Annotated in this window: 90 protein-coding genes, 2 tRNA genes and 2 pseudogenes (1 of these 94 only partly in view); 63 read left to right on the plus strand and 31 right to left on the minus strand. The window is 41.2% G+C overall.

Annotated elements, in window-relative coordinates:
- The 4 genes from D2U88_RS17235 to D2U88_RS17255 form a co-directional block, all read right to left on the minus strand.
- On the minus strand, positions 1 to 1951 hold the 5' portion of the coding sequence (locus tag D2U88_RS17235; RefSeq protein WP_182859209.1) for a T9SS type A sorting domain-containing protein. Its footprint begins 1076 nt before the window's first position; the window shows 1951 of its 3027 coding nt (coding positions 1-1951); its start codon is at positions 1949 to 1951; the stop codon falls past the left edge of the window.
- A gap of 164 nt (positions 1952 to 2115) precedes the next feature.
- Positions 2116 to 4272, minus strand: a complete 2157-nt coding sequence (locus D2U88_RS17240; protein ID WP_119641749.1) for a fibronectin type III domain-containing protein — start codon at positions 4270 to 4272, stop codon at positions 2116 to 2118.
- The gene (locus tag D2U88_RS17245; protein ID WP_119641750.1) at positions 4272 to 8777 is read right to left on the minus strand and encodes a hypothetical protein; all 4506 of its coding nucleotides are present in this window, start codon (positions 8775 to 8777) and stop codon (positions 4272 to 4274) included. The genes D2U88_RS17240 and D2U88_RS17245 overlap by 1 nt, the downstream gene beginning before the upstream one ends.
- Before the next feature lie 407 nt (positions 8778 to 9184).
- Positions 9185 to 9260 (minus strand) — tRNA-His (locus D2U88_RS17255).
- A gap of 267 nt (positions 9261 to 9527) precedes the next feature.
- Here D2U88_RS17255 and D2U88_RS17260 point away from each other — a divergent pair.
- Positions 9528 to 11615, plus strand: coding sequence for a tetratricopeptide repeat-containing sensor histidine kinase (locus tag D2U88_RS17260; protein WP_235855816.1), 2088 nt, complete (start codon positions 9528 to 9530; stop codon positions 11613 to 11615).
- On the opposite strand, the gene bshB1 is transcribed toward D2U88_RS17260, so the two are convergent.
- The 4 genes from bshB1 to D2U88_RS17280 all read right to left on the minus strand — a co-directional run bounded on the left by bshB1 (position 11616) and on the right by D2U88_RS17280 (position 18300).
- Entirely contained in the window at positions 11616 to 12338 is a 723-nt protein-coding gene (gene bshB1, locus D2U88_RS17265) for a bacillithiol biosynthesis deacetylase BshB1 (RefSeq protein WP_119641752.1), read from the minus strand.
- A gap of 7 nt (positions 12339 to 12345) precedes the next feature.
- Entirely contained in the window at positions 12346 to 13512 is a 1167-nt protein-coding gene (locus D2U88_RS17270; RefSeq protein ID WP_119641753.1) for a trans-sulfuration enzyme family protein, read from the minus strand.
- 35 nt (positions 13513 to 13547) lie between these two features.
- Positions 13548 to 14957 carry an MATE family efflux transporter gene (locus tag D2U88_RS17275; RefSeq protein ID WP_119641754.1) on the minus strand — a complete coding sequence of 470 codons (1410 nt, stop codon included), beginning with the start codon at positions 14955 to 14957 and terminating at the stop codon, positions 13548 to 13550.
- Positions 14958 to 15129: 172 nt separating this feature from the next.
- Positions 15130 to 18300 carry a cytochrome c biogenesis protein gene (locus tag D2U88_RS17280; RefSeq protein WP_119641755.1) on the minus strand — a complete coding sequence of 1057 codons (3171 nt, stop codon included), beginning with the start codon at positions 18298 to 18300 and terminating at the stop codon, positions 15130 to 15132.
- A 133-nt stretch (positions 18301 to 18433) separates the two neighbouring features.
- Between D2U88_RS17280 and D2U88_RS17285 the strand changes: the two genes are divergently transcribed.
- The 3 genes from D2U88_RS17285 to D2U88_RS17295 are packed head-to-tail and all read left to right on the plus strand — an operon-like array spanning position 18434 to position 20292.
- On the plus strand, positions 18434 to 19195 hold the full coding sequence (locus tag D2U88_RS17285) for a Rossmann-like and DUF2520 domain-containing protein (protein WP_119641756.1): 762 nt from the start codon (positions 18434 to 18436) through the stop codon (positions 19193 to 19195).
- Positions 19179 to 19706, plus strand: coding sequence for a KdsC family phosphatase (locus D2U88_RS17290; RefSeq protein ID WP_119641757.1), 528 nt, complete (start codon positions 19179 to 19181; stop codon positions 19704 to 19706). The genes D2U88_RS17285 and D2U88_RS17290 overlap by 17 nt, the downstream gene beginning before the upstream one ends.
- Positions 19707 to 19728: 22 nt before the next feature.
- Positions 19729 to 20292, plus strand: a complete 564-nt coding sequence (locus tag D2U88_RS17295) for a Maf family nucleotide pyrophosphatase (protein ID WP_235855817.1) — start codon at positions 19729 to 19731, stop codon at positions 20290 to 20292.
- On the opposite strand, the gene D2U88_RS17300 is transcribed toward D2U88_RS17295, so the two are convergent.
- Entirely contained in the window at positions 20293 to 20523 is a 231-nt protein-coding gene (locus D2U88_RS17300; RefSeq protein WP_119641759.1) for a ferredoxin, read from the minus strand.
- Complete coding sequence (locus D2U88_RS17305; protein ID WP_119641883.1) at positions 20523 to 21767, minus strand: peptidase U32 family protein; 1245 nt, start codon at positions 21765 to 21767, stop codon at positions 20523 to 20525. Before D2U88_RS17305 ends, D2U88_RS17300 begins: the two co-directional genes overlap by 1 nt.
- Before the next feature lie 247 nt (positions 21768 to 22014).
- Here D2U88_RS17305 and D2U88_RS17310 point away from each other — a divergent pair, with 247 nt between their 5' ends.
- Both D2U88_RS17310 and D2U88_RS17315 read left to right on the plus strand, forming a co-directional pair.
- Entirely contained in the window at positions 22015 to 24546 is a 2532-nt protein-coding gene (locus D2U88_RS17310; RefSeq protein ID WP_119641760.1) for a PIG-L family deacetylase, read from the plus strand.
- A gap of 111 nt (positions 24547 to 24657) precedes the next feature.
- Positions 24658 to 26370, plus strand: a complete 1713-nt coding sequence (locus tag D2U88_RS17315; protein ID WP_119641761.1) for a sodium:solute symporter family protein — start codon at positions 24658 to 24660, stop codon at positions 26368 to 26370.
- A 47-nt stretch (positions 26371 to 26417) separates the two neighbouring features.
- Here D2U88_RS17315 and D2U88_RS17320 read toward each other — a convergent pair whose 3' ends face one another.
- On the minus strand, positions 26418 to 27272 hold the full coding sequence (locus tag D2U88_RS17320) for a DUF2911 domain-containing protein (RefSeq protein WP_119641762.1): 855 nt from the start codon (positions 27270 to 27272) through the stop codon (positions 26418 to 26420).
- 182 nt (positions 27273 to 27454) lie between these two features.
- Between D2U88_RS17320 and D2U88_RS17325 the strand changes: the two genes are divergently transcribed.
- The 10 genes from D2U88_RS17325 to D2U88_RS17370 all read left to right on the plus strand — a co-directional run bounded on the left by D2U88_RS17325 (position 27455) and on the right by D2U88_RS17370 (position 35289).
- Positions 27455 to 27955 carry an SRPBCC family protein gene (locus D2U88_RS17325; RefSeq protein WP_119641763.1) on the plus strand — a complete coding sequence of 167 codons (501 nt, stop codon included), beginning with the start codon at positions 27455 to 27457 and terminating at the stop codon, positions 27953 to 27955.
- Positions 27952 to 28647, plus strand: a complete 696-nt coding sequence (locus D2U88_RS17330; RefSeq protein ID WP_119641764.1) for an SDR family NAD(P)-dependent oxidoreductase — start codon at positions 27952 to 27954, stop codon at positions 28645 to 28647. Before D2U88_RS17325 ends, D2U88_RS17330 begins: the two co-directional genes overlap by 4 nt.
- Complete coding sequence (locus D2U88_RS17335) at positions 28644 to 29957, plus strand: cryptochrome/photolyase family protein (protein ID WP_119641765.1); 1314 nt, start codon at positions 28644 to 28646, stop codon at positions 29955 to 29957. The genes D2U88_RS17330 and D2U88_RS17335 overlap by 4 nt, the downstream gene beginning before the upstream one ends.
- A gap of 95 nt (positions 29958 to 30052) precedes the next feature.
- The gene (locus tag D2U88_RS17340) at positions 30053 to 31480 is read left to right on the plus strand and encodes an amidohydrolase (protein ID WP_119641766.1); all 1428 of its coding nucleotides are present in this window, start codon (positions 30053 to 30055) and stop codon (positions 31478 to 31480) included.
- Positions 31481 to 31552: 72 nt separating this feature from the next.
- Entirely contained in the window at positions 31553 to 32554 is a 1002-nt protein-coding gene (locus D2U88_RS17345) for a pirin family protein (RefSeq protein WP_119641767.1), read from the plus strand.
- 6 nt (positions 32555 to 32560) lie between these two features.
- Positions 32561 to 33496, plus strand: a complete 936-nt coding sequence (locus D2U88_RS17350; protein WP_119641768.1) for an alpha/beta hydrolase — start codon at positions 32561 to 32563, stop codon at positions 33494 to 33496.
- A gap of 104 nt (positions 33497 to 33600) precedes the next feature.
- Positions 33601 to 33945: a metalloregulator ArsR/SmtB family transcription factor gene (locus D2U88_RS17355; protein WP_119641884.1), complete on the plus strand. Its 345-nt coding sequence runs from the start codon at positions 33601 to 33603 to the stop codon at positions 33943 to 33945.
- On the plus strand, positions 33926 to 34378 hold the full coding sequence (locus D2U88_RS17360; RefSeq protein ID WP_119641769.1) for an SRPBCC family protein: 453 nt from the start codon (positions 33926 to 33928) through the stop codon (positions 34376 to 34378). Before D2U88_RS17355 ends, D2U88_RS17360 begins: the two co-directional genes overlap by 20 nt.
- On the plus strand, positions 34375 to 34869 hold the full coding sequence (locus D2U88_RS17365) for an SRPBCC family protein (protein ID WP_119641770.1): 495 nt from the start codon (positions 34375 to 34377) through the stop codon (positions 34867 to 34869). The genes D2U88_RS17360 and D2U88_RS17365 overlap by 4 nt, the downstream gene beginning before the upstream one ends.
- A gap of 9 nt (positions 34870 to 34878) precedes the next feature.
- On the plus strand, positions 34879 to 35289 hold the full coding sequence (locus D2U88_RS17370; RefSeq protein WP_119641771.1) for an SRPBCC family protein: 411 nt from the start codon (positions 34879 to 34881) through the stop codon (positions 35287 to 35289).
- Here the strand turns inward: D2U88_RS17370 and murA are convergent, their stop codons facing one another.
- From murA to D2U88_RS17385, 3 genes are all read right to left on the minus strand, one after another.
- Positions 35290 to 36597, minus strand: coding sequence for a UDP-N-acetylglucosamine 1-carboxyvinyltransferase (gene murA / locus D2U88_RS17375; protein ID WP_119641772.1), 1308 nt, complete (start codon positions 36595 to 36597; stop codon positions 35290 to 35292).
- A gap of 15 nt (positions 36598 to 36612) precedes the next feature.
- Positions 36613 to 37260 (minus strand): DUF4290 domain-containing protein, encoded by a 648-nt coding sequence (locus D2U88_RS17380; protein ID WP_119641773.1) that lies wholly within the window; start codon positions 37258 to 37260, stop codon positions 36613 to 36615.
- Positions 37261 to 37345: 85 nt separating this feature from the next.
- Positions 37346 to 37633 (minus strand): DUF493 family protein, encoded by a 288-nt coding sequence (locus D2U88_RS17385; protein WP_119641774.1) that lies wholly within the window; start codon positions 37631 to 37633, stop codon positions 37346 to 37348.
- 88 nt (positions 37634 to 37721) lie between these two features.
- Between D2U88_RS17385 and D2U88_RS17390 the strand changes: the two genes are divergently transcribed.
- The 5 genes from D2U88_RS17390 to D2U88_RS17410 all read left to right on the plus strand — a co-directional run bounded on the left by D2U88_RS17390 (position 37722) and on the right by D2U88_RS17410 (position 42252).
- Complete coding sequence (locus tag D2U88_RS17390; RefSeq protein WP_119641885.1) at positions 37722 to 38285, plus strand: AAA family ATPase; 564 nt, start codon at positions 37722 to 37724, stop codon at positions 38283 to 38285.
- Positions 38285 to 40177, plus strand: a complete 1893-nt coding sequence (locus tag D2U88_RS17395; protein WP_119641775.1) for a RecQ family ATP-dependent DNA helicase — start codon at positions 38285 to 38287, stop codon at positions 40175 to 40177. Before D2U88_RS17390 ends, D2U88_RS17395 begins: the two co-directional genes overlap by 1 nt.
- Complete coding sequence (gene fmt, locus D2U88_RS17400; RefSeq protein ID WP_119641776.1) at positions 40158 to 41120, plus strand: methionyl-tRNA formyltransferase; 963 nt, start codon at positions 40158 to 40160, stop codon at positions 41118 to 41120. The genes D2U88_RS17395 and fmt overlap by 20 nt, the downstream gene beginning before the upstream one ends.
- A 177-nt stretch (positions 41121 to 41297) precedes the next feature.
- On the plus strand, positions 41298 to 41570 hold the full coding sequence (locus tag D2U88_RS17405) for an HU family DNA-binding protein (protein WP_072879184.1): 273 nt from the start codon (positions 41298 to 41300) through the stop codon (positions 41568 to 41570).
- Between the two features lie 121 nt (positions 41571 to 41691).
- On the plus strand, positions 41692 to 42252 hold the full coding sequence (locus D2U88_RS17410) for a YqgE/AlgH family protein (RefSeq protein ID WP_119641886.1): 561 nt from the start codon (positions 41692 to 41694) through the stop codon (positions 42250 to 42252).
- On the opposite strand, the gene D2U88_RS17415 is transcribed toward D2U88_RS17410, so the two are convergent.
- Together D2U88_RS17415 and D2U88_RS17420 are read right to left on the minus strand one after the other, a co-directional pair.
- Positions 42245 to 43099 carry an aminotransferase class IV gene (locus D2U88_RS17415; protein WP_119641777.1) on the minus strand — a complete coding sequence of 285 codons (855 nt, stop codon included), beginning with the start codon at positions 43097 to 43099 and terminating at the stop codon, positions 42245 to 42247. The genes D2U88_RS17410 and D2U88_RS17415 overlap by 8 nt on opposite strands.
- A gap of 53 nt (positions 43100 to 43152) precedes the next feature.
- The gene (locus D2U88_RS17420) at positions 43153 to 43536 is read right to left on the minus strand and encodes an START-like domain-containing protein (protein ID WP_119641887.1); all 384 of its coding nucleotides are present in this window, start codon (positions 43534 to 43536) and stop codon (positions 43153 to 43155) included.
- Positions 43537 to 43745: 209 nt separating this feature from the next.
- On the opposite strand from D2U88_RS17420, the gene D2U88_RS17425 reads away from it, so the two are divergent.
- A tRNA-Met gene (locus D2U88_RS17425) sits at positions 43746 to 43819 on the plus strand.
- A gap of 420 nt (positions 43820 to 44239) precedes the next feature.
- On the opposite strand, the gene D2U88_RS17430 is transcribed toward D2U88_RS17425, so the two are convergent.
- Positions 44240 to 45934 carry a hypothetical protein gene (locus tag D2U88_RS17430; protein ID WP_119641778.1) on the minus strand — a complete coding sequence of 565 codons (1695 nt, stop codon included), beginning with the start codon at positions 45932 to 45934 and terminating at the stop codon, positions 44240 to 44242.
- Entirely contained in the window at positions 45931 to 47523 is a 1593-nt protein-coding gene (locus D2U88_RS17435; protein WP_119641779.1) for a hypothetical protein, read from the minus strand. Before D2U88_RS17435 ends, D2U88_RS17430 begins: the two co-directional genes overlap by 4 nt.
- Positions 47524 to 47934: 411 nt before the next feature.
- On the opposite strand from D2U88_RS17435, the gene D2U88_RS17440 reads away from it, so the two are divergent.
- From D2U88_RS17440 to D2U88_RS17475, 8 genes are all read left to right on the plus strand, one after another.
- On the plus strand, positions 47935 to 48750 hold the full coding sequence (locus D2U88_RS17440; RefSeq protein WP_119641780.1) for a serine protease: 816 nt from the start codon (positions 47935 to 47937) through the stop codon (positions 48748 to 48750).
- Between the two features lie 17 nt (positions 48751 to 48767).
- Positions 48768 to 49532, plus strand: coding sequence for a hypothetical protein (locus D2U88_RS17445; RefSeq protein ID WP_119641781.1), 765 nt, complete (start codon positions 48768 to 48770; stop codon positions 49530 to 49532).
- Between the two features lie 12 nt (positions 49533 to 49544).
- Positions 49545 to 49961, plus strand: coding sequence for a hypothetical protein (locus tag D2U88_RS17450; protein ID WP_119641782.1), 417 nt, complete (start codon positions 49545 to 49547; stop codon positions 49959 to 49961).
- A gap of 230 nt (positions 49962 to 50191) precedes the next feature.
- Positions 50192 to 50398, plus strand: coding sequence for a helix-turn-helix domain-containing protein (locus tag D2U88_RS17455; RefSeq protein ID WP_094998890.1), 207 nt, complete (start codon positions 50192 to 50194; stop codon positions 50396 to 50398).
- Positions 50399 to 50407: 9 nt separating this feature from the next.
- Positions 50408 to 50740: a HipA N-terminal domain-containing protein gene (locus D2U88_RS17460; protein WP_119641783.1), complete on the plus strand. Its 333-nt coding sequence runs from the start codon at positions 50408 to 50410 to the stop codon at positions 50738 to 50740.
- Positions 50737 to 51723 carry a type II toxin-antitoxin system HipA family toxin gene (locus tag D2U88_RS17465; protein WP_094998892.1) on the plus strand — a complete coding sequence of 329 codons (987 nt, stop codon included), beginning with the start codon at positions 50737 to 50739 and terminating at the stop codon, positions 51721 to 51723. Before D2U88_RS17460 ends, D2U88_RS17465 begins: the two co-directional genes overlap by 4 nt.
- 32 nt (positions 51724 to 51755) lie before the next feature.
- Positions 51756 to 52010, plus strand: coding sequence for a hypothetical protein (locus D2U88_RS17470; protein WP_147378607.1), 255 nt, complete (start codon positions 51756 to 51758; stop codon positions 52008 to 52010).
- Positions 52003 to 52320 (plus strand): hypothetical protein, encoded by a 318-nt coding sequence (locus D2U88_RS17475; protein WP_147378608.1) that lies wholly within the window; start codon positions 52003 to 52005, stop codon positions 52318 to 52320. Before D2U88_RS17470 ends, D2U88_RS17475 begins: the two co-directional genes overlap by 8 nt.
- A 32-nt stretch (positions 52321 to 52352) precedes the next feature.
- Here the strand turns inward: D2U88_RS17475 and D2U88_RS17480 are convergent, their stop codons facing one another.
- Together D2U88_RS17480 and D2U88_RS17485 are read right to left on the minus strand one after the other, a co-directional pair.
- A complete protein-coding gene (locus D2U88_RS17480) occupies positions 52353 to 52556 on the minus strand; it encodes a ubiquitin-activating E1 family protein (protein WP_119641786.1) in 204 nt (67 codons plus the stop codon).
- Between the two features lie 155 nt (positions 52557 to 52711).
- Entirely contained in the window at positions 52712 to 53161 is a 450-nt protein-coding gene (locus D2U88_RS17485; protein ID WP_119641787.1) for a JAB domain-containing protein, read from the minus strand.
- A 409-nt stretch (positions 53162 to 53570) separates the two neighbouring features.
- Here D2U88_RS17485 and D2U88_RS17490 point away from each other — a divergent pair, with 409 nt between their 5' ends.
- On the plus strand, positions 53571 to 54590 hold the full coding sequence (locus tag D2U88_RS17490; RefSeq protein WP_119641788.1) for a nucleoid-associated protein: 1020 nt from the start codon (positions 53571 to 53573) through the stop codon (positions 54588 to 54590).
- Complete coding sequence (locus D2U88_RS17495; RefSeq protein WP_119641789.1) at positions 54587 to 55984, plus strand: hypothetical protein; 1398 nt, start codon at positions 54587 to 54589, stop codon at positions 55982 to 55984. The genes D2U88_RS17490 and D2U88_RS17495 overlap by 4 nt, the downstream gene beginning before the upstream one ends.
- 182 nt (positions 55985 to 56166) lie before the next feature.
- Here the strand turns inward: D2U88_RS17495 and D2U88_RS17500 are convergent, their stop codons facing one another.
- The 4 genes from D2U88_RS17500 to D2U88_RS17515 all read right to left on the minus strand — a co-directional run bounded on the left by D2U88_RS17500 (position 56167) and on the right by D2U88_RS17515 (position 63552).
- The gene (locus D2U88_RS17500) at positions 56167 to 61038 is read right to left on the minus strand and encodes an Eco57I restriction-modification methylase domain-containing protein (protein WP_119641790.1); all 4872 of its coding nucleotides are present in this window, start codon (positions 61036 to 61038) and stop codon (positions 56167 to 56169) included.
- Between the two features lie 37 nt (positions 61039 to 61075).
- Entirely contained in the window at positions 61076 to 61525 is a 450-nt protein-coding gene (locus tag D2U88_RS17505) for a hypothetical protein (protein WP_119641791.1), read from the minus strand.
- 1 nt (position 61526) lies between these two features.
- Positions 61527 to 62717: a hypothetical protein gene (locus D2U88_RS17510; RefSeq protein WP_147378609.1), complete on the minus strand. Its 1191-nt coding sequence runs from the start codon at positions 62715 to 62717 to the stop codon at positions 61527 to 61529.
- A gap of 70 nt (positions 62718 to 62787) precedes the next feature.
- Complete coding sequence (locus tag D2U88_RS17515) at positions 62788 to 63552, minus strand: M23 family metallopeptidase (protein WP_182859210.1); 765 nt, start codon at positions 63550 to 63552, stop codon at positions 62788 to 62790.
- A gap of 121 nt (positions 63553 to 63673) precedes the next feature.
- Here D2U88_RS17515 and D2U88_RS17520 point away from each other — a divergent pair, with 121 nt between their 5' ends.
- The 8 genes from D2U88_RS17520 (at position 63674) to D2U88_RS17555 (ending at position 71816) form a co-directional block, all read left to right on the plus strand.
- A complete protein-coding gene (locus tag D2U88_RS17520; RefSeq protein WP_119641794.1) occupies positions 63674 to 64900 on the plus strand; it encodes a hypothetical protein in 1227 nt (408 codons plus the stop codon).
- 126 nt (positions 64901 to 65026) lie between these two features.
- Positions 65027 to 65887, plus strand: a complete 861-nt coding sequence (locus D2U88_RS17525; protein WP_119641795.1) for a hypothetical protein — start codon at positions 65027 to 65029, stop codon at positions 65885 to 65887.
- Between the two features lie 69 nt (positions 65888 to 65956).
- Complete coding sequence (locus D2U88_RS17530; RefSeq protein ID WP_119641796.1) at positions 65957 to 67522, plus strand: toprim domain-containing protein; 1566 nt, start codon at positions 65957 to 65959, stop codon at positions 67520 to 67522.
- Positions 67519 to 67776 carry a hypothetical protein gene (locus D2U88_RS17535; RefSeq protein ID WP_119641797.1) on the plus strand — a complete coding sequence of 86 codons (258 nt, stop codon included), beginning with the start codon at positions 67519 to 67521 and terminating at the stop codon, positions 67774 to 67776. The genes D2U88_RS17530 and D2U88_RS17535 overlap by 4 nt, the downstream gene beginning before the upstream one ends.
- A 36-nt stretch (positions 67777 to 67812) precedes the next feature.
- Entirely contained in the window at positions 67813 to 70356 is a 2544-nt protein-coding gene (locus D2U88_RS17540) for a type IV secretory system conjugative DNA transfer family protein (RefSeq protein WP_094998912.1), read from the plus strand.
- Between the two features lie 9 nt (positions 70357 to 70365).
- Positions 70366 to 70764 carry a hypothetical protein gene (locus D2U88_RS17545; protein WP_094998913.1) on the plus strand — a complete coding sequence of 133 codons (399 nt, stop codon included), beginning with the start codon at positions 70366 to 70368 and terminating at the stop codon, positions 70762 to 70764.
- 135 nt (positions 70765 to 70899) lie between these two features.
- The gene (locus D2U88_RS17550) at positions 70900 to 71409 is read left to right on the plus strand and encodes an ORF6N domain-containing protein (protein ID WP_119641799.1); all 510 of its coding nucleotides are present in this window, start codon (positions 70900 to 70902) and stop codon (positions 71407 to 71409) included.
- A 35-nt stretch (positions 71410 to 71444) separates the two neighbouring features.
- Positions 71445 to 71816 carry a hypothetical protein gene (locus tag D2U88_RS17555; protein ID WP_094998915.1) on the plus strand — a complete coding sequence of 124 codons (372 nt, stop codon included), beginning with the start codon at positions 71445 to 71447 and terminating at the stop codon, positions 71814 to 71816.
- 14 nt (positions 71817 to 71830) lie between these two features.
- Here the strand turns inward: D2U88_RS17555 and D2U88_RS17560 are convergent, their stop codons facing one another.
- Together D2U88_RS17560 and D2U88_RS17565 are read right to left on the minus strand one after the other, a co-directional pair.
- Complete coding sequence (locus tag D2U88_RS17560) at positions 71831 to 74125, minus strand: relaxase/mobilization nuclease domain-containing protein (RefSeq protein ID WP_094998916.1); 2295 nt, start codon at positions 74123 to 74125, stop codon at positions 71831 to 71833.
- Positions 74122 to 74508 carry a hypothetical protein gene (locus D2U88_RS17565; RefSeq protein ID WP_094998917.1) on the minus strand — a complete coding sequence of 129 codons (387 nt, stop codon included), beginning with the start codon at positions 74506 to 74508 and terminating at the stop codon, positions 74122 to 74124. Before D2U88_RS17565 ends, D2U88_RS17560 begins: the two co-directional genes overlap by 4 nt.
- Positions 74509 to 75398: 890 nt before the next feature.
- Here D2U88_RS17565 and D2U88_RS17570 point away from each other — a divergent pair.
- The 13 genes from D2U88_RS17570 to D2U88_RS17630 all read left to right on the plus strand — a co-directional run bounded on the left by D2U88_RS17570 (position 75399) and on the right by D2U88_RS17630 (position 87828).
- Positions 75399 to 76079 carry a ParA family protein gene (locus tag D2U88_RS17570; protein ID WP_094998918.1) on the plus strand — a complete coding sequence of 227 codons (681 nt, stop codon included), beginning with the start codon at positions 75399 to 75401 and terminating at the stop codon, positions 76077 to 76079.
- 10 nt (positions 76080 to 76089) lie between these two features.
- Positions 76090 to 76554 carry a hypothetical protein gene (locus D2U88_RS17575; protein ID WP_094998919.1) on the plus strand — a complete coding sequence of 155 codons (465 nt, stop codon included), beginning with the start codon at positions 76090 to 76092 and terminating at the stop codon, positions 76552 to 76554.
- Between the two features lie 9 nt (positions 76555 to 76563).
- Entirely contained in the window at positions 76564 to 76914 is a 351-nt protein-coding gene (locus D2U88_RS17580) for a hypothetical protein (RefSeq protein ID WP_094998920.1), read from the plus strand.
- Entirely contained in the window at positions 76847 to 77206 is a 360-nt protein-coding gene (locus tag D2U88_RS19425) for a hypothetical protein (protein ID WP_147378610.1), read from the plus strand. Before D2U88_RS17580 ends, D2U88_RS19425 begins: the two co-directional genes overlap by 68 nt.
- A 12-nt stretch (positions 77207 to 77218) precedes the next feature.
- A complete protein-coding gene (locus D2U88_RS17590; RefSeq protein WP_094998922.1) occupies positions 77219 to 77542 on the plus strand; it encodes a DUF4133 domain-containing protein in 324 nt (107 codons plus the stop codon).
- Positions 77527 to 80076 carry a TraG family conjugative transposon ATPase gene (locus D2U88_RS17595; RefSeq protein ID WP_094998923.1) on the plus strand — a complete coding sequence of 850 codons (2550 nt, stop codon included), beginning with the start codon at positions 77527 to 77529 and terminating at the stop codon, positions 80074 to 80076. Before D2U88_RS17590 ends, D2U88_RS17595 begins: the two co-directional genes overlap by 16 nt.
- Positions 80073 to 80690 (plus strand): hypothetical protein, encoded by a 618-nt coding sequence (locus D2U88_RS17600; protein ID WP_147378611.1) that lies wholly within the window; start codon positions 80073 to 80075, stop codon positions 80688 to 80690. Before D2U88_RS17595 ends, D2U88_RS17600 begins: the two co-directional genes overlap by 4 nt.
- Before the next feature lie 10 nt (positions 80691 to 80700).
- A complete protein-coding gene (locus D2U88_RS17605; protein WP_094998925.1) occupies positions 80701 to 81612 on the plus strand; it encodes a TraJ family protein in 912 nt (303 codons plus the stop codon).
- A 202-nt stretch (positions 81613 to 81814) separates the two neighbouring features.
- The gene (locus tag D2U88_RS17610; protein ID WP_147378612.1) at positions 81815 to 82279 is read left to right on the plus strand and encodes a hypothetical protein; all 465 of its coding nucleotides are present in this window, start codon (positions 81815 to 81817) and stop codon (positions 82277 to 82279) included.
- Positions 82276 to 83271 carry a conjugative transposon protein TraM gene (traM, locus tag D2U88_RS17615; protein WP_094998927.1) on the plus strand — a complete coding sequence of 332 codons (996 nt, stop codon included), beginning with the start codon at positions 82276 to 82278 and terminating at the stop codon, positions 83269 to 83271. The genes D2U88_RS17610 and traM overlap by 4 nt, the downstream gene beginning before the upstream one ends.
- Positions 83272 to 83274: 3 nt before the next feature.
- Positions 83275 to 84237 carry a DUF4138 domain-containing protein gene (locus D2U88_RS17620; protein ID WP_094998928.1) on the plus strand — a complete coding sequence of 321 codons (963 nt, stop codon included), beginning with the start codon at positions 83275 to 83277 and terminating at the stop codon, positions 84235 to 84237.
- A 1-nt stretch (position 84238) separates the two neighbouring features.
- Positions 84239 to 84778 carry a conjugal transfer protein TraO gene (locus D2U88_RS17625; protein WP_158657215.1) on the plus strand — a complete coding sequence of 180 codons (540 nt, stop codon included), beginning with the start codon at positions 84239 to 84241 and terminating at the stop codon, positions 84776 to 84778.
- Positions 84779 to 84789: 11 nt separating this feature from the next.
- Positions 84790 to 87828 (plus strand): TraQ conjugal transfer family protein, encoded by a 3039-nt coding sequence (locus D2U88_RS17630; RefSeq protein WP_119641800.1) that lies wholly within the window; start codon positions 84790 to 84792, stop codon positions 87826 to 87828.
- A gap of 6 nt (positions 87829 to 87834) precedes the next feature.
- Here the strand turns inward: D2U88_RS17630 and D2U88_RS17635 are convergent, their stop codons facing one another.
- The gene (locus tag D2U88_RS17635) at positions 87835 to 88320 is read right to left on the minus strand and encodes a hypothetical protein (protein WP_147378613.1); all 486 of its coding nucleotides are present in this window, start codon (positions 88318 to 88320) and stop codon (positions 87835 to 87837) included.
- A gap of 425 nt (positions 88321 to 88745) precedes the next feature.
- Between D2U88_RS17635 and D2U88_RS17640 the strand changes: the two are divergent.
- The 6 genes and pseudogenes from D2U88_RS17640 to D2U88_RS17665 all read left to right on the plus strand — a co-directional run.
- A pseudogene (locus D2U88_RS17640) lies at positions 88746 to 88931 on the plus strand (IS1595 family transposase); the annotation flags it as partial.
- 87 nt (positions 88932 to 89018) lie between these two features.
- Positions 89019 to 89849 (plus strand): annotated as a pseudogene (locus D2U88_RS17645) (transposase).
- A gap of 100 nt (positions 89850 to 89949) precedes the next feature.
- Positions 89950 to 92325, plus strand: coding sequence for a TolC family protein (locus tag D2U88_RS17650; protein WP_119641802.1), 2376 nt, complete (start codon positions 89950 to 89952; stop codon positions 92323 to 92325).
- 23 nt (positions 92326 to 92348) lie between these two features.
- The gene (locus D2U88_RS17655; RefSeq protein WP_119641803.1) at positions 92349 to 93422 is read left to right on the plus strand and encodes an efflux RND transporter periplasmic adaptor subunit; all 1074 of its coding nucleotides are present in this window, start codon (positions 92349 to 92351) and stop codon (positions 93420 to 93422) included.
- A 21-nt stretch (positions 93423 to 93443) separates the two neighbouring features.
- The gene (locus tag D2U88_RS17660; protein ID WP_119641804.1) at positions 93444 to 96557 is read left to right on the plus strand and encodes an efflux RND transporter permease subunit; all 3114 of its coding nucleotides are present in this window, start codon (positions 93444 to 93446) and stop codon (positions 96555 to 96557) included.
- A gap of 24 nt (positions 96558 to 96581) precedes the next feature.
- A complete protein-coding gene (locus D2U88_RS17665; protein WP_119641805.1) occupies positions 96582 to 97256 on the plus strand; it encodes an ion channel in 675 nt (224 codons plus the stop codon).
- 46 nt (positions 97257 to 97302) lie between these two features.
- On the opposite strand, the gene D2U88_RS17670 is transcribed toward D2U88_RS17665, so the two are convergent.
- Positions 97303 to 97611, minus strand: a complete 309-nt coding sequence (locus tag D2U88_RS17670; protein WP_147378614.1) for a hypothetical protein — start codon at positions 97609 to 97611, stop codon at positions 97303 to 97305.
- Between the two features lie 45 nt (positions 97612 to 97656).
- A complete protein-coding gene (locus tag D2U88_RS17675) occupies positions 97657 to 97905 on the minus strand; it encodes a hypothetical protein (protein WP_147378615.1) in 249 nt (82 codons plus the stop codon).
- A gap of 450 nt (positions 97906 to 98355) precedes the next feature.
- Between D2U88_RS17675 and D2U88_RS17680 the strand changes: the two genes are divergently transcribed.
- The 4 genes from D2U88_RS17680 to D2U88_RS17700 all read left to right on the plus strand — a co-directional run bounded on the left by D2U88_RS17680 (position 98356) and on the right by D2U88_RS17700 (position 102134).
- Positions 98356 to 100020: a SulP family inorganic anion transporter gene (locus tag D2U88_RS17680; RefSeq protein WP_119641808.1), complete on the plus strand. Its 1665-nt coding sequence runs from the start codon at positions 98356 to 98358 to the stop codon at positions 100018 to 100020.
- A gap of 427 nt (positions 100021 to 100447) precedes the next feature.
- Positions 100448 to 100732: a helix-turn-helix domain-containing protein gene (locus tag D2U88_RS17690; RefSeq protein WP_119641810.1), complete on the plus strand. Its 285-nt coding sequence runs from the start codon at positions 100448 to 100450 to the stop codon at positions 100730 to 100732.
- 87 nt (positions 100733 to 100819) lie between these two features.
- Entirely contained in the window at positions 100820 to 101488 is a 669-nt protein-coding gene (locus D2U88_RS17695; RefSeq protein WP_417935315.1) for a hypothetical protein, read from the plus strand.
- Entirely contained in the window at positions 101472 to 102134 is a 663-nt protein-coding gene (locus D2U88_RS17700; protein ID WP_119641811.1) for a P-loop NTPase family protein, read from the plus strand. Before D2U88_RS17695 ends, D2U88_RS17700 begins: the two co-directional genes overlap by 17 nt.
- Before the next feature lie 237 nt (positions 102135 to 102371).
- Here the strand turns inward: D2U88_RS17700 and istB are convergent, their stop codons facing one another.
- Both istB and istA read right to left on the minus strand, forming a co-directional pair.
- Positions 102372 to 103109, minus strand: coding sequence for an IS21-like element helper ATPase IstB (istB, locus tag D2U88_RS17705; protein WP_116186018.1), 738 nt, complete (start codon positions 103107 to 103109; stop codon positions 102372 to 102374).
- Between the two features lie 24 nt (positions 103110 to 103133).
- Entirely contained in the window at positions 103134 to 104678 is a 1545-nt protein-coding gene (istA, locus tag D2U88_RS17710) for an IS21 family transposase (RefSeq protein ID WP_119638271.1), read from the minus strand.
- Between the last annotated feature and the right edge of the window lie 154 nt (positions 104679 to 104832).

The following is a 104832-nucleotide window of genomic DNA, read 5'->3' on the forward strand; positions in this document are numbered from 1 at the left end:
TCAAGTTTTCCACACTCTCGGTAAAGGCTCCCATAGACCAAAAAACCTCATAAGGGGCAGTCCCTCCCGAAATAAGGGCAATGGCCGTACCATCATTTCCATTGAAACAGCTTACATCGGTTTTTTCGATCTGGACTTGCAACAAATCTGGCTCCGCCACAGGAACGATAAGGTCTTCTGCCTGTTCCAACACATTTTCCACATAAGTTCCGATGGTAATTCCGTTAGCGTCCTCAATATTCACGGCGTATTCCCCTGCCTCTACATTGTTCAATACATTTCCATGTTCATTGGGTAATACTTGCCAGTTGTTCTGTGCATCCTTCTTTTTCCAAATAAACTTATATGCGTAGAGCCCATCGATCAATGGATCAAATGGAACCCCTCCAGAGGTGGTTGCGGTCAGTTGACCATCGTTGGATGGGTTATTGAAGGTATTGGCACTATTACAGGAAACGAACATGGTCTGTTCCACATTCAACGCCAAGGGTGGGGGCTCGGCCAACTCGTGGACAAGTAGCTGGGTACAACCTTCGGTTTGAGTGGCCAATCCATACTTGGAATCTTTCACGGTAACCGTATAAATCCCTGCCGGAATATTTTCTACTGTAATTTGATAACCTTCTTGGACATCTACCGCAGTGGTGGTATTGATAATCGTATTGTTCCCATCTTTCCACTCAAACGTGTATCCTTTGGTGCCGCCCGTCACCAAGACTGTAATACTTCCATTGGTAAAGCCATAGGCCGTGGGTGTTTGAAATGCTGTCAGTTCTACCTCAACGGGGTCATCGGGTTCAGTAATGACCATTTGGGTTTCACCATTGGGTATTCCCATACAACCACTGGCATGTTGCACCTCAATTTCGTAGTCACCGGGAGACAATCCTACAAGGGTATGGCTATTTTGTTGGGCAAAATTTTTCCAGTCACCCCCATTGATACGATATTGATAGTTGTTTACATTTCCCCCTTGGGCTGTGATTTTGATACGACCATCACTTCCACCATAGCAATACACATCGTTGAGTTTTTGGAGGGAGAAGGTTATGGGGTCTGGATCTTCTACTTTAAAAACATCGGATGGAATTAAACTATTCCATGAATCATTGTCAGGTTCCTGCTCATCATCGAATCGTGTTTGGTATTTTATGTAGTAAGTTCCCTGCGCTAAGTTTTTAGGCCAAACATAGCCAAAGGTTTCATTTTGATTGTCGACTAATGATGCGATGTTCCCTATTTGCTTTACCAAGGCATCATTGGCATCATCATATAGAGAAACATATAATTTTTCATTTTCATAAAGGTTCCTATCCAAATTGATAGTGAAATTGCCGTCGTTTTTTCCGGGACAAGAAGTTTTATGTGTAATGATTTCATCCAACCCTGGGGAACAACCAATGATGGAGAATGTAAAGTACTGATCCGATGCCAAAACAACATCTGTGAATGGTGCGGTAACAGTATAAGTGAGTTGCAGGTTTCCTTCGAAGAAAGTTTTATAATTCTCCCCAAAAATTTCTTCTACACTGACATTTAATGGATACCTATGCCTAAATTGAGGTATATCAACCCACTCATTGTTTTTGTTGATGTATTGCCAAGTTAGGTTTATCACATTGTGGTTCTGTCCATCTTCATATTGTTCAAAAAGTGGTTGATTGAGACATCTATCCGTATCTCCTGGATCTAGGTTAGGCAACAGGATTGAGAAATAATCTAATGGCAAGCAATTAACCGTGCCACATTCCAATATATCAGGACCATCATATTCAATTTGAAGGATTTCAAAGGGATGTAATGTTTTTTCTTTTAAATCACTTGGCGCATCACAATACCAACCAAATTGACCACAAGGCCCATTACAATTATTCTCTGGGTCATCATTATACCCTTCTAGATAATCAACGCTTACCAATACTTGGTCTTCGGGAATAGAAAAAACTCCCATATCATGGGAAATAGTATATTTATATTCATAATCACCTATTTGACACCAATTTGCCGGAGTAATGTTTTCTGGCTTTTTAGAAAAAACATAAAGAGTAGATTGTGAAAATCCAACTTGGACTATTAAACCAAAAAGTAGAAGTAGAGTAATTTTTTTCATAACCATTAATATTTTACATCCAAAGTTGAAATCCCACTTACTCCCCCATCTTGAAACACCATTCTGAACAAGTAGGTATATTCATTGTTGACCTTTACTTTACGATCTATGATGCCTGTTGCATCCGCAGGGATTTCTTTTAAGAGGTTCATGGAACCCGCTTTAAGACCTTTATAAATGACAATCTTGGATGCGTTTTCGAGTTTGTATGACTTCCAGTGAAGTTCTATGGCATTATGCTCCCTATCAGCAAGTCCATAAACCCCTTCCAATGGAGGGTATAAAGTGGCCTTGGGGAGTACCACGGTCAAAGGGGGTGAAGGATCGGATTCCAAACCACTATCATCCACAGCAATTAGGGTATAACTGTATTGGCGGTTTTCCTCAACTTCACTATCTGCCCAGCTTGCAATCGATGGCCCCGAGCTCTCCTCTAGGGTATGAACCAACCTCCAACCAACACTGTCCTTTTCTTTCCTATAGAGTTGATGCTGTACTACATCTTCACTTGAACTCTTGGCCCATGTGAGGTGTACCTTGCCTTCTTTGATATGGTATGACTTGAATACAGGCTGGTTGGGTCTTACAAAATCCGGCTTTTTGATTTCCAAAATCTCAGAGGGTTCGGACATATTGAACCGTTGGTCTACCGCAATGAGCTGATAGTACACCTTATTATTCAAGCTTTTTACCGAGACACTATCATAATAGGTAGTCCCCTGATGTGGAGAAACCGTTATTTGGGAATACTCCTCGTTTTTATTATTACCCTTAAAAATGCGATAGCCAAGGATATCCTTTTCGGTGTTTGGGTCCCAATTCAACGTTACCACTCCCAAACTATCTATGCTGCCTTTAAACCCTTTGGGTTTATTTGGGGGGACAGAATCCACAGGTTGAACCAAAGCCGGAAATGAGGTGCGGCTTCCCCCATTTTTACCTATTGCCGTTATGGTCATATAATTTGTGGGATCCAGGCCATCATACTGCACCTTTCTTGCCTCAGGGGGAATATTTTTCACTACTGTTTTGTAGGTGCCATCTGCCCTGTTACTTTTATTGAGTTCAAAACCTGTAATGTGCCCGTTGCCCTCTTCCAAAAATTCCCATTCCAACAGCACACTTCGTTCATCCAAATAATGTTTGTTGGTAATGTGGGGGACGTATTCCAGTAGCTTCTCGCCTTTTCCTGAAACCACCTCTGAAAATGGGCTGAATTCCCCAAACGGCGTTTTTGCTTTAATACGATAATGATAAGTTTTTCCATTGGTGATGGAATCCGTATAAAACATGCGCTGGGGATCCGTCCGTTCACTGTGGTTGAGACTGGTCAATGGCAAATCATTCAAACTTTTAAAGTTGATGCCATCTTCCGAACGTTCCACGTAGTAACTGTTGTAGAGTTGATGGTGTGTGGCATAATTCCAGCTCAAAAGAGTCTTCCCATCCATAAAGACCACGGCCAAATCCAATGGCTTGGGCAGTTCCTCATAGTCTTTAAGACCTATAAAAACTCCTCCTTCCTGAATCGAAAGCACATTATCGGGAGCCGCTGGAGAAACTTTGTACACATATTTCTCATTGGCGTACACTTCATTGTCCACATAGCCCAGCCCTGCCATTTGCGCGACTTCAAAATCTTGGTCTGCGGCATACAGTCCCCATGTAAACCGTTGTTCTTGTTCTTGGGCCAGATTTATGATACTGGACAACTCGTTCATTCCCTCCACATCAAAACTTTCACCATAAATGGATTGGGCCAAAACGGCAGCGTTGTCATTTGTTTCGATTTGGGGCATCCACTCTTCCAATGGCTGGGGTTTAAAAAAACCTAAGGATTTTTCAATAGGCCGGGGTAACGTGGTCTGGTTTTGCGTTACGGTATATCTTTTCACCTCATAACCATCCTGATTGAGTTTTCTCCACGCCAGAGCCGTGGTGACAGCCCAGCGTAGCATGATGGAGCCATTCTGCTGCGGCCGGGCCATCACTACGATTTGAGGAGTCTCCAATTCCAAGGAATCTTGTTGTGCATGGCTTTTTGAAACTAAAAAAAGGCTTATCGCCAATAACCAAAAACAAGCTACCGAATGTAATGGAGCAAAGTGCCTGTTCAAAAGTTTCTTGCCAAATAGGATGTCTTTTAATGCTTTGACCATCATCAATAAGGGTTATTGTATTTGAAAATTTCGGAGGTTCCTTTAATATTACCCGGCAGGATATATTGGAACATGACCTTATAATCCCCTTTTTGTATAGCAGGGAAAATGCCATTGATGATGTAATCGTATTGCTGGATCTTGTAGGCGTTTGCAGAGGGATTGTTCAAATAGGCATTCACCACTTTATACTGGATATCCAAAAAGTCTTGCTTATAGTAAAAAGGAAGGTTGTAGCGATAGGGCAACCTAATATCCAAAAGGGAATAGGACGGGCTTGATTCCAGATATGTGCAATACCAACTCAAAACCTCAATACCCTTTTTAGGCGGCAATCCCAAAAGAGAAACATCCCTATTTACCGTAAACGCTGGTTCCAACGGATAAGCTTCATAAATCAAGGGATCGATCTTCTGATGATAGTAGGAATCATTCAAAATAGCTTGAGCCATGATCATAGGATTGTCCCCGGTATATGTACTTCCCAACAATTCTTCCTTGCTAAACCGTTCCGAAGGGGCCACATCCACTTGGAGCGCATGCACATTGGAATAGATGGGGTCCAAATAATAATCGGTCGCATTTTTGGCTCTTAGTTTTTCTGAAAAAGTATCAAAAGCACTTGTGGTAAACTCATAGACAAGTATTTCTGTCTCTGCTTCCTTTTGGGCCGTGGTCTCCATCTTACGATTACGAACCTCTATACTGGTACCTTCATCTCCCATATCTTGGGCCACATAATTTTCACCAACACTTCCGGAGCTGGCCTGTTCGGGGGATTGACTAAGTATTTGGAAGGAATAGGTCTTTTGGTTTCCCAAGGTTGGAAAATCAAAATGGGCCATTTTATCATTTTGGTCGTAAAAAATATTGTTCACTCGAAACTCTTCACTTTCCGATGTAAACCTCGCAAACTGGATCCAATCCGTTTCTGGTTCAAAAAGATAGGGTTGTCCCCTTTCTAATTTAATGTATCCGGATTTTCTCTCTTTCTGATAAAAATACTTTTGATCGATTACGGGGTAGCAATACACAATATTCGTAAGTGGAATATAGTCCGGGGCATCTCCCGTGGTGAAATGACGTTCTTCACTTTCCTTGGCAGGCTTTCCGTCTTGAGAAAGGGTAACCCAACCATTGTTTCTCCACTCTTGGAAACTGACCGTAACCTTGGTTTGAAGGGAAGCGTTCGGGGGCAAAATATCGTGGGATATAAAGTTTACCGCATCGTTGTTTTCATTCCATTCAAAATTTCCTTGGATGGTATTTCCATCCTTGGTGACCCTGAATTCATCCAACAGGATGCGATAGGTTTTAATGCCTTCGTCATCCTCAAGCTCAAAAGGGGCATTAATCTTCATGTTGAAGACGGCTTGTGGCACGGTAAAAACATCCACTCCATCGGTTCCTTCCTGCGGATTGACTTCGGATATCACTTTCAAACCTCCCAATGGAGACCCACCAACAATCTCACATTCCTCTCCCAATTCAACCTTAAATCTAAACCTGCCCTTGACCAATCCTCCCAAAAGATTGAAATATCCTCCCAAATAACCCCTGAACCATGCTGGATTGGGTAGTTTCGCCTGTAAAAGAACCGCAGCCCCAGCTTTGATAATGGGAATCTTTTTGTGAACGAACAATAACTTAATCTTGATGCCAAGTTCTCCCTGTAAATAGGCATATGCCTGACCATTGGCATACCACCCATCAATTCCGATCTGCCCACTTCCTTTGCAAGCGGTTTCCCCATAATCTCGCATCATGATATCAAACCCAAGACCTGCCTGAAATCTTGCATAAAAAATCAGAAAGGTCATGTCCCCAGTATCCACACTGAAATCGGAACCAAAAGCTAGCCCCCTACCTTCCCCTAGGGCATTCAAGTCCCGCATATAATCCAATTGGGCCACATCCACCCCCAATATTTCAGCAACAATGGCGGGCGGTGGCGGGCTCCCTGCCAAGTGATCACCGATCATGAGATAAGATGTACTTTTTATATTGAAACTACCCAGTCCCAACTGTAGGCCAATGCGGTCTTCAGGGGTTCCCACATGGAGATACCATTCCCCTGGGCCAGAGTGAAACACTGCCCAACCAGCCCTTCCCTTAGGTCCTACTCCTTTAAAAAAACCTCCGGGTGTATTGACATAGATTTCTAATTCAGCATGAAAAGTCTTGTTCCTGAAATCCATCTCCATTGCAAAATTGGCATCAATACCCACATCAAAAGTGAGTCCGTCTTGAGGAAAGCTTACTTTACCGTAATCGACCAGATTGGTCTCCTTTAACTGTTGCATGGTCGCGTTGTTCTCGCCGTATGAGTTTATTTTTTGCTCCATGCCAGCCAACTTCTGTTTGAACTTATCCCCGAACTTATAATCAAGGGCTTTTACAATGTGTCCCTCTCCAAAGAACAGCACACGGTTTAACCCAAGGTGGTTGTTAAAATCCATTTCAAAACCGACCTTGCCGTTAAATGCATTTTCGTTGGCAAGTGCAAATCCTATGAGTGCCCTAAAACCTAACCCTGTGCTAGCACTAGGGACATAAGATTGGCCTGAAGGTGCCATGGCCGAATAGGTTCCAGTTTGTTTGGACATCTTGTAGTAGGCACCTCCGCCAAATCCATTTACTTGCGCCGGGCCTATGTAGACCTTCGTAGGTGATTTGGAAAGGTCTGCATAGGCATCTACGAACCAATATCGAAACTCTTTTTTTCCAAACCATGCCGAAGCATCAACACTGATTCCATTGAAAGTGGCTCCCAGCTCCCCATAAAATCCGTTTCCATAGATAGGGTCATTATTCTTAATGTCCAGCATACCATGCATTTGTATGCTTCCCAAGTCCGCTTCAATAGCTATTCTGCCAATGTCAATACCTTTAAATCGCCAGCGATGTAACGCTTCATTCTCGTTGAACCCACCTACAATAGAAAGTTTTGTACTACCCGAAAAACCACTTTCCATCAAATTGACATTGACTCCAAAGGTTAAAGAGGCTTCCGAATTGTTTGTGGTAATGCATATTTCGGATATAGTCACGGGGAAATCAGCAAACTTGACCTCGCCATTGTATCCAAGATAGTCCACTTGAAAATAGGGGATCTCGGTCTGCAATTGAAGGTTCTGGAACGTAATTCCCTTAAAATCCATGATTGGATTACCATCTTTCGATTCAGAATTGTTCCCTTTTATTTCCAAGCTTCCATGGAGGACTGCCTTTGGTCTGAACTTGTTTTCGGATACCCTTAATTCCACATAGGAGTTCGGTGTCAATGTGGCTTTTGCCTTAAAAACATCAAACGAAAGCTCGCTATCAGCTGTAGCTGAGAGTAAATATTCTTCATTGACCGGGTCTATTATAGCTTCATACGAAAGTACTTTTCCTTTTGTGCCATTTTGTTCGTTATCTTGAGAATTTACGGCCACTTCTTTTGTTAAAGGCAACACTATCAATCCATTAAATCCCGCACTTACTAAGTTGTTCGTCAGTAAACTGGCTTCAATATGATCTACTGAGAATTGCCACTTTGAAGCTTCTCCTTCTTGGATCGGTAAAATATGATCTACCGAGAATTTCCCAGATACACCCATACCATCCATCAATAGATGGGAGGCCCGAAATTTTATCCGTTCCTCACTGCCTCTTTTTTTGAACTGTTTTGGGAGTACCACATTGAATTCCTTGAGGTACACTCCACGCCATAATTGTTCATTTCCAGAAATCAAATATTGTTGGTATCCATCTGGAAAATACATGTTGGAAGAATTCCTGATATCACTAAAATCGAAAACAGCATCTTTGACCTCAAACACCAATCCTGCTTTTCCAATACCATCCGAGTTCCCTAATTTTGTAAGTTGAAAGGGTGGAAGGTCCACTTCCACCAATATATCGTTCCAATCGCTCACAATGGTTTGGAAATGTCCCTGCACTTTGACATCGGCATTTGAAATAACCGAGTAATTGGCATCAACGGGTTCCAATAGATTTCGTGAGAATAATATGTCCGCCGAAATACCGAGTTCCTTAAATCCACCACAGTCAATTGTAACATAAGTTGACTTTTCAACGTTTCCCGTCTTCATATCGAAACCTCCCTTGAGGGCTACCAAAGCATTGCCCCCATTGATGGGAATAGGGATATCTCCCAATAAAATCAAATTGGCATCACCATAAATTCCACCTTGATGGGAAATCCTTATATTATCTGAACCAAAAAAGAGATTTATGGAAGTCCCATTTACATCGGATTGGGGTATACCTATATGGACAAAAGCAGTTACCTCTGTATACTCTGGGAAAATCTTGGCTTTGCTTATGGCCAAAGTATAGGTCATGTTTCCTATTTCCTTTTTTACACCGATTGGCAAAACAGCAATATCTTTGGAATTGACAAGATCCACATAATTTTGGGTCGATTCCAATCTTTCAAATACCGTTTTTGCAGTGGAAATTTGTTCATTGACGACTGAATCCAAAGCAAAATTCTTACCCATATATGTTTCATTGAACTCGCTTATCGGCCTAGGGAAAGAAGATGGCACTTTTGCATGATCAAGATCTAACCCTTTAAAATATCTTATCGATGTCTTGCCAGACAAAGGGGATTTTTCTAATAATGAGTCCTTTTTCTCTGGATGTATTGCTGCTACTGACTTTAACACGTAAATACATATGAAACAGAACTTTACAACATTTTTGGCCATGAATAGGTTGCCTTATCTTTATTGGTGAGAGAAAAAACTTTACTAGTTGCGAGGGAAAATAGCCTAAATCAATAGGCTTCATGACTAGAATTGATGGATGTCCATTTTCAATTGACGAATGGAGAAATAAAGGCATATCAATAAACCAGGGCAAATAAAAAACCCAAGCTGTACAGCTTGGGTTTTTGTCTACTTAAGGGTGGAAGACCGGGCTCGAACCGGCGACCTCTGGAACCACAATCCAGCGCTCTAACCAACTGAGCTACAACCACCATTTAAAGCGGATGCAAAAATACTTTTTTGTATTGATTCAACCAAAATATTTTAAGACTTCCGTACATTAAAATTTTCATTCAGTATTTGACCTTCATATCCTCATTCGTAACCTGCTCAAAATCATGTTGTGCCATGTATGGTATAAATCATCGATGAAATACACTTTTTTCAAGACCAAACACACTATTTTTGACGTTTCACAACAATTTATTCCCGCAAGGGCAACCGAAAGTTATTTTTACATCAAATTATTTCAACCCTTTGTTGTCGGAAAAAAACTTCATATCCAAGTATAAAAGCTTACTCGTTTCGATAGTGGTGTACAGCTGTGCCCTACTCGTTTCCGCACCCCTTACCGCACAATCTAACAAAAGGGACAGTTTGTCCTTTAAGTTGCAACGGTTGGAATCCACTGAAAGGTTCAATCCCAAGGATACTACACACATCAATCTCTTGATCAAGCTTGCCAAATCATATCGATATTTGGACAGTGACAGTATCTATTCCATTGCAAGCAGGGTACTAAAATACAGTGAGGCCATCGATTACGATTATGGCAAAGTGAAGGGACTGGATGCATTGGCAGATTACTATTACAACAAGGGAAACCGTAAAAAGGCCATGCCCCTGTTCCAAGAGGCCCTTCAATTGGCCAAGGATATGGATGATATCGAATGTGAGGTTTCCATCATCAATACCCTCGCGCAAAACTATAGCTTTGAAGGGAACTATGCGGAGGCATTAAACCTTAACCTTAAAGGAATTGATCTGGCACGCCAAATTAACCAGCAACAAATGTTATCGGTCCTCAACGAGAACATTGCCAGTCTTTATGCGGAACAGAAGGATTTTAAGAATGCCTTGATGTTCTATGACACAGTACAAAAAATAAACCGTAGACTGGGTGATGAAGTCGTGGATGCGGAAACCCAAAGCAACATGGCCTCTTTGTACAAGGACGCAAAGGATTTTAAAAATGCCATGTTCAATATCAACCGTAGCATCAACACCTTTGAAAAGCATAAAATAATCGACTGGCTTGCCTATGCCTATGAAGTGAAAGGTGACATATATCTGGAGCAGCAAAAATACCAATGGGCCCTCTATTGGTACGATCAGAGCAACATGCTTTTCAAGCATCAGATAGAAGATGATAGGATCAAGATCCAATTGATGAACGGTATGGCCAAAGTGTACCTAGGACTCGGAAAAGATAGCCTCTCCTTAGTGTACGCACAGGAAGGTCTTGGACTCTCCACCAAGATAAAATCCTTACAGGGACAGATCGATTGTTCGGAGACCTTATATAAATTGAGTAAAAAGAACGGAGATGATACCAATGCCCTATCCTATTTAGAGGCCTTTAAAAAACTTTCCGATTCCCTGTCCAGGGACAAGAACAAACAAAGTCTGTCCTTATTGGAGACCAAGTTGCATTACGAACAGGAAAAAAAGGAACTGATAGAAGCCAATGACGAAGCTCTTGCCAAACAGCGAAATTATATTTATTTTACTGTTATTATCCTGCTCATCCTCAGTATCATCACTTTTGTGATCAGGCGTAGCGAGGGCATTCAGAAGAAACTGAACAAAGAACTTAAAGAAAAGTCGCAGGCGGTCACCGAAAGGGAAACCGAATTGCATGAGATAAACAAGACCAAGACCAAACTGTTTTCCATCATTGGTCATGATCTTAGGGGGCCTATCGGTGCCCTTCAGGGTCTGTTGAAATTATTTACCGATGGTGAGATCACCAAAGATGAATTTTTGTCCTTTATACCAAAACTGAAGGCCGATGTGGAAAACATTTCCTTCACCCTGAACAACTTATTATCCTGGGGGCAAAACCAATTGAATGGTGTGGTTACCAAGCCTAAACGGGTTTCTTTGGACAAAATCGTGACCAACAACATCCAATTGTTGTCCGAACTGGCCAAGAGTAAATCCATCAAACTCATCAATCAACTCCCAGAAAATCCATTGATTTGGGCCGATCAAAACCAAATGGACATTGTAGTGAGGAATTTACTGAGCAATGCCATTAAGTTTACTCCTGATAATGGTCTGATCACCATAGAGGCAGAAGAAAAGAAGGATATGTGGCAAGTTTCCGTTAGGGACACCGGTATTGGCATGAACGAGGAAATCCAGAAAAAAATCTTTAAAGATTCCACCAACGTTACCACCTATGGTACCAACAACGAGAAAGGCACCGGGCTCGGGCTTTCATTGTGCAAGGAAATGGTACTGAAAAATAAGGGTAAAATATGGGTGGAAAGTATTCCGCGTAAGGGGACCACATTCTTCTTTACCGTTCCCATGGCCGAAAAAAGATATCAAAAGGCAAGTTGATCAGATCAAATCGCCTAAACTGTCCACGGCGGCAAAACGCTCCACGGTAAAACCCTCGGCATATTCCACACCAACGATCCTGCCCAAATCCCTAGCTCGGTAAATGACGCTATCGATAAAATTCTTGCTACTGATAGGGGTTTCCGGTTCGTCACTATTGGGGTCGTAAAATTGTGACCCATATGCTTTTATCGCTGCAATCTTGGTATCGATAAATCCAGTTACATCCATCACGAAATCAGGTTCCAAGTTTTTCCATTGGATGTAATGATAAACCACTTTGGGTCGCCAGGGTTCCTGCCACTCATCGTCACCGTCCATTTTTGTGTCTATCTTGACGAGACCACTCAAAAAACAGGCATCGCTTACCAGTTTACTCCCCTTCCCATGGTCAATATGGCGATCATCCACGGCATTGCACAATACAATTTCAGGTCTGTACAGCCTTATCATTTTGATAAGCTCAAGTTGATGTTCTTTGTCGTTTACAAAAAAACCATCGGCGAATTCCATGTTTTCCCGTACAGAAATCCCTAAGATTTTAGCAGAAGCTGTCGCTTCCCTGTCCCTGATTTCTGCCGATCCCCGGGTTCCCAATTCCCCGCGGGTCAAATCCACAATTCCTACTTTTTTTCCTTTGGAAACTTCTTTGGCGATTGTCGCACCAGCTCCAAGTTCTGCGTCATCGGGGTGTGCCCCGAATACTAAAATGTCTAATTTCATAAGCTACTTATGCGGTAACCGTTAGGGCCTTTACCTTGGCAATGGCCTGTTCAATATCCGCTATGATGTCTTCAGTTTCTTCTATTCCCAATGAAAAACGTATCAGGGAATCCTTTATTCCTTGTTTTTCCCTATCCTCAGGACTCATCAACGCGTGTGATGTGGTCACAGGAGAAGTCATGGTACTCTCCACCCCTGCCAAACTCATGACAGGTTTGACCAATTTTAGATGCTTGTAAAAAAGTGCATGGTCCACATTTGGCAATTCAAAGGACAGCATGCCTCCGAATCCTTGCATTTGGGATTTGGCCAGTTCGTGATCGGGATGGGTTTCCAAGCCTGGATAGTATACAGCTGCCACATCTTCATTCTGACTCAAGTATGTAGCCATTTTCATGGCATTTTCATTTTGGGCCCTTACCCGTAATGCCATGGTCTTCACACTGCGTTCCAACAGCCAAACGGTATAATCGCTCAAGCTGCCACCAAAGCAAATCCCGGTCTGGAACACTTTCTCCATATTTTCCTTTGATGAAACGACCACCCCAGCGCAAATATCCGAATGTCCTCCCATATACTTTGTGGCACTGTGCAGCACCACATCCACCCCGAGGTCTATCGGGGTCTGGTTGATGGGACTTGCAAACGTATTGTCGATCATGGTAACAATCCCCTTACGTTTTGCCAATTCACAAACTCCTTTTATATCAGTAATGGTCAGAAGTGGGTTGGAAGGCGTTTCCATATAGATCAGTTTGGTATTGGGATTGATTTCCTTTTCAAAATCTTTAGGTTCCCAACCATCGGTGAAAGAATATGAAATCCCGAACTTTTGGAATTGGGTCACCGCAAAATGATATGTCCCTCCATAAATGGTCTGTTGCAGTACAATGTGGTCACCAGCTTGCAAGAACGCCAACAAAGCGGTACTGATAGCGGCCATACCACTACCAAGAATCAGGGCGGCCTCGGCATGTTCCAAGGCCGCCAATTTTTTACAGAGTGCCTCTTGGTTCGGTGTATTGAAATATCTAGGATATCTCTTTATATCAACATCATCAAATTCATAGGATGTGCTCATGTACAGGGGCGATATGGCTCCTTTGTACAATTTGTCCTCCAATTCACCTTCATGGGTGCAAATGGTATTGATGCCTTTTTTATCAGTATTCATGATGGAAAATCTTTAGGATAAAGATACGAAACCCATCATACTTGCACCTGCTTCCAGTTTCCTTTTTTAAACCATACCATGGCAATAATGGCCAATACCACTTCTGCCAAAGTAATCGCGACAAAAACACCCATGGCACCCCATTCCAACACCAATGCGGCCACATAGGCCAAAGGGAGTTGGAACATCCAGAACGAAATCAGATTGATCTTGGTCGGAGTCTTTGTGTCACCAGCTCCATTAAAGGCTTGGCTCACTACCATACCGTAAGCATAGAAAATATAGCCGGCCGCTATGACCTGCAGACAGAGTGACCCATTTTTGACCACATCGGGCGTAGTGTTGAACCATGAGATAATTTCCTTGGCAAAGATGAGATAGACCAATGAAACCGTTCCCATAAAAATGGCATTGTACTTGCCCGTTTTCCAAACGGATACCTCTGCTCTATCGGGTTGTTTGGCACCTAAATTCTGTCCTACCAAAGTAGCTGCTGCGTTGCTCATACCCCAGGATGGCATCAAGGTGAACATCATCACCCTGATAGCAATGGTATAGCCTGCCAAAACTTCGCTACCAAATTCTGACATGATCCGCATCAAAAAAATCCAACTCGATGTACCAATCAAGAACTGTGCAATACCTCCCAATGAAACCTTGATCAGGTTCACCATCACCTTGAAATTTAGGACCAAGTCAGACAAAACCAGTTTGATCTTGCCCCATCCGAAGAACAATATCCCTAATTGGAAAAGGACTGCTGACCCCCGACCGATATTGGTAGCTATGGCCGCTCCCATAACACCGTATTCGGGAATGGGACCAAACCCAAAGATAAACATGGGGTCCAAAATAATGTTGAGTCCATTGGACAATACCAAGGCCCACATGGCAATGGAAGCATTACCAGCCCCACGGAAAATAGCGTTGATCAAAAAGAGGAGCACCACAGTGATGTTGCCTCCGATCATAAATTTGGTATAGCCAAAACCTTCCTCTATCAGATCGGGTTCCCCTCCCATCAAGGCCAAAATTTCCTTGGCGAACACAATGCCTATTATTCCCAAGATTACCGAAATCAACACTCCAAGACTAATGGCCTGGACTGCTGCAACTCTGGCCCCTTGAACGTCTTTCTCGCCAATTCTTCGGGCTACAACTGCTGTAGCCGCCATACTCAACCCGATGGCCAAGGCATATACTAAAGTAATCACGGATTCCGTAAGCCCAATTGTGGCCACAGCATTTACACTCACTTTGGAAACGTAAGCAATGTCTACCAAAGCAAAAATGGATTCCATGAGCATTTCCAAGATCATGGGAATGGAGAGCATAAATATCGCCCTACGGATGCTTCCGGTGGTAAATTCAGTTTCTTTTCCGGATACGGCAATCCAGAAATATTGAATCAATTTTTTGAATGAAAATGTATTTTGATGTGTCATTTTAAAAGAATTATGTGTGAGAAATGTGTGGAAATGTCAACCGTACCGAAAAGTGTTTCGGTTACTTTTTTGGCGTAAAGCCAAATGTGACATCTATAGCGTACATAATTCTTATAACTTCATGATGAAGCAAAGATGCAACTTTTTTTTAAAGGGAAAAGAAAAATCTTAATTATTTGGCGTAGTGCACTTTATATCTCCAATAACTGATGCCTCCCAAAATAAATACCCCTAATACCGTGAACCAAACAAAACTTGGCGTAATTACTTGTTCTCCACTGGCATAACTATGGAGTCCCACCAAATAGAAGTTCACCCCAAAATACGTCATCATGATACTGGAAAAAGCCAAGACACTGGCAAAATTGTAAATCCATTTGCCCCTAAGACCCGGCACAAGCCGCATGTGGAGCACAAAGGCATAGACCATGATGGAGATAAGTGCCCAAGTCTCCTTGGGATCCCAGCCCCAGTAACGTCCCCAACTTTCGTTGGCCCATTGTCCTCCCAAAAAGTTACCTATGGTCAGCATAACCAAACCTGCGGTCAGGGCCAATTCGTTGATCACGGTAAGTTCCTTGATATTGAGATCCATCCGCTTTTTGTTCTTATCGGTTGTCAAAATCATCAGCAATAAAGAAACTACGCCAAGGATCATGCCCACAGTGAACGGACCATAGCTACCCACAATAACGGCCACGTGGATCATCAACCAATAACTATCCAGAACAGGTTGCAGATTGGCAATTGCAGGATCTACCCAACTCTGATGGGCGATCCAAAGCAACATGGAAGTGACAAAAGCACTCGCTGCAATGGTCAGCTCACTTTTTCTACCCAGAGCCAGTCCAATGCCCATGGTAGCCCAAGAGACATACAGAATGCTTTCATAGGCATCGCTCCAAGGCGCGTGACCCGAAATATACCAACGCAACACCAAACCAATGGTGTGCCAGATAAAGAACAGGATAATGGTCCCTTTGAGAAGATAGGCGAAGGCTTTTAAAATTTTCCGCTCCTTGAAAATTTGGATCATGAGCACCAAGAACAGGATTACCCCCACCATTGCATAGTATTTGTACAATCGGTTGAAGAGATCTAGTTTGTTGTAGATGATCTCGATCTTGACCTTATTGTCGGATGGTAAGACTTCCTCCCCATGATTCTTTTGGTTCTGTTTGAAGGCTTCCAACATACGGTCCGGTTGGGAGTAATCTCCAGTAACGATAGACTGTTGCAAGGAATTCAGGTAAAATGGAATGGCATTCCGAATAAAGTTGGAATACAACGAGTCTTGAACTTGGTAATTACCACTCCGATATTCCACCGCGGATACCCATTTGTTGTTCTCATCGTTCAACAGAGGGAATATTTTTACCATATTTCCACTAAGGGCCATATCCAACAAGCTTAACCTTTCACCCACCTTTTTGATGTCCTTTTCAAAATTGGAAGGATTAGTGGTAGAGGTGGCTTGCTCTAGATAAGAACGAAGTTTGTAAGCTCCTTTTTCATCAAAAAAGTCGGTGGCTTTTACATATTTAGTACCTGACGGAACGCCAATGACCTTGCGGATGCTATCGTTTTGCCATTTACCCACTTCAATCAAATCCACGGTATACCACACCCCAGGATTCAGCATCATGGAGAGGAAAACCTGATCGGCAGACATATCCTTGTACTTGTCCTTTCCACTTAACTTTCTTAACAATTCAGAAGAAAACGTGTGTATAGGCTTCATTCTTCCGGCACCATCTTGGATAACCAAAGCCCCGAATTTTTCAGCATGCTCCTTGGCAACGGTTGTGGCCTTAAGTACGGAATCAATCTGTGCTTGGGTCGGCATTGTGGAGTGTCCATGTTCATCCGTGGTTTCTTGTGCATGTGCTCCGGTTAAAGCTAGCAACAAAAAAGCTATGGCCAAAGCTGCTTTCTTAGCCTTGATTTTCTCCAACATCTGTTGTAGGTCTTTAAAGCGCGTATCCCCAAAGAACATGATGCCCATCAATCCTATGTAAAGCAGAAAATACCCAATATAGGTAATCCATGTACCCCAAGCGTCATGGTTTACAGAAAGAACGGTTCCTTTTTCATCTGGGTCAAAACTGGACTGAAAAAACCGATATCCATGATGGTCCAACACATGGTTCATATAAATGTCATAATCGAAAGGTCGCTCATCATGAACCGTAATACGGCTCATAAACGAAGCATAACCGGCCTCGGTCCCAGGATATTTCTCCGCAATAAAATCGTTGAGTTCAATGGAAAAAGGCAATTCATAAACCTTGGAACCATAACTCAAGGAGAAATCCAATCCGCCTACATTGATCTTGTCCGAAAAGTTGGTAGTTCCTTGTCCTCCCAATAATTTTACTTCTTTGGATTCACCGTTGGCGGAAATGGAAACGATCAAAGCATCTTGTGTTACCTTGGTAATTTCTTCATCGGGTACCTTAACAATACCATAAGTTCCCTTCACCAAGGGTTCCGGAATCACAAATTGCATTCCGGCCATATTATAGAGCGAACGCAGTTGTAGGGTTTGAAGGCTGTCCTGAACCACCTCTCCCTGAAACTGATCCGCCATTCTCATAAAATTGCCTTCAAAAGGGGGTTTGATCTGGTATCCTCCTTCTTCCGAATAAAAAATGTTTACCGCCCCATCGGTTTCGTTGTTCAAGGCAAAAAGCACATTATGGATGCTGGCAATCTTGCCGTTCTCCAAATAATGTTCATGGCGTTGCCCATTTCCGGCTTCCACAATTTGTAGGTATTCGGTGCCATTTTCATCGGGAATCAGACCTTTTTCTGCTCCATGGATAAAATCCACATAGGAAATAGTAAAGGGTTGTCCGTTAAAATCGGATTTCCATGGTAAACTAGAACGTTTTCCTTCGGGGGTCACTAAAATATCATCTTCCAAAATGCGACGCTTGGTCTCTCCATTGATCTCCCCATCCACGTAAGCGGTCAAAAACGTCTTATCGGAATAAAACCTATTTTCCGTGGCCCCTTCCCGAATGGGCATCATACCTTCAAAACTGATATAACGGGTAACAAAAGCGCCCAAAATAATTAAGATCCAAGACAGGTGCAGGACCAGTATCGCCCATTTTTTCCAATTCAACAATTGGTACCTGTAGATGTTTCCTATAAAATTGATTACAAAAAAGACCATGATGGCCTCGAACCAAGTGGTATTGTAGATATAGATTCGGGCAGTTTCAGTGCTGTACGAGCTTTCCACAAAGGTACCGATGGCCATTGCTGCTGCAAAAACCAAAAATAGAACGGCCATAAGTCTTGTGGAAAAAAGGGTCTTTTTGAGAAAATCGATCATGGAAATTCAGTATGCTTACGGCTCGCAAAAATACGGCCTTTTTACCATTTTGTCGTTTTTAGGGCTATAAATAATCCCACAGATTTGTTAATTATGAGAATGATGCATCTATCCTAAATTTGTAGTTTTGGGCATGCTCAACGTTTTGTTACTGGGTACCGGAAACCTTGCCAGACATTTGTTCCAGGCCATATCCCAATCGGATAGGGCCCAAATTGTGCAGGTAGTAGGCAGAAATCTCAATGATTTATCCTGGTTTTCCCATCATACGGCCGTCTCCAATGATTTTAATGATGTTTTTGATGCCGATGTTTACTTGATTGCGGTTAAGGACGATGCGATTCTAGAAGTTTCCAAACCTTTGGCTAATAAATCAGGAATTGTAGCGCACACTTCGGGGGCAACGGATATGGATGTTCTCGTTCCCGAAAACAAAGGTGTTTTCTACCCTTTACAGTCCTTTACCAAAGGCAGGGAACTGGATTTCAAGAACATTCCCATCTGTGTGGAAGCCAACAAGGAATCCTCGCTTCAAGTGTTGAAACAATTGGCAGATTCCATTTCTTCCAACGTTCAAGAAATCGATTCCGACCGGCGAAAAAAATTGCATCTTGCAGCGGTTTTCGTGAGCAACTTCACCAATTATCTGTATGGTGTGGGTCAAGAAATCTGCTCGGAAGAAGGACTTTCGTTCGACCTTTTGAAACCCTTGATTTTGGAAACTGCAGAAAAGGTGCAGACCTTTGCACCGCGTGATGCCCAAACGGGCCCTGCAAGACGGAACGATCAGTTGAGCATGCAAAATCACCTGAACCTATTGAAAAATGAAAAACACATCGCCCTGTATCAACAGTTGAGCGATGCCATAAAAGAAGTTTATGAAGAAAAACTATAAAGAGCTTTTGAGCAACATCACCACCTTTGTTTTTGATGTGGATGGTGTTTTTACCGATGGCTCCGTACTGATTACCTCTGACGGGGAATTGCTGCGAAAAATGAGTGTAAAGGATGGTTATGCGGTTAAAACAGCCATTCAAAAAGGATATAATATTTGTATCATTACTGGCGGCACCAATCCTGGTGTAAAGGAACGACTTAAAGGTTTAGGGGTTACCGATTTTTACATGGGTGCACATCATAAGGAAGAACCCTTGAAAGAGTATCTCGACATTTATAGCATAGATTCCCAAAGCGTTGTATATATGGGCGATGACCTTCCGGATATCCCACCGATGAAAATGGTGGCCTTGGCGACTTCCCCACAAAATGCAGTGCCAGAAGTGAAGGCCATTTCTGATTATGTTTCCCATAAAAATGGAGGCGATGGTTGTGTCAGGGACATTATAGAACAAGTTTTAAAAGTTCGAGGGGATTGGAACGATAATTTTAGCGCCAAGAATGACTAAGAATCCGCTAAAGGAAAAACTAATGGAAATCAAAATCATTCTGGGATCTGGATCCCCAAGACGCAAAATGTTCTTGGAAGAATTGGGGCTCGAATTTGAAGTTCGGACCAAATCAGTGGAAGAAGTTTATCCCGAACACCTTCAAGGCAAAGAAATATCAGATTACCTGGCCCAATTGAAAGCCGAACCCTTCAAAGCTGAGTTAAAATCCAACGAGGTTGTTATCACCTCGGATACGGTGGTTTGGCATAATGGAGTCTCTTTGGCCAAAGCAGCCGATGAAAAAGAGGCATTTTCCATGATAAGGACACTTTCCGGGGACTGGCATGAAGTGATTACCTCGGTATGTTTTACTTCGAAGAACTTCCAAAAAACCGTCAGTGCCGTTACCAAGGTGAAATTCAAGGAATTCACTGACGACGAAATCAACTACTATATTGAAGAATTCGAACCCTTTGACAAAGCTGGTGCCTATGGCATACAGGAATGGATCGGGATGATCGGAATTGAAGAAATCCAAGGTTCCTACTCCAATGTTGTGGGTTTACCCACCCATTTGGTATACGAGACACTGATGAGCCTTTGATCAAATACTTTTTACGGAAATAATCTTTACCGGGCAGGCTTTTGCCGCTTGCTCGCAGTTGTCAAAAATATCGTCGTCGTGCGATTTAATAGTGTGGAACCCCTTCTTGTTCTGGGCATGCAACAAAACGGATTTTCCGTCTTTTTTGGACATGGCAAACTGCTCCGGTGCCATTTCCACACAGTAATTGCACCCAATGCACTTTTCGCGCTGCAAGGTCACTACAACCATTAGGCCTCTACCTTATTTTCAACGATTTTGTACAATTTATCGGAAGGCCTGATCCTGAATTCCAAAGGAATGGTTACGGAATCCCCCTTCTTTCCTGTAGAGATTTGGGCATCGTTCACCAGCATTTGGGTCACCTTCATTTCTTTGGCTCCTGTGGTAGGGCCAGTAATCAAGATGGTATCGCCGATGGAAATATCATAGGCCTCAATGCTGAATTCCCCAATATTGGTCTTGGGGAAGAAATGTGCCCCTTTTCCGATGTATACTTTTTTCTGGGTGGCCGAAGAGCCAGGAATTTTGCTCCACTCTCCTAATTTCTGTCCCAGATAGTATCCACTCCAAAAACCACGATTGTAGACCTTTTCCAGTTCTTGCATCCAAGTAATCACCTTTTCTTTATCGTAGGTTCCATTGTACAGACTATCAATGGCCTGACGGTAACAGCCAATGACCTTTGCCACATATTCAGGTGCCCTGCCCCTACCTTCGATCTTCAATACTTTGATACCGGCATCGGCCACTTGATCTAAAAAATCGATAGTACAAAGGTCTTTAGGCGACATGATGTACTCGTTGTCGAGTTCCATTTCAAAACCGGTCTCTTGATCGATTACCGTATATTTTTTCCGGCAGTTCTGCTTGCAGGCTCCTCTATTGGCCGAAGAATTATAGGAATGAAGGCTCATATAACATTTGCCCGAAACGGCCATACACAAGGCCCCGTGGCCAAAAATCTCTATCTCAACCAAACGTCCTGATGGGCCTTTTATTTGCTCCTTTTCAATTTGATCGGTAATTTTCTTTACCTGTCTCAAGCTCAGTTCCCTGCTCAATACCATCGTATCTGCAAAAAGGGCATAAAACTTCACTGTCTCAATATTGGTGACATTAATTTGGGTTGAAATATGCACTTCCAAGCCGAGTTCCCTTGCGGAAGCAATTACTGCTTGATCCATGGCAATAATGGCAGTAAGATCAGCCTCCTTTGCCTTTTTGAGCAAGGTTTTAACAATGGAAAGATCGTGATCGTAAATGATGGTGTTCAAAGTGAGGTAGGTCCTCACTCCTTTTTCCTTGCATCTTCTGGATATTTCAGGAAGATCGTCCAACGTAAAATTAATGGATGCCCTTGCCCGCATGTTCAACTGCTCCACCCCAAAATAAACAGAATCCGCCCCATTGTCCAATGCCGCTTGCAACGATTCAAAGTTGCCTGCTGGTGCCATCAGTTCTATCTGCTGCATTCCCATCGCTTTAATGCTTCAATTTTTTTTGCAAAACTACGCTTTTAGCTTGCATAACAAAAAGTTAAGTGTGATTGTTATTTTTCTTATTTCTATACGATATAAAAACTATGATTTAACTTTATCGATGAGTTCAGATCCATAACCCCTTTATTTGCAATGTATGTGCCCTGTTAAAACTGTTCTAAATAGCCGAAACCCTATTTTTTATCTTTCTATATTTGGTTCAACCACTAAAAAACCAACCATGAAGCACTTTTGGGTCCATTTTCTGTTTATCCTATTGATTAGTTTTAACTCCTTCGCCCAAAAACCTGATAAACCTACTACTTCGGAAATTTATCACCACCTTCAAAAATTGAATTTTTTGGGGACCGCCCTGTATGTGGCGGCCCATCCAGATGACGAGAATACCAATCTGATCTCCTATCTATCCAACCATGAACATGCCCATACCGTGTACTTGTCCATGACGCGTGGCGATGGTGGACAAAATTTGATCGGTTCTGAGCTTCGTGAGCTTTTAGGCGTATTACGTACCGAAGAACTTTTGGCAGCACGAAATATTGATGGTGGGGAACAACGATTTACCAGGGCCAACGATTTTGGCTTTTCCAAACACCCCAATGAAACCTTGAAAATTTGGGATAAGGACAAGGTGTTGAGCGATATGGTCTGGGCTATTCGGAACATAAAACCTGATGTCATCATCAACCGTTTTGACCATCGTACACCGGGATCTACACATGGCCACCATACCTCTTCCGCCATTTTAAGTATGGAAGCCTTTGATTTGGCCAATGATGCCTCAGCCTATCCCGAACAATTGAAATCAACTTCACTTTGGCAACCTAAAAGAGTATTTTTCAATACTTCTTGGTGGTTTTATGGCAGTCAGGAAAATTTCGAGAAAGCGGACAAGTCCAATTTGGTGAAAATGGATGTGGGCGCTTATTATCCTGATTTGGGGTTGTCCAACAACGAGATTGCCGCTATGGCACGCAGCCAGCATTTATGTCAAGGTTTTGGAAGATTGACCGATCGCGGGTCTTCTGATGAATACGTTGAATTTTTGAAGGGCGACAAACCTACCAACAATGATCTTTTTGCTGGTATCAATACTACCTGGTCACGTGTTAAGGGTGGTGAGGCTGTTGGGGAAATCTTATACAAAGTTCAGGACAATTTTGATTTTAGGGATCCATCCAAACACCTTCCCGATTTGGTGAAAGCCTACCAATTACTACAAAAAGTGGAGGATGACCATTGGAGAACCCTTAAATCCGAAGAACTCAAAAATCTTATTTTGGAATGCGCCGGATTATATCTGGAAGCCAGTTCCGAATCGGGCACCACAACTCCCGGTAGTGCTGCCAAAATCCGCATAGAGACCATAAACCGAAGTGCCCAGAACATCACTTTGAAAGAAATCGATATTATTGGGGCTTCTTCAAAATTGACTCCCAATACCGCATTGTCCAATAACGAGGAAAAGAATTTTGAAATCAGTTTTACCGTTCCGGAAAATACCAATTACACAAGTCCCTACTGGTTGAACGAAGTAGGAACGTTGGGCACTTACACGGTAAACGACCAAAGTTTGATAGGTAAGCCAGAGACACCAGCCGCCTTCGTGGCACGATTTGTACTGAATCTTGCTGGTACTGATATCGCATTCGATAAACCAGTGGTCCACCGATTTTCCAAACCCGATAAAGGAGAATTGTACGAGCCATTTGCTGTTTTGCCCGAAGCCACTTCAAAAATTGATGAAAAGGTACTGATCTTCGCCACGGATGCCACCAAGGATATTCAAGTTAAGGTTAGGGCCGGGAAAGACGATGTAGCGGGCAAAGTTGCTTTGGATCACCCGACCGGATGGACCGTAACCCCAGCCAATATTCCTTTCAACATTCCACAAAAAGGCCAAGAAGTAACGGTTACCTTTAAAGTTACACCACCCCACACGGACAGCGAAGGAAAAATATCGCCCGTAATTACCATTGGAAACAAGAAGTATGGCAAGGAACTTGTGGAAATTAATTACGACCATATCCCAAGGCAATCCATTTTGTTGCCATCCGAAGCCAAAGTCGTTCGAATGGATATTCAAAAATCCGGGGAACACATTGCCTATATTATGGGAGCTGGGGATATGGTTCCGGAAAGTTTGGAGCAAATTGGGTATCAGGTACATATCATTGACCCCAATGATATCCAAAAAGGTTCTTTGGATAAATATGATGCTGTTGTAGTTGGAATTAGGGCATACAACGTGGTGGAAGCCTTGAAATTCAAACAACCCCTACTTTTTGAATATGTAAAAAATGGGGGGACTATGATTGTGCAGTATAATACGGCAGGAAGATGGGCCAGTCAGTTTGAAAATATTGCTCCATACGATCTTACCTTATCCAATGATAGGGTTACCGATGAAAACTCGGAGGTAAAGATTGTAGCGCCAGGGAATGCCTTGATGAACTACCCCAATAACATCCAAAAAAGTGATTTTGATGGATGGGTACAAGAAAGGGGACTTTATTTTCCAAAGGCTTGGAGTTCAGAGTTTATCCCAGTGATTTCCATGGGGGACGAAGGGGAATCTCCCTCTGAAGGAAGCCTTTTGGTGGCACCGTACGGAGAAGGTCATTATATTTACACCGGATTGAGCTTTTTCAGGGAACTTCCCGCAGGTGTATCCGGGGCCTATAAGCTTTTTGCGAATATGCTGTCCGTTGGAAAAAGTGAAGTAAAAAAAGAAAGTAATGTCAAAGGATAATATGGATACCAAAATGGAATGGAAAAAGGAATACACGATTGTGGTCCTTTTAAATGCCATTTATATTTTGATTTTTTACTTCATCATGCTACTAAACAACTAGAAATTTTAATGGCATTATTAGATTGGATCATTCTTGGCAGTACACTATTGTTCATAGTAACCTACGGCGTATGGAAAACCCGTGGCAGCAAGGATGTTGATGATTACGTGCGTGGTGGTGATAATGTGAAATGGTGGACCATTGGCCTATCAGTTATGGCCACACAAGCCAGTGCGATCACCTTTCTTTCCACACCCGGTCAGGCATTCCATGATGGGATGGGGTTTGTGCAATTTTATTTTGGACTGCCCTTGGCCATGATCGTCATCTGTTTGATCTTTATTCCTATTTATAAAAAATTAAAGGTATTTACCGCTTACGAAATGTTGGAAGGGCGTTTCGATCTCAAAACCCGAACCCTTACGGCCATCTTGTTCTTGGTGCAACGCGGACTTGCAGCGGGTATCACCATTTTTGCACCATCCATTATTCTTTCCGCCGTATTGGGATGGGACCTTCGTACTCTGAACGTCATCATTGGGATACTGGTGATCATCTATACCGTTTCCGGGGGAACCAAGGCGGTCAGTGTTACGCAAAAGCAACAGATGTTCATCATCATGATGGGCATGTTCTTTGCCTTTTTCTTTATTCTAGGGGCATTGCCTACCGATATTTCCTTTGATAAAGCATTGAAAATCGCTGGGGCCAACAACAAACTCAATATTCTTGACTTTACCTTCGACACCAATAACCGATATACATTCTGGAGTGGTATCACTGGTGGATTCTTCTTGGCCCTCGCCTATTTCGGAACAGACCAAAGTCAAGTACAACGGTATCTTTCGGGAACATCAATAAGGGAAAGTCAATTGGCCTTGGTCTTTAATGGCATTTTCAAAATCCCGATGCAATTCTTCATCCTATTGGTCGGTGCCATGGTTTTTGTATTCTATCAATACAATACTTCGCCACTAAATTTCAACCCCGCGGCCACACAAGCTGTGATGACCTCAGAATACGCTGATGAATACACAGCCCTGGAGGAAGACCATAAAAAAATCGAAATGGAAAAGCAGATTGCCCAACATGCCTTTTCCGGTGCTTTAGAGCTGAAAGAATATAACGCCATTGAACAGGCCAAACGAGATATCATCAAAATAAATGAAAAGGAAAAAGCAAGCAGGGATGCCGCAAAGGAGCTCATTACCAAAGCCAATACCGAGGTAGAAACCAATGATAAGGACTATGTCTTTATCCATTTTATCCTGAACAACTTGCCCGTCGGACTTATTGGATTGTTATTGGCAGTGATCCTATCCGCTGCCATGTCATCCACGGCATCGGAGTTGAACGCGTTGGGCACTATCACCGCCCTCGACCTGTATAAGAGAAACCTGAAAAAAGAACGGGACCCCAAACACTACCTCATGGCAACCAAAGGGTTTACGTTGTTATGGGGAATCCTGGCCATATGCATTGCCAACGTGGCCAACCTTTTTGACAATTTGATACAATTGGTCAATATTATCGGGTCTATATTTTATGGGAATGTATTGGGCATTTTCCTTCTTGCATTCTTCTTCAAGTTCGTAAAGGGAAATGCAGTTTTTGTCGCGGCCATCGTGACCCAAATCATCGTCATTATTGGTTGGTACCTGGATTGGATGTCCTATCTGTGGCTCAATGCCTTCGGCTGTGTATTGGTGATTCTGTTGGCTACCATTACGCAAGGTTTCGACAATTTTTTGGGTAACCCTCCAGAGGAGATAGAGAAATAAAAAACCCACTTAAAAGTGGGTTTTTACAATATGCTTTAGAAGCTTCATTACATTTCGGCCCACTCTTTCAGGGAATCCTTGTTCATTTTTACATAATCTTGGTTACCAGCAGCCTGGGCCGCGGCCAACGATCTTTTAGCAGCTTCGATGGCTCCTTTCTTATCCCCTAATTTGGCATAGATCAACGATTGGGTACGCATCATCCAATAGGCTTTGCCTCCGTCCATTTCTACAGCTTTGTCGACCCATTCCTTGGCCTGCTCCATGTTCATTCCTTCACTGAAGTAATAGGAACCCGCAGCAAAATAATCATTGGCAGTAAGACCTTCTGTTTTGGACATGGTCTCCGTAATACTCTGAATGGCCTTGTCAACAGTAGGTACCACAAATTTTACCCCAACATAGGTTTTCTCCCAAAGAATGCCCAAAGTTGCACCATTGTTGTTAAGGTCATCAATGGTGAACATAAAAGTTTCGATATTTTCAGAAATAGGATAGGCCTCTACCTTAACGGTTGCAGCTACCTTTGAAGCATCCCATTCCTGTGGATTTCCCCAGTTCTCTGTATCCGTGTAGAAAATAACTTCCCATACAGCTTCACCAGGTCTTGTGTAGATGGCGTAGGTACCGGCTTTCAATGCTTTGCCTTCCACCACAACATCATCACTAAAGGAAATGGTAGTGTTCTTATTGGCACCTGTCCTCCAAATGGCATCAAAGGGAACAAGGTCTCCAAAAACCTTTCTTCCACGCATCGATGGTCTGGAATATTCCACCACTACATCGGTGAGGCCCACTTTCTGCTCCAACTTGGAAAACGGACTGGGAGCAGGGGTCTGTATCTGGGCCTGCACAGATACCGCTAATGTTGCAATAAATAATAAAAGTGAAATTTTTTTCATAGGAAATAGTGTTTACATTGTTTAGTCGAACAAAGCTAAAGATAAAGAAATCCCTTATTTGTTAAGAAATCCTTAAAACGATGAATCGGATAAACCCGACGTTCTCTAATGTAAAGGTATATTTTTTTGTTTAATCTTTTTTAAAATAAATTAAACAATATTATCTTTGTGAAAACAAGTGGATGAAACTTTATCAACTCCTTGCAAAGCAAGCATTGCCCATTTCTAAAAATGAAGCCTGGGAATTTCTATCCAATCCAAGAAACCTGAAAGCCATTACACCAAAACACATGGGATTTGACATTTTATCAGGCGCGGACAAAAACATGTATCCTGGCCAGATCATTCAATATACGGTGAAACCTTTTCCTATGGTCAGCACCACGTGGGTCACCGAAATTACCCATGTGAAAGAAGGTGAATACTTCGTTGACGAACAGCGCTTTGGCCCGTATGCCCTTTGGCATCACAAACATTTCTTAAAAGAAGTCCCTTATGGTGTTGAAATGGAGGACCTCATCGACTATAAATTGCCTTTCGGTATAATTGGATCATGGGCCCATCCTTTTTTAGTAAAAAAACAATTACAGAAAATCTTTGCCTTTAGGGAGAGGAAACTCGCGGAATTATTTGGTAAGGTTGATGGTGTGCAAAATGAATTGACCCTTAAAAGTATTGGATGATGAAAAATATCTTGCTTATTGGGGGGTCACATGGCATCGGTCTGGAGATCGCTTCAAAATTGTCCGTAAAAAATCATGTTTACGTTGCCAGTAGGACTATCGGCGGACTATCTGAAACCAATATAACGCACATTCCTTTCGATGCACTATCGGAAAATCTATCGGACAAACCACTTCCTGAAGAAATCCATGGCTTTGTATATTGTCCTGGCAGCATAAACATTAAACCATTTAAGATGCTGACTGAAGAGTCTTTTCGCAACGAAATGGAAATCAACTTCTTCGGATTGGTCAAAACAGTGAAGTCCGTGATTGGAAACATGGTCGAAGGCGGCAGTATAGTGTTTTTAAGTACAGTGGCCGTATCAACTGGAATGCCATTTCATACCAGTATTTCGGCGGCAAAAGGAGCCATTGAAGGCTTTGCAAGGGCATTGGCGGCCGAGTATGCCCCAAAACTTCGGGTGAACGTCATTGCACCATCACTGGTAGATACACCACTTTCCGAACGTTTACTCAACAATGACAAGAAAAAGGAGATGATGGCACAGAGACATCCATTGAAAAAGGTAGGACGCGTTTCCGATGTGGCCAATGCTGTCCTCTTCCTTTTGGATTTCGAAAATTCATGGATTACCGGCCAGGTAATCGGGGTCGATGGGGGAATTTCCACATTAAACATGAACTCATGAAGGATACCGTATCGGTTTTTTGGTTCAGAAGGGATTTACGATTGGATGACAATGTCGGTTTATACCAGGCATTAAAATCCGGACATCCCGTACTCCCAATTTTTATTTTTGATACTGAAATCTTGGGGCAGCTGCCGGAAAAAGATGCCAGGGTAGGCTTTATCCAAGAAAGGCTTCAGCAATTACACCAAAAGTTGGCCTCCGATTACGGAAGTGGTTTGGCACAGTTCCATGGCACTCCAAAAACTGTTTTTCAAAAATTGACCCAGGAATTTGATGTAAAAGCGGTATACACCAACCATGACTACGAACCCTATGCAAAAAAAAGGGACAAAGAGATAAGTGATTTTTTGTCCCGTATTGATATTGATTTTAAAACTTTTAAGGACCAAGTCATCTTTGAAAAGAGTGAGGTGGTAAAGGATGATGGTAACCCTTATGTGGTCTACACCCCTTACATGAAAAAATGGAAGGAAAATTTCAACCCTCCCATACACTTGGTCAATTATGACACACTCCCCCTACTCCCCGAAAAATTGTATAAACCAAACTCGCTGCCCAAGCTTTCGTTAAAAACCATCGGTTTTGAAGCATCAGAAATCAAAGTCCGTGATTATAAAGTTTCATCGGAACTTATTCAAAAATATCCCGAAACAAGAGATTATCCTGCAAAGGAATATGGAACCTCACATTTGGGACCCCATTTACGATTTGGTACGGTATCCATTAGGAAAATGATAAAAAAGGCCATATCCGAAAAAAATGAAACCTTTTGGAACGAGTTGATCTGGCGGGAGTTTTTCATGCAGATCCTTTGGCATTATCCCCATACCGTGAATGAGGCCTTTAAACCAAAATACGACCGCATCATATGGCGCAACAATGAAGAGGATTTTGAGCGATGGAAATCCGGACAGACGGGTTATGTCCTTGTCGATGCAGGAATGCGTGAACTAAACGCAACAGGACATATGCACAATCGGGTACGAATGTTGGTGGCGAGCTTTTTGTGCAAACATTTGCTGATCGATTGGCGCTGGGGCGAGGCGTATTTTGCCGAAAAGCTGTTGGATTATGAAATGGCCAGCAATGTGGGAAATTGGCAATGGGCCGCCGGTAGTGGTGTGGATGCCGCTCCATATTTCAGGATTTTCAACCCAATGACCCAGGTTGAAAAATTCGACAAGGAACGGGAATACATCAATCAATGGGTGCCTGAACTCCAGGAACTCACCTACCCTTCCCCGATAGTCGACCATAAGATGGCGCGTGAACGCTGCTTAAAAGTCTACAAAGAGGCTGTGGGTTAAAGCTTTTTCAGTAATTTTAGTACTTGCAATGATCAGATAACCTTTCTTCTGGAAGGTAATGGTCATGCATCTCTAACTAACTGTAAACCTTTAAAATGAAAAAAACCACAACTCTTTTGCTTTTGGGACTGCTTTCGCTCAACTTGGCGGCCCAAAAGATGACCAAAGACAAAAAAGAGGTCGTTGCCTCTGTCGAAAAACACAAGGAAAACCTGATCCAATTGAGCGACTCCATTTGGGCGTTGGCCGAAACCGCCTTTGAAGAGTCCATTTCCGCCGAATTGTTGGCTGATTACGCCGAGAAAAATGGTATGACCGTCACCCGTGGGGTGGCCAACATCCCAACCGCTTTTATAGCCACTTACGGTTCCGGCAAACCGGTAATCAGTGTGTTGGGGGAATTTGATGCACTTCCTGGTCTATCACAGAATTCAGTCCCCACAAAAGATCCTCGAATTGAAGGTGCCCCTGGTCATGGCTGCGGACACAACATGTTCGGTGCAGCAAGCCTTGGTGCTGCCATCGCCATCAAAGAACAAATTGAAGCTGGAAAAATAAAAGGAACCGTCAAATTCTTCGGAACGCCTGCGGAGGAGAAATTCTTCGGTAAAGTTTGGATGGTGGAAGCTGGTCTTTGGGATGATGTTGATGTGAACGTAAGCTGGCACCCATCCGCCCAAATTGAAGCCGATGTACAAAGCGGTCTGTCTTTGGTGGACTTTATTGTGGAATTCTACGGACAGGCTGCCCACGCTTCCGCAGACCCTTGGAATGGACGCAGCGCAGCAGATGCCTTGGAACTTTATACCACTGGAATCAATTATTATAGGGAACATATTAGGCCCACTTCCAGAATCCATTATCACATTCAAGATGGTGGGCAAGTGGTCAACGTAGTCCCTGATTATGCCCGCTTATGGGTAAGGGTCCGCGATCCCAAGCGTAAAGTGATGCTCCCTACCTATGAAAGGGTAAAGGCCATGGCCGAAGGAGCAGCCATCATGGCCAATGTGGACTATAAGATTTCCTTGGTCTCCGGTATCTATGAAACCTTGGTGAACCGAGCTGGTGGAGAGATCATGCAGAATAACTTGGAGCTATTGGGCCCCATTACTTATACAGAAGAGGAAACGGAATACGGAAAGGCCATTCAACGTGCCACTGGAAAACCTGAAGTGGGTATGGACGGCGCAGTACATGAGTTTAAAGAAACCGAAGAACTTCCTGGAGGTGGCTCTACCGATGTGGGAGATGTGAGCTGGAACGTGCCCAACATCAATTTGGGTGTAACCGTTGCTCCCAAGGATACACCATGGCACTCATGGGCCGTTGTAGCCTGCGGAGGGATGAGCATTGGCCATAAAGGAATGGTGCATGCCGCCAAAGCCATGGGCTTGACCATGTTCGATCTTTTTAAAGATGCTAAATTGGTAGATAAGGTAAAAGAAGAATACAAAACCAGAAAAGGGGATGAAAAATATAAGGCCATGATCGATGGCCCACCGCCAATCCCCGGTAAATAATTTTTTTAAATTGATATAAGCCTGCCTAAAACGCAGGCTTTTTCAACTGTTTCCACAATAAAAACTAAGCTGATGAGCAATCCCATTTTACAAGCATTTCCATTAAGTATGCCCTGGCAAACCCAGGATCCTTTTCTATTTAGTGTATACCATCTAGACCATTACCCAAAGGGTAACGGGGAAATGGGACCAGATCCAGAGTTGCTCGGAGGAAGAAGTCTGGGTAATGATTTCAATCCTTATGAAAAATGGCGTATGTACCACGGGCAGACCATTCCAGGATTTCCGTACCATCCGCACAGGGGATTCGAAACAATAACCATTGTGAATAAGGGTTTTTGTGATCATTCCGATTCCCTTGGGGCGGCAGGTAGGTTTGGTGAGGGTGATGTACAATGGATGACAGCTGGAAGAGGGGTGCAGCATTCCGAAATGTTCCCACTTTTGAACGATGACGGCGACAATCCCTTGGAGCTCTTTCAGATTTGGTTGAACCTTCCAAAGGCCAGCAAATTTGTGGAGCCCCATTTTAAAATGTTATGGAACGAAGATGTTCCCATAGTGACGGAAGGAAAAGCGACGATCAAAGTGGTTGCCGGAAACTATAAATCGACCGAAGCCATTGCCCCTGCACCGGATTCCTGGGCTGCAGATCCAAACAATGAGGTTGCCATATGGAACATCCATGTTGATGCAAATTCCGAATACATCTTACCAAAGGTCGGTTCAAAAGTCAACCGAACCCTGTATTTTTATGAGGGTGATACCATCCAAATAGAGGGAAAAAACATAAATTCAAAATTTGGAATTGCCTTAGATCCTTTGCAAGATGTGCATATTACCATTGGGGCAAAAAATGCACATTTCATTTTATTGCAAGGCAAACCCATCAACGAACCAGTGGCCAAATATGGTCCGTTTGTGATGAATACCGAGGAAGAAATCCAACAAGCCATGGAAGAATACCGTCTTACCCAATTTGGTGGATGGCCCTGGCCTTATCCTGACCATGTACACGATAAGGAGAAAGGACGTTTTGCCCTGTATCCTGATGGCTCTTTAGTGAAGAAATAATTTTATATGGAGAAGATACGCCTCGTTCTGTTCATTTTCTTATTGGGCCTAATACCCATCACCGCACAGGTGGAAGAAAAGGCTATTACTTTGGAGACAGAAACAGGAAATATTGAAGGGACCTTACTCCTTCCCCTAACTCCGGAAAACCCTCCCGTAGTGCTGATCATTTCTGGCTCGGGGCCTACCGATAGGGATGGTAACAATCCTATCATGAAAAATAATTCTCTAAAAATGTTGGCGGAAGGTTTGGCCGAATATGGTATTGCTTCCCTCCGATATGATAAAAGAGGCATCGGTGAAAGCAAGGATGCCGGTCCCACAGAAAATCAACTACGCTTCGAGAATTATGTGGATGATGCTAAAGCTTGGATTCAACTTCTATCACAAGAGACCCGATTCTCAAAGGTAGCCGTGTTGGGACATAGTGAAGGATCTTTAATTGGTATGCTTGCATCCCAAAACACAGCAGTGGCCCAATATATTTCAGTTGCCGGGATTGCCGATCCTGCTGCCAAAGCCCTAAAAGAACAACTCAAGGCACAACCAGCATTTGTGACCGAACTGTCCAACCCCATATTAGATCAACTGGAAATGGGCCAACAGGTGGATTCCGTGCCTCCTATCTTATTTTCCCTTTTCCGTCCGAGTGTGCAGCCCTATATGATCTCGTGGTTCCAATACGACCCAAAGGAAGAGATGGCCGAGTTGGACATCCCTATTTTGATTGTTCAGGGGACCACCGATATTCAAGTGGATACTTCCAATGCCCAAGCACTTGCAGATGCTAATCCCAAAACCCAATTGCAACTGATTGAAGGCATGAACCATATCCTAAAGCTTGCCCCCTTGGACCGGACCGCGAACATTTCGACATATTCCTTGCCTGATCTTCCCTTAATCGAGGGGCTTGTGGATCGTATTGCCCAATTTATGAATTAGTTAAAAAGGACTCCCTTACTTAATTTTTCCAAAAAAAATTGCGTAGTCAAATAACTACATATATATTTGTAGCCATATAGCTTCATAATTTAAATACCTTCATGATGAAATTGAGACGTGATCCCTTCCAGGCCATAGCCGACCCAACCCGTAGGGCCATATTGGTTTTGCTGGCCTCACAGACCATGACCGCAGGTGCCATTGCCGCCAATTTTGATGTGGCTCGGCCTACCATATCCAAACACCTTCAAATTCTGGGTGAATGTGATCTGGTGGCATCCACACAGCAAGGTCGTGAGATGATCTACGAGCTTAAGGTCGATAAAATGAAAGAAATTGATCTTTGGTTGGAACAGTTCAAGAAAATATGGGAAAATCGCTTCGATAATCTCGACGCCTATTTGGCCAAACTTCAAAACGAAAACAAAAATGGGAAAAACAGAAAGTAGATCATTAAGCATCTCTAGAACACTGCAGGCACCCATTGAGCTGGTCTGGGAAGTCTGGACCACTCCAGAACATATTGCCCAATGGTGGGGACCAAATGGCTTTACCAATACCATTCAAAAAATGGATGTACAGGAAGGGGGCGAATGGAAGCTTACCATGCACGGACCCGATGGGACCAACTACCCCAACCGCAGTATTTATAAAGAGGTCATTCCTTTCAAAAAAATTGTCTTTGAACATTTTAACCCTCATTTTATTACCACGGTTCATTTTGAAGCTATAGGACAGACTACTATCATGAATTGGTCCGCTTTGTTCGATAGCGAAGAAATGTTGCAGACCATAATCAAAGCCCATAAAGCGGACAAAGGCATGAAAGAAAATGTTGATAAACTTGAACGTTATCTGTCAAACTTAAAAACAACCCTATGAAAACCAGTCTTTTATTTAAATTCACCGCTGACAAAGTGAACAACAAAATTTTGATCAAACGAGAATTTAACGCCCATCAAGATCTCGTTTGGGATGCGTTCACCAAACCCGAAATATTAGATCAATGGTGGGCTCCAAAACCATTTGTCTCCAAGACCAAGTCCATGGACTTTAAAGTAGGTGGAAGAAGGCTCTATGCTATGTGTGGACCCAACGGGGAGGAATATTGGGATCTTGCGGATTATCTTTCCATATCACCCAAAACCAACTTCCAATATATGGATGGATTTTGCGATAGCGAAGGAAACGTTAATACGGAAATTCCACAATCCAAGTGGAATGTTGATTTTGTAGATCAAGGGGACACTACCCTTGTGGACATTACCATATCGTATGAAACATTGGCAGATCTGGAAAAAATTATAGAACTTGGCTTCAAGGAAGGATTCACGATAGCCTTGAACAGCTTGGATGAATTGTTTGAAAATTAAACTATCAGTATGCAATCCATCACCATTGAAACCCTAGTTGCTGCCCCGACCGAAAAAGCTTGGGATTACTATACTTTACCTGAACATATTACCCAATGGAATTTTGCCGATCCCTCTTGGCATTGTCCCAATGCGGAAAACGACCTTCGAGTTGGCGGCAAATACAAGGCCCGTATGGAGGCCAAGGACGGTAGTTTTGGGTTCGATTTTGAAGCAACCTACACCGAAGTATCAGAACAGAAGAAAATTGGATACGTTCTTGGAGACGACAGGAAGGTACATATATTTTTTCAGCCCCAAGGCGATTCAACTCATGTGAAAATCATCTTCGATGCTGAAGATCAAAATTCCTTGGAGCTACAGAAAAATGGCTGGCAGGCTATTTTGGACAATTTTGCCCAATATACGGAATCCAACTAGTTAAACCCGAACAATTTGGGCCCCAATGGCCCTCAAGCGTTCGTCGATGTTTTCGTACCCACGATCGATCTGTTCAATATTATGGATGGTTGACGTGCCTTTTGCCGAAAGTGCCGCTATCAGCAAGGAAACCCCGGCCCTAATATCCGGAGACACCATGGTTGTGGCCTTTAAGGTCGATTTGAAATCATGCCCAATCACGGTAGCTCGGTGCGGGTCACAAAGGATGATCTTGGCTCCCATGTCGATTAATTTGTCCACAAAGAACAAACGGCTTTCGAACATTTTCTGGTGGATGAGCACTTCTCCCCTAGCCTGAGTAGCCACCACGAGGATGATGCTCAATAAATCTGGTGTCAACCCTGGCCAAGGCGCATCAGCAATGGTCAAAATAGATCCGTCAATGAAATTCTGGATCTGATAACCCTTCTCATGCTTGGGAATGAAGATGTCGTCACCCTCTTTTTCAATGGTAATTCCCAATTTTCCGAATACGGTGGGAATCTGTCCCAAATCATTCCAACTTACATTTTTGATGGTAAGTTCGCTCCGGGTCATGGCTGCCAGTCCGATCCAAGAACCGATTTCAATCATATCGGGCAGCATGGTATGTTCGGTGCCTCCTAATTTTTCGACACCTTCAATGGTCAATAAGTTGGAACCAATGCCAGTAATCTTCGCCCCCATTCGGTTTAGCATCTTGCATAACTGTTGCAAATAGGGCTCACAAGCGGCATTGTAAATCGTGGTAGTACCTTCGGCAAGCACAGCGGCCATCACAATATTGGCAGTCCCTGTCACGGAGGCTTCGTCCAAAAGCATGTAGGTACCTTTCAACTTTTCGGCCTCCACACCATAAAAATGCTCCTCTTTGTTGTATCTGAATTTGGCCCCCAATTTTATAAAACCTTCAAAATGGGTATCCAAACGCCTTCTTCCAATTTTATCACCTCCTGGTTTGGGAATGTATCCTTTTCCGAATCTTGCCAAAAGTGGCCCTACCAACATAATGGATCCCCGCAAGGCCCTTCCATCTTCCTTGAACTGGGAAGACTGTAAATAATCCAGGTTCACGTCATCCGCAATAAAGGTATAGGAACCTTTGCCCTTCTTTTGAATCTTTACGCCCAAATCTTCAAGCAGCGCAATCAATTTGTTGACGTCGACAATATCCGGTATGTTGTTGATAGTAATTTTTTCCTCGGAAAGCAATACGGCGCAAAGAATCTGTAGTGCTTCGTTCTTTGCTCCTTGGGGGGTTATCTCACCATGCAACTGGTGACCACCCTCTATTCGAAATGTACCCATGTATTCCTTTGGCGTTTAATATCTTTTCTTGCGGTTTCTCTGGTTACCTTTTTTGTTGGTTCCGTTTCTGTTGGATTTGGCCTGTCTGGTTTTCAGAAACTGGTTGCTTTCGGTCAAGTTTTCGCCATCCCTTGCCAAATCAATCTCCCCGTTGCTCAGTTCTTTCAAATGTTCAAATATGGCCTTATCCTCAACCGTATCCTTGTTCCACGTCAAATAGCATTTTTTCATGTGGTTGGCAATGGCGTATTCCAAGCCGGAACGCATATCCCCTTTCTCCCACTTTACCGCAACATCAATCATACGCTTGATGTTGTTCCCGTAAAAACGATATTTTGGGTGGTTTTGCGGGTATTTCAATGGCTCAGGACGTTGTTGCAATATCTCTTTGGACGTAATGGGGAACGGGGAATCCACATCCAATTTAAAATCGGACATAATGAACAACTGGTCCCATAGTTTATGTTGAAAATCGGGCACATCGCGCAAGTGGGGCTGAAGATTGCCCATAACGCTGATAATGGCCTTGGCTTCCTTGTTACGTTCCTCACGATCGGCAATGGATACCGCATGATCTACCATTTTTTGAAAATGACGACCATATTCTGGGATAAAAAGCTTCGGACGCTCTGTATTGTATTCTAGGTTTTCTACTGTATTCAATTTAAAACGTTTAAGAGAATTAATTTTGGGAAGTGTATATCCAATAACGTTCGCAAAATAATAAAATTATGGCAAAGTCTGCCGTCTACAAGGAAATTACACCTTCCACAATGGCCACCTCCTTGTACTTCAAGATCACCTCGTCCGGGTCTTTCAGGTTCACGGTTATGGATAGGCTGGTATACGTTCCTTTTTTGGACTTTTTGGATTCGATGACCGCTCCAGTATTATCAAAAATGTCATGGATCTGTGCAATGCGTTCCTCATCGGTAGGAACGATAAATTTATACAGGTAATCGGAAGGCCAAGTGGTATTCTCCAAAAGTTGCTCCCTCAGTCTTTCGTAAAATTCATCCGTGCTATCCTTCTCCATGCCCATATTTTTTACAAATATAGGGTTTAACCGACAATTTTTTTTCCTTGGGGCTATTTCATTACTTTGTACCGTTAAAATAAAACGTTTGGGCAAGAACAAGGTTGTGATCACCGGAGCTCCGGGAACGGGTAAGACCTCAATCGTGAACGGGTTGGAGAGCAAGGGATTCCATTGCTTCCATGAAATCATACGTGATATGACCTCCAAGGCCAAGCAAGAGGGCAATGAAGGTGTTTTTGTGAGCAACCCCTTGGTCTTTGTAGAGGATGCACACCAGTTCAACATGGACCTGCTGCAAGGCCGGACAGCCCATTACAAGCAATCGCTCAAAACCGATGTGCCCATCAGTTTTTTTGACCGTGGCATCCCGGATGTTTTGGCCTATATGGATTTCTTCGGACAGGCCTATGATGATGAATTTATGGCCTACTGCGAGATCCATCGCTACGATTCGGTTTTCATTGTTCCTCCTTGGGAGGAAATCTATATTTCGGACAATGAAAGATTGGAAACCTTCGAAGAAGCAGAAAAAATACATCTGGCCTTAATGGCCACCTATACCCAATTTGGCTATAACCCCATTGAAGTGCCAAAAGATGAAGTCCACAAGCGGATTGATTTTATTTTGGAAACACTTAATACCATTTAGTGCAAAAGGATATAAAAGGCATTTTACAGGAATACTGGGGACACCACAATTTTAGGGGCTCCCAGCAAGCCATTATCGATACCGTTCTTTCGGGCCGGGATGTTTTGGCATTGATGCCCACCGGTGGTGGAAAATCCATTTGCTATCAGGTGCCAGCCCTGGCAAAAGAAGGGCTCTGTATTGTGGTATCACCTTTAGTGGCATTGATCCAAGACCAGGTAGCGCAATTAAAGAAAAAGGGAATCAAGGCCATTGCGCTTACCGGGGGGATTCCTTTTGATGGACTCAACAATCTTTTGGACAATTGCCTGTACGGCAACTATAAATTTCTATACCTGTCGCCCGAACGATTGCAGCAAAGCTTGGTTCAGGAACGCATACAGGAAATGGATGTGAACCTTATCGCCATAGATGAGGCACACTGTATTTCGCAATGGGGAAATGATTTCAGGCCTGCGTATTTAAGTTGTTCCATCCTCAGGGAATTAATCCCCAACATACCTGTGATAGCCCTGACAGCAACGGCCACGCCTAGAGTTGTGGAAGACATTCTTGAGAACCTGAAATTGGAAAACGCACAAATCTTCAAGGATTCCTTTACACGTTCCAATCTTATATTTAAGGTAAAGCGCACAGAGGACAAGCTTTTTCAGCTTAAAAAATATGTGGGCAAGATTTCTGGGAGTACCATTGTCTATGTCCGCTCCCGAAAAATGTCCGTTTCGCTTTCCAAGTTTTTAAATGAAAGCGGATTTTCCGCCACGTATTTTCATGGGGGCATGAACAAATCCGAGAAGGAGGAAAAACTCAACCTTTGGTTGAACGATGAAATCCGGATTATTGTGGCCACCAATGCTTTTGGCATGGGGGTAGATAAACCCGATGTCCGTTTAGTGATCCATTATCAAATACCGGATAGTTTGGAAAGTTATTACCAAGAGGCAGGAAGGGCAGGAAGGGATGGTCAACCCTCAACAGCCATGGTGCTGACATCCATGGAAGATAAACAACGGGCAGAACAACAATTCCTTTCCTCCTTGCCCGATGTGGCTTTCGTGAAAAAGATATATTCCAAACTGAACAATTTTTTCCAGATTTCGTACGGGGAATGGGTAGAGGAACCCCTCTCCTTCAAGTTCAATGAATTTTGCAAGCGATACGAACTGGAACCGAATTTGGCCTTCAATGCACTGCGTACCCTGGACCAAAACTCGGTACTGACGATCACGGAAAATTTCAAGGAAAAGAACACCCTTAAATTCGTGGCCTCCAAAGCAGGCATTTTTGAGTATTTGGACCGAAACCGCACTACCGCCCCGATCATACAGACCATTCTACGCACCTATGGTGGAATCACCGAATATGATACCAAAATAGACCTTCATCTGCTATCCAAGAAGACAGGGAAAAGCGAAAATAAACTCAAAAAAATATTGCTTCAACTTTTGGAAGATGGTATTGTGGTATACCAAAACAGCACCAGTGATCTGGAAATTACTTTTTTGGTTCCCAGGGAAGACGACCATACCATCAACCCTTTTGCCAAAAAAATAAAGGATTTCAACAACATCAAACAGAGCAATATGGCAGCCATGTTGGGCTATATTGACAACACCAAAATATGCCGTAGCATTTATCTGTTACATTATTTTGGCGAAAAATCCGCTGAAAAATGTGGTACGTGCGATATTTGCACCAAGAATTCCAAAAAGGCCTCCCATCTTAATTTGGGAGAAAAAATCTTGGAACTCCTGACCCTTGCCCCGCATACCTCCAGACAACTGGAAAAAGCAACGGGTGCTGATGAAAAAGAACTTTTAAAAACACTGCAGGGATTGCTTGAAGATGAAGTAATCACTATAAATTCCAGAAATGAGTATAGTAAAGAATAGTGCGCTTCGTATCGTATTTATGGGAACTCCCGACTTTGCCGTTGGAAGTCTGAAACATATTTTGGAAGCTGGCCTGGAAGTGGTCGGCGTAATCACTGCCCCGGATCGACCTGCTGGTAGGGGCCGAAAAGTTCAGGAGTCCGCCGTAAAGCAATTCGCCGTGGAACATCACCTAAAAGTTTTACAGCCCACCAATCTTAAGGATGATAATTTTTGGAGGGAACTCAAAGACCTGAAAGCCAATCTTCAAGTGGTGGTCGCCTTTAGAATGTTGCCCAAAGAGGTTTGGCAAATGCCCGAATATGGCACTTTTAATCTCCATGCCTCCCTCCTTCCCCAATATCGTGGGGCAGCCCCCATCAATTGGGCTATCATCAACGGGGAGACTGAAACCGGGGTCACTACCTTTTATATAGATGAAAAAATAGACACCGGAAACATCATCCTTCAGCAAAAAGAAAAAATCTTGTTAGAGGACAATGTTGGAGATCTACATGATAGGTTGATGGAAACGGGAGCCAAGCTCGTAGTGGAAACCTGTAAACTGATCGGGCAAGGTTCCGTGGAGCTTAAAGCCCAACAAGAAAGTGCGGATCTAAAACCGGCACCCAAAATACATAAGGAAACCTGCGAGATCGACTGGAACCATTCCATGAAGGCCATTTACGACCATATTCGTGGCCTCAGTCCCTACCCTGGTGCATGGACTACCTTGGTCCAAGGGGACAAAGAGGAACAAATCAAAATATTCGCCACCCAAATGGAAAGCGAGAACCATAACTATAACGTTGGAACACTGGTAGTCGACAAAAAATCCATCAAAGTGGCGGTGAAAAATGGGTTCATTCAACTCACGGAATTACAACTTCCCGGAAAACGGCGAATGAAAGTGAACGAGGTTTTGAACGGGTTGAAGCTTGAAGAAGGGGTCTACCTCCGTTAATCCCTTGCTATGAGTGGGCTGGCAAAATGTTGTCGTTTTTTTCCGACTTTATCAACAAACGTTTGAAGTTATCAACAAAAAGCCCGATTTCCCTAGGTTTTACTTGCGTTACTGGCAAATCCGTATAAATTTGTTCAGCATTAAAATTATTTTAACAACAATTAATTTAATTCCATTATGAACAAAACAGAATTAATCGATGCTATGGCAGCTGATGCTGGCATCACTAAGGCAGCAGCTAAAAAAGCATTGGAATCTTTCTTGGGAAATGTAGAGGGATCACTTAAAAAAGGAAACAGGGTTTCCTTGGTAGGTTTTGGTTCTTGGTCAGTTTCCAAAAGAAGTGCCAGAGAAGGTAGAAACCCTCAGACTGGTAAGACCATCAAGATTGCTGCCAAGAACGTTGTAAAGTTCAAAGCAGGTGCTGAATTGAGCGGTGCAGTAAACTAATCAATTATTTTTAGAATATATGAAAGCACTTCCTCGGGAGTGCTTTTTTCATTTAATAGGGTTTTGGTTTTTTGGAAATATTGTATATTATGTTAAATTTAAAAACAAGAATCCTATGAAAATGGTGAGCCATCAACCAGAAAAGGGGAAATTGCTTGTTGCGGAACCTTCGCTTACCGGGGATGTATCCTTCAACAGGTCCGTGGTGCTACTGGCTGAACACAACCATGAAGGGTCCGTGGGGTTCATTCTGAACAAACCGCTGGACTATACCATCTGTGATCTTGTTACCGAAATCAAAATCCCTTTTCAAGTTTTCAACGGAGGGCCTGTGGAGCAGGACAACCTCTATTTCATCCACAAAGTACCTAACCTTATTGAAAACAGTGTTGAAATATCCGATGGTATTTTCTGGGGAGGCGATTTTGAAAAAACCGTTGAGCTCATCAACAATGAGGTCATTACCGAACAGGATATTCGCTTCTTCCTAGGATATTCGGGTTGGGGCTCACAACAACTGGATCAAGAACTCTCTTCCAAATCCTGGGTGGTGGTACAGAACGAATACGAAAGCGGGATTCTTGAAAAATCTTCCATTGCCTTCTGGAAAGAAAAAATGGTAGAACTTGGAGGCGACTATCTTTTGTGGTCCAATGCCCCTGAAAATCCCTCTCTTAACTAGTTTGGGCCAATCTGGCCTTTGCGTTCAGTTTTCCCACTAGGCCTTTGGCCACTGTATTTCCAAATTCTTTTTTTCTGTATTTGCTTATGGGTTGTATACCCTGTATGCTGTTGGTGATGAACATCTCATCCGCTTTTTGGAGTTCGAATGGTGAAATGGATTCTTCCAAAAGTTCCCATTCTTCACTGGCGGATATGATTTCCATGAGTTTTTTTCGAATAATCCCATCCAAACAACCATCTGACAAAGGCGGGGTTTTGATCTGATTTCCCTTGACCACAAAAAGATTACCATTGATGGCCTCCACTACCTGCTTGTCCGTATTCACCAACAAACAATTGGCATAACCGTTTTCTTTGGAGAATACACTGGCGACCACATGCAATGCCTTATTGCTGGTTTTAAGGTTGGACAACATATCCTTGTTCACGTAAAAATCCTTGAAGAGTTCTACTTCGTAAGGGCTATCATCCATAAGATAAAAGGGAGACCCCAAGGTAGAAGTTTCTATCACATAGGAAACATCGTTGGTGGCAGGGGTATACAATCCTCCATCCTTTCGGAAAACGGTCAATCTTACCCTAGCGGCTCCCGCATCCTGGTCATTGACGGAAATGGTCTTTTTGATTTCCTCCTCCAAAAACTCCAACGTAAACTCCATGGGGATTTCCATCCTAAGTATACGCATGGAGGCCATCAAGCGAAAGTAATGGTCTTCCCAAAAAAAGAGGGTTCCATTCACACAGCGAAGGGTTTCAAAAAGGGCGTCACCATATTTTAGACCCCTATTGTCCGCTGTCAAAATCTCCTTTTCCTGGGGAAAAAGTGTACCGTTGAAATTAATCATAAAAAAATCCCGATTTTATCGGGACCAAATATACGGCATCCTTTACAATCGTTCTATCTAGAGCCCAATACCTGTTTGAGATCGGAAACTTGGTTTTCCCAAAGCATTTTTGCCTCATCTACCTCGTCATCCTCGGCAAAATCCGTGATGAACAAAGAAACATCCTTGGTGATTTCATCCACAATAATGCGCATTTCGAAAAAAGAACCGTCTTCATTTTCGGTCCAGGCGAATTTTACGAACTCTTCACTCTTGCGTTTGAGCATTTTGGCCTTCTCCTCCGAACCGTTCCAAATAAAAGTGAAGGTTTCACCGCGTGAGTTTACATTATCGGCGTACCATTCTGACAGTCCTGAGGGGGTGGAAATATATTGGTAAAGTAACTGAGGCGAAGCGTGTATCACGAACTCCATTTCAAATTTAACCTTATCATTCATTATAGCATTCAATTTATCCTTTTCAACATTTGATATAGTTTGGGAAGATAAAAAAATAAATGTCAAATAATAAATTAATCCCGAATTTTGATTCAGCAAAAATTAAACTATATATTTGCACCCGCTTAACAAAACCATGGCGAGGTAGCTCAGCTGGTTAGAGCGTCGGATTCATAACCCGGGGACAAAATTGAAATATTGTAGTAAATGGCGAGGTAGCTCAGGTGGTTAGAGCGTTGGATTCATAACCCAGAGGTCGGGGGTTCAAGTCCCCCTCTCGCTACTTTTTGATGATAAAAAACCCAAGATGAAAATCTTGGGTTTTTTTGTTAGGTAAAACATAGGTAAAACATTTTGGTGTTTTACTTGTCTATTACTAACGAGTCAATTCAAGACTCAATTATTGTTATTCTTTATGTAAATAATGATGAGTGGCTATTTTACTCTATACGAAAGGTGCATTTGTAAAGAGTTTTAGTTTTATATCTCAATTTTTTTAGTCTAGGTCTGATGTGTAACTGGGGTTTTATTCTGTAGAAGGAATTATATCTTGCGAGCTTTAGATATTTTGATTGGAAATTTTCATTTGATATAAAGGATAAGTCTGCATTAAAACTAGACTTATCTATGATTAGCAACCTAATATAAACTTTAAACCGATAAGGCTTGGCAAGTAAATTGGCCGAAATATCGCTCTTATCAATTATTCCTTATCGTCATTTCTTTCAAAATTTCTTTTTATTGGTAATCTCCAAAAAACCGGAAATGGTTGTCCACGAAAGTGCCTACTGGATATATGTGGAATTAGATGAAACCCAGACGTGTAAAATTCAAATTTGTCTTCTTTAATAAACAGATCTACTTCTTCGGTTATTTCTTTTTTATACTCCTTAATTTCATCATATATGTTAATTGAATGCTTTAAAGTTCCTTCACCTTGACTGTAGTTTTTAGCACAAAAAAACCTTTCAACATCCTCTGTACAGAACCAAATCTGCAAGTTTACTTTTGGGAAATTATCATTTATTAATGAACGTATTTCTTTATATAATTCTTCATCTTCAAATAGAACCGAATACTCCAACAATATTATCAAAATCGTCGAAGAGTCTATTTCCGAATCAATATCTCCATTATGGATGTCAACCAGTTTGTCAAAATTGGTTCGAAACAAAGGGAAACGTTTATAAATCACAAAGTTATTATGAAAGGCAACAACCATACTTCTTATCCAATTACATGCATCATCTTTTTTACCCGTAAAATAAAGGAGCTGCAAGGCCAGAGCAATTTCGATGCAATGCTCATCATATTCGGGATAACTCAACGGTGGATTACTGTGAACAAATGATGAAAGGGCATTCGAAACGGATTCTGCACTTTTATAAAATTTCTGCGATTCTTCTTCTTTTGTAGCCCAATATTTAAATCGAAATTCTTGGATTTCCGCCAAGCCAATAGTTGCAAGTATTCCAAGATGCTCCCATGAATTTAAGCTATATTCAAGATAGTTTTTTGAATATCTGTAGATACTGTGTTTTGTTTGATAATGTTGCACCACCTTATTGAAAAAAGTAATTCCTATTCTTCTCTTTAAGCCGTAGAACATATAAAACTCTTGCTTTACATATGCTTTTTCAAGGTGCCCATTTTTAAATATCCAATCCCAACAAAGAAGAATACAGCGTTCACTCGCTAACACGGCAGGCTTAAGGTTCTTTAAATCTTGGGACCATTTGAACAAAATATTCAGACAGAGCCTTACCAGCCTGAGTTTTTTAAGAATCTTCTGTTTTTGCTTTGCATCTTTACGCAATATTTGGTCAAGCAATTCATAAAAATGCGAGAGATTATAATCCGGAACATCTAAAAATGCAAGCGTTTTTCTTAATAAAGATTGATATTCCGCAGGGAACAATTTTTCATTATCAAGGTAGGTATCCAACATTGAAGCAATTCTAGTGGTACCCCAAAAATCATAGGTTCTTTTTTTATTGGAATTCGAGTCTATGTACTGCTTCCAATTAATCTGAACATTCTGTACTATTTCGCCATTAGTCGCAACGACTATTTTAACTGGTAGTTTATTATACTTTTTTTCAAGTAAAGAGTTAATATAAACATCTTTGATTTCATTTAGGGAAGGTCTGGTTGAGTTTACCTTACCATCCCAATTCGTTCGGTTTAGATTGCCTTGTTTAACTACAAAAAGAAACACTTTGGTTTTATGGTCTTCTGGGTCTTTGCCAACAGCAGCTATATCAACTCCATGCTGTCTTCCTTTCTGCGGAATGGATATGGGTATTATTTTCATTCCAATCAATAAATCGACAATAAGAGTATCGAGCTCTCCATCTTCCTTTAAAAGAGTGATATACTCACTTAAAACAAACCTCATTTTCTTCGTTTAAAACCTTGACTTTCCAATCTTAATTGAGCTTGACTCACGGGGTCTATGTACTCTCCTCTTGGCATTTCGGTACTATGGGATATCAACTTTGGTTCCATATGGGCTGAGTATTCCCCTTTGAATTTTGCGAAAGAAGTCTTTCCGCTCCTAAAATGTAATGTAGTAAACAAACTTGAAAATGAACCGCCACTTTTTTCACTATCATCGTATGATTTACTGAATTTTTTGCTTTGTAGCCTATTCATATAATTTAATCGAACCTCAGATGGATTAAATTCTTTTAAGGTTTCAAGTTTTGAGTAGGCATCATAATACTTCTCCCCATCTTTAATTATCTGATTAATGATTTTCTTGAGCTTTGTTGGAGCACTCTTTTTCTTTTCATTTAAGAAATCTATAGTTGAGTAATAATTGAATATTAAATGGTTAACGAAAATATCGCTCATGAAGTTTACGGTCGGTTTATCGTCATGTTTGGCCTCGATAATTGAAAATAACAACGAAGTTGACAGCTCTTTTTCATAAACAAAACCAATTATTTTTCTTGTAACATACTCGATGTCATAAAGACTATAATCTTTCAAAAGTTTTTTGTCTAGTTCTAATGTGTACACATTTCTATAACTCAATTCTCTCAAAATACCGAAGATTGCTAATTGGTAATTAATCGAATCGTCATTGAGCCATTCGGTAACCAAGGTCTGAAAATATTTGGGTTTCAAATTGTGGATTTCATCGAAAACAGTTTGAAGAAGCTTCGTGTTGTTGGCGTTTTCAGTCCTAAAGCCAACCCATGCATTCAAAAATTTGGTTACAAGGGACAAGTTATCTTTAACCTTCAGTTGAAGTAAGTAAGCGAGAGAATTGTAAGCTCCAGTAAGCTTAATATCCATTGATACTAGAGCATCCAATATTAAGCTATAAAAATCCTTCTCAGATTCAATATCGATTTGATGATCCAATATATGCAATAGCTGAACTTTAATCTCATTTTCTTCCTTGCACAAAAGAGCTCGGATATGCGCATCCGCATTGGGAATATGTTTTCTTTGATTACCACAAGAGCTTACGACACCAGCTAAAACTCTAACCGAAGTATTTTCATCCTCAATTAACTCGGAAAATCTACCATCCACCTCAATGTTAAAACTCTCTAACTTAGGTTCGGACAAATCCATATAATAGATGGATGCAATACCTTGGGCTTTTTTTATTGAGGTCGCTTCATCAAATAATTTAAGTACTTCTTTTGTTGCCCATTTGTAGTCTTTCTTAAATACCCCTGAAACGACTCTTGCCAGCACACCTTGTATTTTCTCATTTGAATTTATACTTACTGATTCATAGAGTGACTTTCCAAATTTTAAATCCTTACTACAAGCATTATCAATTCCCTGATAAAATTCTGATGCCATAAAATCATTTTCGATTTTCGACAACAAAATTGGTAGTGAATCTATCAGCTTTGTAATTTCCACCTTTTCAATATTTTGACAAAAATCACGATATGGCACCCAAAAGTCTCGACCTTCTAATCCTGTGGAAAGATTGTCAAGAAATTGATTTACTTCATTCATTTTATGTAGATTCTTTTTTGAAAAACTATATAAATTTTATTTTAGGAGAAAATAGTAAGATATAAGTGTAATTTATCCTACTTTTTAAGTAAATCAAAGATCGTAATTGACTATTAGTTTCAACCATGACAAAGAGAAAAATATTCAACTATTCCCCCTGATAACGAGAATCCATTATATGAGGTCTGTGACTTAAATAACAAGAGCGGTTTTATGTCGTAAAACAAAAAGACTTTTTATCGGATAACAAAAAGTGTGATGAAGCCATAGAATGCTTTCTGTTTGAAACCGAAGAACATCAAGATTTAATAAATTACGGGTTAACGGAACCATTACAAACTGTCAATATTGAAAGAGGGTACTTAGGCGGCATTTTTCTGCATTAAATCATATAAAAACAACATTTTAAGATTGAAAGACACGGACAATAAACTTCCATCAGATAGAGAGACATTCGAAAAGTTTAGAGGTGCCATGGCCTATATAGAAGTAGTTAAGCCCAATGGCGACATTGGGATTGGGTCAGCGTTTCATATTGGCGATGGAATTTTAGTTACAGCTCGTCATGTAGTCGAAAATTGCGAAATAACAAAAATCGGAACTACAGAAAGTTATAATGTACCTGATGATAATGGGAACGTGTACATACACAATGTTGAAGGTAGGTTTCGAGCCGTTGCCCCACAAGAACTTACCATGTTGGCAGGACCTTATTATCACCCCGATTCTTCTATAGACGTTGCAGCTCTAATTACAAAACCCAATGATTGCAAAACGGCATTTCTAGGATTGTATGTGGACAATTGGATTCATGACAGCGATTACCTTTTAAAAAAAACCGTCATCCTGGGTTATCCACCAATTCCTTTTTCAAAAGAGCCAAAACTATTCGCGGCCAGTGCTGAGATTAACTCGATAATCAAAAAATACGTTGGTAAACATATTCATTATATCATATCTGCCATGCCAAGAGGTGGATTTAGCGGTGGCTTATGTCTTTTAGACAATCATATTTTAGGATTAATTGTAGAGTCGTTGACCTCGGATAATAAAGAAACTGAACTTGGATTCATGTCGGTTTTGTCCCTTGAACCAATATATAAACTGCTGACCCACAATGATATTTACCCAGCTGAGCAAATTGAATATTATTTCAAATCAGAGGATCGAGACAAGTTTAAAGAAGCTTGGAAAAAGGGGTTTTGGAAAAGCAATAAACTGGGTTAAACTTTAAAATCATATTTATGGCCATATGCAAACTATGTCTGAAAGATAGGCAACTTAGGCAATCACATATCATTCCTGAATTTATGTATTCTGGAATTTACGATAAAAACCCTAAACGCTTTTATGAAATAAGAATTGATGATAATGAAGCTAAAAGTAGAATTCAGCAAAAGGGCCAGCGAGAGAATTTACTCTGTGGAGAATGTGAATCTAAACTTAGTTTATATGAAAAGTATGCCGATGAAAATCTTTATGGCAAAAATCAACAAGGGGAGGCTCGATTGATTAATCAATCAATGGACAGAGAGAGAAAAGTATTTTTATACGAATTTGAAGCATTTGATTATGACCGGATGAAACTCTTTTTGGATTCGTTATTATGGAGACTTTTGGTTTCCGAAACAATTTACACACCAGATTATGGCGAAGAAATCAAAGAACAACTTAGAAATTCAATTTATACCGAAACACCGTTGGACCCAGCTGAATTTCCGTGTTTGGTTCATTCTATCATGACAGCTCCGGGAAAGATGTTGAAAGGATTCATTTTATCCCCCTTAGAGAGGAAATACCAAAATCGAACAATTTTGAGTGTTCTTATTGATGGCTTTGAATTCAATTTTTACATGACGGACAATTTACCTGAAGATGAAATCATTCCATTTCTTCAGAGAAACGGGGAGTTAAAGGTATTGGGTAGGTTGATTTATGATATGCCAGAATTAGTTGAAATTGTTAAGCAGAGAATGGATCACCTGAGAGAAAGGTTACATGAAAAATAGAATTTACCAATTATGAATAATGAAATAAATAAAAAGAAGAGAAAGTATACGAATTTGATAAAAACCGAAATGATGCGAGGAGGTGGGCTTAAATTCAGTTTTTTTCAACTTGAAGTTTTTAAGGTTTTATTGACAGAGTTTGGCTATAATTATATCATGATAGGTGGCAAGGGTAAGTATTTAAAATCTGCGCCAGAAGGTTATGAAATAGTTCGTTTTCACAAACTTCAGGATAGTTTTACGGACTACTTGAGGTATCATTTTGATCGGTCCAGTATTCCTGAAGGGATTTCATATGAAGACTTCTTGAACAAATATTACCAATCTAGGCCTATTAATCAGCATTATGCAAAATCTTTTTTTCAAGCAGAGAACAAACTGGACGAAAATGATTTTATCTTAGAAAATGAATTTTTAAAGTTCAAGTGATGAAAGTCTAATAGTGAATCTAGATGGACATAGAAATGCAGCGTCTCTATTGAAAAGTCTACGCTTTTTAGTTCCAAACTCAAAAAAAAATCCAATTATCACATTATAATGTGATTTTTATCCCTATTCACTCTTTCTATCACATATTTCACTCTATTATCTCATTATAATGTGATTTTTGTTGTAAGTATTGAATTTTATAACTATTTTTACACCTAAATCACATTATAGTGTCAAAAAAGAAGATAGGCAAGAGCATTAAAGCACGTAGAAAAGCGCTACGGGTAACCCAACAACAATTGGCCCAACTCGCCGATGTAAGCGTTAATACACTCTATAAAATTGAGCGTGGCCAGGCAAACCCTACCCTTGAAACCTTGGATGGAATTGCGGATGTATTGGGAATGGAGGTATGCTTAAAAGTAAAGAAACTCTAGATCGATTGAATGAGGCGGGCCAAGATATTATTTAAGGGAGAAGAAGCGGGCATACTTACCCAGTATGACGATGGAAGCTTTTCGTATCGCTACCATGACCAATGGCTTGGCGATTCGGGAAAGCCGTCCATAAGCCTAACGTTGCCCAAAACCGATCAGGAGTACCGTTCGGAACATCTGTTCCCATTTTTTTATAATATGCTTCCAGAGGGAACAAACAAACAGGTAGTGTGCAGACATATGAAGATAGACCAAAACGATTACTTTGGCCTGTTGCTGACAACGGCACGTTATGATACGATCGGTGCCATAACCGTAAAGAAAATTGAGCAACCGATATGAGCTTACCGATGATAAAATATTGTCCCGGCACTTTGGCAGAGGGGTATGAGACCTATAGCACGACCTGCTTGAGAAGGGTATTTGATGGCAGAAAGGTAAACCATATATTGCCTTACGATTCCCCGGCCAGCAACGAAGCTACGGATGAACTCTTTGTTGAGAACCGAAAAAGGATTTCGATTTCCGGGGTACAGGAAAAATTTTCCGTCCTTTTGGAGAAAAATAAACTTCGGCTTATTAACGAAGGGGAGCAAGGGACCTATATATTAAAACCAATTCCCGGTGCGGGTAAAAATCCTGACCAGATGCCCGCCAATGAGCATTTGACGATGCAGATCGCACGACAGGTATTCGATATCGAGACCGCCGAAAATGCGCTCATATTTTTTAAGGATGGCACACCAGCCTACATTACCAAGCGATTTGATGTAAAGAAAGGCGGTGGGAAACTTGCCAAAGAGGATTTTGCTTCCCTGGCGGGAAGAACTCCCCAGACCCATGGGGAACACTATAAATATTCGGGCAGTTATCTTGAGTTGTTCGAACTTATGAAAAAGTACCTGCCTGCCTATCAATTGGAGGCACCGAAACTTTTCCGACTACTCGTCTTCAATTATCTTTTTTCCAATGGGGATGCCCATTTTAAAAATTTCTCGTTATTGGAAACAGAATTGGGAGATTTCAGGTTAAGTCCTGCCTATGACCTGCTCAATACACGAATGCATATAGAAGATTCCGATTTTGCGTTAGATGACGGCCTGTTACCTAAGAACTTGTCCAAAGGCAAGGTTATGCAACAATTTCTTTCGCTTGCCGAACATGCAAAAATTGGCCAAGGCCAATTGGATGGGGTTTTGGAGAAATTGCTGTCGAATTCTGAAGAGGTCGAAAAACTAATAGACGCTTCCTATCTAAGCGATACGTCCAAACGAAATTATTTACAATCGTATCAAACAAGGCTTAAAAAACTAAATCGAAAGTAATAGGTATAAATTCCAACGAATACATCTCCTGCTTGAAAAAATACGCATATTGCAACTTTACCATTAATCACATCGCCAATATGAAAAACCTGAACAACTTTACATTCTCTGATGTCAAGGCCATATACGATTTTCTTGAATTGAGAAAAGACATTGTCTCCAAAAACCCCGAACATTTTGAAAAGGGAGAAGTTCACGCAATTATCTCCAAACAAAAATTTGTTTGGCAGCAACTCCATTCTAGAATGAATGAAATAGAAGAATTAAAATCCTATGAAAATGAATGAGATGTACACTATTTATGTCCACTTTCCATGTGCTGAAGATTATATGGATAAGGCCGTGCAACTTGAGATTCAGATGCCCTTTGTGCCTAGAATCGGAGATTGCCTCTTTATTGACCCTCAAGATTATAAACATTTAGAGAGAAAGGTAGAGCAAACCGAAACCTTGAAAAAAAGATACAAGAGATGGATTTATGGCGGGCAGCGATGTTCTTTTGATGATGCCTCCATTGTTATCGCAGTGGTCTGGAATAACAACGATAGCACTATTCACATTGAATTGGGAGAAAATATAGATGAAGAAAGGGATTAAATATCGAATGTACAGAAGTTCCTTTATTAGATTCACACCAAAATCGGGTTAACCCTCCCCGATTCCAAATTCACGAATGCCCCGTGTTTCTGAATTTGCTTATGGTACAACAACCGAAACAGACAATCGGCCGCATGGGCAACCAAAACATCATCGATAAACAACGATTGCTCGTTCAGCTTGTCGGAATAGGCACATCCCCTACCCTGCAAATTGGGCGTGTCATGCGCATCCAAATCAGGAAAAAAATCACTTCATATCTATAAAGTAAATCCTGAATTGAATCTTTATTTTGAAGTAATAGACTACGCTGATTTAATTGACTTCGCCGAAAAGCGGCATGAGGTTTTTTCCAAGCATTAGGAATTCATACAATGTAAAGCCCACCCATTCACAAAATCCCATTATCTGCAAAACTGTAGTACCCACCATCTGGCGCTAGAATAATGTGATCCAAAACTTGCACGTCGAAGAGTTTGGCGGCATCCCGTATCTTTTTGGTCAAATTACGGTCGGCTTCGCTGGCCTTTAGTTTTCCGCTAGGGTGATTGTGACATAATATTATTCCCACGGAGACGGTCTTAAGTATGACAGCGAACAAAATTCGCAGGTCGACCAAAGTCCCCGTAATGCCTCCTTTGGATACCTCATAAATACCCTTTACTTTGTTGCCATTGTTCAAAAGTACCACTTTAAAGGATTCATGCAGCGCAATGGTGTCTTGATCCCAATGGGCAGAAAGTAGTTGAGCAGCATCCTCGGACGAATTGATTTTGCGCCAATATTTGGCTTGGATTTTACCTTGGTAACTGACCTTGATTTCGTTTGCCTGAAGCTGCATTTTGACCTCTCCTTGTTAGTTGTTTTCTACCTTCAAGATACACCCATACCCGTTGGAATCCACGGAAAAACAGGCGAAAATCCACCCTTTTCTTCTTTCCCCCTATCCACAAAAAAAGCGCCCGATAGGGCGCAAGATTACTAGTAATAATAACATCTACTTTTTTAACGAAAATAAACCTAGGATGATTTCTATCGTAGGAGTCAAAATTTAAGATTGCATGGCATATTAAGAGCATTATTTCTCAAATAAGACGAATAATTAAGAATCATCGGATTTTAAGGTTTATTTGGTAAGATGGGTAAGATGCACCAACTAGGTAATAAGTTTTTCACAACGCTTATATGTACGATAATTCCGCACAATAATGATATATTTACAACTTAACCCACTAACCAACAATACCAAAATGGAAATAAAAAATATCTTTCTTCATCATATTGATGTAGCAAATAGCTTAATTACAGAAATAAAAGTAATAGAAGATTCAGCAAACTTAAACACCTATATCGAATCCTTGGTTAAAGACATCCTCGATAATCCCAATAGACGGTTTTATAATTGGAAAGATGGGGATACCGAAGTTAAAAATTCACTTGATCCCTTAAAGGAAATTGGAAATGAGAGTGAAAAATATGCCCTGAACAATGCAAAGAGACTGCTCGAAAAAGAAAGTAAAGCGCAAGAACAAGTCAATAAAATGAATGTTGAAATGCAAAAGGGTAGCTTACTTCATCTTTCTATTGAAAGCGATGGAACTCACAAAACGATTATTTGCAAAGTTGAGCACGATGAAGTAATGAATGAGGTAAATTTTGAATATATAAGAGGCCTTAATACAAGAAAAAAATTATTTAAAGCAATCTTAATCTATTACAACTCAAATGGTCAAATAGAGCATAATTATGTACACGATAAAAATTCCTCTAAATATTGGTGGGATGATTTTTTGGAGTTAGAGCCAATAATTACGGATGATGACAATACTGAAAATTCACTGAATGAAATAGATAAATGTTTGACGAGATATCGGAAGAAATATTATGTGGATTACTTGATTTTGAGAAATTCATTTCTAGGTCATTTTAGAAATAGGGATACACTTAATTTTTCCGATTTGGTAAACGATGTTTTTAAAAACTACACTCCACTGAACAAACAATTCCCAAAAGACAGACTTTTAGCCTCAATTAATAAATTGCCTGAAAAGAACCTGTTCGACACCACATTTAATATCGCAAAAAACAAAATCAATAAACGAAAAAAAACGAGTATTAGACTTGCAAGTAATCTATTTCTCAATATTGATGATTTTGTGGAAAATTTAAAAAACCTGATCGACTTGGAGCAAAAGAACGGAAATAAGTACGTTCGTATTAAGTCCGAGGATGGATATGATAAATTGGAAGATTTATTGAATAAATTATGATTGATGCTGTTTACAAATTGTTTGATATAAAGAAGGACATCCATTTGATTGACAATTTCATTTCCTATGAGAGGGAATTTTTATCAGAGGTCAATCTAAATGAGAATAGTAAGTTTGATTTAGCTAAGTATAATGAGTTTAATGGCGAAATTACCAAATTTGGCTATGACTGGACTTTTGAGATTGAGGAACTTAATTACTCAATAAGTCAAAACAGTTATTCGGAAATTGACTTTTTGGATTTTATTGATGGAGAAGAAATTACAGTAGTTCTGAAAATTTTCAAAAATAGTAGTCAAATTGTCATTTTTAATGAGGATAAATTCAATGAATTCCTTTCCTCTGAAAACTTAATAAATATTCTCAAACACTTTAACACTAGACAAGAAGGCATCGTTTTTTACAAATCGGATAATAAATTTACTTGCGCCAATCATTTTTTAGGATTTAATGAGACATTAAAAAATACATCGAGAATTAATTTTGACCTGAGTGCTCAATGTAATTTTACTAACTATTCAGAATTTAAGTATTCTCCGGAAGACTTCAATTTATTTGGAAATCCCTTGGATGATAAAATTCTGCTTCTCATGGACAAGCTAAGGTTTGTTTTCCTAATAGTCTACATTTTTGATAGCACGGAGATTTCGGATAACTCCATGAAAATTAAAATAAGTGGTTTCAAAACATTCAGGTATAGCTTGAATTTTTCAAGCTTGGATATTAGTTCACTAAAGATTTATCAAAGGATTTACGATTGGATATACTCCGAAAAAAACAAGATAGAAGATAAATTAGGTATAGCGAGAAATATTCTTTCTATGTATTTGGTTGATAAGGATTTAAATATTGAAAATGACGTTCTTGCCTCTATTCTTTCAGCAAATAACACCTATATCAAGGGAAACATAGGTAAATATGTAGATATAAGAAACAAAGTGCACAACCAATTAGAGTATGTTTCTGAAAGGGTTAATAAATCGTTAGAAGGGTTCTTTAATAATTTTCAAAAATCAATATTTGTTTTTATTTCATTCTATCTGTCAGTCTTTGTTTTCAAGACTTATAGGCAGCCTGACTTGAGTTCCGTTTTCAATAAAGAGACAACCTTAATGGCTCTAGGCCTTTTGGTAATTTCTTTTATATTCATGATATTCTCGAACTGGGTCCTAAATTTAGAAGAAAATAGGATCGGCAAAAAGTATGAGGATATAAAGAAAAGAGCTTTAGACTTGTTGGTAAAGGATGACGTTGATAAGCTTCTGGATAATGACAGAGAATTCAAAGCAGAACTAATATTTCTAAACAAACGTAGATGGCTTTATATATTTCTTTGGGGCCTTACTTTGCTTGTTTTTATTATCGTTCTTTGTTTTACTTCAGATTTTATATAAAGATAATTCTCTATCCCTTTGTCGGTCATTTTGCACGCGTTAGGGATAGCAGCGACATCGACCGCAGTGGCCTCCTTAGGGTTCGTTGCCTTGAAAAGCGACAGCGGAGCTCTTTCAAGGCTTACAAAACCTTGGGGTCCGCAAGGGCGATATAGCGGATAGCCCGGCCAACGCCCAAAAACCTATAAAGAGATGTTTGGCGTATGGGAGACTTTTTGGACGGACTTCGTTTGTGAAGTTGATTCTTCTTCTTTTTCCTCGGGTTCAACATCGTATTTATCTTCTAAGGAAAGATTGATTTCTTCCAATCGTTCTTCCATTTGTTCCAACTGTTCCGACTTGTCGAATTCCAGTTCCAACACCTTTCTATTGGCCGCTACCGCCTTGCCGAAATCGTCTTTCAGCTCCGTCTGCATATTGAGGTTCTTGGGTATCTTGGCCAAGGCATTGTGCATATATTCCGCAATACTTAGGGCATTGGCCACGATTTTCTGGGAACCATGGACGTAGCTGGCATTCGGGGTCTTGACAAACAACCGATGTTCATCGTTATCGATGACCTTGAGCCTCAGTTCGGCATCCAAGAGGGAGACTATGATATGCTCCCCGATCGTTTTTCGTTTGGATTCTAAAAGATGCTGGAGTTTTTTTCCAATGACCAGCGTTTCTGTCGAACCTTCTATTTTTAACACTCTGAGTAAACTCAAAAAATAGATGCTTTTATCGGCGAGGGATTCCCATAAGGGTAGATCGTTTTGAAGATTGGCGATGTTTTTGTCCGTTTTCATTAGTTCGTTCTCATAGAAATGGATATTGTTCTGCGCTTCCAAACGGTTCTTTTTAAAAATGGCACGTTCGAGTTTCAGTTCGTCCAATTGCTTGCCCAGTTCTTCCTTTTCCAGATACAAAGGGTCGTTTTTAGCTACTGCCAACAAGGTTTTGTAGTCAATGGAGCCCTCATCGTTGACCGGCCCCATATCCAATCTGTTGAACTGTATCGTCCCATTGGTCAATTGCTCGATAAAGTTCTTTTTGATGTTCACATTGTTGAGCATGAGGGCATCGGTACAGTTCTCGACGATATAAAACGATACCACAACTTTGTTGTCAAAATGTTCCTTGGCACCTAGGTTCCCTTTGCGTACCCCCCTTCCGTTGCGTTGGTCGATATCCGTAGGCCGGTAGGGAATATCCACATGGTGTATCCGTACCAAACGTTGCTGGATATTGGTTCCGGTCCCCAACTTTTCCGTGGAGCCGATGATGACGCGATAGGAACCCTCGTTTACGCTTTTGAAGCATTCCAAGCGTTTTCTATCGGTCTTAAAATCATGGATGAACACTATTTCTTCTTTGGGAACTCCATATTCTTCGACCAGAATACGCTTTAGCTCGTCATAGATATTGAAATGCTCCTTGGGAACCCCCAAATCAGAAAAAATGGCCTGTGCGCCCTTAAAAGAATTGGTTTCGACATACGTTTTATAGACTTCAGAGGCAATGGTCCGCAATTTGGCCTCCCTGGGGTCGTCCAATTCCTGGTTCAACAATCTTGGATCGATGGAGGCATTTCGCATATGATGAAGCGCGATCAGCGACAAGGCGCTTTTTTGTTCCTCGGTATATTCCTTTCCGCCGTATAACAAGCTACTGTCCCCTCTTTGCAGAAACTCCTTTATCCTGTCAAAATACGCCAATTGGGCGGCAGTAGGTTTTAACGTATGGACATCGAGCTGCATTCTTGGCCTATCGATTTGGTGCGTAGTTCCGTTGACGATAATCGAAATCTCGTTGTAGAGGGAGGACAACAATTTCATTTTCTTGAAGGAACGGAAACGCTCGCGAACCTTATAATCTCCCGAAACGGTAGGTTCAAATTCATAGGATTTGTTGGCGAACACCTGTGCCCATTGGTCAAAGGAGGTAATGTTCATCTCCTGCATGCGATGGGGAATAAGGTATTTGAACAGTACATAGACCTCGGTAATCGAATTGGAAATGGGCGTACCCGATAGAAAAGTGGACTGAAAATCCCTTTCTTTTGCCTTTTGCAGGGTTCGAATGGCGACCAACAGGTTTTTGCTGCGCTGCGAGCCCTTGTTGGTATTCAACCCGGCAACCCTACTGTGCCGCGTGGTGTACATGAGGTTCTTGAACTTATGGGATTCGTCCACCATGATGTGCCCAAAGCCCATTTGGTCAAAATTGATGACCTCGCTCTGTTTCTGTTGCATCTGGAAATACACCTCGTCTAAAGTGGCCTTCAAATTCTCGCGCCTTTGCTGTAGCCCTTTGAGTACCCTTTTGCTGATGGAATACTTATCCTCATGGATGACGTTCAGGTCGCGTTCCAGGTTCGCCAGTTCCTCACTGATGATGTCGTGGATGACCTTTGGGGACTGCGGAATGAACTTAAAGGTATCATGGCTCATCAATACCACATCGCAATCGGTACTTGCGATCTTGGCAAAAAAAGCATTGCGATTGGCGAGGCCGCTGACCACCTTGTCATGGGCGACCAATAATTTCATGTTCGGAAAGGCATTGAGCAGTTCGCTCCTCAACTGCACCACCGTGGAGCGCAGCCCGATAACCAAGGTTTTCTTCGAAAGGTCGAGTTCCTTTAACTTGTATGAGGCCAAGGCCATGTCCAAGGTCTTCCCGAAACCCACCTCTTTATTGACCAACAACCCTTGGTTGATGATGATGCCCGCCACGGTATCTTTTTGGCTGGGGTATGGGGTAAACTGTTGCAACCCCTCGAATTTGAGATAGCTGCCATCATATTTGGGATGTACCTTGGCATCGTACATTCTGTAAAAGATAAATTCCAGTTCTTTCCTCAGATCGGGCTTCCCCATGATGTAGTTGTGAAAATCCTTATAAAGGATTTCAAATTTGATCCGGATTTCCTGCATCCTAGCCTTATCCGTTTTCTTGTTCCCCTTTGGCCCTTTCGATATATAGGGAATGGTTGAGTTCAGGGCACCTTCCAAAATATCTGTAAAATAATAGCTCCGGTTCTCGCTCCGTACATAGAACTTTCTGACCTCCTGATATTCGTAGGTCTCGATCTTGACCATGTATTTGGATGTACTCTCGTTGTAGGCAATGTGCGCCAAGGTCTGGTAGGTGTCATAGAGAAAGGCCCGGGTAATTTCCAACGGAAACCACGGTTCGTGCAGTTTGATATCAAGGTCTTCAAAAGGTGTAATGGGTGGTTTTACCCCTTCCAAGGCCAATAGGGCTCTGTCGATGTAATTCTTATCGACATAGGATTGGTACGGGCCAAAATCGTTCCTTCGGTAAAAATTGATTTTTTCGTAGATGGTTCCCGATAAAAAAAGGAATTTTGGAGCCAATACGACCCTCTTCCCTTCCGGGTTCAGAAACAATAATTGCCGTTCCAGGGCATCCTTGATGAGCGATTCCTTGGCTTCCCCGGTCATTTGGGCCAAGACATCCGCATCGATGCCGTTGTATTTGTTCAACGAAAAATAGAGGGCATCTTCCAACGACAGCTTTTCAGGGGTTTTGGCCATCCCGCTCCAAGGATTGACCAAAATATCGGCCTTTAAGAAAGTGCCGTTTTCGGGTCTTTCCAAGGCCAGGAGCATCGGTCCCTGAATGTCCAAAGTTACAAAAGGGTAGTTCGCTTTGTCGTGTAGTTTCCCGTACTGAAAGTCGAACAGGTCGTATTGATAGTTCAGGCTGTCCAAAGTCCGTTGCCCCTTACTCCTGTCGGTATCCAATAATTCGAGATAGGTATCGCGCAAGGCCAATATCTTGGAAAGCATATCGAATTCCTTGGGTTTGACGGTCAATACTTCCAACGCTCCGTTTTCAAGGATTTTGGCGATTTTCTGTTCCCTGATGACCAGATTACCGGCCTTTAGGATGCCTTTATAACGCAACTGCGGAATGGGTGCCAGAGGTTCCTTGGGGCTAAATTCAATCGGCTTTTTTTCAATTGTCCTAGTTTTATGGGCAAGTCCAAAATCGCCCAACTTGTGGGTAATGGCAAGTTGCAGGCCTTCGAGATCGATCGCGTTACTCACGGTGTAATCGGTTTGGTCGTACATTCCGCCTTCCGCTATTTCGCCCAGGACCCGATCTCCGTATATCGAGAAATACGAACTGAACTGGACCGTGTTCTGGCCCACTGCGTGTTCAACGGTATCGGAAAACAGTTCATTGATCTTCTGCTGTTCGGCAGTTGTTTCTATCCCCTGATTGTTCTGAAATACCAAAATATCGGTGACCACGGCCGTATTTTCCTGCGCAAAGGCCGTATCGGGCAGGCGGACACCGCCCAAAAAATTATTGGTTTCCATCAAGTCCTTCCGAATGGGCGCATATTGGGCCTTGTCCAAAAAATTCTTGGTACATATCAAAACGGAAACCCCAGCGGGCTTTAGACAGGACAATCCCTTGTACACAAAATAGGAATGGATGTTCTTGGAAATCCGGGCCTGTAATGGATGGCCATTTAACGCGGTATCGAAAATCTTGCTCGCCCCAAAGGGAATGTTGCTGACCACAAGGTCATACTTCCTAACGGCATCGGTCTGTGCCATATTCTCAAAGGGGACCCCAAAAATCTGAACATTGGTGTTCGGTTTAAAATTATGTTCCAAAATACGGGCGGTCAGAATTTCCTTTTCAAAAGCGGTGAATCGTGCCGCAGGAAACTTCTTCAATAATTCCCGAATGAAAAGCCCGTTTCCCGCGCTCGGTTCCAAAACGGTCTCTGGTTTATAATCCTGCAATCCATTCAAGAACGAACCGATGGACCGTATAATGGGAACAGGTGTAAAATAGGAATTGAGGGAACTGTTTTCCAAGCTTGCCAGCACGGTCGGGGCATATTCCTGCCCGAAATAACGTTCCAACCGTTCCAAAAAAACGGATCGATATTCCTCATTCTTGAGGATGTCGTAAATATTGCCAAAACCAAGGTTGTTAATAAATAGATGCGGATCCGATTCTGGCGCGTGGAGGGCGTCCAAGGTCCTCACCAAATGGTCGAGGTACCTTTTCTTTGAGTATTTCATGAGTGAGTGAGTTAAGGAATTTGATTGGATGCTTATGCTACATAGTCAGACCTTTATTTTTATCTGGATTAATTTGTTTACGGACTTCCCGCAAATCATATTCTGAAAGTGTAAAACCTAAATTTGTTAAAAGGGCATCGTTGAATTTGCGCTTGGCAAACTCGGACCAACCAAGAATTCCATTGTGTTCTATTTCATTTTCATGGTAATATTCTTGGGCAAGATTGATTTTGCATTCTTCCACCATACATTTTCTTGAGTATCTGAGCCTTTCACAAATCCACTCGTAATTGAAATACAGTAGGTTTTGGTGCATATCCCGATTTGCCATATAGTTATCCGATACCAAATGGCCCGTTTCTTTTTCGTACATCCTCACACTTCCGTTGTCATCACATTCGCTGTCGCCGATATAGTAAATGAACGATTTTGTTACCATGGCCATTTTAAAAACGTGTCCGTCGATTTTTTTGTACTTATTTTCCATTTTAGGAAGGTTTCATTTGCACAGTCTGTACTGCTAGATTATTTTTTAGTTTTACCAAGGCAATTGGAAAATTTTTACAGTGCGAGTAATTCCGATCGATATGCCGCAGTACGGAACCGACAATGGGTCTAAAGTTCATGTCCTCTTGATTTTTCTCGCCTTCCGCAAAACGCCATTCCCCCGTACCGTAGTGCTTTTTGAGGAACGCCGTTCTTTCATTGTTTTTTAGCACAATGGCTTCTTTTTCGACCACAAAATTCTTTTTGACAATGACCTCTTTCGAGAGGTACAATCTTTCTTGGGCAGAAATTTCCTTGGATTGCATGAGTTTTTTATAAGTTTCCCATTGCAATCGTGAATGTCCGTTAACTTCCTCTTTGCGTCGAACATAAAGGACGCCTTGATGGATACCAAGTTGTAGACCGTGCTTTAGATAGGCTATGAGTTCTATCTTGCTGTCCAGAAAGCGTTCCTTGAATTCCTGCATGCCGAAATAGAGGGATTCGGATTTTGGTGCCGTCTCCAGAAAGGACTGAAACACCAAGTAGCGCTCCGTAGCTTCCGTAAGGGTCATGATATTGTATTTTCCTTCGAATTCCGAAAGATGGAACTGTTTGCCTACATATTGTATGGGATCGGATACCACCTGCTCGCTTGGTAGTAAAATCGATTCCTTGAAATAGGGATTGCTTTGGAAGGTCAGTTGGACGGCATCATTATAAAATGCCGCAATATTTCTGCTATCCTTTCTTTCGTTTTGCAATCGGTCGGCCCCATAAAAGGAATGCTCAAATCGAAGCGAACTTTTTTCTACCGGATGTAAGGCCGAAACCGATTGACGCAAGCCTCGACCGTCGTAGGTTTTCCATAAAGGAATATTACCGTGGGTAGTGCTGGCCATAAAAAAGGTTTGGGTATTGAACTGAAACCCGAATTTTATCGCGCACAAAAGCGAATCGCTTTCCAAAATCCTAAAATTCCCGATAGGAACGATTTTATGGTCGTGGTTTACCAGTAGTTCTTTTTCCTTGCCTTGGGCCAATAGCTTTTTAAGGTTTCCATCGATATAGCCCTTTTTGGCAAGGTTTAGCCGTTTGATATAATCGAGCTTTTTAAGGTCTTTGACTTCATCAGTGGTTATCGAGTCATATTCCAGCTTACCAAAGGCCCTAAAATCTATATCTTTCGACATTTGCCTGTAATTATTGACAGTATGGTAGAAGCGCCTTGCAAAGCGTGCAGCTCTTTTCCAAATTGGGATTTTATTTTCCATGAGTATTGGGTTTAATATCCATGACTTCGGCATAGATGGTTTTCTTTAGGTTAAAGGATGGCCTTGGATCGATTTTGACTTCATTCTTCCAAACTTCGTAATGCAGATGAAATCCCGTGGAACTACCCGAACTACCAACCGTTGCTATAAGCTCATGTTGGTCAATAGTCTGTCCTTTGGCGACCAATACCTTTTCCAAATGTCCGTAGAGGGTCTTAAAACCGAACCGGTGCCTGATGATAATATGGATGCCATAACCATTTTCTGAATAAATGACCTCGGACACGGTTCCCGCGGCCGATGCATATATAGGCTTGCCTGATGGAGCGGCCAGATCGATACCAAAATGGGTTTTCGTTTTTTTGGAAATGGGATGGGTACGCATGCCATACCTACTTGACAATGAATAATTGCCCTTTTCCAAGGGAACACACGAGGGAAACTGGTGCAGGAGTTCCGGTCGGTATGTCAAATATGTTTCCAAAGTAGCTATATAGGAGTAATCCGGAATTTGATACAGGTACTTGGCAATCCGTTCTTCAATGGCCAATAACAAATGTTCCCGTTCCTTATCCACAATGGTACTATCAAAGCGGTCGGTTTTAAAATTGTCCTTTAGCCGTTCCCCGTAATTTTCCATGGCAACGGTTGTTTCCCGAAGTTTTGAATTCGAAAAACCAAAACCATTTCCGATGACATAGAAAAGACAAAGAAGTATCAGAAAGAGCAAGTGGGCCAGTTCCTTTCGACCCATACCGCTGATATAGCAATGTCCAACTATTCGCAATTTTTTCCCTAATAAATTTGCAGATTCAAAAAAATTCATATATTTGCTTTATCTACAAATTTATAATTTATTTGCAAATAAGCAAGAAATGAAAAAAAATTGGCTAACAGAAGACCATCGCATCGACCTCCCGAAGCTTTTTAAGCATCTTGGCTTTCGAGCGGTACAACGGGAAAGAACACATTATCTATACAAAGGTAACGGCGCGCAATACGTTATCCTCAACACCGAAAAGGGCTATCTGTACTATAAAATAGAACGCCCGGATGAAAAACTATCGGCCTCGGATCTGATTACCGAACATGTATCGAAAACCGAGGGAATGGACAAAGAAATGCTCTGGGACAAAGTGGACACCTATTATAGAGAGGTGTTACGGACAGAAAGTTTATTGGTTAGCGACAATACAGAAAGCACCGTTGAAACAGTAACAAAAGATTTCAACCATTTTCTTGCTTATGCCTTACCCTTGGATAAAAACACCGATGGACTCTACAAAAATTTAGACGATATGGCACCTTTTGAGGGGCGCATCTTCAAAAATAAGGAAGACGAAGTCCTATTTCCACTGTTCAATATCCAGAACGAGGTCTGTGGGTATTTTACGGATACCGAGCAAGAGGTGCTCCCTTATAAGGAATCGGCCATCAAACATTCGTTGTGGTATTCCAATATTCCCAAAAAAATCGATGGACTGTTCCTTTTTAAAGATCCTAAAGAGGCGTTGGCGTTCCATAGAAAATTCCAGTTTAAAAACGTCGTATATCTCGCTTTGGGGGCTATCAATGCCCAAACGACACGAATTCTTTTTCAAATCCAGCGTTTGACCAAGGTGGATAAGCTTTTTTTGAGCTTTACAGGCTATAAAAAACTGGAGGGGTATTTACGCGACCTGCATTTTATATCCTATGTGGAGGATTCGGATTTTAAACTGCATTTGACCGATAGGGATATGGTAATCGATTTCCCAATGGGAAACGAGAAATCCTTTTCCCGATTTTATGATCATACGCGGCGGTTCAATACCGAACTGGCCCAGAGTTTTCTGAAATACAATAAGATCATCGACCAGAACCGATTGAACCGATATAGCATCATGGTATCCAAGGACGGGGAGCAGATCAAAGTGCGCCTGCCTTTGGAGACCAATGCCATAAGGTTATTGGTCTGGTCGTACTATAAAAATTATTTGGACAAGACCATCGAAATCCTCAAACCGACAGCCCACAATTGGTATTCGGAATGGGAATTGGCAGAAAGCCAAACCAAAAAAAGGAAGGAGGTTCAGTGGAAAGAGTATAGAATCGCACTATAAAATGGAAAAAGGACGCTCCCGCCCTCTTTCCTTCAAATTCCGTAACTCACAAATCACTCCTGATTTGCAGTTATGTACTCAAAAGTAACAAATTCAAATTTCGTAACAATTAAAAATCACTCAAAAATGGAAAAACAAGCAGAAAAACAAATCGAAAAAGTCTTCGTCAACGTAAGCCAGGTCTGGTTTAAGGGCGAAGCCATTTCCAAGGATCAGGACACCTATAAGGTCAAAACCGATGATGGCAGAACCTTTACAATGCCCAAGATGAACGAGGAAGGTGGAAAAAACGAGGACATACAGGTCCGGGAAAACTTGGACCATCAATTTGCTAAGGAAGACGTAAAAAGGCGTTTGGAAGGAGCCTATATCAGTTTTCAAAAGTTGGACGATAATGTTCAGGAATCCCTTTTGAAAGGCAAGGAGCGTTTGATCAAGACCACCTATATCAGTGATGGACAGTTGAAAAGTTCTGTCAAAATGGTGCAAATGGTCTATAATCCCAATACTGGTTCCAAATTGGACGTACAGATCAGACGTAACGAACAGATCAAATTGGAAGATGCGAATGCCTACCAATATCAATTTACCAAGGAGGAATACAATGCCATGGTTAAAGAAGGTCAAACCATTCAATTTACCGGTACTTCCTTGAACGGGGACACCTTCCAAAAACTGGCCTACTATGAGCCAAGACTGAACGATATCCGTACAAAACCGGCAGTTTCCGCCAATATGTACGTACTCGGGCAACAATTGACCAAGGAGCAGGCCGACACCATGAACAAAGGGGAAGAAGTCAAAATCACTATCCGTAAGACCAAAAAAGGGCCTTTGACCTATATGGTCAGATGGAGTGCGAAAGGGCAACGTTTTCTCTACAGTGATTTGGAGAAGGCGAAACTCAAGGATATGGAGGTCAAAGCGGGGACAACCCTTGACAGCGAAAAAAAAAAGAAACAGCCTAGCAACGCCATGAGCCTGTAGTTCCTTTTTTTAATTAACTCAATGCAAAGGCCGATATGCTTGGCGTGTCGGCCATTTTAAACCCTTCCCATGAAAAGTCCGAACTATAGCGATGATCCCGAACACTATAAACGGTTGATCGCCAAGATCAACGAGGAGGTCAATTTTCCCATGTACTTGCACCAAAAAGGTTATCAACTCATAAGCAAAAGTGCAGGTTCCATGGAGTTTCAAAATGACGAAGATCGGATCGTACTGCAAACGAAGAGAAATCCCGTTACCTATTTCAACCGGAATGACTCCTATGATAGAGGGCTGTTCTTTAAATACCTGATGCAACGCAGCGAAAATTTTTATAAAGCCGTGCAGGCGGGGCTGGAAATCGCCGCTAGAGCCTATGGCCTGGAACATACCGCTTTGCGGGCCAATAAACCGAACACCTTTGTGAAATCCTTGGAAGATAACTACAATATCGTGCCCTTGCGGAATTCCCTATATTTGAGGGTACAGCGAAGTATTTCCAGAAAAATGCTAAACACCGAAGCATTTAAGGGGCGAATTTTTAACGCCTATCACATTCGGGACAATGGCGGAAAAATCGCCAATATTGCCTTTCCGAAATACGATTTGGAAGGAAACGCAAAAAACTACATCCTCTACAACAGACCCTACCGAAGTAAAAAGGACAATGAAATCAAAAAGTTTCGATTGGTACTGAACCGGAAAGACCATTTTTTGTTTCATTCCAAGCCTATTGACCGACCTGCTCGCATACTATTCGGGGAAAGTGGTATCGACCTGCTGTCCTATCACGAGCTTTACGGAAAACCCGATAATTTTTACGTGTCCTTTGGGGGAAATGTGTACCAAGAAAAATTGCACTTCTTCGTTCAACTGATCGAACCAATACTGCAAACCAAGAAAACAGAACTGATATCCATCACGGACAACGACCTCAAAGGCCATGAGTTCGACCTAAAGATCTTTACTGCGGTCATCAATCGGTACAATCCGAACATCTATATAGAAACCGTATTTCGGTCGGGCAAAGTGAGTATGGGCATTCATTATAGCGAAAAAGTCAGGGGGCAATTGGCCCGTCATACGACTATTCTAAACGAAAAATTGACTTCCGATATAGAAAAGGACTATTTGGTTTTTGACCTTGTACGCTGTGTCGGGTTCTCGGACAAGATCCTTTTGGAGTTCTCCCTTAACGAAGTAGTCAACACTCCACATATCGAACAAAAGCAAAACGTGTTCAAAACCTTGCTGAATACGGTTAATGCGCTATATCTGCCTTTTCAGACCAACCTCCACAAATCGCAGGGAAAAGACTGGAACGATGACCTTCGCGCTTCCAAAAGCATAACATACCTAAAAATGGACGCAGTTGTTCCAAATGTTATCGCGGTTGGGGATAAAATCGAACTGCATACGGCCAAAGGCCCTGAAGGTGGTACTAACCAAGGTTTAGTAAAATCCATAAAGAAAAATGGTGTGGTATGCGACTTTGGCTTGAGCTATACCTATGCCATTCCATATTCTGCCATACACTCCCATTTTAAGAAAAGTACCGCAAAACTTGTCGAATGGGACAACGAAACATCGAAAACAAATTCAAAAAACAATAACTTACAAAACATTCTGTCATGAAGACCATGGAACCATTATCCGAAGAATTAAAGGACAATCAATACTACGTTTCCCTTTTAGACGCACTTATCGAGGAAAACGATATGGAACTAAAGCACCGTTTGCAAAAAGCGGATACCTATGCCCGGTTCATCAATGAGCAGGCAGGCCTTTTAATGGACGAGACCATCGATCATATCGAAAAAAATGAGGTCGCCATCCCTATCGCCTCCTCTTTGGTGATCCAACAATGGAAGGAGCGGATGTTCCGATAATCCCGGAACGAACTTTCAAATTCCCAAGGTTTCGTCATGAACGACAAGAATCTCGCATTTTCGGCTATGTTATTATCCGTGGCTGTCTTTACCCTTATCGGGTTTATGGCCTATTATCCTATTTTGCAATACCAGCAATGGGATTCCAAACTCTCTGAAATCGGCTACCATTTTTTATTGCGTTTTGAGGCCTTACAACGACCCTTGCACAGCCGTGGGCTGTTGTTGATGTGCATCTTGGGCGCGGTCATGCTCTACAATCCCAGAAAAAGGGAAGGGAAGTCATTTCTTACAGGCCTCCTATATTTCGGCCTAGGTGTTCTGTTGCTATTGCTAACGGGCTATTTGGCACCGGCCAACTTGGGGCTGTTCTGGTGTTCCGCAGTTTTGTACATACTCGGGTTCATTTTCGCGGTCTCAGGCGCAGTACACCTTTTTCAGGTAATGGATTATGGTAACGAGGCCGAGGACGACCCGTTCAACGACAAGAACGAGACCTTTCGGCAGACCGAAAAACTTGTGGACACCCCATACTCCGTCAACATACCCTATGAATACCGTCATAAAGGAAAACTACGGAAGGGTTGGATCAATTTCGTAAACCTCTTTCGCGCGCTCTTGATTATCGGTACACCTGGTAGTGGCAAGTCCTTTGCCTTGATCGAGGAAATCATCGAGCAGTTTATAGAAAAGGGATTTACGCTGCTGATCTATGATTTTAAGTTCGATACCCTGAGCAAAATCGCCTATAACTATTGGATGCGAAAAAAGGAAAGACTAATGGCCGCAAAGTCAGACGAACTTATCGAACTGCCCGAATTCTATACCCTGAGCTTTGACGATATCGAAAAATCGCATCGCTGCAACCCCATCGACCCCTACTTGATGCGCAACCAGACCGATGCCGCAGACGCCGCGACCATCATCATGAAGAATCTGAACAAGGACTGGATCAAGCGCAGCGATTTCTTCTCTAAAAGTGCCATTAGTTTTGTTTCTGGGCTGATATGGTACTTGAAGAAAAAATCGGAGGAAACGGGCAAGAACATCTGCACCCTACCCCACGTGATTACCCTTTCCACGGTCAATATTGAATATTTATTGACCATTATGATGCGTGAGGTAGAGGTACGCAGCCTGATGATTCCCTTTAAGGATGCCATGGAACGACAGGCGGGCCAGCAATTGGCGGGACAGACCGCAAGTGCACAGATATCCCTATCGATGTTGGCCAACAAGGAAATCTACTATATCATGACCGGCAACGATTTTAGGTTGGACATCAATAACCCAAAGAAACCCAAGATCGTCTGTATCCAGAACAATCCTGATCGCTCGGAAATCTACGCTGCACCAATAGGTCTTTATATCAACAAAATATTACAGGTGGTCAACAAACCTGGCGGAAGGCCTTTGGGATTGATTTTGGACGAACTGCCCACCGTATTCATTATGGGATTACGAAAAATTATCGATACCGGAAGGTCGCATTATGTGGCCACCGTGCTTGGTATTCAGAGTATAACCCAATTGATTGCGGACTACGGCAGGGAACTGGCCGAGGTCATTTTCGATAACTGCTCCAATGTGTTCAGCGGTGCTGCCAAAGGGGAAACGGCTCGGCGTATCAGCGATATTTTCGGGCGTATCCATCAGGAAAAAAAGAGCAAGGCCGTTTCCAATAACGATACCACGGTCAATTTCAGCACGATACTTTCCGAATTACTGCCGAAAAGTAAGATCACAAGCATGTCCACAGGGCATTTCGGGGGCATCGTGGCGGATACCTTTGAACATCCAATCGAACAGAAATTATGTTTTGGGCTGCTCAGGCCCAACATGGCTTCAAAGAAGATTCAGGGAAAATATGAAATCCCGAACCATGCCGATTTTAGGAGCAAGAACCATAGCGAATTTGTCAAGGATCGTTTGAAATTAATGCAGACTCTTGATTTTCATGCAACCATCCAAAAAATTGATTGTAATCAATTGGACTATCTCGGTTTCTACAAGTACTATATCGACGCATTTGCCGAAAAGCACTATCCGAACAGCATAAAACGGGTGCAGTTCATCAAATTGGCACGCGAACTCAAATTGTACGACCATTTGCAGGCATTGGACGGGCATATTAATAAAAAGGAGGGAACCGAGGACACCTTGAAACTCTTCCTTGCAACATTGGTGGACAGGATGTTCGTCAATAAGGAAATCGAACGGATACTTGATGCCAATTTCCTAAAAGTCATTCAGGATATTGACGATCTGGTAACCGAGGAATATGAAATTTGCACGGGGAAAAAACCGGAATTTACTGTATTCGACAAAGCAAAAACGGGCGACCAGATCGGCGAATCCTTGGAAAAGGAAGAGGAGATCGCTCAAAATTTTATGAAACATTATAAAAAACGTCCCAGTAGGGAGTTGGCGGATGCGTTCAGGAAAGCACATGAAATCCCTACATTTGAAAGGGTCTCGGCGGTTAAAGAAACAGAAGTAGTCGATAACCCCAATATTGGGGATTTAGGCGATCTATATTCAAGTTATCCCGCGGAAATGGTAGATGAACAAACACAATAACATACTATTATGAAAGATATAAATGAAATTATGAAGGCCTCTTCAGAGGATTTTAGTTACATCGGGGAACGTTTGCGCCTTATACGCGATGAACTGATCGAAAAAGATTCCGGAAACAAACGGGATAGTGAATTTTCTCGAAAAAATCTGGCCGAGCGCTTCGGTATAGACTATTATACTCTTGTCAATGTGGAACGAGGGACGTTTTCCTATACCTCCATCAAGATGGTGCTGTACTATTACACCTTGGGCTACAATCCCGCTTGGATCCTTTCGCCCGATAACGAATTTATAATGAAGCACAATGTCGGCGAAAATGTGGTATACCAGACCGATGTTCAGGAAGAATATCGTGAATTGGAATCTGATATCGTTTCGGCTTTGATGAAGTTTAAAAAGAAGCTCTGAGCCCATAATGACCCATTTGAGCCCGTTACCTATAGACTAACAAGATTGTGCTTTATGAAACATTTGAAACATATAAAAAAACGGACAGCCATTTGAGGTATCACAATTTGTGATACCTCAGAACAGTATAAGAAAATGACACAGATATTACCTGAAAACATCGCCGAAACCATACAATATTTTAGAGGCCATAAAGTTATTCTGGATTTTCATCTTGCAAAACTTTACGAGGTGGAAAATAGGTCTCTGAAGCAACAGGTCAAACGAAATCTTGACCGATTTCCGAAAGATTTCATGTTCGAACTTGAGCCAAGCGAGATCGATGATTTGGTATCACGTAATGTGATACAAAATAAAAGGGTTTTAGGCGGAGCTGCTCCGATGGCCTTTACGGAACAAGGGGTCGCCATGATTTCAAGTGTGCTGCGAAGCCAAAAGGCATTGGATGTCAATATCGCAATTATGAGAACCTTTGTCCAATTAAGAAGATTACTCGAATCGAACAAGGAGTTGGAAAAACAAATATTGTCCATGGAAAGGAAATACGACCAACAATTCAAGGTGGTCTTCGATGCGATTAAAGACCTTATCGTGCAGGAGAGAAAACCCAGAAAGAGCATTGGTTATAAAGCGACCAAAGTGTAAGGAACAGGTTATCCTAAAATTATAGTATAGTCAACATGGATTTAAAAAAGCTCATACAGTGTTTGGATGATTCAGAGGTCATCGAATTGCATGATCATCTGGTCGATGTTATTGAAATGTATCGGGACCGTGAACTTCTTAGGACGCAAAAGAAACCGATAAAGGAATGGTTGCAGGCCAAGCAAGGTGTTTCTTTAAGATTGCAAAATATCCTTTTGAAGAACACCCGATATACATCCAGAGTCCCTTTCGATTATTTGGAAGACATTACTTTGTATGATTTTAAAAGAGTCAGGGGAGTTGGTAAAACGCTCATGATGGAACTAAGCAATATACTCCGTAAGGATACAACCATTTCTAGAACTGGAAAAATTTGGGATGATCGTTCAGGTCGATTTCGAAACTAAAGTTCACAACCCAATTATCTAAAAAGACCTTTTTTATTTGTATAATCCGTAAGCTCGTCCCTAAAGCCGTTAAACACCTCTTCCTTGTATTTTCCGCTTAAAAGCGAACTGAACGAATAAACACTTTTGCGTAAAATAGTCGCCTGTTGGGTATTGATTTTTTGTTGGGACTCAGCGTGTATTTTTTCCCGCAACCCGTTCTTCTTATGATATTCCAGTGCTTCACGATGTAAATTCGGTCGTACACCCTCATAGACCATCATGTAGGCTGCCCTGCCGTAAACGCCTCTTTCGATAAGATACGAAACCCATAAATTTTTAAGATTCATTTGACCGTTTTCGTTTGATATGTTGACGGACTCCATTTGAGCAGTCAAGACAGCATCCAAATCCGTGCTGGATTTTAGATATGCCTGGGTTTTCGTAGAAAGCGGTATATTGGTTTCATTTTTTGAATAAAGTGAGCGTAGGTAAATTTTCCCTACTTTTTTCTCAAAATAAAACCCTTTGGCATTGAACAACCTAATATAATCGACGGGCGATTTTTCAAGAGGTAAGTTGAATTGTTCGGCCATTCTGAGATATGCCCTTAAACTGAGTGCTTCAAACTGTTTTTGGTATTCCGGGTTCATCGATTCATAAAGTTCGGGCAGCAATAAAGGAAGGAAGAAAGAAGTCGCGTTCAAATCCGATGGCTTACTTGATCCGGTTTCTGTGAGCGTTTCAAGAACTTTCACGTTTTGGTTGATACTACCCGTGGATATATAGGATGAGCCGACTTCTGGCATTTTGTAATCCTCAATAAGTAATTCAACGGAATGGGCTTTGGAATTACTAAAGAAAACTTTATCCCCGACATATTTGAGACCCAAACCCTGAAGTAGATTAAATGAGAGGCTTTTGGTAGCATCGAACACATTGGCTTCCAACACGTTTTTGAATAGTGAAACTCTGTCTTCCAAGGTTTTCATTTCCTTTCTTGATTCGGTTTTGTGGAGTTCCCTACGTGTACCCTCAAATTCGGTTTTCAGAACTTTCAATAGGTTTTTATTCTTATCCTGGCTCATATAATGGTTTAGGAAAGAATAGCGTTCAGAGCCTGCGATATGAGGCAACAAATCCCTCAGATTTTTAGTTATTACAAACTCGGATAACGACCTATTACTTTTGTTGGCTTGTAAATAGGCCTCGTAAAAAGCATTTTTTATGAGCTTTCGGGTTTCAAGTAAAAATTGCTTCCCGTTTTCGTCCAAACAGGTTGTACCGTTCACATCGTCCTCTAATTGTGGGTGATGGATAAAATCCATTTGGGAGCTAATCTCGGAGGCTAAGAAGACATAACCTGATTTGTCATAAATGATTAGCTCGTTCAATTGCCTATTCTTTCCGTACGATAATTCGCAGTCTATGTTTTGATATGACTTCAGGACATCCGGTAGATCTTCCTGACGAATGCTTTTAAAAAGTTTTAAGGTGGTCATCCATTGCTTTTCCAAGCGCTTTTTGTGCATCGCCAATAATTTCGATTTGGAATTCTTTTCAAAAATAGCCACAAGTTTCGGCCCGCTCAATTTCGGATGCACGGTCGACCCGTTTATAAATTGCGTCTTATATTTTTTTTGGTTATCGATTCCGTAGGCTACCCCTACCCTTCCACTCTCATGGGTCATGGTATTTACGATGATGTGGTAGGGTCTGGCCAACTGTTTTAGTTCGGCAAAACTGCGCACCTTGTGCTTTTGAAGGAGGCCGTTCATTACATCCTGTATATAGAACCTTGTGCCATTTGAATCATCGGGCTTGAACTGGAATTCCGGAAATCGGTATATCGGAAGTTCCCTGTGCTGTTTTTGTCGGGTTTGGGGCGATGGCGAAAGACCATAGCGTTTTTCAAGGTACGCTTGCGTTGCCATACTTCTCCGGTAACTATTGAACATAGAGATCAGGGAGGCAGATTCGGTAACTACCGTTGAAACAAGGTGTATATGTTGATGTTTTGTATCCTCATGAAGGACTACACAAAAGGGTTGGTTTCCCAAGCCCATCTCTGCCATATAATCCTTTCCCAGTTGGTAAAAAGTGGCATCGTCTAGCCGTTCGCCATGGGGAAGGTTGATCGTGATATGTACATACCTGTTTTCGGTAGCATGGCGTTGGCCTTGAAAATGCAGTACGTTCGCGAAAAATTCAGGCGACAGCCCAAATTCCGAACAGGTGTTCGGATAGCCTAAAATGATGCTTCCTTCCTTACCGAATACATAGTTCAACACGCCATGTACAGTTTCACGAAACAATATCTTGGCTATCATTTATGCAGTTTTTCATTCAATAGCTCCATGATTTTCATCAACAATTCGTTCGCTCTTTCTACTTCGCTTTCCAATTTGGCTGACGGACTTCTAAGGTTTTTAGCCCGTGCCACTGTCGTCAATTGGTTTATGTTAATACCTATTTTGTTGATTTGATAGATCAGGTTGGCCGAGAAATCAGGTAGCTTTTTTTCTTCTACCGCCTCTTTGTCCAATATCAGGCGTCTTAGAAATGGTGCAGCAATACCGCGCTTTTCAAAATCCAAATCATAGGATGCCAAAATTTTCTTGACCATTCCTAGCTCCTTATCATTGAAGCGCAACATGATATCATGTTTCCTCTTGTTTTTGCCTAACGGTTTTCTACCTGTTTTTTGTGCCATTTCGGAGCCGATTTTACTCGCTTTTGCGTTTTTTCACTTCGTAAGAAGTAGTAGTTTTAAGTTACTTAAAACATATCTTGCAAAATTCTATGAATTTTAATATAAGCTATTATTTTAGCTAAGTAATTGGTATTTCGACAAGTGTATCGAATCTTGCAAAATTCTATGAATTTTAATATAAGCTATTATTTTAGCTAAGTAATTGGTATTTCGACAAGTGTATCGAATCTTGGATAAAATACATCAATGCTAATTTTTAAGGAGTTGTTTGACATCTTCTAATTTTCTTTTCAAAGCGTAATCGGTCATTTAGTAGCACTTCCGCCGGCTGTTTTGGTATATATAAAATCCAAAAAAGTCTCAATCCGTAAATTGAGTGTCAAAAATAGTGATTGGCCAAAAAAGTGCATGGGACCTTTTCGTCCCATGGGCTTTTGCGTGGTTGCGAGGGTGCCAAGGGTGCCGATAGGCTTCCTTGGCTTCCGCAGGAACTTTGGGAGAGCATTGATTAATCGATTTTTACCGTTCCATGGCGATAGTATCTTTTGACGTTTATCCGAAGTAAGGTCTATTTTATCTCTTCAAACAAATAGGCTACCCGCACTTAAAAAGTAGTATGGAATAGTCACGGTTTCCGATCTCGTTTTCTTCCCTTTCAGATAGAAAAGAATTTCCGTAACACCATATCGATTCAGTCCCTGTACCCATTTAAACCCTTATGGTCTTATATGGCCTTATGTTGGAAAATAATTCATAAATGCTTGTATATTAACATTTTATATCTCTATATTCATCATTAATTATATAACTATTTAGGTGTATAAATCATTGATTAGTGCATTGATCAATACGTCATTTAAATAATTATCGAACGAACTAAATAATGAATTATGGAAACAAAGATTATTAGTGTCGTCGGCGAAAAAGGAGGTATCGGAAAAACGACCTTGAACATCATTTTGGCCTCCGACCTTTTTTATGCCAAGGGCAAAAAAGTGGTACTATTGGATTTGGACGATCCCCAATATTCCATTTACAATAAAAGACAGCGCGAATTGGAATCGTTGGATGAAGAAGAAAGGCAATCCATAGAACTTTATCCGATAGAACCTGTGACGGTTGCTACCCTACAGGATACCATTGTCAAGCACTACGGGAGGGTGGATTATATTATACTTGATCTTCCCGGAAGCTTGAACGTGGAAATGGTCAAAGGTCTTTTATATGTGGAGCATGTCTTTGTACCATTCGATCATGACGAACTGGAAATCGATAGCACTTCCCATTTTTATTTTACCCTGAAAAACAATTTCCTGGACAATGAGGAACGGATGTTAAAGAGTATCCACCTGTTCTTCAACAAATACAAGTTGGTCAAGAAAAGCAAATTTGCGGTGCTGCGCCAACAATTCCTTGAAGCGGACATACCGATGATGGAAAGTGTAGTCAAGGACAAAACCATTTACAAGGAACGGTACCGAAATACCCTCTATCCCATTCCCCAACATAAGGAACTGGGCGAGAAGGATATCAAACATTTTTTTAAGGAAGTTGCCCAATTAACGCGTTAAAAGTGGAATCATGAAAAAACAACGGAAAATTGATACGCTAGGACTTATTCAAAAAATGGCGGAGAAAAACAAGAAAACCGTGGATGTTCTGGAAGAGTTGAAAAACGAACGGGTGCCTAGCAAGTCTACGCTGGAGAACAAACAACATTCTGAGCGAAAATCCGTTAAGAAAAAGGACGAAACTACGGCTATTGGGAATTCGAAACCCCAAAAATGTGAAAATGCACCGGAAGGCAATGGATATGCTGTACAAAAGTTCGAACAGTTCCTAAAAGCGGAAAGCTTCAGGGACAGAAAGGAATCGTTCGTGCTCTCACTTAGTAGGGAGTGTATGGCCAAATATGAGAAATTGGCACAGGGAGCATCCTATAAATTAGAGATCAAAACCCATCGCAATGATTTGATGCGAAAGGTTTTGGAAGATTTTATACAGCAAAAGTTCAGGAAACTGCTAAACCTTATCGAACAGGAATAATAAAGAAAAATGAGTAGCTATTGGTACATATTGATTGGTTTGGCCCTTATCTATTATGGCTACGTTTCGTGGGTGCTGCTCAAAAAGAAAAGAACTTCAAAGAAAAAAGATTCAGATAAATTTGCTTATTTGCATATAAATAATAAATTTGTAAATAAATCAAATAATAAACAGACCGATTTAGGAGCTGTACTCGACCAGATAGACGAAGTGGAAGACACTTCAAAGCTTCTGGAAGCTTTTAAAGAGGGTTCATTAGATGATGATTCAAATTCCTTAACTCGCAAAAAGCATGAAAAACTCAAAGTTATCCGCAACAAGGATACGGCGGAAGAAGACCCGCCGGATTCCGAAACCTGAACTATTTCTCCTAGTTCTGATTCTAATCTGCATTCCTCTTTGCTCCTACGGGCAATTCGAACAACTCTTACAGGAGGCACAGGATTTTAAGAACGATTCCAAGACCTTATCCCGTGAAATCGTCGACATTATCAAGATCATTGCCGGTGTCGCCATTGCCATAACAGGGCTTGCCTATCTCTATATACGCGACCAGCAGACCGATCTTGCCAATAAGTTGGGTAAGGCCGTCATCGGTATCGCCATCTTTTTTGCCCTGATCGCCATCGGCGAGGAAATTGCCAACATCTAAATTTCCCGTCGCATGAAGAATCAATATATCCCTATCCAAAAGGGGCTGCAAAAGGATGTCCTATATAAAGGACTCAAGGCTAAATACATTATGTATTGTCTGTATTTGGTACTGACAGCCATCATGCTCGGTCTGGTAATTTCCACCTTTATTCCGATGATCTGGGCCTTGCTATTGATGGCCATCGTCATCGCAATCGTCTTCCTTGTACTGTTGTTCTATTCCCGAACCTATGGCGCTAACGGCTTTGTCAAAAAACTGGCGGATTCCCAAAAGCCCGATACAATCAAAGTTTCCAATCCGTTTGAAAATCTGTTGCTATGGAAAAACAGGTAGCACTTTGGGATGCGTTCCCCATCTACGGTTATGAAAGGCAATCCTTGATCGCGAAAGAAAAGGGGTGTGTGACTATCCCTTTGCAATTGGAACTTCCCGAAGTATTCACATTGGATGCCTCGGAATATGGACTCCTTCAAGAACTGTTCTTTAATATTATCGCCGTCCTGGGGCCGAACCGGCTGCTCCACAGACAGGATTTTTTCCTTCAGGAAAATTATCGTCCGATCAAGGAACGTTTGCAAGGCGATTTTTTGGAACGGGCCAACGAGCACCATTTTGAAGACCGTCCTTATCAGGTAGGAACCCATTACCTGTATATCAGTATCGTGCCCAAAAATTATATCAAGTACAGTTCTAAACGGGCGAACGGTTTCTTGGACAAGAACAGGGATTTCTATCTAAACCATACGGTCCCCAAAGAATTCATTGATACAAATGTATTGGCGGATTTCGAGAACCAGGTAGCGAGCGTCAACAACTTGATCAATTCGACCGGACTTATCAAATCCAACATATTGGAATACGACGAACTGTTTTCAGAAAACGGACTGTACGCCAAATATTTCGGACTGTCCGAAAAAAACCAAAATTTGAAGGATATTGACTTTTGTGGTAATCGCGTCAACATTGGGAACAAACAGGGCCAATTTTTCACGCTCGAAAACCTAGACCAGTTTACCAAGGACCATATCGGCACCCACGAACTGTACGGCAAATTCACGACCCGGCACAATCGCTTCCCCATCGGTAACCTTTTCTCTTTGGGCTTTAAGGTACCCCATGAACATATTATCAACCAATACATCTATATCCCGAATCAAGAAAAAGCCTTGGCCAGCCTTCGACGAAAAGCCAAGAGCTTTCAACGGTTCAGTTCGGGAAAGAAGGATGATAGTAACACCATTTTCGCCGATCAAATCTATGAGTACACCAAAGAGGTTCTTGAAAACCACAAGGAAACGGTCTTTTATCATTTGAACGTATTTGGTTTTGATGAAGGAAAAGACCATCAAAGACAGATGGAAAATTCCGTTGGCTCGGCCTTCAAAAAATTGAGAATAAACGCAAAACAGAATACCATAGATCGAAAGAACTTGTTTTTTGCAGGGGTTCCGGGAAACAGCATAGGAATCTCCTCGGATATGTACATGCCCATGCCAAGTGACATGGCCTCCTCCCTACTCTATTTTGAGGGTGGCTACAAGGATACTACGAATTCGGCTTATGGAATGCGATTGGTGGATCGGATTTCAGGGCGACCCTTGTCGGTAAGTGTCTACCGGGAACCCGAAAAAAAGGATTGGATATTTAACCGTGGTATGCTTGTCGCCTCCGGATCGGGAGGTGGTAAGTCCTACTATGTCAATCACTATATTGCTTCCGAACTACGGCAGGGCGGCGAGGCCGTTATCATGGAGGATGGCAACTCCTACGACAAACTGACGAAGGTATTCGGTGGGGTCGTTCTACAACATGACGATGCTCGCCCGTTTACCTTCAACCCCTTTTTACTGGACAAACATGATTTTATCCGATCTACCACCGAGAAACAGACCTTGGCGGAAAGTAAGTTGCTACATCTGGTATCCCTGCTAAAATTGATTACAGGGAGTACGGACAATGGCAATGATCTTGAGGTTACGAATACCGTTCTTGAACTTTTGGTTTCAGGCTACTATAGTGCCATGTGGGAGAACGATGATTCAAATTTTAAGTTCGATACCTTTTTCGAATTCTGTAAGAAGCAGGTCTCGGCTTTGATAAAAGCCAAGAAAATTCCGAAGGAAAAGTTCGATCCCAATGTTTTTCTCTTCCTATTGGAAAAATACCGTTCCGATGGCCCCAGAGGGAATTTGTTGAACAAAGAGGATAATAGAATCACAGGGCTTAGCGACCAAAAGGTGGTGTACTTCAAGTTGGGTAAACTTATAGACAACGAGCTGTTATTTCCCATTATCGCGCTGATGGTCATGGAAATTTTCAATAAGAAAATGCACGACCCCTCGAAACTGTCCATAAATAAAATCTTAGCGGTAGACGAGGCATGGAAGGCATTGGTCAGACCGGAACTGGCACATTATTTCAACAGCCAATCGAGAATGGCGCGAAAACTTGGTGGCCAACCCATTTTTATTTCACAGAAGGTGGATGACTTTACCTCCTCGGAGATTATCAAAAACGCCATTGTGGTCAATTCCCACATTAAGGTCTTTTTGGATATGCGGGATTTCGCTCAGTCTTTTGACCGAATCCAGTCCGTCATGGGTCTTGGAGAAAAACAGAAGCAACTCATCCTATCCATCAATAAAGACCTTCCGGAAGGCCGGAAGTTCCGTGAGGTAGCCTTTTGTTGGATGGACAGGGTAAAAGTATATGGCGTGGAAACCTCGGTGGAAGAAAAATGTATCTACGAGACCAATCCTACGGAAAGCTCAAGGATCAAAAAACTATACACTAACAATCATAATAATTGGGAGCTTACCGCAAAGGCCTACGCCTACGAAAATTCCCCTAAAAACAAAAACAAATGAAAAGAAGACTATTTATCCTAGTAACGATTGTTCCGTTTATTATGGCGGCGCAAATACCCGTAACGGACGCCGCTACCAATGCCAGCGTTGGTATGGTCAACAGCCAATTGATGAACATAAACATCCAATTAAAGGCTGTCAACAAGAACTTGGGGCGACTCATCAATCTGATGGAAAAGAACAACAACGAGACCTCAAAATCGAGAAAAATTCTGAAGGAAGAACTCGATGCCAAGAAGTCTTCGCCCGATTATGTTATGAAATCGACGGATGTCAACATGACCATGGATTTAAAGGATAAGATTCTTGAAGCTTACAGAAGTTCTAAAAATAGCATCCAAAAATGGAAACATCTAGAGCAGGATGAAATTCAGGAATTTGCAGGCTATACGGCCAATGCGATTCTAGAGGCCAAAAACCTGTTCAAACAATGTAATGGGATTATCAAAACCAAATCCATCATCCTTCCCGAAGAGCGCCTAAAAAAAGTCAGCGGCATCAACTCGAAACTCGAACAGCTTCTGGACGGCTTGATCGCCTACAATAACAAACTCTCGCAAATCAACGCTTTTCGGGAGGCCAAGTTGTCCTTGATCAATATGAACAAAGAATAAGAACAGGAATATGCAGGTCACGGAAAAAGGAATACGCGAAACGGTCAACGATATGTTCGACCAGTACATTGCCGATGCGTTCGAGGCGACCGATGCGATTGTTGATATTGGGCAGCAGTTCGCCTTTATCGGTATCGCATTGCTCGCGCTTAGGGTCTTTGTGAACCCCCAAACAAGAGCAGTTTTTTTGGAATACCTGAAATGGGTTCCCTTGGCCGTTTTATTGCTCAATTACAAAGTAGTAACAATGACCATTCTTGATTTTTATCAGGGCATCGGCAACTCCTTTAAGAGCAATGATATTTCTTGGGACATATTGCAAATGAAGGTCTTGGTCGCACAAGTGAAGTCCTCTTCCGATTATGCCTGGTCTTGGGTACTTTTAAGTGCAGATCCTGAAGCATTTCAGGCGTTTGTTCTCAGTTCCATAACCTCCGTGGTCGTCATGGTCGCATCGGTCATATCGGCGGTCGTATTCATTGGTATCAAAGCGATGTCAGTCATTTACCTCTTCGTTCTTATCATTTTCGGCCCTTTGAATATCGGGCTTTCGTTCATTCCCGTGTTCGGGGGAATGTGGAAGGCGTGGCTACAAAAGTTCATGAGCGTTTGTTTATGGATCCCCATGCTGTACCTCATTGACAATTTCATGTTGAACATTCTCGACAAGCTGATCGGTTCCATACTTCAGGGCGGAGAAGCCGATTTGGGGTTGGTACTCACGAGCGGGCTTTTGATTTTCATGAACGTTTTTATGTATTTCAAGGCACCGGTACTCTCCAATTTCATTGTTCAGGGAATGAACGTAAGTGCAGGTCACTTAAAGGAGCGTACAAAACACTATACCAAAAAAGCAGCACAAACTACGGTCGATGCCAAGACGGGAGGGGCTACAAAGGGAGTAAGAACATTGATACAGTAAACACCTTAACGATAAATATGGATTTTTAACGATTGCGCATAAACAGATGAACGATACTTATCACATTTTCAACGATTTAAACAAGATTCGTGCTAATAGCAACAGGGTTCTTTATATATCTTTAGCTCTTACGGTAGGTTGCACTTTGTTCAATATTTACTTTGGATATAAAACGAACGAAAGCGCAAAAAACCGTTTTTATTTGCTTGACAACGGACAAAAATTGGCCGCTGTGCGCATAAACGACCCCAAACGTGCGCTCGATATTTTGTGCGAAGGACATGTAAAAAACTTCCACGAACTGTTCTTTTCGTTAGAACCCGACCTACGATTTATTAAAAGGAATATAGAGGGCAAGGCACTCTATATGATAGACCATTCCGGTAAGCGGCTGTACAACCGCCTGTTGGATCAAAACTATTATGAGGATGTCGCCAAAAGCGACTATTCCATTGAAGTGGAGCAAGATTCGCTATATATCGACTACTCCGCTTACCCCTTTGCCTTTCGGTTTATGGGAAAACAAAAAATACGCAAGAATGAAAAGACGGAATATCGAAATCTAGTGACCAGCGGTTTTCTCTTGGAGACCAAATCAACACCTAATAATTTGAACGGGTTAAAGATTATCCGGTTCCATGTTCTAGAAAACAATGATTTACAATGAAACTTGACCGCGAAACATTCAATACATGGGTAAGACAGCACAAATTATTTGCGTTGTCGGCTCCGATTGTCGTGCTCCTGACGATATACTTTCTTGTGAACAGTCTAGGTTCTTTCGGAGAAGAAAACAGGCCATTGGCGGAGGACGACGGTTATAACAACAAGCTTCCCGGTCAAGAGAATGAACTTAAAGTCCAACGACCCAATGAGCTTTACAAAAAATCGCAAGAGGATTCTTTGGAACGATTACGCAATAATGGCACGTTAAAAAACATCGTGGAGACCAAACGGAAAAATGATTCTTTGGAACTGGTTCTGGAAGAACTGAACGCTTTTTCATTCGATGATAAACCATCGATGGAATCCGCAGAAATTATGCCTGCTTCAACACAAAAATCGACTGCCGATCCTAGAACTGAATTTAAGGAAAAGTTGGAGTATCGAAAACTGATGATGGAAGCACGTGACGAACGCCTTTCCCGAAGTCAGGATTATTCCGCACCCTACGTAGCGTCCTCAAATAAACCTTCCGCCAATTCAATTTCCCTCGATGCAGCCATCTATCGCGACCAGTTCATTCTTCCTGGTAATCGCGTAAAATTGATTTTAATGGAGGATACTTATTACAACGGTAAGCGATTTCCAAAGAACACTTTTGTTTATGCCACCTCAAACATACAAGGTTCACGGATAATATTGGAAGTAACCAATATCGACAATGTAAAGATGTCATTGACAGCTATGGATAAAGAAGATGGAATGATAGGACTTCACAATGAGCGGGCAGGAGCACTAATGCAGGAATTTAGGGCGAATATTGAACGGGAAGGTGTAAACGAACTATCCGAAGCGGCGGGGGAATCGATAGAATCGCCCTTGGCCCGTAATCTAGTAAGGTCTTTTGGCAATTTTTTCCAAAAGAAAAAATACAAAGAACGAGATAAGATTTTACTGGTCAACGGGGATCGTGTAATTCTAGTACCAAAAGCATAAAAAATGGCAAAACAGTTTTTTTTCATATTGGCTTTAACCATGATGTGCAAGGGTACGGCACAATACTGTACCGATACTTTGGAAGTTTCCAAAAAGTACAAGACCATTTTAATATTTCCCGAGAATATTTCGGAAAGTATTATCGGTAACGACTTTGGTTTTATAGCGGATTTGCCAAAGGCCGCTGGAAGTAAATTCCATGGGCGAATCTTAAAGTTATACTATGATGAGCTGGCACCTGAAAAAGAAAACTTCACAAACCATACGGTAATTACCGAATCAGGTAACGTTTATGACTTTATTTTGAAACTAAAGGAAAAACCAAAGAAGTTTACGTGGTACATCAAGCCCGAAAAGGCGATCACCAATATCAATGGTAATTCCAAGTCAATTAGTTTGGACGTTGCGGATCCAGGTTCAGAAACAAAAATAAAACGGATAGAAATTCCAGAAGAACAACTCACAATATCAACCAAAGATTCGGCAACAAATTCTATTGACAGGGCTACAAAAGAACTCTACGAGAAAGACCCCATGGAATATTACCGTCTGCGATGCTATTATATGCAGTTCGATAAGGCAAAGATTAGTCGTTATTTCTCAAGGCTGGACAATGTTTTCCTTTGGCTAAAGGGAGTGTATTACAATGAGGACGAACTCTATTTTCAGTACCGTATCGAGAACAAAGAGGGGCTTGACTTGGACATCAACTTCATTAAGCATCAACTGGCCACTAATTATAAAAATAGCAGTAGCAACCAAAAAATGCCTTTGGAACCGGTATTCGTTTACAAACGACCAAAAACGGTTTCGGGTAAAAGTGAAAACCACTTTGTAATCGTCTTTAAAAAGTTTGCTTTGGATGAAAAGAAAGAGGTGGTCGTTGAATTGGATGAAGAATCCGGAAATCGAAATCTTTCATTGAAGATAGGCCATGAAATTATCAACAACCCTATACACTTTTAAAATGAAAATCAATACGATAATTCTAGCACTTTTTATTTCAACTTTGGCCTACTCCCAAAGCGGCAACTATGCATCTTCCGTAGGGCTAAGTGGGGGTTACGCCGAAGATGGTTTCGGGATTATGGGGACGTATAATTACCATTTGAACCGAAACCGATATGCACAATTAAGTGTATTTGCAGCCATTGCGGAGGATAAAGGAAGTTTCGATATTCCTTACAACATATTTACAGTACAGCCAGGGTATTTCATTAAAGTTTGGGAGCAAAAGAACTTTAAAAAATATGCCATCAATGTTGGCGGCGGCGGTATTTTCGGCTATGAGGTCATCAATAACGGAAATAGTCTTTTGTCCAATGGTGCCATTCTGGATGCCAAAAGTCAATTTATATATGGGGTTTTCGTCGGAATTGAAGGAGAAATAACCCTCAGCAACGACTTTTCCCTTTTGATAAAAGCGAACGAATACTACCATATAAATAGCGATGTAGGTCAATTCTATCCCTATGCCGGATTGGGCCTTAGATATTTCCTGTTCTAAATACTTTGAAAATGAAAAATTTTATCCGACCGACCCGATTTTCGATTGCTGCCATCTTGGCAACTTTTGTCCTGATATTGGCATGTAGCAAAGACTTTGAGGGTGTTATCAAGGATGATTTTGACTTTAGTTTTACGGAAGAACATCCCGATGAAAACTTTGTGTTCGAAAATGCCCGGACTACCTTTTCTTTGGTACCGGATAAAGAAATTACCACGGTCGATTACTTTATGAAGTTCTCCTCTGATAAAGGCAGGGGATATTTCTTAACAATGGAAGGCGATACTATAAGGGAGCGGGACACTTTGCAGATAACCGACCGAAATTGGGCCTACAATTATGTGGCCATCGATACGGGTGCGCACAAAATCAGATTTTCGGCATGGGATACCAATACTAGAAAAAAGGAACTGGAACTTCTATATAATGCCAAGTACGCCAGCTTTAGCTTTCTGCTAAACAAGGGGGTCAACGCATTTATCATCAATTCTAAAAATCCGGTAAATGTCACATTACTCAGGGATAAGGAAACTGAAGATCCTGACAAAAAAGGGGATTTCGAGGTCGTTTACCAAATAGAAAACGGAACCGGGAAGCTTTATCTTGGTAACGAAGTCTTTGATGCAGGTAAACCATTTATCCTGCCCAAAGGCATTTCTGAATTGGAATATCTGCCCGAAAATTTGGGGGAACACAAACTTATCGTAACGGCCAAAGCTCCCGATGGCGCTACTTTGACGGAAGAATTGTTATTGAACGTTCTGAATTTGGACTTTATCCTCAATGCCACGGCATCATCGACCCAAGTGGAATTGGATACCAATTTGGCCATTGCCATCGATTTAAAAACACAAGATGAAGATTCGGAAGTGGAATATGAAATATCCCATTCCTTTTCTTCGACTAGTGAAGGTAGCGGAACGGTCAGGGACCACAATGGCGGGGTCATGGAACCGGGCCAATTTAGAACCATAGTTCCAAACTCTTACAATTATACGTTTACTAGCAAAGAATTGGGTAAGCGTAAGATATACTTTGATGTTAGGGATTCCAATGGACAGGTAAAACAGGATAGTGTTGAAATCGAGGTGGCAAATATTCCTTTCACTTTCAGCGGCAATTCGGAAAGCAATTCCGTTTTCGTTGAGGAACGTACGCAGTTCAATTTCAACGTTAAATCCAACGGCAATACCGAAAATATCGAATACACCATTTCCTATGAAATTCTCGAAGGTAATGGAAGAATCTCCGGAATTAATGGCAATACACTTCAAAATTCCACCGAGTACCCCGTGGAAATTGGTAATTTTTCGCTGTTCTATCATCCGGAAAGCCTAGGCTCTCATCAGGTTTCATTTCTTGTCACGGACAACTATGGTCAAGAAGTCGGTCCGGTTCTGATTGATTTGGAGACCAAACAGAACGATTTCACGGTCAGCATGACCCCTTCAAAAACCTCGGAATTTGCAAATATTCCCGTAAATGTGATAATCGATATTGATGAAATTCCGGAAGGAACCAACGATTCGTATGAGGCATTTTATTCATCGGGCAGAAACAGTTCGCTAAGGGTAAACGGCACGGAATATGGCCCAGGGGAAAAATTTCAGTTGGGGCCGAACATTAATAACGTGGTCTATACAGGTACAGAAGCAGGACAGCATGATATTGTTCTCAGCGTAGAATCATCAGCCAATGTGACCCATACGGCAAATACAGCTATTAGTTACAATCAAGTAGATTTTCTGTTTACGGGCGGTGCACAAAAATCGGATATATCGGTCGGCGAGATTACTACCCTGAACTTCAATATTTCGGAAAGTGTTGGTTCTTCTGATTACACAATGCGATACAGTATGAACGGTAATGCTTTGGTTAAGAATGAAAATGGGATCGAAGTCAGTGCCGGAAATGTTTATGATGTACCCAAAGGTAATTTCAATTGGAGCTTGGAAGGGACGGATGAAAGCAACATTACAATGACATTTTATGTCCAAAACGATACAGGATTGGAAAAAACCGTTAGTATTTCAGTAAACGTCAGTCCAAAAAATTACAATTTTACGGCAAATGCCACGCAATCTGATGCTTTTACCGGCGATGAGGTCGATATCAATTTCAATATCACGGAATTGGGCATCGGCGGAGACACCTATGTGATGTACTTCTCTTCCGGCGGGAGTAATGGTAGTTTTGAATACCAAGGTACTACCTATGCAGCAGGAGAAAGCTTTAGTGTGCCGGTCGGCTCGTTCCAAGGAACATATACGGGCATCTCGGAATCAAGCCATAATGTCGAATTCACGGCGCGTTCATCATCCAACGTAGAAAAAACAGACAACGTTAACATTCAGTTTGATAAGTACGAAGAATTCTTCGATTTCAATATCAGTCAATCTTCAGAGGATAAATATGAGGATGAGCCATTTTCAATAACCGCAGTCACGAATGCCACATCTGGTCATGACCCCGATGTAACGTATGAAATGACCTTTACTTTTACGGGGGCAAGTGCGGGCTACATCTATTTTAAAAGTAGAATTTATAGAGAGGGCGATATTGTTCCTCTGAACTACGGTTCAACCCCGATGCAATTCTTTCCTGAGACCAATGAAAACTTTACCATCAACTTCAGGGTTGAAAATTCAACTGGCATTTCTCAAACAGTAAGTGAATCGGTTGTCATGTTCAAAAAACCACAGGTAGCGGCCAAAGGCGAGAAACGAAATATAAGTTGTGGCGGTCTGAACGGTTGTGATTATCAAGTTAGAATCTATACTTGTTTTGACACCAACTGTAGCGAGGCATATAATGGTGCGACCCTTCAACAGGTGGAAATACGGATATACAACCGCAAAGACAGAAGATGGGATACTGAATTGTTCAACTATGATGATGCGCAAGGTACTGGTGTAGACCGCTATTTCTTATTGGAAGAGGAACCACGCGAAAGTCGTCTTAAGTATTTAGACCAACGATACGAAGTCAGGGTGCGCGACACTAATGGCCAATGGAGTGAAAAAGCGACAGGTAACGTAATTCGGGTATAAATCCAATCAGTTTTTTCTGTAGGTGATGGTAACAACCACATCCTCATCGCCCAAATTATCGTTGGTTTCTATGGTCATTTCGCTTTTGGTCATTTTGATGATTCGCATTTCATTGCGAACGTCAAACCGGATAATTGAATTGTTTATTAATTCATACCTGTCCTCTTCAATATTGGTGAACTGTCCATCTTCTTCGCAGGCTAGACCATTATCGTTAATGCTGTAATCGCCTTTTTCCCCTTCTCCTCTTTCAGTAAAAAAAGTGAGGTTATCTTTAATACATTGGCGTATTTCCTGGGTATTGAATAAATCAATATTAACTGTTCCGTCCCCATTGACATCGACGGCCCCGTCGGTCATTATCGCTTGGTATTCCCATTGGCCCAACAAGGCATTTCCCCTATCGGAATCAGAAACGGAATCATCATCATTACTACAGGAAAGCAAAAATCCTGTGGAAAGACAACATAAAAGTAGATGTGATATTTTCATGACAACGTGTCTATATCGGCACTAAAGTTATTAACCTACATTCTTTAAACAAGAAATTGTTAAAATAATTGTGCGCTGGCAAGATAAATGCATGGAGCGCCTTTTTGGGCCTCCATGCTTTTATGAGCGGTTCCGAGGAGGTTGAAAATCCAAAGCCGCAAAGACGGTGGGGTGTGAGCCAGCGTAGCGTGCTCGCTCGGCCAGACTTGAAGGCGGAGGGTTTTCAACTTCCGTAGGAGTATGGATTCACATTTCAGAGTTATTTGCACCATAAAATATCTATTTTCTAAGCTACGAAAGACAGAATTCTTATTGGGTGAATGAAACCTCTCCACCAGAAATCCTTTTATATAGATGCTACTCTTTTTCAGCGATTACTAAATCTTGAAATCTACTCACTTAATCAACTCCACTTCTGGAAATGTCGCTTGATACATACAATGATACATCAAATAAAATAATGGACAAGAACAACTTGTTCTTGGGTGAGTGATTTTAACACTAATCGGTATTTTAATGAATTTTGTTTTAAGATTAATCGTTCTCAAAGTAAAGGTATAATATTTAACAATCTTATAAACAGGATAGTTAGCAGTGATAAAAATTATTAATCGAAGTGATTTAAACTTTTTTTGATCGAAAGAAAGGGTTACAGATATTTGTGTTGTGAAACATAAATAACTCTAAAACAAACCTTTATGTGCAAAGTACTCGACAAAGATATGATAGAAAACGAAATGGTCGCATATATTCCTGGAACAACCCGTGGGTTTCCCCCGAAAGTTCCGTTGTACGAGATCGTAAACGTCTTCCTTTACAAGCTCAAGACCCGTGACCAATGGGATCGGTTGCCCGTCAAGGCCCTTTTCGAAAGGGGTCTTTTAGTTGGCAGTCCGTTTACAACCACTTTCAGAAATGGTGCAGGTCAGGGTTCTGGAAGGACTGTTGGATAAAACTTCTGGACAGGCATGGGCCGAACTCGACCTTTCGAGCGTAGATCTTGACGGCAGCCATACCCCTGCCAAACAGTGCGGCGAGGACGTGGAATACCAAGGGAGGAAGAAGCTGAAAACGACCAATTCCCTGTACCTTAGTGACAGGCAGGGCATTCCATTGGCGATATCAGAGCCCGTGGCGGGCAACCATAACGACCTGTACGACATCAAGGTACAGTTCGAGGTCGTCACGGAACACTGGAAGAAGCGGACATATCGGTCGAAGGCCTTTTCCTGAACGCCGATGTCGGTTTCTATGCCGAGGACCTGAGGAAGTTATGTGGCCTGAAAGGAATCAACGCCAACATATGTTTCAACAAAAGGAACGGGGACGGCGATAAGGACGAATATTTTGACAAGGGCCTCTACGACCAGAGATTTGCTATAGAGCGCACCAATGCATGGATGGACAGCAACCGTTCGCTGCTCAACAGGTTCGATACGACAAACGAGAGCTGGAAAGGATTCAACAATCTGGCATTCATGGTAAGAGCAGTGAAAAAATTCAAGAAGAAAAACAAGAAAAAAGTTTAAATGACTTCATCAAAAAATAGTAATTAAACGCCTAAGTCAAGTTTTTTTGTTTTTTTTAATATATATTATGCAATAAATATTTTTAGAGCAATTATAATTTATGAAAATTGTCAAAGAAGATAATCAATTATTTATGAAAAAAAAACCTCTATTTTTTCTGTTTATATTAGTCTGTATTGGCCAGCTTACCGCTCAAAATAGAAATTATAATATTGGAATACTAGTAGATGAAAGTTCAGAGGAATTACTGCCTCTTTTAACACAACTTAAAAGCCAAATACAAGCCGTTGTGGGTGAAGATGCTACTATAAGTTTTCCTGATGAAAGCTATTTGGTTAATAATTATAACCTTCAAAAGGCAGAGCAAAATTACCAAAGGTTGCTCAACAATAATACTGATATTATTCTTGCTTATGGAGCAGTGAATAATATAGTTATTAATGAACAAAAGGAATATAAAAAACCCACAATTTTATTTGGATCGGTTAATCAAGATATGTTGGATGTTGATTTGTCAAAAGCAACATCTGGAATAAGTAATTTCACATATATAATAGATTCGCAATCTTTCAAAGAAGATTTATCTATATTGAAAGACCTTACAGGTTTTAAAAATGTTGGTATTGTAGTGGAAGAACAGCTTATGAGCGTTATTCCTCTAACAGAAACTCTTGATAGGGAGTTGAATGGTTTGGACGCTTCCTATAAGCTTATAGGCTATAAAACAATAGCAGATATTACTTCGCAACTTCAAGGAATAGATGCTGTTTATTTAGCAGGGGGGTTTTTTTTAAGTACAGATGAAATAAAAAGTTTGGCAAAAACACTCATTGCCGAAAAAATACCATCGTTTACAAGCACAAGTAGTATTGATGTGCAAAATGGTTTATTGGCAACCAATCAAAATGCTGACACTGCTGAACAATTCTTTAGAAGAGTAGCCTTAAATGTTGAAGCCTACATAAGTGGCAAAGATTTATCCGAATTACCCGTTTACATTGAATACCCTCAAAGATTAACCATTAATTACAATACGGCTAATGCTACAAATGTGCCTATAAAGTATAGTTTAATTGATTCAACTGATTTTGTCGGCACATTAATTAACACTTTTGCTGATAAGAAATACAATCTTGTTGAACTTATAAACGATGTTCTCAATGAGAATTTATCACTTGAGGCCAACGAAAGAGATGTTAATTTATCAGAGCAAGACTTAAAAACAGCTAAAAACAACTATTTACCTAACATTACTGCCGACATAACAGGAAATCATGTGGATCCAGAAATTGCGAAATTGAGTTTTGGGCAAAATCCAGAATTCTCAACAAATGGCAATGTTACATTAAGGCAAACAGTTTTCTCAGAAGAGGCGAATGCCAATATTGGTATTCAAAAGGAATTACTCAAAGCGCAACAAGAGAATTTTAACAGCACGCAACTTGATGCCATCTTTAACGCTTCAAATGTGTATTTTAATACCTTGATACTTAAGTCCAATGCTTACATTCAATTAAGGAATTTAAACTTAACCAAAAGAAACCTTCAAATTGCTAAACAAAATTTTGAAGCTGGAGCATCTGGAAAATCTGATATGTTGCGTTTTAAAAGTGAAATGGCACAAAATACGCAAGCGATGATAGAAGCCATCAATATGCTGGAGCAAGGTTTTATAGCCATAAATCAATTAACGAATACCCCTTTAAATACTAAGATTGATGTTGAGAATGTTGAATTAGGAAAAGGTGTGTTTGAGCAGAGCAGATATGATGAGCTTACTGAGCTCTTAGATAATCCAAAATTACATGAACTTTTCACAGATTTTTTAGTAGAAGAGGCTATGAAAAATGCACCAGAATTAAAAGCTTTAGACCATAATTTGAATGCAACCGAACGACAGGTTAAATTTTATGGGGCAGGACGTTTTTTACCGACTGTAGCTGTGCAAGGAGGATATAATTATAATTTTAATAGAAGTGGTGCTGGAAGTGATTTGTCCATTGGTAGTTTTCCTGATGGTTACTATAATATTGGAGCTAGTATTTCCCTGCCAATTTTCAATCAAAACAATAATAACGTTAACAAGCAAACCGCATTAATTCAGAAAGATCAATTAGATATAAGTAAGAATAATCTACAATTAAATATAGAGGCTAATATTAGAAATGGGGTATTGAATTTGATTAATCAAATATCTAACATCGAGTTGTCAAAAGTAGCAGAAGAAGCCGCTCAAGAAGGTTTGGAATTAACGCAAACATCATACAGTACTGGAGCTGTTACTGTTATTCAATTAATAGATGCCCAAAATAACTATTTAAATGCTCAGCTAGCAAGTACCAATGCCGTTTATAATTTTCTATTAAACGCATTGCAACTAGAACGTTATTTGGGGTTTTACTTTTTGTTAAGCACAGATGCTGAAAATGAAAACTTTAAAAAACGTTTTTTCGAATATGTAGATTCGAAAAATTAAAAATATTACTAAAACAGGATAAAATGATACAACGTTTCACAATCGCTCTTGCAGTTATACTACTTGCCTCATGCTCTGAAGAAAAAAAAGAGCTTAAGCCACAACTGCGTCCAGTAAAATATCAAGAGGTTGGTTATTTGGGAGGTGACAAAACACGAACCTTTAGTGGTACGGCCCAAACAGAGAAGATAATTGGTTTAAGCTTTAGAAGTTCTGGAGTTGTAACAGAGCTTGATATTAAATTAGGACAAAAAGTAAGAAAAAACCAATTGTTAGCCAAACTTGACAATGTTCAGGCGCGCTTGAATTACGAAAATGCGGTAGCCGCTAAAAACAGTGCTGAATCCCAAATGAATACCACAAAATTAGCCCTAAATCGTACACGTTCTTTGTTTGAAAAGGGAAGTGCATCGTTAAGCGATTTCGAGGCTGCAAAAAACTCTTATAAGACTGCTAATGAGAGCTTTGAGTCTGCAAAAAGAAGCGTTTCAATTCAGCAAGAACAAATCAAATTTGGATACATATATGCCCCAGAAGATGGAGTCATTGCTGCTGTAAATGTCGAGGCTGGCACAAACATTGGAGCTGGGCAAAATATAGCTACACTCAATGCAGGGAGTGATATGGAAATTTCTTTAGGCGTTCCAGAAAGTATTATAAATGGTATAAAAAATGGAAACCAAGTAGATATTTCATTTGCATCGTTACCAGAACTAGAGTTTAAAGGGAAAATTACAGAAGTGGCCCCTTCGGTAGATGCAGGGACTGCTACATACCCTGTAAGAATAATGATAATGAATCCTTCTGAAGAGATAAAAAGTGGAATGGCTGCTAATGTAACTTTTAATTTTGGAAGTTCAAATAATGCCACAAACATAATAGTTGTTCCCGCAAATGCTGTTGGAGAAGATAGTAATGGGCGTTTTGTATTTGTTGTAAATGACGACAAAACAAACGCTTCTGTAAAAAAGCAACGTATCGAGATTGGCAACTTAACAACTGAAGGTTTTGAAGTTAAGTCAGGGTTGTCAGCAGGTCAAAAAATTGCTACTGCTGGTCTACAAACACTACTGGACGGACAAAAGGTTAAGCTTTAATAATTTTCAACAAAATAGCACATGAATTTAACACAGTTTTCTATTGACAAGAACCGAATATCCATTATGGTTCTAGTTACCATTATAATAATGGGTATTGTAATGTATCAAGGCTTGTCAAGGGATAGCATGCCACCCTATGTGATTAGAGTTGCTACCGTTGTCTCACAATTTCCAGGTGCAGGTCCAGAACGTGTAGAACAACTTGTAACTGATAAAGTAGAAAAAGTAGCACAAGAATTACCTGAACTTAAGGAGGTTACCAGTACTTCTAGAACGGGTTTATCTATAGTAAAAGTCACATTAAAAGATGAAGTACAAGAAGAAAATATGCAAGCGGTCTGGGATCGGTTGCGAAGAAAGTTGCAAGGGATTGAAGGTCTGCCAGAAGGTGTTTACCCTATCTTAGATGATGACGGAGTTGGAGATGTGTACGGTATAGTTCTTGGACTTACCTCGGACGGTTATAGTTATACTGAACTTAAAGATTACGCCGATGATATAAAAGATGAACTTATAAAATTATCTGATGCGGCAAAAGTGGAAATAGGCGGTATCCAAGATGAACGCGTTTTTGTAGAGTTTGATAACACTAAATTGAAAGAGTATGATTTAACAGCCTCGAAATTACAACAAAGTATTTCATTAACAAATATTTTGAGTTCTGGAGGACAAATAAATTTAGGTGACGAACGTATTATTCTTGAGCCTACGGGTAACTTCAATTCGGTTGACGATATTAAGGAGATGCTTATTCCCATTGGCAATGGGGCACAATTGATAAAGCTTGGAGATATTACAAGCGTTTCTAAAGGCTATATCGACCCGCCTACACAGAAAGTTAGAATCAATGGTAAGGATGCAATCTCACTGCATATCAATTTAAAAGAGAACGCAAATATTATAGCATTAGGTGAAGAAGTCGATGAGGTTATTGCATCTTGGCAACAACGTTTACCTGTTGGTTTAGAGTTGAGCAGAGTGTCTTCTATGGACAAGTATATCGATTTTAAAGTCAATGATTTTGTAATCAATCTCATACAATCAATTGTGATTGTACTTTTAGTAATGCTTTTTTTCCTAGGCATACGAACGGGGTTTGTTATTGCAAGTTTAATACCAATAGTAATGATTATGACCCTCTTGATAATGGGGCTTATGGATATTGGATTGAACCAAGTAACCTTGGCTGCTTTAATTATGGCTTTAGGAATGCTCGTCGACAATGCAATTGTAGTGGCAGAAACCATAATGGTCAAAATGGAACAGGGTATTGAGCGTAAAAAAGCAGCTGTCGATGCTTTTTCTGAATTATGGATGCCTTTATTAATTTCCACACTTACCACATCGGCAGCCTTTTTAGCCTTCTATTTGTCACCAACAAATATGGGGGATATTGTAGGTCCTATTTTTGTTGTTATTAGTATTTCTCTACTATCCTCTTGGATAATTGCTCTTACTATTATAACAATGTTTTGCTATTTGTTTTTGAAGGTAAAGCCAAAAGCAGAAAAAAAGCCTACTTTGATTGACAAGGTTATAAACACTTTAAAAACTTATTATAAAGACCTTATATTAATCGCATTGTCAAACAAGTATAAAGTTATCATTGGAATTTTTATTGTGTTTTTTGTATCTCTATATGGATTTACAAAAATACCATTTATCTTTTTTCCTGATAGTGATCGTAATTTAATTACTATTGATATCAATTTACCACAAGGCAATAAAATTGAACGTACGGCTGAGGTTGTTCAGTTAATTGAAAAATATATGCAAGATTCTCTTCAAGTGAATGATTCAAGAAAAATAGGTGTTTTGAATTGGTCTTCATTTATAGGTGAAGGGCCAGACTCCTACGACCTTGGGTATTCGCCAGATGAACCAAATTCAAACTATGCACATATTCTTGTTAATACATCTTCCTTTAATGAGAATAACAGTATTATTGAACAAATAGATGATTTTACGTTTAATAATTTTCCCAATGCCGATATTAAAGTTAGTGCATTGGACGCTAGTGGTGGTGGTGTACCAATAGAAATAAAAGTTTCTGGGCCTAACCCAGATAAGTTGTCTAAAATATCCGAAGCACTAAAAATAAAATTATCTAGCATTTCTGGTACGAAAAATGTTAAGGACGATTGGGGACCAAAGAGTAAGAAGTTTTTGGTTAATATTGATCAAAACCGTGCCCAATCGGCAGGAGTGACCAGTCAAGATATTGCAGCATCATTAATAACTGTTTTAGATGGTTTTCATACTGGAGAGTATCGCGAAAATGATAAATCTATTCCAATTGTAATGCGTGCCGATAACAATCAGCAACAATCATTATCTTCATTAGAAACTTTAAATGTCTATTCGCAAGGCACAGGTAAAAGTGTACCACTTCTTCAGGTTGCATCAATTGTACCCGAATGGCAATACTCTATAGTTAAGCGCTTAGATTTGCGTAGAACTGTAAATGTTACATCGGAATTAAGGGCAGGTGGAAATGCTACAGAAATTACTGAGAAGATAACACCTTGGTTAGAAGAACAAAAACAAGAGTGGTCAGAAGGTTACAGTTATGAATTTGGTGGTGAAGCCAAACAAACAGAAGAGAATATGGGTTCTGTTATTGGTTATTTGCCTATTTCTGGGTTTATAATAGTACTATTGTTGATTATTCAATTTAATTCTTTTAGAAAAATGATTATGGTAGTACTTACCATTCCTTTAGGTGTTATAGGTGTTGTTGCTGGTTTATTGGTTTTTAGAGAGCCCTTTGGTTTTATGCCTTTTTTAGGTTTAATCTCATTAGCAGGTATTATTATCAATAATGCTATTGTACTGATTGATAGAATGGAAATCGAACAAAATGATCTTGGTCGTACAGAGCAAGACGCTGTTATAGCTGCCTGTCTACAACGTTTTAGACCTATATTACTGGCAACTTTTACTACAGTTCTTGGGTTGGTGCCACTGTATATTTCAGGAGGCGAAATGTGGGAAGGTATGGCTATTGGCATTATGGTAGGTTTATTATTTGGAACAGTGATAACTTTATTGTTCATCCCTATACTGTATAGTACATTGTTTAAAGTCAATTATAAAGAATATCAGTTTAACGAGGCATTGTTAGAAGATTAAGACGTAAAACCAACTCTGTAGTCTATGATACTTGAAAGATTGTATAAAAATCGCTTTATGATTTTTTTAATTATGCAATTAAGTATATTATTTGGTTCGCTTTTTTTTCCATCTGGCTTTTTTGAGTATAAACTATTACCTTTTTTATACCTATTAAGTATTGCTGCAGGAATCTTAATGATTCTTAAACAAAAAAGACTAATGAGGTTTTTTCTTGGTTTGTTTATACTTGCTGGAATAATCTTCGGTTTTGATATGATTTCAAGAACAGAGAACCTGAATAACATATTATTACGTCTGTATATATATTTTGTTTTTTACTTGTTTGTAACGTGGAATATTATTAAACAAGTATGGCAAGCAAAACGAGTAAGCAAAAATGTGATTCTGGGTTTAGTGAGTGGTTATATTTCTTTAGGGTTCTTGGCTTTCTTTTTATTTATGTCTATTGAGTTAACCTATCCAGGGGCATATACGGGTGTACTAATGGAAAGTGATGATTTTAACTTTCGTACAGATAGTATTTTATATTATTCCTTTATTACCTTACTTACCATAGGGTATGGTGAAATTGTTCCAGCAATACCCATTGCACAAAAATCAGCCATTCTTGTTGGGTTGGCAGGTCAGTTTTATATGGTAATTATAACAGCTGTTGTTGTTGAGAAATATATAAGGCATTCCGTTGCAAATAAATAAAAATATTGGTTAAACATATTGTTTTGCCCTTTATTAGAAAAGGATATCAAGCATGCCCGAATCGTCGAGAGGCCAATAATATTTTCCATCGTTTCTCATAGATCGTAGTAAGTTGGGCAAAGTCCAGGTCCATATCGCTAGAGGCCAGATAGAGCGTACCCGTACTACCGTCCCCGTTTTTGAACACTTGCTTACCTATCAGTACGGGACTATCGTACTGTTTGAGGTAAACGGACATGGTAGTCCCTTCTAGCTCTAAAGATTCGACACCTATGAAATTGCCCTGTGCCTTGTCGTCCGCGCTAGGGGCACTACCCTGTTGGATTTGATGGCCATGATGAAATCGGAACCACATTCCCCCGTGATACATTCCATGTTCTCCGCCGAGGAGAACCAACTGTCAGCCAATTCGTTGAAGGCCGACATTGAAATCGGCATGCCTTACCATGCGGCGCACCATCCCGTTCTTGGTCACACCGCTCTTTCTTTTGGTCTTGCCCTTCCCGTCTTTGTACTCGATATCCTTTACCACGTACTCAACGCCTATGGGGAAGCCCATTTCGTATCTGGGACCGTAATAGAAGGAGCTCAAAAAGTTCACCCCCTTGACGCACTTACCGCTACAATGGTCGTAGTGCCAGGTGATCATCGGATTCTCCCTGGTGTGTTTCTTGGGCTCTATCGAGTCGTCGATTATTAGAAGGCCCTCTTGGGAGCGGATATCATGCACCATCGGCTTGACCTCCCGCCACAACGTCTTCGAATCAATGGAACCACCCGACAACACATCCAGGTAATCCGGTCGTGGCCGGCACGGTTGTCGGTAATGGCGGACAGGCCGATAGCCGTACTGTATTTCGGGGCAACCAACAGATAGTCCGTGTAAAGATCGAGAAGGTTGTTAACATTCATAATCGAAAATTACTACTTTAGTGCGTAACGCCAGTTATATAAATTAAAAAATGTAGTTTAGTTTAGAGCAAAACTAAATCTTTTGTATTTTAATGCTGCTACTTAACTAAAATAATTTACTGACTATCTATTTTTAAGCTATACGCGCAGCCATTTAGATGTAACTATTATTGAAAAAAACTAGAATATGGGTTCAAAATTCTACGATTTTAAATATTTAAAAGGCGACTTAACTGGAGGTTTAGTTGCTGGGGTTGTTGCGTTGCCATTAGCGCTAGCTTTTGGAGTACAGTCAGGTTTGGGTGCTATTGCAGGACTTTATGGCGCGATTGCTGTTGGTATTTTTGCAGCTATTTTTGGAGGTACAGCTACTCAAGCCAGTGGACCAACAGGTCCAATGACAGTGGTAGCTGCGGCATTGGTAGCTGCGGCTATAGAATTGTCTGGTAGCTTAGAAGCGGCTATGCCAATTATTGTCATCACTTTTCTTCTTGGTGGAATTTTTCAAATAATTTTTGGACTTATCAATATCGCAGGTTATGTAAAATACTTTCCATATCCTGTAGTTTCTGGCTTTATGAGTGGAGTAGGGTTAATTATAATCATTCTTCAGTTATTTCCTTTTGCGGGTTTAAGCTCTGCAAAATCAACATGGTTGGTCATACAGGATTTACCAAGATTATTTACCGATTTTAATTGGCAAGCTTTAGCATTAGGTGCCTTAACAGTTTTAATTTATTATGTGTTTCCATATATCACTAAAAGCATTCCTAGTGCACTGGTGGCACTTATCATAGCTTCGTTAGTAGGATATTTTTTAAAATGGGATGTTCCAATTATTGGTGAAATCCCATCAGGCTTACCTTCACTGCAAATCAACGGTTTTTCTTCAATTGACTCAAGTGCTTATAGTTTAATAGTCGAATATGCTCTTGTTCTAGCGGTTCTAGGATCAATTGACTCTTTATTAACCTCAGTTATCGCTGACAACATGACGAAAACTAAACATAATAGCAATAGAGAGTTAATAGGACAGGGCATAGGAAATTCTATTGCTGCTTTTATTGGTGGAATTCCTGGGGCTGGAGCAACCAAAGGCACAGTTGTAAATATTAATGCTGGTGGACGCACTAGACTTTCGGGTACGGTACACGGTTTGTTTTTGTTAGGTGTACTGCTGGGGTTGGGTAGTCTTGCAGCCAATATTCCATTATGTGTCTTAGCTGGCTTATTAATACCTATAGGCTTTAAAATTATAGACACAAAAGGCCTAAAGCACCTATTGATAGTTCCTAAAGCTGATGCTATCGTTTTAATTATTGTATTGTTAATTACAACTTTTGGAAGTTTGATACAAGCTGTAGGTATAGGGTTATTGTTGGCATCATTGTTATTTATGAAGCGTGCCAGTGATATTGGCGAAAAAGGGATGGAAGTGGGAACAATAGCTGGGTTTGATGGAGAAAAACCTTGGCAAGATGAAATTGAGTTTTATGAAGCTTACAAGGACAAGGTCTATATTAAGCACCTTTATGGACCATTGTTTTTTGGTTTTACATCTCATTTTCAAGATGAAATTGCCAACATTCCCAAACAGATTAAGGTACTCATCATCCGTATGGATCGTGTGCCATACATTGACCAATCGGGTTTATACGCTTTGGAAAATGTAGTGTTAGATTTGGAAAAAAGAGGAATACAAGTATTACTTACGGCTTTACAAGAACAACCTAAAGATATGTTGGTCTCTATTGATATTGTCCCAGACTTAATTTCTGAAGAGCATATTTTTATTGATATTAATGACGCTTTTGATTATATAAAAAACATTTTAAGCATAAAATTTCAATAGTGTTATAATGTTTGAACGTTCATAAGTACTATTATGAGTCTAATTTTAGTTCCTTAAAACTATACTTTCGGCAAAGTTTTTTTCAATTAGTAGCATTACCACCATTACCAATATTGGGCAAGCAGCAATAAATAGCCTTTTCCAAAATGGCAATAAAATCATCAATAAATTAGCCAGGATTAATACGAAACCCAACTTAAACCTACTTGTTATGATAAAAATTTTTACCACAGGAGGCACCATTGAGGGTTATGACTATGACCGTCCGGAATACAAGCAAAAAAATATAAGGACATTAACGGTTGTACTATGGAATAAAATCCATCAAAGCCCGTCAATTTTGTAGAACGAAAGTCAAATCAGGTCAGGGGCTGTCAAATTAGTTGAAAGTAATGCGGCAGTCTCTTTCCTTCAAAAACGTTTTACTATGCCAACAAGTATTATTACTACAGACGACCTTCGGGAATTCAAAATAGAATTGCTCGATGACATCAAAAAACTATTATCCAAACAAACTACTGGTAAGCTCAAAAGATACCTCAAATCTTCAGAGGTTATGGATTTGCTTCAAGTGAGTCCAGGCACATTACAAAACCTTCGCATCAATGGTACTTTGCCTTACACCAAAGTTGGAGGTATTATCTACTACGATGCCGAGGAAATACAAAACATAATGACTGCCAACCGTGTACAACACGGTTCAAAATCCTAAATAATGAACTAAATAAAGCTCCTTAATGCGGCTTTTGAAAAGTTCTATTTTGATGACCGCCTAAACCCGACCCATATCAGTCTGTATATGGCATTGTTCCAAGAATGGAACAGCAACCGTTTTGCCGATGAATTCTACGTGAACCGTCGAGAGCTGATGCGCGTGGCCAAGATTGGCTCAAAATCTACCTATCACAGTTGTATCGTTGACTTGGATGGTTGGCAATACCTTTCCTACTTCCCCTCAAACAATCCGTACAAGGGCAGCAAAGTTAAGATGGCCATTATCGGGAAAGGTGATGAACCGGGTGTGGGACAGTACAATCCCATATTGGAACAGCTTGCGGAACAGTACTATCCCAGAGGTGTACCGCTTGGGGGACACCACCATCCCAAAAATGGACAGGCAGTGAACCCGCACCGTCCCACCAGTGGACAAGCATTGGTATCCAATACAAACAAAACCAAACAGGAAAACTATATAAAACAGCCAAGGGACTGTCAGGCCGTCATCGATTTTTTTGAGGAAAAGAATTTTGATGCTGTTGAAGCGGAAAAATTTTATAAGCACTATGCCAACCGAAATTGGCAAACAGGCGATGGCGAACCGATTCGAGACTGGCGAGCTCTATCCACAAACTGGATGGACAGAACAGAATTATTTGATAAAAAAAACAAATCAAACAAAAAACAAGTGTCCCAAATCAAGGACAACTTGCGAACCACTAAAAGCAAAGACTATGGGCAACCCCTCTAAAATAACCGAAGGAGGCGTAGAATATTCGCTAGGAAAATTTGATGGCAAAAGCGTAGTGTACGACTTTCCGAAAATATTGATTTATCTGAATGCCAAGGGCAAACTATTATTTGGGCAAAAATTTAGAATTTACGATGAGGATAAAGATATATTGCTAAAGCTTTGTTCCTATTTCATTAAGGACAAGGAAAACTGTATGAGCTATGGAATAGATATCGAAAAAGGTATTCTGCTTTCTGGACCGGTTGGTTGCGGAAAGACCAGTCTGATGAAATTGTTAAGGCACATCGTACCCTTACAACGACCTTACGAAATGATTCCGTGTAGGAACGTAACATTCAGCTTTAACCACTTAGGATTTAAAACCATTGAAGAATACGGTAATACGAAATTTTTCTGTTTTGATGATTTAGGTATTGAACCTGTTGGACGTTTCTATGGCAAGGATTTGAATGTTATGGGCGAAGTGCTTCTGTCTCGATACGAATTATATCTATCCACCAAACATAAAGTAAAAACCCACGCTACCACCAATCTTAATGCTGAAGAATTGGAAGAACGTTATGGCAACCGTGTTCGCAGTCGGATGCGGGAACTGTTTAACCTTATTGCTTTTGATAAGACGGCTGGGGATAAGAGGAAGTGATTAAAAACCGTAAAATGTTAAAATTTATCCGTAAATCCTTATATTGACAGATGCACTAAACTGGATAATTTTGCCTAAAAAATTTTGGACAAAACTTATAACATAACAGAGTTTCTTTCTTACTTGAATTTGGAGCAACCCAAAAATGGATAAGCCGGGTAAACTGACCCACCTTCGCCGGATGAAACTGACCATGGCAAATGGACTGCCCAGATTTGATCTATCCTTGGGTTAAACTTAGTTTTTATTTTTCAATTTTCTTCTCATTGATTCTCCTTTTATATCTATTCTGTGGGCTGTATGCACCAAACGGTCGAGGATGGCATCGGCCAGTGTTTTCTCCCCGATAATGTCGTGCCACTTTGATACGGGCAATTGTGATGCTATTATAGTGGATTTTTTGCCGTGCCTGTCCTCGATGATCTCCATAAGTGCATGCCTATTGATGTTGTCCAATGGTTTAAGGCCGAAGTCATCCAAGATGAGCAAGTCCTGTTTTTCAAGTTTGTTTATCTGTTTTGGATAGGAACCGTCTGCCTTTGATGTCTTGAGCAGGGTAAAGAGCTTCGCAGTATTGAAGTACATCGTTTTTGACCCCATGGAACAGGCCTGGTGGCCGATGGCCGATGCCAGGTAACTTTTGCCCACGCCGGTACTACCGGTAATAAGTATGTTCTCCCTTTTTTGGATGAACCCGCAGGAACCGAGCCGCCGGACCAGGTTCTTGTCCAGTTGGCGCGACGGTCGGTAGTCTATAGCTTCCATGACGGCCGTATACCTGAACCTTGCGGACTTGGTCAATCGCTCTATCCTACGGTTGTGACGGTCGTCCCATTCGCTCTGGACGAGATAGGCGATCAGTTCATCGTTGGTGTAACCGGTGGACGGACCGCCGGTTTCCATTGTTGTGGTGAAGGCCCTGTGCATTCCATAGAGCCTCATTTCTTTCATCGATTGCATTGTTTTTTCGTTCATATGTTCTGTTTTTAAGTATTGTTCCTATTCGTAGTATTTTCCTCCCCTTATGTTGTTGTGCTCGGGCATTTCCATGTCCCCGTCGATACCTTCATCGATCTGGTCCCACCCCTTTTTCAGGATGCGCTCGACCATATTGTAATTGTACGCACCATATTCCGCGGCACGCCTACAGGCACCGTCAAGACGTTCCCTTCCGTACTTTTTGGCAAGGTGGAGCACGCCCAGACAGGACTTATAGGATTGTTCCGGGTGTTGCTTCTTCTCCAGGATGGCAATGATGTACCCTTTACAGTGTCCGCCGATATCGCTTGCCCAATCGATGAACTTTTCACTGCTCCACTCGCTTATGAAACGATGGTGCGAGGGCATATGGTCGGCCAAGGTGGTATAGCCGTATTTCTTCCTGTTCCTTGTATGTACGGCGAACCTTTCGTGCTTATGGTAGATCTCGACGATACTGTCGGTATAGACCAGCTTGACCTGTTTGCCTATATGCCTGTAGGGCACGCTGTAATAATGCTTGTCCTTCCCAAAATAAACATGGCTGTTCTTGTGTACGGTGGCCTGGGCATAGCGTTTTACCTCATAGCGTTTCGCCGGTAACGGCATCAGTTCGTCCTTCTCGATCTCCATAAAAAGCGAACACCTGGAATATTCCCTTCCCCTGAACGACATTGCGTTGTGTTTTTCCAACAGTTCCCTTATCGCGATGTTGATATCGGTCATGCTATGGAAGACCTGGTTCCGTAAAGGGGCGAACACCCTGGTGTAGATTATCTTCACGGCGTTCTCCACTATGGCCTTGTCCCTTGGCCTATAGGTACGTGTGGGCAGTACTGCCGTTTCGTAGTGTTCGGCAAAGTCGGCGAACACCTCGTTGACCTTGGGCTCGTAACGGCTGCTCTTGGTAACCGCCGACTTAAGGTTGTCCGGCACCAAGGCCTTTGGTACGCCGCCGTAGAACCATAGTGCGTTCTCGGTGCAGCGGATGAAGTCCTCCAGTTTTTGGCTTGCACAGGCCTCTACATAAGTGTATTGGCTGCTACCGAGTATACACACGAACACCTCCAGTTCCTTCAGTTCACCGGTGTCCCTGTCAACAATATGGAGTTTCTTTCCCGTGAAGTCTATAAAGAGCTTGTCGCCGGCCTTGTGCTCCATGTGCATTACCGGAGAGGTCTCCTTGCGCCATTCGGCGTACCAATACTTGAACTGTGAGAGCTTGAAGCCATCGGGGTGCTTGGCATAATATTCTTCCCATAACAATTGTCTGGTCACCCCGGTCTTGCGAAGCTCTTTGTCAAAATAGGGAAAGTACTGCCTTAAGGTCAGCAAACGTTGGCTCTTGCGCTTTTGCCCGTCCTTAAAAAGGTTGTGGAGTTCCTCTAGGGTCATCTTCTCCACTTCGTAGGCGGTAAAACGGTACCGCCTGAAGAATTCGATGTACTTCCTGACCGTGACACGGGATATGCCCAATTGTTGGCTTATCCCACGCTTGCTCGTACCGGAGGTGTACAGTTTGTAAATCAGTTTTGTTTTTCGCATGTCTATCTGCTTGTTCGCCATGGTGCTTTTTAACAAAAAAAGCACTTAGACTTTTTACAGATAGATCTAATCTAAAGGTGGGTCACTTTGGCCCGGCGGGGGTGGGTCACTTTCGTCCGGCCAGCTATGGTCACTTTAACCCGGCGAGGGTGGTATACTATGTCCGGCGTTTCCA

The sequence above is a fragment of the Flagellimonas aequoris genome, from assembly GCF_003584165.1.
Taxonomy (GTDB): domain Bacteria; phylum Bacteroidota; class Bacteroidia; order Flavobacteriales; family Flavobacteriaceae; genus Flagellimonas; species Flagellimonas aequoris.

Coding starts and splice junctions, on each gene's coding strand:
- D2U88_RS17240 (WP_119641749.1), bottom strand. CDS start 4,272: ATGATGGTCAAAGCATTAAAAGACATCCTATTTGGCAAGAAACTTTTG.
- D2U88_RS17245 (WP_119641750.1), bottom strand. CDS start 8,777: ATGGGTAAGAATTTTGCTTTGGATTCAGTCGTCAATGAACAAATTTCC.
- bshB1 (WP_119641752.1), bottom strand. CDS start 12,338: ATGAAATTAGACATTTTAGTATTCGGGGCACACCCCGATGACGCAGAA.
- D2U88_RS17270 (WP_119641753.1), bottom strand. CDS start 13,512: ATGAATACTGATAAAAAAGGCATCAATACCATTTGCACCCATGAAGGT.
- D2U88_RS17275 (WP_119641754.1), bottom strand. CDS start 14,957: ATGACACATCAAAATACATTTTCATTCAAAAAATTGATTCAATATTTC.
- D2U88_RS17280 (WP_119641755.1), bottom strand. CDS start 18,300: ATGATCGATTTTCTCAAAAAGACCCTTTTTTCCACAAGACTTATGGCC.
- D2U88_RS17285 (WP_119641756.1), top strand. CDS start 18,434: ATGCTCAACGTTTTGTTACTGGGTACCGGAAACCTTGCCAGACATTTG.
- D2U88_RS17290 (WP_119641757.1), top strand. CDS start 19,179: ATGAAGAAAAACTATAAAGAGCTTTTGAGCAACATCACCACCTTTGTT.
- D2U88_RS17295 (WP_235855817.1), top strand. CDS start 19,729: ATGGAAATCAAAATCATTCTGGGATCTGGATCCCCAAGACGCAAAATG.
- D2U88_RS17300 (WP_119641759.1), bottom strand. CDS start 20,523: ATGGTTGTAGTGACCTTGCAGCGCGAAAAGTGCATTGGGTGCAATTAC.
- D2U88_RS17305 (WP_119641883.1), bottom strand. CDS start 21,767: ATGCAGCAGATAGAACTGATGGCACCAGCAGGCAACTTTGAATCGTTG.
- D2U88_RS17310 (WP_119641760.1), top strand. CDS start 22,015: ATGAAGCACTTTTGGGTCCATTTTCTGTTTATCCTATTGATTAGTTTT.
- D2U88_RS17315 (WP_119641761.1), top strand. CDS start 24,658: ATGGCATTATTAGATTGGATCATTCTTGGCAGTACACTATTGTTCATA.
- D2U88_RS17320 (WP_119641762.1), bottom strand. CDS start 27,272: ATGAAAAAAATTTCACTTTTATTATTTATTGCAACATTAGCGGTATCT.
- D2U88_RS17325 (WP_119641763.1), top strand. CDS start 27,455: ATGAAACTTTATCAACTCCTTGCAAAGCAAGCATTGCCCATTTCTAAA.
- D2U88_RS17330 (WP_119641764.1), top strand. CDS start 27,952: ATGATGAAAAATATCTTGCTTATTGGGGGGTCACATGGCATCGGTCTG.
- D2U88_RS17335 (WP_119641765.1), top strand. CDS start 28,644: ATGAAGGATACCGTATCGGTTTTTTGGTTCAGAAGGGATTTACGATTG.
- D2U88_RS17340 (WP_119641766.1), top strand. CDS start 30,053: ATGAAAAAAACCACAACTCTTTTGCTTTTGGGACTGCTTTCGCTCAAC.
- D2U88_RS17345 (WP_119641767.1), top strand. CDS start 31,553: ATGAGCAATCCCATTTTACAAGCATTTCCATTAAGTATGCCCTGGCAA.
- D2U88_RS17350 (WP_119641768.1), top strand. CDS start 32,561: ATGGAGAAGATACGCCTCGTTCTGTTCATTTTCTTATTGGGCCTAATA.
- D2U88_RS17355 (WP_119641884.1), top strand. CDS start 33,601: ATGAAATTGAGACGTGATCCCTTCCAGGCCATAGCCGACCCAACCCGT.
- D2U88_RS17360 (WP_119641769.1), top strand. CDS start 33,926: ATGGGAAAAACAGAAAGTAGATCATTAAGCATCTCTAGAACACTGCAG.
- D2U88_RS17365 (WP_119641770.1), top strand. CDS start 34,375: ATGAAAACCAGTCTTTTATTTAAATTCACCGCTGACAAAGTGAACAAC.
- D2U88_RS17370 (WP_119641771.1), top strand. CDS start 34,879: ATGCAATCCATCACCATTGAAACCCTAGTTGCTGCCCCGACCGAAAAA.
- murA (WP_119641772.1), bottom strand. CDS start 36,597: ATGGGTACATTTCGAATAGAGGGTGGTCACCAGTTGCATGGTGAGATA.
- D2U88_RS17385 (WP_119641774.1), bottom strand. CDS start 37,633: ATGGAGAAGGATAGCACGGATGAATTTTACGAAAGACTGAGGGAGCAA.
- fmt (WP_119641776.1), top strand. CDS start 40,158: ATGAGTATAGTAAAGAATAGTGCGCTTCGTATCGTATTTATGGGAACT.
- D2U88_RS17405 (WP_072879184.1), top strand. CDS start 41,298: ATGAACAAAACAGAATTAATCGATGCTATGGCAGCTGATGCTGGCATC.
- D2U88_RS17410 (WP_119641886.1), top strand. CDS start 41,692: ATGGTGAGCCATCAACCAGAAAAGGGGAAATTGCTTGTTGCGGAACCT.
- D2U88_RS17415 (WP_119641777.1), bottom strand. CDS start 43,099: ATGATTAATTTCAACGGTACACTTTTTCCCCAGGAAAAGGAGATTTTG.
- D2U88_RS17420 (WP_119641887.1), bottom strand. CDS start 43,536: ATGAATGATAAGGTTAAATTTGAAATGGAGTTCGTGATACACGCTTCG.
- D2U88_RS17430 (WP_119641778.1), bottom strand. CDS start 45,934: ATGAGGTTTGTTTTAAGTGAGTATATCACTCTTTTAAAGGAAGATGGA.
- D2U88_RS17435 (WP_119641779.1), bottom strand. CDS start 47,523: ATGAATGAAGTAAATCAATTTCTTGACAATCTTTCCACAGGATTAGAA.
- D2U88_RS17445 (WP_119641781.1), top strand. CDS start 48,768: ATGGCCATATGCAAACTATGTCTGAAAGATAGGCAACTTAGGCAATCA.
- D2U88_RS17450 (WP_119641782.1), top strand. CDS start 49,545: ATGAATAATGAAATAAATAAAAAGAAGAGAAAGTATACGAATTTGATA.
- D2U88_RS17460 (WP_119641783.1), top strand. CDS start 50,408: ATGAGGCGGGCCAAGATATTATTTAAGGGAGAAGAAGCGGGCATACTT.
- D2U88_RS17465 (WP_094998892.1), top strand. CDS start 50,737: ATGAGCTTACCGATGATAAAATATTGTCCCGGCACTTTGGCAGAGGGG.
- D2U88_RS17475 (WP_147378608.1), top strand. CDS start 52,003: ATGAATGAGATGTACACTATTTATGTCCACTTTCCATGTGCTGAAGAT.
- D2U88_RS17485 (WP_119641787.1), bottom strand. CDS start 53,161: ATGCAGCTTCAGGCAAACGAAATCAAGGTCAGTTACCAAGGTAAAATC.
- D2U88_RS17490 (WP_119641788.1), top strand. CDS start 53,571: ATGGAAATAAAAAATATCTTTCTTCATCATATTGATGTAGCAAATAGC.
- D2U88_RS17495 (WP_119641789.1), top strand. CDS start 54,587: ATGATTGATGCTGTTTACAAATTGTTTGATATAAAGAAGGACATCCAT.
- D2U88_RS17500 (WP_119641790.1), bottom strand. CDS start 61,038: ATGAAATACTCAAAGAAAAGGTACCTCGACCATTTGGTGAGGACCTTG.
- D2U88_RS17505 (WP_119641791.1), bottom strand. CDS start 61,525: ATGGAAAATAAGTACAAAAAAATCGACGGACACGTTTTTAAAATGGCC.
- D2U88_RS17510 (WP_147378609.1), bottom strand. CDS start 62,717: ATGTCGAAAGATATAGATTTTAGGGCCTTTGGTAAGCTGGAATATGAC.
- D2U88_RS17515 (WP_182859210.1), bottom strand. CDS start 63,552: ATGGGTCGAAAGGAACTGGCCCACTTGCTCTTTCTGATACTTCTTTGT.
- D2U88_RS17520 (WP_119641794.1), top strand. CDS start 63,674: ATGAAAAAAAATTGGCTAACAGAAGACCATCGCATCGACCTCCCGAAG.
- D2U88_RS17525 (WP_119641795.1), top strand. CDS start 65,027: ATGGAAAAACAAGCAGAAAAACAAATCGAAAAAGTCTTCGTCAACGTA.
- D2U88_RS17530 (WP_119641796.1), top strand. CDS start 65,957: ATGAAAAGTCCGAACTATAGCGATGATCCCGAACACTATAAACGGTTG.
- D2U88_RS17535 (WP_119641797.1), top strand. CDS start 67,519: ATGAAGACCATGGAACCATTATCCGAAGAATTAAAGGACAATCAATAC.
- D2U88_RS17540 (WP_094998912.1), top strand. CDS start 67,813: ATGAACGACAAGAATCTCGCATTTTCGGCTATGTTATTATCCGTGGCT.
- D2U88_RS17545 (WP_094998913.1), top strand. CDS start 70,366: ATGAAAGATATAAATGAAATTATGAAGGCCTCTTCAGAGGATTTTAGT.
- D2U88_RS17550 (WP_119641799.1), top strand. CDS start 70,900: ATGACACAGATATTACCTGAAAACATCGCCGAAACCATACAATATTTT.
- D2U88_RS17555 (WP_094998915.1), top strand. CDS start 71,445: ATGGATTTAAAAAAGCTCATACAGTGTTTGGATGATTCAGAGGTCATC.
- D2U88_RS17560 (WP_094998916.1), bottom strand. CDS start 74,125: ATGATAGCCAAGATATTGTTTCGTGAAACTGTACATGGCGTGTTGAAC.
- D2U88_RS17565 (WP_094998917.1), bottom strand. CDS start 74,508: ATGGCACAAAAAACAGGTAGAAAACCGTTAGGCAAAAACAAGAGGAAA.
- D2U88_RS17570 (WP_094998918.1), top strand. CDS start 75,399: ATGGAAACAAAGATTATTAGTGTCGTCGGCGAAAAAGGAGGTATCGGA.
- D2U88_RS17575 (WP_094998919.1), top strand. CDS start 76,090: ATGAAAAAACAACGGAAAATTGATACGCTAGGACTTATTCAAAAAATG.
- D2U88_RS17580 (WP_094998920.1), top strand. CDS start 76,564: ATGAGTAGCTATTGGTACATATTGATTGGTTTGGCCCTTATCTATTAT.
- D2U88_RS19425 (WP_147378610.1), top strand. CDS start 76,847: ATGAAAAACTCAAAGTTATCCGCAACAAGGATACGGCGGAAGAAGACC.
- D2U88_RS17590 (WP_094998922.1), top strand. CDS start 77,219: ATGAAGAATCAATATATCCCTATCCAAAAGGGGCTGCAAAAGGATGTC.
- D2U88_RS17595 (WP_094998923.1), top strand. CDS start 77,527: ATGGAAAAACAGGTAGCACTTTGGGATGCGTTCCCCATCTACGGTTAT.
- D2U88_RS17600 (WP_147378611.1), top strand. CDS start 80,073: ATGAAAAGAAGACTATTTATCCTAGTAACGATTGTTCCGTTTATTATG.
- D2U88_RS17605 (WP_094998925.1), top strand. CDS start 80,701: ATGCAGGTCACGGAAAAAGGAATACGCGAAACGGTCAACGATATGTTC.
- traM (WP_094998927.1), top strand. CDS start 82,276: ATGAAACTTGACCGCGAAACATTCAATACATGGGTAAGACAGCACAAA.
- D2U88_RS17620 (WP_094998928.1), top strand. CDS start 83,275: ATGGCAAAACAGTTTTTTTTCATATTGGCTTTAACCATGATGTGCAAG.
- D2U88_RS17625 (WP_158657215.1), top strand. CDS start 84,239: ATGAAAATCAATACGATAATTCTAGCACTTTTTATTTCAACTTTGGCC.
- D2U88_RS17630 (WP_119641800.1), top strand. CDS start 84,790: ATGAAAAATTTTATCCGACCGACCCGATTTTCGATTGCTGCCATCTTG.
- D2U88_RS17635 (WP_147378613.1), bottom strand. CDS start 88,320: ATGAAAATATCACATCTACTTTTATGTTGTCTTTCCACAGGATTTTTG.
- D2U88_RS17650 (WP_119641802.1), top strand. CDS start 89,950: ATGAAAATTGTCAAAGAAGATAATCAATTATTTATGAAAAAAAAACCT.
- D2U88_RS17655 (WP_119641803.1), top strand. CDS start 92,349: ATGATACAACGTTTCACAATCGCTCTTGCAGTTATACTACTTGCCTCA.
- D2U88_RS17660 (WP_119641804.1), top strand. CDS start 93,444: ATGAATTTAACACAGTTTTCTATTGACAAGAACCGAATATCCATTATG.
- D2U88_RS17665 (WP_119641805.1), top strand. CDS start 96,582: ATGATACTTGAAAGATTGTATAAAAATCGCTTTATGATTTTTTTAATT.
- D2U88_RS17670 (WP_147378614.1), bottom strand. CDS start 97,611: ATGTGGTTCCGATTTCATCATGGCCATCAAATCCAACAGGGTAGTGCC.
- D2U88_RS17675 (WP_147378615.1), bottom strand. CDS start 97,905: ATGATCACCTGGCACTACGACCATTGTAGCGGTAAGTGCGTCAAGGGG.
- D2U88_RS17680 (WP_119641808.1), top strand. CDS start 98,356: ATGGGTTCAAAATTCTACGATTTTAAATATTTAAAAGGCGACTTAACT.
- D2U88_RS17690 (WP_119641810.1), top strand. CDS start 100,448: ATGCCAACAAGTATTATTACTACAGACGACCTTCGGGAATTCAAAATA.
- D2U88_RS17695 (WP_417935315.1), top strand. CDS start 100,820: ATGGCATTGTTCCAAGAATGGAACAGCAACCGTTTTGCCGATGAATTC.
- D2U88_RS17700 (WP_119641811.1), top strand. CDS start 101,472: ATGGGCAACCCCTCTAAAATAACCGAAGGAGGCGTAGAATATTCGCTA.
- istB (WP_116186018.1), bottom strand. CDS start 103,109: ATGAACGAAAAAACAATGCAATCGATGAAAGAAATGAGGCTCTATGGA.
- istA (WP_119638271.1), bottom strand. CDS start 104,678: ATGGCGAACAAGCAGATAGACATGCGAAAAACAAAACTGATTTACAAA.